108 protein-coding genes, 1 tRNA gene and 1 pseudogene (1 of these 110 cut by a window edge) are annotated in these 110,611 nt (G+C 74.2%); 59 read left to right on the top strand and 51 right to left on the bottom strand.

All coding sequences use genetic code 11. The annotated features are described in order from the left end of the window. Window positions 1-3 precede the first annotated feature (3 nt). The 5 genes from AC1UE5_RS05110 to AC1UE5_RS05090 all read left to right on the top strand — a co-directional run bounded on the left by AC1UE5_RS05110 (window position 4) and on the right by AC1UE5_RS05090 (window position 5,841). On the top strand, window positions 4-504 hold the full coding sequence (locus AC1UE5_RS05110) for an RDD family protein (protein ID WP_482920998.1): 501 nt from the start codon (window positions 4-6) through the stop codon (window positions 502-504). Between the two features lie 17 nt (window positions 505-521). Then, window positions 522-1,292, top strand: a complete 771-nt coding sequence (locus tag AC1UE5_RS05105; protein WP_482920997.1) for an HhH-GPD family protein — start codon at window positions 522-524, stop codon at window positions 1,290-1,292. Window positions 1,293-1,335: 43 nt separating this feature from the next. Then, window positions 1,336-2,199 carry a DivIVA domain-containing protein gene (locus AC1UE5_RS05100; protein ID WP_482920996.1) on the top strand — a complete coding sequence of 288 codons (864 nt, stop codon included), beginning with the start codon at window positions 1,336-1,338 and terminating at the stop codon, window positions 2,197-2,199. A gap of 98 nt (window positions 2,200-2,297) precedes the next feature. Continuing rightward, window positions 2,298-5,189 (top strand): excinuclease ABC subunit UvrA, encoded by a 2,892-nt coding sequence (uvrA, locus tag AC1UE5_RS05095; RefSeq protein WP_482920995.1) that lies wholly within the window; start codon window positions 2,298-2,300, stop codon window positions 5,187-5,189. 22 nt (window positions 5,190-5,211) lie between these two features. Next, on the top strand, window positions 5,212-5,841 hold the full coding sequence (locus AC1UE5_RS05090; RefSeq protein ID WP_482920994.1) for an acyltransferase: 630 nt from the start codon (window positions 5,212-5,214) through the stop codon (window positions 5,839-5,841). On the opposite strand, the gene AC1UE5_RS05085 is transcribed toward AC1UE5_RS05090, so the two are convergent. From AC1UE5_RS05085 to AC1UE5_RS05040, 10 genes are all read right to left on the bottom strand, one after another. After that, entirely contained in the window at window positions 5,842-6,981 is a 1,140-nt protein-coding gene (locus tag AC1UE5_RS05085) for a hypothetical protein (RefSeq protein WP_482920993.1), read from the bottom strand. Window positions 6,982-7,052: 71 nt separating this feature from the next. Then, window positions 7,053-8,489 (bottom strand): sigma-70 family RNA polymerase sigma factor, encoded by a 1,437-nt coding sequence (locus AC1UE5_RS05080; RefSeq protein ID WP_482920992.1) that lies wholly within the window; start codon window positions 8,487-8,489, stop codon window positions 7,053-7,055. Next, a complete protein-coding gene (locus tag AC1UE5_RS05075; RefSeq protein WP_482920991.1) occupies window positions 8,489-8,926 on the bottom strand; it encodes a hypothetical protein in 438 nt (145 codons plus the stop codon). Before AC1UE5_RS05075 ends, AC1UE5_RS05080 begins: the two co-directional genes overlap by 1 nt. Before the next feature lie 43 nt (window positions 8,927-8,969). Continuing rightward, window positions 8,970-9,677: a hypothetical protein gene (locus tag AC1UE5_RS05070; RefSeq protein ID WP_482920990.1), complete on the bottom strand. Its 708-nt coding sequence runs from the start codon at window positions 9,675-9,677 to the stop codon at window positions 8,970-8,972. A 78-nt stretch (window positions 9,678-9,755) separates the two neighbouring features. Next, on the bottom strand, window positions 9,756-10,742 hold the full coding sequence (locus AC1UE5_RS05065; protein WP_482920989.1) for a lytic transglycosylase: 987 nt from the start codon (window positions 10,740-10,742) through the stop codon (window positions 9,756-9,758). A gap of 169 nt (window positions 10,743-10,911) precedes the next feature. Continuing rightward, on the bottom strand, window positions 10,912-11,802 hold the full coding sequence (locus AC1UE5_RS05060; protein WP_482920988.1) for an FkbM family methyltransferase: 891 nt from the start codon (window positions 11,800-11,802) through the stop codon (window positions 10,912-10,914). Window positions 11,803-11,829: 27 nt separating this feature from the next. Next, window positions 11,830-12,714, bottom strand: a complete 885-nt coding sequence (gene panB, locus AC1UE5_RS05055; RefSeq protein WP_482920987.1) for a 3-methyl-2-oxobutanoate hydroxymethyltransferase — start codon at window positions 12,712-12,714, stop codon at window positions 11,830-11,832. Window positions 12,715-12,730: 16 nt separating this feature from the next. Then, a complete protein-coding gene (gene panD, locus AC1UE5_RS05050) occupies window positions 12,731-13,114 on the bottom strand; it encodes an aspartate 1-decarboxylase (protein ID WP_482920986.1) in 384 nt (127 codons plus the stop codon). Continuing rightward, window positions 13,115-13,963: a pantoate--beta-alanine ligase gene (gene panC / locus AC1UE5_RS05045; protein ID WP_482920985.1), complete on the bottom strand. Its 849-nt coding sequence runs from the start codon at window positions 13,961-13,963 to the stop codon at window positions 13,115-13,117. After that, complete coding sequence (locus tag AC1UE5_RS05040) at window positions 13,960-14,658, bottom strand: DUF2520 domain-containing protein (RefSeq protein ID WP_482920984.1); 699 nt, start codon at window positions 14,656-14,658, stop codon at window positions 13,960-13,962. Before AC1UE5_RS05040 ends, panC begins: the two co-directional genes overlap by 4 nt. A 131-nt stretch (window positions 14,659-14,789) precedes the next feature. Here AC1UE5_RS05040 and AC1UE5_RS05035 point away from each other — a divergent pair, with 131 nt between their 5' ends. Continuing rightward, entirely contained in the window at window positions 14,790-15,602 is an 813-nt protein-coding gene (locus tag AC1UE5_RS05035) for a uracil-DNA glycosylase (protein WP_482920983.1), read from the top strand. Between the two features lie 125 nt (window positions 15,603-15,727). On the opposite strand, the gene AC1UE5_RS05030 is transcribed toward AC1UE5_RS05035, so the two are convergent. From AC1UE5_RS05030 to AC1UE5_RS05020, 3 genes are read right to left on the bottom strand one after another with little or no spacing between them, the layout of a single operon-like run. Beyond that, window positions 15,728-16,696: a TIGR03557 family F420-dependent LLM class oxidoreductase gene (locus tag AC1UE5_RS05030; protein ID WP_482920982.1), complete on the bottom strand. Its 969-nt coding sequence runs from the start codon at window positions 16,694-16,696 to the stop codon at window positions 15,728-15,730. Continuing rightward, the gene (locus AC1UE5_RS05025) at window positions 16,693-17,502 is read right to left on the bottom strand and encodes a glycosyltransferase family 2 protein (protein ID WP_482920981.1); all 810 of its coding nucleotides are present in this window, start codon (window positions 17,500-17,502) and stop codon (window positions 16,693-16,695) included. The genes AC1UE5_RS05030 and AC1UE5_RS05025 overlap by 4 nt, the downstream gene beginning before the upstream one ends. Beyond that, window positions 17,499-18,509, bottom strand: coding sequence for a glycosyltransferase family 4 protein (locus AC1UE5_RS05020; RefSeq protein WP_482920980.1), 1,011 nt, complete (start codon window positions 18,507-18,509; stop codon window positions 17,499-17,501). Before AC1UE5_RS05020 ends, AC1UE5_RS05025 begins: the two co-directional genes overlap by 4 nt. A 146-nt stretch (window positions 18,510-18,655) precedes the next feature. Between AC1UE5_RS05020 and AC1UE5_RS05015 the strand changes: the two genes are divergently transcribed. Together AC1UE5_RS05015 and AC1UE5_RS05010 are read left to right on the top strand one after the other, a co-directional pair. Further along, the gene (locus AC1UE5_RS05015; RefSeq protein WP_482920979.1) at window positions 18,656-19,597 is read left to right on the top strand and encodes a glycosyltransferase family 4 protein; all 942 of its coding nucleotides are present in this window, start codon (window positions 18,656-18,658) and stop codon (window positions 19,595-19,597) included. Continuing rightward, entirely contained in the window at window positions 19,594-20,424 is an 831-nt protein-coding gene (locus tag AC1UE5_RS05010; protein ID WP_482920978.1) for an ATP-grasp domain-containing protein, read from the top strand. Before AC1UE5_RS05015 ends, AC1UE5_RS05010 begins: the two co-directional genes overlap by 4 nt. On the opposite strand, the gene AC1UE5_RS05005 is transcribed toward AC1UE5_RS05010, so the two are convergent. Further along, on the bottom strand, window positions 20,390-21,475 hold the full coding sequence (locus AC1UE5_RS05005) for a glycoside hydrolase 5 family protein (RefSeq protein ID WP_482920977.1): 1,086 nt from the start codon (window positions 21,473-21,475) through the stop codon (window positions 20,390-20,392). The genes AC1UE5_RS05010 and AC1UE5_RS05005 overlap by 35 nt on opposite strands. A 33-nt stretch (window positions 21,476-21,508) precedes the next feature. Here AC1UE5_RS05005 and AC1UE5_RS05000 point away from each other — a divergent pair, with 33 nt between their 5' ends. The 3 genes from AC1UE5_RS05000 to AC1UE5_RS04990 are packed head-to-tail and all read left to right on the top strand — an operon-like array spanning window position 21,509 to window position 25,179. Beyond that, window positions 21,509-22,654 (top strand): glycosyltransferase, encoded by a 1,146-nt coding sequence (locus AC1UE5_RS05000; protein WP_482920976.1) that lies wholly within the window; start codon window positions 21,509-21,511, stop codon window positions 22,652-22,654. 12 nt (window positions 22,655-22,666) lie between these two features. Then, a complete protein-coding gene (locus AC1UE5_RS04995; protein ID WP_482920975.1) occupies window positions 22,667-23,644 on the top strand; it encodes a glycosyltransferase family 2 protein in 978 nt (325 codons plus the stop codon). Then, entirely contained in the window at window positions 23,641-25,179 is a 1,539-nt protein-coding gene (locus AC1UE5_RS04990; RefSeq protein WP_482920974.1) for a hypothetical protein, read from the top strand. Before AC1UE5_RS04995 ends, AC1UE5_RS04990 begins: the two co-directional genes overlap by 4 nt. On the opposite strand, the gene AC1UE5_RS04985 is transcribed toward AC1UE5_RS04990, so the two are convergent. The 3 genes from AC1UE5_RS04985 to AC1UE5_RS04975 all read right to left on the bottom strand — a co-directional run bounded on the left by AC1UE5_RS04985 (window position 25,148) and on the right by AC1UE5_RS04975 (window position 27,751). Continuing rightward, on the bottom strand, window positions 25,148-26,467 hold the full coding sequence (locus tag AC1UE5_RS04985; RefSeq protein ID WP_482920973.1) for an FtsX-like permease family protein: 1,320 nt from the start codon (window positions 26,465-26,467) through the stop codon (window positions 25,148-25,150). The two genes, AC1UE5_RS04990 and AC1UE5_RS04985, sit on opposite strands and share 32 nt — an antisense overlap. Window positions 26,468-26,470: 3 nt before the next feature. Continuing rightward, window positions 26,471-27,244 (bottom strand): ABC transporter ATP-binding protein, encoded by a 774-nt coding sequence (locus AC1UE5_RS04980; RefSeq protein WP_482920972.1) that lies wholly within the window; start codon window positions 27,242-27,244, stop codon window positions 26,471-26,473. A 147-nt stretch (window positions 27,245-27,391) separates the two neighbouring features. Beyond that, window positions 27,392-27,751 (bottom strand): YybH family protein, encoded by a 360-nt coding sequence (locus AC1UE5_RS04975; protein WP_482920971.1) that lies wholly within the window; start codon window positions 27,749-27,751, stop codon window positions 27,392-27,394. A 68-nt stretch (window positions 27,752-27,819) separates the two neighbouring features. On the opposite strand from AC1UE5_RS04975, the gene AC1UE5_RS04970 reads away from it, so the two are divergent. Continuing rightward, window positions 27,820-28,722, top strand: coding sequence for a LysR family transcriptional regulator (locus AC1UE5_RS04970; RefSeq protein WP_482920970.1), 903 nt, complete (start codon window positions 27,820-27,822; stop codon window positions 28,720-28,722). A 196-nt stretch (window positions 28,723-28,918) separates the two neighbouring features. Here the strand turns inward: AC1UE5_RS04970 and AC1UE5_RS04965 are convergent, their stop codons facing one another. Further along, a complete protein-coding gene (locus AC1UE5_RS04965; protein ID WP_482920969.1) occupies window positions 28,919-29,839 on the bottom strand; it encodes a GNAT family N-acetyltransferase in 921 nt (306 codons plus the stop codon). Between the two features lie 163 nt (window positions 29,840-30,002). Between AC1UE5_RS04965 and AC1UE5_RS04960 the strand changes: the two genes are divergently transcribed. Next, window positions 30,003-31,139 (top strand): hypothetical protein, encoded by a 1,137-nt coding sequence (locus tag AC1UE5_RS04960; protein ID WP_482920968.1) that lies wholly within the window; start codon window positions 30,003-30,005, stop codon window positions 31,137-31,139. A gap of 38 nt (window positions 31,140-31,177) precedes the next feature. Next, window positions 31,178-32,716 carry an oligosaccharide flippase family protein gene (locus AC1UE5_RS04955; protein ID WP_482920967.1) on the top strand — a complete coding sequence of 513 codons (1,539 nt, stop codon included), beginning with the start codon at window positions 31,178-31,180 and terminating at the stop codon, window positions 32,714-32,716. 117 nt (window positions 32,717-32,833) lie between these two features. Here the strand turns inward: AC1UE5_RS04955 and AC1UE5_RS04950 are convergent. Next, window positions 32,834-33,742: pseudogene (locus tag AC1UE5_RS04950) on the bottom strand (O-antigen ligase family protein); the annotation flags it as partial. Window positions 33,743-34,127: 385 nt separating this feature from the next. On the opposite strand from AC1UE5_RS04950, the gene AC1UE5_RS04945 reads away from it, so the two are divergent. Further along, a complete protein-coding gene (locus AC1UE5_RS04945; RefSeq protein ID WP_482920966.1) occupies window positions 34,128-38,375 on the top strand; it encodes an alpha-(1->3)-arabinofuranosyltransferase domain-containing protein in 4,248 nt (1,415 codons plus the stop codon). A 245-nt stretch (window positions 38,376-38,620) separates the two neighbouring features. Here the strand turns inward: AC1UE5_RS04945 and AC1UE5_RS04940 are convergent, their stop codons facing one another. The 4 genes from AC1UE5_RS04940 to AC1UE5_RS04925 are packed head-to-tail and all read right to left on the bottom strand — an operon-like array spanning window position 38,621 to window position 43,754. Then, complete coding sequence (locus AC1UE5_RS04940) at window positions 38,621-39,889, bottom strand: acyltransferase family protein (protein ID WP_482920965.1); 1,269 nt, start codon at window positions 39,887-39,889, stop codon at window positions 38,621-38,623. Window positions 39,890-39,895: 6 nt separating this feature from the next. Then, the gene (locus AC1UE5_RS04935; protein ID WP_482920964.1) at window positions 39,896-40,651 is read right to left on the bottom strand and encodes a class I SAM-dependent methyltransferase; all 756 of its coding nucleotides are present in this window, start codon (window positions 40,649-40,651) and stop codon (window positions 39,896-39,898) included. Continuing rightward, window positions 40,651-41,379 (bottom strand): class I SAM-dependent methyltransferase, encoded by a 729-nt coding sequence (locus AC1UE5_RS04930; protein ID WP_482920963.1) that lies wholly within the window; start codon window positions 41,377-41,379, stop codon window positions 40,651-40,653. The genes AC1UE5_RS04935 and AC1UE5_RS04930 overlap by 1 nt, the downstream gene beginning before the upstream one ends. Continuing rightward, entirely contained in the window at window positions 41,376-43,754 is a 2,379-nt protein-coding gene (locus AC1UE5_RS04925; protein ID WP_482920962.1) for a glycosyltransferase, read from the bottom strand. The genes AC1UE5_RS04930 and AC1UE5_RS04925 overlap by 4 nt, the downstream gene beginning before the upstream one ends. A gap of 55 nt (window positions 43,755-43,809) precedes the next feature. On the opposite strand from AC1UE5_RS04925, the gene AC1UE5_RS04920 reads away from it, so the two are divergent. The 18 genes from AC1UE5_RS04920 (at window position 43,810) to AC1UE5_RS04835 (ending at window position 59,968) form a co-directional block, all read left to right on the top strand. Further along, the gene (locus AC1UE5_RS04920) at window positions 43,810-44,241 is read left to right on the top strand and encodes an LPXTG cell wall anchor domain-containing protein (protein WP_482920961.1); all 432 of its coding nucleotides are present in this window, start codon (window positions 43,810-43,812) and stop codon (window positions 44,239-44,241) included. Between the two features lie 15 nt (window positions 44,242-44,256). Further along, the gene (gene tsaE, locus AC1UE5_RS04915) at window positions 44,257-44,688 is read left to right on the top strand and encodes a tRNA (adenosine(37)-N6)-threonylcarbamoyltransferase complex ATPase subunit type 1 TsaE (protein ID WP_482920960.1); all 432 of its coding nucleotides are present in this window, start codon (window positions 44,257-44,259) and stop codon (window positions 44,686-44,688) included. Then, window positions 44,685-45,374, top strand: a complete 690-nt coding sequence (tsaB, locus tag AC1UE5_RS04910) for a tRNA (adenosine(37)-N6)-threonylcarbamoyltransferase complex dimerization subunit type 1 TsaB (RefSeq protein WP_482920959.1) — start codon at window positions 44,685-44,687, stop codon at window positions 45,372-45,374. Before tsaE ends, tsaB begins: the two co-directional genes overlap by 4 nt. Beyond that, on the top strand, window positions 45,371-45,889 hold the full coding sequence (gene rimI / locus AC1UE5_RS04905; RefSeq protein ID WP_482920958.1) for a ribosomal protein S18-alanine N-acetyltransferase: 519 nt from the start codon (window positions 45,371-45,373) through the stop codon (window positions 45,887-45,889). The genes tsaB and rimI overlap by 4 nt, the downstream gene beginning before the upstream one ends. Continuing rightward, on the top strand, window positions 45,886-46,911 hold the full coding sequence (gene tsaD, locus AC1UE5_RS04900; protein WP_482920957.1) for a tRNA (adenosine(37)-N6)-threonylcarbamoyltransferase complex transferase subunit TsaD: 1,026 nt from the start codon (window positions 45,886-45,888) through the stop codon (window positions 46,909-46,911). Before rimI ends, tsaD begins: the two co-directional genes overlap by 4 nt. Further along, window positions 46,908-47,129, top strand: a complete 222-nt coding sequence (locus AC1UE5_RS04895) for a glutaredoxin family protein (RefSeq protein ID WP_482920956.1) — start codon at window positions 46,908-46,910, stop codon at window positions 47,127-47,129. Before tsaD ends, AC1UE5_RS04895 begins: the two co-directional genes overlap by 4 nt. Before the next feature lie 6 nt (window positions 47,130-47,135). Continuing rightward, window positions 47,136-47,801, top strand: coding sequence for a redox-sensing transcriptional repressor Rex (locus tag AC1UE5_RS04890; protein WP_482920955.1), 666 nt, complete (start codon window positions 47,136-47,138; stop codon window positions 47,799-47,801). Then, on the top strand, window positions 47,798-48,940 hold the full coding sequence (locus tag AC1UE5_RS04885; protein WP_482920954.1) for a carboxylate-amine ligase: 1,143 nt from the start codon (window positions 47,798-47,800) through the stop codon (window positions 48,938-48,940). Before AC1UE5_RS04890 ends, AC1UE5_RS04885 begins: the two co-directional genes overlap by 4 nt. After that, entirely contained in the window at window positions 48,937-49,380 is a 444-nt protein-coding gene (locus AC1UE5_RS04880) for a hypothetical protein (protein WP_482920953.1), read from the top strand. The genes AC1UE5_RS04885 and AC1UE5_RS04880 overlap by 4 nt, the downstream gene beginning before the upstream one ends. Before the next feature lie 27 nt (window positions 49,381-49,407). Further along, window positions 49,408-50,535, top strand: coding sequence for a DNA glycosylase AlkZ-like family protein (locus AC1UE5_RS04875; protein ID WP_482920952.1), 1,128 nt, complete (start codon window positions 49,408-49,410; stop codon window positions 50,533-50,535). Between the two features lie 365 nt (window positions 50,536-50,900). Next, window positions 50,901-52,715, top strand: coding sequence for a Calx-beta domain-containing protein (locus tag AC1UE5_RS04870; RefSeq protein ID WP_482920951.1), 1,815 nt, complete (start codon window positions 50,901-50,903; stop codon window positions 52,713-52,715). Between the two features lie 181 nt (window positions 52,716-52,896). Continuing rightward, a complete protein-coding gene (locus AC1UE5_RS04865) occupies window positions 52,897-54,948 on the top strand; it encodes a sodium-translocating pyrophosphatase (RefSeq protein ID WP_482920950.1) in 2,052 nt (683 codons plus the stop codon). Window positions 54,949-54,995: 47 nt separating this feature from the next. After that, a complete protein-coding gene (locus tag AC1UE5_RS04860; protein ID WP_482920949.1) occupies window positions 54,996-55,181 on the top strand; it encodes a hypothetical protein in 186 nt (61 codons plus the stop codon). Beyond that, window positions 55,174-57,138 (top strand): amino acid permease, encoded by a 1,965-nt coding sequence (locus AC1UE5_RS04855; protein ID WP_482920948.1) that lies wholly within the window; start codon window positions 55,174-55,176, stop codon window positions 57,136-57,138. The genes AC1UE5_RS04860 and AC1UE5_RS04855 overlap by 8 nt, the downstream gene beginning before the upstream one ends. 11 nt (window positions 57,139-57,149) lie before the next feature. After that, the gene (locus AC1UE5_RS04850) at window positions 57,150-57,575 is read left to right on the top strand and encodes a potassium channel family protein (RefSeq protein ID WP_482920947.1); all 426 of its coding nucleotides are present in this window, start codon (window positions 57,150-57,152) and stop codon (window positions 57,573-57,575) included. Then, window positions 57,576-58,259, top strand: coding sequence for a potassium channel family protein (locus tag AC1UE5_RS04845; protein WP_482920946.1), 684 nt, complete (start codon window positions 57,576-57,578; stop codon window positions 58,257-58,259). A 12-nt stretch (window positions 58,260-58,271) separates the two neighbouring features. Continuing rightward, on the top strand, window positions 58,272-59,432 hold the full coding sequence (locus AC1UE5_RS04840; protein WP_482920945.1) for an NAD(P)/FAD-dependent oxidoreductase: 1,161 nt from the start codon (window positions 58,272-58,274) through the stop codon (window positions 59,430-59,432). An 86-nt stretch (window positions 59,433-59,518) separates the two neighbouring features. Further along, window positions 59,519-59,968, top strand: coding sequence for a chemotaxis protein CheW (locus AC1UE5_RS04835; RefSeq protein ID WP_482920944.1), 450 nt, complete (start codon window positions 59,519-59,521; stop codon window positions 59,966-59,968). Here AC1UE5_RS04835 and AC1UE5_RS04830 read toward each other — a convergent pair. Then, window positions 59,965-60,786, bottom strand: a complete 822-nt coding sequence (locus AC1UE5_RS04830; protein WP_482920943.1) for a hypothetical protein — start codon at window positions 60,784-60,786, stop codon at window positions 59,965-59,967. The genes AC1UE5_RS04835 and AC1UE5_RS04830 overlap by 4 nt on opposite strands. A 57-nt stretch (window positions 60,787-60,843) precedes the next feature. On the opposite strand from AC1UE5_RS04830, the gene AC1UE5_RS04825 reads away from it, so the two are divergent. Further along, the gene (locus AC1UE5_RS04825; protein ID WP_482920942.1) at window positions 60,844-61,248 is read left to right on the top strand and encodes an RNA-binding S4 domain-containing protein; all 405 of its coding nucleotides are present in this window, start codon (window positions 60,844-60,846) and stop codon (window positions 61,246-61,248) included. Window positions 61,249-61,334: 86 nt separating this feature from the next. Next, window positions 61,335-63,542 carry a methyl-accepting chemotaxis protein gene (locus tag AC1UE5_RS04820; protein WP_482920941.1) on the top strand — a complete coding sequence of 736 codons (2,208 nt, stop codon included), beginning with the start codon at window positions 61,335-61,337 and terminating at the stop codon, window positions 63,540-63,542. A 5-nt stretch (window positions 63,543-63,547) separates the two neighbouring features. On the opposite strand, the gene AC1UE5_RS04815 is transcribed toward AC1UE5_RS04820, so the two are convergent. From AC1UE5_RS04815 to AC1UE5_RS04805, 3 genes are read right to left on the bottom strand one after another with little or no spacing between them, the layout of a single operon-like run. Beyond that, window positions 63,548-63,967: a hypothetical protein gene (locus tag AC1UE5_RS04815; RefSeq protein WP_482920940.1), complete on the bottom strand. Its 420-nt coding sequence runs from the start codon at window positions 63,965-63,967 to the stop codon at window positions 63,548-63,550. Further along, complete coding sequence (locus AC1UE5_RS04810; protein WP_482920939.1) at window positions 63,964-65,349, bottom strand: MFS transporter; 1,386 nt, start codon at window positions 65,347-65,349, stop codon at window positions 63,964-63,966. Before AC1UE5_RS04810 ends, AC1UE5_RS04815 begins: the two co-directional genes overlap by 4 nt. Window positions 65,350-65,385: 36 nt before the next feature. Further along, a complete protein-coding gene (locus AC1UE5_RS04805; RefSeq protein ID WP_482920938.1) occupies window positions 65,386-65,664 on the bottom strand; it encodes a GlsB/YeaQ/YmgE family stress response membrane protein in 279 nt (92 codons plus the stop codon). Window positions 65,665-65,755: 91 nt separating this feature from the next. Here AC1UE5_RS04805 and AC1UE5_RS04800 point away from each other — a divergent pair, with 91 nt between their 5' ends. The 4 genes from AC1UE5_RS04800 to AC1UE5_RS04785 are packed head-to-tail and all read left to right on the top strand — an operon-like array spanning window position 65,756 to window position 70,346. Continuing rightward, window positions 65,756-66,139 (top strand): DoxX family protein, encoded by a 384-nt coding sequence (locus AC1UE5_RS04800; protein WP_482920937.1) that lies wholly within the window; start codon window positions 65,756-65,758, stop codon window positions 66,137-66,139. Next, window positions 66,136-67,380: an acyl-CoA dehydrogenase family protein gene (locus tag AC1UE5_RS04795; protein ID WP_482920936.1), complete on the top strand. Its 1,245-nt coding sequence runs from the start codon at window positions 66,136-66,138 to the stop codon at window positions 67,378-67,380. Before AC1UE5_RS04800 ends, AC1UE5_RS04795 begins: the two co-directional genes overlap by 4 nt. A gap of 2 nt (window positions 67,381-67,382) precedes the next feature. Next, window positions 67,383-68,573: an esterase/lipase family protein gene (locus tag AC1UE5_RS04790; protein ID WP_482920935.1), complete on the top strand. Its 1,191-nt coding sequence runs from the start codon at window positions 67,383-67,385 to the stop codon at window positions 68,571-68,573. A 42-nt stretch (window positions 68,574-68,615) separates the two neighbouring features. Continuing rightward, window positions 68,616-70,346: an NHL repeat-containing protein gene (locus AC1UE5_RS04785; RefSeq protein WP_482920934.1), complete on the top strand. Its 1,731-nt coding sequence runs from the start codon at window positions 68,616-68,618 to the stop codon at window positions 70,344-70,346. Here AC1UE5_RS04785 and AC1UE5_RS04780 read toward each other — a convergent pair. The 7 genes from AC1UE5_RS04780 to AC1UE5_RS04750 form a co-directional block, all read right to left on the bottom strand. Continuing rightward, window positions 70,336-71,055, bottom strand: coding sequence for a N5-glutamine methyltransferase family protein (locus tag AC1UE5_RS04780; protein WP_482920933.1), 720 nt, complete (start codon window positions 71,053-71,055; stop codon window positions 70,336-70,338). The genes AC1UE5_RS04785 and AC1UE5_RS04780 overlap by 11 nt on opposite strands. 44 nt (window positions 71,056-71,099) lie before the next feature. Then, window positions 71,100-71,699, bottom strand: a complete 600-nt coding sequence (locus AC1UE5_RS04775; RefSeq protein ID WP_482920932.1) for a hypothetical protein — start codon at window positions 71,697-71,699, stop codon at window positions 71,100-71,102. Between the two features lie 22 nt (window positions 71,700-71,721). Beyond that, window positions 71,722-72,030, bottom strand: coding sequence for an HNH endonuclease (locus AC1UE5_RS04770; RefSeq protein ID WP_482921494.1), 309 nt, complete (start codon window positions 72,028-72,030; stop codon window positions 71,722-71,724). Then, the gene (locus AC1UE5_RS04765; protein WP_482920931.1) at window positions 71,934-72,263 is read right to left on the bottom strand and encodes an ArsR family transcriptional regulator; all 330 of its coding nucleotides are present in this window, start codon (window positions 72,261-72,263) and stop codon (window positions 71,934-71,936) included. Before AC1UE5_RS04765 ends, AC1UE5_RS04770 begins: the two co-directional genes overlap by 97 nt. An 81-nt stretch (window positions 72,264-72,344) precedes the next feature. Then, window positions 72,345-72,415: transfer RNA gene (locus AC1UE5_RS04760), tRNA-Gln, on the bottom strand. A gap of 35 nt (window positions 72,416-72,450) precedes the next feature. Further along, entirely contained in the window at window positions 72,451-74,283 is a 1,833-nt protein-coding gene (locus AC1UE5_RS04755) for an ABC transporter ATP-binding protein (protein ID WP_482920930.1), read from the bottom strand. Continuing rightward, the gene (locus AC1UE5_RS04750) at window positions 74,284-76,023 is read right to left on the bottom strand and encodes an ABC transporter ATP-binding protein (RefSeq protein ID WP_482920929.1); all 1,740 of its coding nucleotides are present in this window, start codon (window positions 76,021-76,023) and stop codon (window positions 74,284-74,286) included. Between the two features lie 54 nt (window positions 76,024-76,077). Here AC1UE5_RS04750 and AC1UE5_RS04745 point away from each other — a divergent pair, with 54 nt between their 5' ends. Continuing rightward, window positions 76,078-76,257 (top strand): hypothetical protein, encoded by a 180-nt coding sequence (locus AC1UE5_RS04745; RefSeq protein ID WP_482920928.1) that lies wholly within the window; start codon window positions 76,078-76,080, stop codon window positions 76,255-76,257. Here AC1UE5_RS04745 and AC1UE5_RS04740 read toward each other — a convergent pair. From AC1UE5_RS04740 to AC1UE5_RS04725, 4 genes are all read right to left on the bottom strand, one after another. Next, entirely contained in the window at window positions 76,242-77,297 is a 1,056-nt protein-coding gene (locus AC1UE5_RS04740; protein WP_482920927.1) for a hypothetical protein, read from the bottom strand. The two genes, AC1UE5_RS04745 and AC1UE5_RS04740, sit on opposite strands and share 16 nt — an antisense overlap. Beyond that, entirely contained in the window at window positions 77,294-79,687 is a 2,394-nt protein-coding gene (locus tag AC1UE5_RS04735) for an AAA family ATPase (protein ID WP_482920926.1), read from the bottom strand. The genes AC1UE5_RS04740 and AC1UE5_RS04735 overlap by 4 nt, the downstream gene beginning before the upstream one ends. A 36-nt stretch (window positions 79,688-79,723) precedes the next feature. Further along, the gene (locus AC1UE5_RS04730) at window positions 79,724-79,936 is read right to left on the bottom strand and encodes a hypothetical protein (RefSeq protein ID WP_482920925.1); all 213 of its coding nucleotides are present in this window, start codon (window positions 79,934-79,936) and stop codon (window positions 79,724-79,726) included. Between the two features lie 133 nt (window positions 79,937-80,069). Then, window positions 80,070-81,146, bottom strand: coding sequence for an SDR family oxidoreductase (locus tag AC1UE5_RS04725; RefSeq protein ID WP_482920924.1), 1,077 nt, complete (start codon window positions 81,144-81,146; stop codon window positions 80,070-80,072). A 137-nt stretch (window positions 81,147-81,283) separates the two neighbouring features. Between AC1UE5_RS04725 and AC1UE5_RS04720 the strand changes: the two genes are divergently transcribed. The 3 genes from AC1UE5_RS04720 to AC1UE5_RS04710 all read left to right on the top strand — a co-directional run bounded on the left by AC1UE5_RS04720 (window position 81,284) and on the right by AC1UE5_RS04710 (window position 83,068). After that, entirely contained in the window at window positions 81,284-81,760 is a 477-nt protein-coding gene (locus AC1UE5_RS04720; RefSeq protein WP_482920923.1) for a hypothetical protein, read from the top strand. 10 nt (window positions 81,761-81,770) lie between these two features. Beyond that, the gene (locus tag AC1UE5_RS04715) at window positions 81,771-82,487 is read left to right on the top strand and encodes a response regulator transcription factor (protein WP_482920922.1); all 717 of its coding nucleotides are present in this window, start codon (window positions 81,771-81,773) and stop codon (window positions 82,485-82,487) included. A 71-nt stretch (window positions 82,488-82,558) separates the two neighbouring features. Next, a complete protein-coding gene (locus AC1UE5_RS04710) occupies window positions 82,559-83,068 on the top strand; it encodes a hypothetical protein (protein ID WP_482920921.1) in 510 nt (169 codons plus the stop codon). Here AC1UE5_RS04710 and AC1UE5_RS04705 read toward each other — a convergent pair. Then, on the bottom strand, window positions 83,065-83,703 hold the full coding sequence (locus AC1UE5_RS04705; RefSeq protein WP_482920920.1) for a hypothetical protein: 639 nt from the start codon (window positions 83,701-83,703) through the stop codon (window positions 83,065-83,067). The genes AC1UE5_RS04710 and AC1UE5_RS04705 overlap by 4 nt on opposite strands. 38 nt (window positions 83,704-83,741) lie before the next feature. After that, window positions 83,742-85,145: a selenium-binding protein SBP56-related protein gene (locus AC1UE5_RS04700; RefSeq protein ID WP_482920919.1), complete on the bottom strand. Its 1,404-nt coding sequence runs from the start codon at window positions 85,143-85,145 to the stop codon at window positions 83,742-83,744. 133 nt (window positions 85,146-85,278) lie between these two features. On the opposite strand from AC1UE5_RS04700, the gene AC1UE5_RS04695 reads away from it, so the two are divergent. Continuing rightward, window positions 85,279-85,533, top strand: a complete 255-nt coding sequence (locus AC1UE5_RS04695; RefSeq protein WP_482920918.1) for a hypothetical protein — start codon at window positions 85,279-85,281, stop codon at window positions 85,531-85,533. A gap of 34 nt (window positions 85,534-85,567) precedes the next feature. Here the strand turns inward: AC1UE5_RS04695 and AC1UE5_RS04690 are convergent, their stop codons facing one another. From AC1UE5_RS04690 to AC1UE5_RS04680, 3 genes are all read right to left on the bottom strand, one after another. Then, window positions 85,568-86,947: a dihydrolipoyl dehydrogenase family protein gene (locus AC1UE5_RS04690; protein ID WP_482920917.1), complete on the bottom strand. Its 1,380-nt coding sequence runs from the start codon at window positions 86,945-86,947 to the stop codon at window positions 85,568-85,570. A 47-nt stretch (window positions 86,948-86,994) separates the two neighbouring features. Beyond that, window positions 86,995-87,138 carry a hypothetical protein gene (locus AC1UE5_RS04685; protein ID WP_482920916.1) on the bottom strand — a complete coding sequence of 48 codons (144 nt, stop codon included), beginning with the start codon at window positions 87,136-87,138 and terminating at the stop codon, window positions 86,995-86,997. Window positions 87,139-87,201: 63 nt separating this feature from the next. Next, the gene (locus AC1UE5_RS04680) at window positions 87,202-87,432 is read right to left on the bottom strand and encodes a hypothetical protein (protein WP_482920915.1); all 231 of its coding nucleotides are present in this window, start codon (window positions 87,430-87,432) and stop codon (window positions 87,202-87,204) included. 371 nt (window positions 87,433-87,803) lie between these two features. Here AC1UE5_RS04680 and AC1UE5_RS04675 point away from each other — a divergent pair, with 371 nt between their 5' ends. After that, window positions 87,804-88,148, top strand: coding sequence for a lipopolysaccharide assembly protein LapA domain-containing protein (locus AC1UE5_RS04675; protein ID WP_482920914.1), 345 nt, complete (start codon window positions 87,804-87,806; stop codon window positions 88,146-88,148). Here AC1UE5_RS04675 and AC1UE5_RS04670 read toward each other — a convergent pair. Genes AC1UE5_RS04670 through AC1UE5_RS04655 form a run of 4 tightly spaced genes read right to left on the bottom strand, consistent with a single transcriptional unit; the run spans window position 88,145 to window position 92,227 of the window. Continuing rightward, on the bottom strand, window positions 88,145-88,321 hold the full coding sequence (locus AC1UE5_RS04670) for a hypothetical protein (RefSeq protein WP_482920913.1): 177 nt from the start codon (window positions 88,319-88,321) through the stop codon (window positions 88,145-88,147). The genes AC1UE5_RS04675 and AC1UE5_RS04670 overlap by 4 nt on opposite strands. Continuing rightward, a complete protein-coding gene (locus AC1UE5_RS04665; RefSeq protein ID WP_482920912.1) occupies window positions 88,318-89,139 on the bottom strand; it encodes an MBL fold metallo-hydrolase in 822 nt (273 codons plus the stop codon). The genes AC1UE5_RS04670 and AC1UE5_RS04665 overlap by 4 nt, the downstream gene beginning before the upstream one ends. Then, window positions 89,123-91,210 carry a phage holin family protein gene (locus AC1UE5_RS04660; RefSeq protein WP_482920911.1) on the bottom strand — a complete coding sequence of 696 codons (2,088 nt, stop codon included), beginning with the start codon at window positions 91,208-91,210 and terminating at the stop codon, window positions 89,123-89,125. Before AC1UE5_RS04660 ends, AC1UE5_RS04665 begins: the two co-directional genes overlap by 17 nt. A gap of 9 nt (window positions 91,211-91,219) precedes the next feature. Beyond that, entirely contained in the window at window positions 91,220-92,227 is a 1,008-nt protein-coding gene (locus AC1UE5_RS04655; RefSeq protein WP_482920910.1) for a lysylphosphatidylglycerol synthase transmembrane domain-containing protein, read from the bottom strand. Between the two features lie 136 nt (window positions 92,228-92,363). On the opposite strand from AC1UE5_RS04655, the gene AC1UE5_RS04650 reads away from it, so the two are divergent. Genes AC1UE5_RS04650 through AC1UE5_RS04630 form a run of 5 tightly spaced genes read left to right on the top strand, consistent with a single transcriptional unit; the run spans window position 92,364 to window position 96,259 of the window. After that, a complete protein-coding gene (locus AC1UE5_RS04650) occupies window positions 92,364-92,882 on the top strand; it encodes a TetR family transcriptional regulator C-terminal domain-containing protein (protein ID WP_482920909.1) in 519 nt (172 codons plus the stop codon). Window positions 92,883-92,911: 29 nt separating this feature from the next. After that, window positions 92,912-93,436 carry a hypothetical protein gene (locus AC1UE5_RS04645; RefSeq protein ID WP_482920908.1) on the top strand — a complete coding sequence of 175 codons (525 nt, stop codon included), beginning with the start codon at window positions 92,912-92,914 and terminating at the stop codon, window positions 93,434-93,436. After that, window positions 93,433-94,512 carry an FUSC family protein gene (locus AC1UE5_RS04640; RefSeq protein WP_482921492.1) on the top strand — a complete coding sequence of 360 codons (1,080 nt, stop codon included), beginning with the start codon at window positions 93,433-93,435 and terminating at the stop codon, window positions 94,510-94,512. Before AC1UE5_RS04645 ends, AC1UE5_RS04640 begins: the two co-directional genes overlap by 4 nt. 11 nt (window positions 94,513-94,523) lie before the next feature. Continuing rightward, window positions 94,524-95,492, top strand: a complete 969-nt coding sequence (locus AC1UE5_RS04635) for an aldo/keto reductase (RefSeq protein WP_482920907.1) — start codon at window positions 94,524-94,526, stop codon at window positions 95,490-95,492. Beyond that, complete coding sequence (locus AC1UE5_RS04630) at window positions 95,489-96,259, top strand: sulfite exporter TauE/SafE family protein (RefSeq protein ID WP_482921490.1); 771 nt, start codon at window positions 95,489-95,491, stop codon at window positions 96,257-96,259. The genes AC1UE5_RS04635 and AC1UE5_RS04630 overlap by 4 nt, the downstream gene beginning before the upstream one ends. Here the strand turns inward: AC1UE5_RS04630 and AC1UE5_RS04625 are convergent. Further along, entirely contained in the window at window positions 96,256-96,933 is a 678-nt protein-coding gene (locus AC1UE5_RS04625; RefSeq protein WP_482920906.1) for a SanA/YdcF family protein, read from the bottom strand. The genes AC1UE5_RS04630 and AC1UE5_RS04625 overlap by 4 nt on opposite strands. Window positions 96,934-96,946: 13 nt before the next feature. Beyond that, window positions 96,947-98,569: a CocE/NonD family hydrolase gene (locus tag AC1UE5_RS04620; RefSeq protein ID WP_482920905.1), complete on the bottom strand. Its 1,623-nt coding sequence runs from the start codon at window positions 98,567-98,569 to the stop codon at window positions 96,947-96,949. 85 nt (window positions 98,570-98,654) lie between these two features. On the opposite strand from AC1UE5_RS04620, the gene mdlC reads away from it, so the two are divergent. From mdlC to AC1UE5_RS04605, 3 genes are read left to right on the top strand one after another with little or no spacing between them, the layout of a single operon-like run. Further along, complete coding sequence (mdlC, locus tag AC1UE5_RS04615) at window positions 98,655-100,250, top strand: benzoylformate decarboxylase (protein WP_482920904.1); 1,596 nt, start codon at window positions 98,655-98,657, stop codon at window positions 100,248-100,250. Further along, window positions 100,247-101,410, top strand: a complete 1,164-nt coding sequence (locus AC1UE5_RS04610; RefSeq protein WP_482920903.1) for an RsbRD N-terminal domain-containing protein — start codon at window positions 100,247-100,249, stop codon at window positions 101,408-101,410. Before mdlC ends, AC1UE5_RS04610 begins: the two co-directional genes overlap by 4 nt. A 36-nt stretch (window positions 101,411-101,446) precedes the next feature. Continuing rightward, complete coding sequence (locus AC1UE5_RS04605) at window positions 101,447-103,078, top strand: FAD-binding dehydrogenase (RefSeq protein WP_482920902.1); 1,632 nt, start codon at window positions 101,447-101,449, stop codon at window positions 103,076-103,078. On the opposite strand, the gene AC1UE5_RS04600 is transcribed toward AC1UE5_RS04605, so the two are convergent. Then, window positions 103,026-103,862 carry a TrmH family RNA methyltransferase gene (locus AC1UE5_RS04600; protein WP_482921488.1) on the bottom strand — a complete coding sequence of 279 codons (837 nt, stop codon included), beginning with the start codon at window positions 103,860-103,862 and terminating at the stop codon, window positions 103,026-103,028. The two genes, AC1UE5_RS04605 and AC1UE5_RS04600, sit on opposite strands and share 53 nt — an antisense overlap. 90 nt (window positions 103,863-103,952) lie before the next feature. On the opposite strand from AC1UE5_RS04600, the gene AC1UE5_RS04595 reads away from it, so the two are divergent. The 4 genes from AC1UE5_RS04595 (at window position 103,953) to AC1UE5_RS04580 (ending at window position 106,302) form a co-directional block, all read left to right on the top strand. Further along, window positions 103,953-104,567 carry a TetR/AcrR family transcriptional regulator gene (locus tag AC1UE5_RS04595; RefSeq protein ID WP_482920901.1) on the top strand — a complete coding sequence of 205 codons (615 nt, stop codon included), beginning with the start codon at window positions 103,953-103,955 and terminating at the stop codon, window positions 104,565-104,567. Further along, entirely contained in the window at window positions 104,549-104,836 is a 288-nt protein-coding gene (locus AC1UE5_RS04590; protein WP_482920900.1) for a YciI family protein, read from the top strand. The genes AC1UE5_RS04595 and AC1UE5_RS04590 overlap by 19 nt, the downstream gene beginning before the upstream one ends. A gap of 103 nt (window positions 104,837-104,939) precedes the next feature. Continuing rightward, window positions 104,940-105,989, top strand: a complete 1,050-nt coding sequence (locus AC1UE5_RS04585) for a GGDEF domain-containing protein (protein WP_482920899.1) — start codon at window positions 104,940-104,942, stop codon at window positions 105,987-105,989. A 28-nt stretch (window positions 105,990-106,017) separates the two neighbouring features. Further along, window positions 106,018-106,302, top strand: a complete 285-nt coding sequence (locus AC1UE5_RS04580; RefSeq protein WP_482920898.1) for a hypothetical protein — start codon at window positions 106,018-106,020, stop codon at window positions 106,300-106,302. A gap of 65 nt (window positions 106,303-106,367) precedes the next feature. Here the strand turns inward: AC1UE5_RS04580 and AC1UE5_RS04575 are convergent, their stop codons facing one another. Next, window positions 106,368-108,344 (bottom strand): acyl-CoA dehydrogenase family protein, encoded by a 1,977-nt coding sequence (locus AC1UE5_RS04575; protein ID WP_482920897.1) that lies wholly within the window; start codon window positions 108,342-108,344, stop codon window positions 106,368-106,370. 134 nt (window positions 108,345-108,478) lie between these two features. Between AC1UE5_RS04575 and AC1UE5_RS04570 the strand changes: the two genes are divergently transcribed. Then, window positions 108,479-109,876: an FAD-dependent oxidoreductase gene (locus AC1UE5_RS04570; RefSeq protein ID WP_482920896.1), complete on the top strand. Its 1,398-nt coding sequence runs from the start codon at window positions 108,479-108,481 to the stop codon at window positions 109,874-109,876. A 176-nt stretch (window positions 109,877-110,052) separates the two neighbouring features. After that, window positions 110,053-110,611, top strand: partial view of a hypothetical protein gene (locus AC1UE5_RS04565; protein ID WP_482920895.1) — the 5' end (the start) only. 770 nt of this gene lie beyond the right edge of the window; 559 of the gene's 1,329 nt are visible here — the first part of the coding sequence; its start codon is at window positions 110,053-110,055; its stop codon lies beyond the right edge, outside the window.

Here is a 110,611-nt window from a genome sequence, read left to right as displayed (position 1 = left end):
GGCGTGCCCGCCCCGCCGGTGTACGAGGGGTCGCCGGCGAGCGCGCTCCCGCCCGGCCTCGCGCTCGCCGGCTACGGCGCGCGGGTGCTCGGCGCGGTCGTCGACCTCGTCGTCCGCCTGGCGATCGTGGCCGTGCTCGGCGCCGTGGGCGCGGGGATCGACTACGCGGCCGGCGGCGACGGCGAGCTGGGGACCGGGATCGGCGCGCTCGTGGGCGGCGCGATCGCGTACCTCGCGTACGCGCCCTACCTCATGGCGACCCGCAACGGCCAGACGTGGGGCCACCAGGTCGCGCGCGTGCGCGTGGTCAAGCAGGACGGCCGGCCGATCGGGGGCGGTGGCGCGTTCGTCCGCGAGGTGCTCGTCAAGGCGGTGCTGTTCGAGGCGGTCGGGACGTTCATGCTCGTCGTGCCGGCGATCCTGAACTACCTGTGGCCGCTGTGGGGCAGCCGCAACGAGGCGCTGCACGACAAGCTGTGCGGGACGCTGGTCGTCCAGGCGTAGAGGACGTCCGGGCCGCGGTGCTCGGCTGGTACCGCGCGGTGGCGCGCGACCTGCCGTGGCGGCGGACGACGGACCCGTACGCGATCCTCGTCTCGGAGGTCATGCTCCAGCAGACGCAGGTCGCGCGCGTGGTGCCGCGGTGGGAGGCGTGGCTGGAGCGGTGGCCCGACGAGGTCGCGCTCGCCGACGCGACGCCCGCCGAGGTGCTGTCGGAGTGGGTCGGTCTCGGCTACAACCGCCGCGCGCTGCGGCTGCGGGAGGCGTGCGCGGTGGTGGCGCGGGACGGCTGGCCGTCGACGGCGGCGGGCCTGCGCGAGCTGCCCGGCATCGGCCCGTACACCGCCGCGGCGGTGGCGTCGTTCGCGTTCGGCGAGCAGGTCGCCGCGGTCGACACGAACGTCGCGCGGGTCGCGACGCGGCTGGGCTTCACGCCGGACGAGCTGCTGCCACCGGGCGCGGCGGCGGAGTGGAACCAGGCGGCGATGGAGCTCGGCGCGCTGGTGTGCGGGGCGCGCCGGGCGGCGTGCGACGGGTGTCCGGCGGCCGCGGTGTGCCCGAGCGCGGGGCGGGTCGTCGTACCCCCGCGCCGGCCGGCCGGTTCGCGGCCTGTGGTGCGGTTCGAGGACACCGACCGCTACGCCCGCGGGCGGATCGTCGCGGCGCTCGCCGCGGGGGAGGCGCTGCCCGCCGGACTGGGGGAGGAGCGTCTCGCGCGCTGCCTCGCCGGCTTGGAGCGCGACGGCCTGATCGTGCGCGATCCTTCCGGCGTTCCAGCCCTTCCCCCGTGATTTCGGCAAACCGGCCGGTTCCCGATGTAGAGTGCCGATTCACATGGCACTCGATCGTCAATCCATCGAAAAGCGCGACTTCCCGATCGGCCGCCGGGGCTACGAGCCGGAGGCGGTGGACGCGCACCTGGCTGAGCTCGCCGACCAGATCGAGCAGCTGCAGCGGTCGGCCCAGCGGCGCTCGGGCGCCTCGCTGGCGCAGGCCGCCGCCGAGCAGGTCCGCGCGATCGTGGAGGCCGCCGAGCAGTCCGCCGCGGCCATCGAGCAGGATGCCGAGTCCGAGGCCCAGCGCATCCGCGCCGAGGCCCAGCGCGACGCCCAGCGCACCGACGCCGAGGCCGTCGAGCGCTCCCGCGAGCACGTCGCGAAGGTCGGCGAGCAGTCCGGCGTCATGCTCACGCGCCTGGGCGCGATGGAGGAGGAGCTGGGCGCGCTCATCGATTCGCTGCGCCAGGGCTCCAACCGCCTGAAGGCTGACCTGTCGCTCCTCGAGACCAACATGGAGGACCTGTACACGGCCTCCGGTGGGAGCGCGGGCGCCGGCGCCCCGGCCGCCGCCTCCGCCGCTCCCCCCACGCCCTCGGCGCCCGCCGCGCCGGAGGTCGACGTGCCGGAGGAGCCGGTCGCGTCCGAGGTGATCGAGGAGGACGAGGTCGGCGACGAGGAGCCCCCGGCCGGCGTCGCGGACGTCGCACCCGAGGCGGCCACGCCGCCCGAGGCCGCGCCGCAGCCCGAGCGCACCGCGCCGACCGACGGCGGCGACGTCGAGGGCGCGCGCCTGATCGCGCTCAACATGGCGCTCAACGGCCAGTCGCGCGACGAGACGGATCGCTACCTCGCCGAGAACTTCGATCTCGCGGACCGCCAGGCCCTCCTCGATGAGGTGTACGAAAGCGTCGGCGGCTAGAAACCGGTCGATAACTGACCGCTTGACGTGAACGCGCCCGCACTTTGCGGGCGCGCGTCGTTCCGAACGTCTGTTCGCCGTCGTACCCTGGCTACGTAATGCGGCAGGACGACATCGTCATCTCGGGCGCCCGCGAGCACAACCTCAAGGACGTCAGCCTCACGCTGCCCCGCGACTCGCTCGTGGTGCTCACCGGCCTGTCGGGCTCGGGCAAGTCGTCGCTCGCCTTCGACACGATCTACGCCGAGGGCCAGCGCCGGTACGTCGAGTCGCTGAGCGCCTACGCGCGGCAGTTCCTCGGGCAGATGGACAAGCCCGACGTGGACTCGATCGAGGGCCTGTCGCCCGCGATCTCGATCGACCAGAAGACGACCTCCCGCAACCCGCGGTCGACGGTCGGCACGGTCACCGAGATCTACGACTACCTCCGCCTGCTGTGGGCGCGCGTCGGGACGCCGCACTGCCCGACCTGCGGCGCCGTCATCCAGGGCCAGTCGGCCGAGCAGATCATCGACCAGGTGATGGAGCTCGACGAGGGCACGCGCTTCATGGTCTGCGCGCCGGTCGTGCGTGGCCGCAAGGGCGAGTACGGCAAGCTGCTCGAGGAGCTGCGGCAGGAGGGCTACACGCGCGTCAAGGTCGACGGCGAGCTGCGCATGCTCGAGGAGGAGATCGTCCTCGACAAGAAGTTCAAGCACGACATCTCGGTCGTCGTCGACCGGCTCGTCATGCGGGCGGAGGTGCGCAAGCGCCTGGCGGACTCGATCGAGACGGCGGTCGCGCTGGCGGCGGGCATCGTGGAGATCGAGACGCTCGGCGAGGACGCCGGCGTGCGCACGTTCTCCGAGCGCTTCGCGTGCCTGGAGTGCGGCACCTCGATGCCCGAGCTCGAGCCGCGGATCTTCTCGTTCAACTCCCCGCACGGCGCGTGCGAGCGGTGCACGGGCCTCGGCTCCCAGATGGAGATCGACCCCGATCTCGTCGTGCCGGACCCGACGCTGACCATCGGCGAGGGCGCGCTGGCGCCGTGGGCCGGGTCGTCGTCGCAGTACTACGAGCAGGTCGTGCAGGCGATCGCCGAGAAGTACGGCGTCAACCTGGAGTGCCCGTGGGGCGAGCTGCCGCGCGAGCAGCGCGACCTGTACCTGTTCGGCACCGGCACGGACCGCATCCAGGTCTCGTACAAGAACCGCTACGGGCGCCGCCGCTCGTACGCCACGCAGTTCGAAGGCATCGTGCCCAACCTCGAGCGCCGCTACAAGGAGACCGACTCCGAGCTGCAGCGGGAGAAGATCGAGGAGTACATGTCCTTGATCCCGTGCCCGGTGTGCAAGGGGTCGCGGCTGCGGCCCGAGTCGCGGGCGGTGCGGGTCGGCGGGCTCGGCATCCACGAGTTCTCGGCGCTGAGCGTGCGCGCGGCGCGCAAGTGGATGGACGAGGTCGAGCTGACCGAGCAGCAGCGGCGGATCGCGCGCCTGATCCTCAAGGAGATCGAGGAGCGGATGCGCTTCCTCGACGACGTCGGCATCGGGTACCTGTCGATGGACCGCGCGGCGGCGACGCTGTCGGGCGGCGAGGCGCAGCGCATCCGGCTGGCGACGCAGATCGGGTCCGCGCTCGTCGGCGTCCTGTACGTGCTGGACGAGCCGTCGATCGGCCTGCACCAGCGCGACAACACGAAGCTGATCGGGACGCTGGAGCGGCTGCGCGACCTCGGCAACAGCGTCCTGGTGGTCGAGCACGACGAGCAGACGATGATGGTCGCCGACCACCTCGTCGACCTCGGGCCGGGCGCCGGCGAGCACGGCGGCCACATCATCGCGCAGGGGACGGCCGAGGAGGTCATGAAGGTCCCCGAGTCGCTCACCGGCCAGTACCTGGCGGGCAAGCGGTTCGTGGCGGTGCCCGAGAAGCGGCGGCGGCCGACGGGGTCGCTCGAGATCGTCGGCGCGACCGAGAACAACCTGCGCAACGTGTCGGTGAAGGTGCCGCTCGGCGTCCTGACGACCGTCACGGGCGTGTCGGGCTCGGGCAAGTCCACGCTCGTCAACGAGATCCTCTACAAGAGCGTCGCCAACCGGCTGCACCGCGCACGGCAGCGGCCCGGCGCGCACAAGGCGATCAAGGGCCTGGAGCAGGTCGACAAGATCATCCAGATCGACCAGTCGCCGATCGGCCGCACGCCGCGCTCGAACCCGGCGACCTACACGGGCCTGTTCGACGTCATCCGCGACCTGTTCTCCAAGACGCAGGAGGCGCGGGCGCGCGGGTACAAGCCGGGGCGCTTCTCGTTCAACGTCAAGGGCGGCCGCTGCGAGGTCTGCCGCGGCGACGGCCAGATCAAGATCGAGATGCACTTCCTTCCGGACGTCTACGTGCCGTGCGAGCAGTGCCACGGCAAGCGGTACAACCGCGAGACGCTGCAGGTGCGCTTCAAGGGCAAGACGATCGCGGACGTGCTCGACATGCCGGTCTCCGAGGCCGTCGAGTTCTTCGAGAACATCCCGAAGATCAAGCGGCGCCTGACGACGCTCAACGACGTCGGCCTCGGCTACATCCGCCTCGGCCAGCCGGCGACGACGCTGTCGGGCGGCGAGGCGCAGCGGGTGAAGCTCGCGACCGAGCTGTCGAAGATCGCGACGGGCCGGACGCTCTACATCCTCGACGAGCCGACCACCGGCCTGCACTTCGCGGACGTCGAGCGGCTGCTGGAGGTGCTGCACCGGCTGGTCGACGCGGGCAACTCCGTGGTCGTCATCGAGCACAACCTCGATGTCATCAAGACGGCCGACCGCATCATCGACATGGGCCCCGAGGGCGGCGACGAGGGCGGCGTGCTGGTCGCCTCCGGCACCCCCGAGGAGGTCGCGGCGACCGAGGGCTCCCACACGGGCGCCTTCCTCCGCGACCTCGTCACCCCGGCCCCCGCCAAGGCCGCCCGCACCAACGGCGGCACGCGCAAGCGCACCAAGCAGCCCGCCGCCGCCTGATCCGTCACGCTTCGCGGCACCGATGGTCCGGTACGACGACGCGAAGCTCTGGCTCCAGAAGTGGCGCTGGTACGAGCAGAACACCCTCCCGTGGAACCGCGCCCGCATCCACGCCGAGCTCGCGAAGCGGCGGGCGTTCGCGCGCTGGCCGGTGCACGGGAACGTCCTGGAGGCGCTGCGGGAGGGGCGGCTGGAGGTCGGCGAGCACACGCTGTTCGAGCCCGGGGTCTGGATCACCGCGCCCGGTGACGCGCGCATCCGCATCGGCGCGGGGTGCTTCCTCAACATGGGCGTGATGGTCGCGGCGCAGGACCTCGTCGAGATCGGCGATCACTGCATGTTCGCCAACGGCTGCTTCATCACCGACGGCAACCACCGCTTCGACGACCCCGACACGCCCGTGCCGTGGCAGGGCTTCACCAGCAAGGGCCCGACGCGGATCGGCGACAACGTCTGGTGCGGCGCGAACGTGGTGATCACGTCCGGCGTCACGATCGGCAAGCGCTGCGTCATCGGCGCGAACTCGGTCGTCACCGCCGACATCCCGGACTTCACGATCGCCGCCGGCGTGCCCGCCAAGCCACTCAAGCGGATCGAGTACGCGCGCGACCACACCGAGCCCGAGACGCTCCCGCCGACGACCGCGGCCTGATCAACGCCGCGCGACGAGCGTCCTGCTGGCCGGCCTGGCGCCCTTCGCGCGCGGCGTGAGCGTCACCGCGATGCGAACGCCGCCGGCCCGCCGGATCGCGGCCCGCGCCCGCTTGCCGAAGCGCACCGTGACGGCCTTCGTGCCGCGCGCCCCGACCGTGAACCGGCCGGTCGCCAGCGGCTTGCGCCGCCCTGGGGCGGCGGCAGCCGCCTGTGACGCGCGCGCCCCCAGCGCGGTCGCCGTGAAGGTCCCGGAGCACCCGCCCGGGCAGGACGCCTGGAACGTCGCGCTCGCGCCGTCGCGGCTGAGCTTCGCCTTCGCGGCCGACGGCGCGGCTGGCGGCGTCGCCGGGGGCGTGCCCGGCGGGATGTACGGCGGCGCGAGCGGGGGAGCGAGCGGGCCCGCGCCCGGCGGGGCCAGCGGCGGCTCGGTCACGTACTGCGTCCGCGTCAGCGTGAGCGTGCCCTCCCACGCGGGCGTGCACGAGACCTGGGCGCCCACCCCGCACATGCCGAACAGGCTCACCGGGTCGGGCTTGACGACCTGCACGATCTTCCCGGCCGCCCACGCCTCGGGCGGGATCGCGGCGATCACGTCCCACGGCCCGTCGCCGTCCTCCCAGCCCGCAGCGTTGCCGGTGTCGATCTCGGTCTCCTGCCACGTGCCGGACCGGCACGGGATCGAGAACCGGATGCGCTCGAACGGGCGGATCGTCAGCACCTCGGTCGGCAGGCTGGGCGTCTCCGCCTCCGGGTCGCCGCCGAGCAGCTGCGGCTCGCCGACGTGGCCCTCGCCGGTCTCGCCGCCGCACTCGATCGTCCGTGTGCCGTAGTCCGGCGACGTGTTGACGCGGGTGAACGTGCCCGTCGCCTCGGTCGAGCTGAGCCCGCTGCCGATCGCGACGATGCGCCCGTCGCGCACCGTGAGGCCGCCGAAGAGCGTGTACGTGTGCCAGGAGACGTCGACCCAGTCGCGCGTGCGCGTCCCGCCGGGTTCGGCGTTGTCGGAGTCGTAGTGCTCCTTCAGCGAACCCTTGACGTCGAGCTCCAACTGCCAGGTCGAGGTCGCGGCGCCGGCGGCGGCGGGGAGCGTGAGGAGCGGGAGGCAGACGAGCGCGGGGAGGAGACGGCGGTGGGGCATGCACCCATCGTGTGCCGCCCGGTGACGGACCACATCGGCGGAACCCCTGGTGGCGTCGCGCGCGGCCCGGATCAGCAGAGCGCGCTCGACCGCACCCAGCCGCGGACGCCCGCGTCGGTCTTGATGCGCCACCACCGGCGGTTCGCCGTGCGGCGCAGCTTCGTGACCGGCTGGCCGCGGAAGACCGTGCCGACGACGAGGCCATCGGGCGTCTCGAACAGGTAGGAGCGGCGCGCGCAGACGCGGTCGACCCGCGCGCCCGCGGCGAAGAAGACGGGGGAGGCGAGGAGCGAGCCGACGGCGTTCGGGCGCTTGCAGACCGCGCCGACCGTCAGGGATCCGCCGACCGCCGCGGCCGGGGCGCGCTCGAACACGACCCGCGCGCGGGCGGTCGAGCCGACGACCGTCGACGGCGCGAAGCCGTGCCCGACGTTGGCGCCCCGATGCGGCAGCATCCCCGCGACCCGCGTCCCGGCCGGGCACGCGAGCACGACCGGCGCCGTGCGCTCCGCGACCCGCACCGTCCGCCGCACGACCGCGGTCCCCGGCGGGAGCTTGTCGCCGGCGTAGACGACGCCGCCGAAGAAGATCGGGCTGCGGATCGTCGCCGGTGCGGGCTCGCCGGGGAGCGTCACGTGCGTCACGCCATAGACCGCACCGCCCGCCACCGCCGCGGTCGCGACGCCGACGCCCGCGGCCTTCGCCACGCTCGTCCCGAACGCCCCCTTCAGCGCCGCGGCGAGGCCGAGCACGAGGGGGAACGGCGACAGCGCACGCAGCCCGCTCCGCATCCCGCCCAGCGCGCTGCGGTACGCGCGGCACTCGCCGCACGTGGCCAGATGCCGGTACGCGTGCGCCGACGCCCGCCGCCGCCCGTCGTGCGCGCGCAGCAGGTCGCGCCGCACGAGCGCGCAGCTCTCGTCCCGCGCGGTCGCGGCCTTGACGAGGTTCTCCCGCGCGCGGTTGACCAGCTTCTTCGACGCGGGCACGGTGATGCCCAGCTCCGCGGCCAGCTGCTCGTGGCTCTGCCCGTCGAGCTCGCGCCGCAGCAGCACCTCGCGCTGACGCGCCGGCAGCGCCGCGATGTCCGCGACGACCTCGCGCAGCGCCAGGCGCCGCGCGGTCACCTCCACCGGATCCGCCCCGGCCGCGACCGGCTCGGCCGCCTCGTGCAGCGCCACCGCGTCGCCCGAGCCGCGCCGCGCGCGCAGCTCATCCAGGCACCGGTTGCGCACGAGCCGGTACAGCCACGGCTTGAGCTCCATCGGCCGGTCGTCGCGCAGCAGCGCCTGGTGCGCGCGGACGAACACGTCCTGGACCGCGTCCTCGGCCGCCGCGCCCGAGCCGAGCAGGCGCGCGGCGTACCGCTCGAGCGCCGCCCGGTACCGGGCGTGCACCGCGGCGAACGCCAGCTCGTCGCCGCGGCGGATGCGCGCGACCAGCTCGGCGTCGTCGCCGGCCGGCCGCCGTCGCCCGCGCAGCAGGGGTGTCGAGAGCGCCGCGGCCATCAGCTGACGGGGCGGCAGAGGACGTAGCCGCGGCCGCGGGCGGCGCGCTGCTCGTCCCGGGCCTGGGGCGAGGGGAAGACGGTGAGCACGATGGCGTTCTGGAGGCGGTAGCGGCGCTGGGAGCGGGGGACGAGGAACCCGATGTCGGACGGGTCGTTGAGGCCGAGCGTGCGGACGCGGAGGCGGCCGGGGCAGGTGAACGTCACCGACGTCTCGCGCTCGCCCGCCGCCAGCTCGATCGACCGGCGCACCAGCACCCACCTGCGCGGGATCGGCGCGCCCCGGCGGTAGCCGCCGGGCAGGTCGACCGGGAAGGTCCGCGGCGCGCGCAGCTCGGCCTGGGGCGAGACGGTCGCGGCGGACGCGGACCCGGGCGCCGCCGCCGCGGGGAGGGCCACGGCGGCGGCGGTGAGGGCGAGGAGGAGAGGACGGTGCACCGACCCGCTAACGCGGCGCGGGGGCGAAGGTGACGCTTCTAGCTCACTTCCGGCCGACGCGCTTGACCTTCGCGCCCTTGTGCTTGCCCATCGCCATCCGCGCGGTCGCGACCGACCCGCTGTCCAGCAGCTCGCTGACCTCGTGCGTGTCGGTCTGCGTGAAGGCGCCGTTCGGGTGCGCGGTCTGGCGCGCGTAGAGCACGTAGGTCTCGGCGTCCACGGTGGCGGTGGTGCGGCCGTTCGGCTCGTCGCTCTTCCACTTGCCCGGGACCGACTCGACCTGGAGCGCGCGGCGGCCGTTCACTGTCGTCTCGCCGATGACGCGGGTGATGCCCTGCTCGATGTAGGCCTTCTGGACGGCGGCCTCGAACGCGAACGTCGTCCACGGCGGCCGGCTCAGGCCGCGCTCCTTGATGATCGTGACGCGCCCCTCCTCGGCGTCGTAGACGCGCGACTCGCCCGGCGCGTACGTCAGCTCGCGCAGCACCTTGCCGGTGGCGACGTCGGTGACGACGGTGCGGGCGCGCGTGCGGGTCATCCAGCGCTCCTGGCGCTCGTGGCGCGGGATGGCGCGGGAGCCCTCCACCTTGACGATCGTGACGGTGTGCTCGACCTTGCCGGGCGGGACGAGGAACGCTGGGTCGGTGGGCAGCGGGAGGTTCCGCACCGGCGTTTGCGCCGAGGCGGAGGTCGCCGTTACGGCGAGCGCCAGGACGGCGAGCACCGCGGCGAGGAGGGAGGGGAGGGACATGCGGTTCATGCCCCTCCCAACGCACCCCTCCCAAGGGGGTCCCGGACTATCCGGGCGATGTGTCCGCCGAAGGTCGCGTCAGCCGCCGAAGCGGCTGCGCAGCGCCATCACGTTGTCGACGTACTGGCGCGTCTCGGGCAGCATCCCGATCTTCCGCACGCTCGCCAGGCCCTGGTAGTAGCCGGCCGCGGCGGTGACGGGGTCGCCGCCGGTCTCCTTCAGCAGCTGCGCGAGGTAGAGCGTCCCGGCGTGGACGTTGTCCTCGGCGCTCGACGGGTCGAGCTGCCGCGACGCGAGGTTGCGCTGCACCCAGTCCCACGTGCCCGGCATGACCTGCATGACGCCGCGCGCGTTGGCGGACGAGACCATCGCGTTGTTGAAGCCGCTCTCCTGCCAGCCGATCGCGGCGGCGAGCGCGCCGTCGACGCCGTTCTGCGCGGCGACGCGGTGGATGTCCGACGAGGTCACGCGGCCGGGCGTGGCGGCGGGGCCCTGCGCGTCGGCGGGCGGGTTGGCCTGCGCCAGCGTGGTGCCGGACGCCTGCTCCTGCTGCACCGGCGCGGACGCGGGCGGGAGCTTGATCGTCGTGCCGGCGACGAGGTAGCCGTTCACGTCCAGGCCGTTGACGCCCGCGACCTGCTCGGGGCGCACACCGGCGCGGGCGGCGAGGGACGAGAACGTGTCGCCCGGCTGCACCCGGTAGGCGCCGGCGGGCGGGGGACCGGACTGCGCGGCGGGCTGGGCAGCGGTCTGCTCGGCGGCGGGCTGCGACGCGGGCGCGGCGGTCGTGGAGCCGTTGGGCTGCGGCGCGCCGTTGGCGATCGCCTCGTTGACCTTGGGCAGCGCCTCGGCGTGGCTCGGGACCATGATCGTCGAGCCGAGCACGACGCTCGACTCGGCGGACAGGCCGTTGTAAGCCGCGAGGGCGCCCGTGTACAGGTTGTTCGCCGCCGCGATGGACCAGAGCGTCTCACCGGGCTGGACGACGTGGGGAACAGCGGCGCTCGCCTGCGCCGGCAGGGCACAGACGCACACGAGCGCAGCCGTGACGAGAGATCGACGCATGCCCCGACCGTGCCCCGAAGGGACGTCCGACGCAACGTCAGGAGCCTGATTCCGGAGACCCGCACGGCCGCTTGCGTGGTGCAAACGACCGTGCAGATCGAAGAACCCGGAGTCAGGTGCGCCGGTGTGTCGAGCACGAGTGCGCCAGGTTCCAGCGGCAGTCGCGGGCTCAGCCCAGCGCCCGCCAGCCGCGTGCGCGCAATCGCCCCAGTGCCTCGGCCGTCTCGCGGGTGGCCAGGTAGTTCGGGCCGGGCCAGCCGGGCGGCGCGCTCGCCTCGGTCGCGGGCAGCACGCGGAGACCGAACGGCGACGGCCGCAGCGCGTAGATCGTCATGCCGTGCTCCTCGAGGAAGGTCATCGGCGGCGTCGGGTGGGTCCCGTGGTCCTCGAAGACGACGTACCGGACGCGTCCTTCGCTCAGCATGCGCTGCGCGCCCTGGAGCACCGACAGCTCGTGGCCCTCGACGTCGATCTTCAGCACGGCGACGTGGCCGTCGCCGATCACGTCGTCAAGGCGCGCGAGCTCGACGTCGAAGTCGTCGGCCTGCCCGTCGTCGTTCCTCGCACGGAGGCTGGCGAGACCCATGTTGTGGCGGTCTTCGGCGGTGATCACCGAGAGCCGGCCGGTGCCCGGCTCGCCCGACAGCGCGACGCGGTGCGCCTCGAGCGAGGCCGCACCGGCCTGCCTGCGCCACTCGTCGACGTTCCGCTCGAGGACCGCGAAGATCTCGGGGTACGGCTCGAACGCCAGCACGCGCCCGCGACTGCCCACCCGGGCGGCCATCAGGCCGGTGACGTACCCGACGTTCGCACCGACGTCGACGGCGGTGTCGCCGTCGTCGAGCAGGCGGTGGAGGGCCTCGCTGACCGGGAGGTCGAAGACCCCGGTCTCGTCGATCGCACGTCCGATCCCGTCCCGCAGCACCCACATCCCGTCGCTCCACGGAACCGCGACGCGCATCACGGATCCGGCGTCCCCGTCGTCGTCCTTCCGCCGCAGGCGCCGTGCGAGCGCCCGCGGCCGGAAGACGTATTCGGGGCGGATGAGCCGTTCGAGCATGCGGCGCACCCTATATGGACTGGGTCGTCAAGTGGAGCGGAAGCGCTCGAGCTCCTCCGGCGGCATCGTGTACCCGTGCTCGGGGCCGGGGAACCGGCGCTCGCGCACGTCCGCGGCGTACGCGGCGACGCCCGCGGTCATCTCGTCGAGCAGGTCCGCGTAGCGCTTGACGAACTTCGCCCCGCGCCCGTGGCGGATGCCGAGCAGGTCGTGGAACACGAGGACCTGGCCGTCGGTCGACGGGCCGGCGCCGATGCCGATCACCGGGATCTGCATCTTCGGCATGATCGCCTCGGCCACCGCGGACGGGATCGCCTCGAAGACGACCGAGAAGCAGCCGGCCTCCTGGAGCGCCTCGGCCTCGCGGGCGACGCGGAGCGCCGCGTCGGCGTTGCGGCCCTGCGCGCGGTAGCCGCCGAGCGCGGTCGCCGTCTGCGGCGTCAGGCCGACGTGGCCCATCACCGGGATGCCGGCGTTGACGATCGCCCGGGCGCGCGCGACCGACGTCGGGCCGCCGCCCTCGAGCTTGACCGCGTCGCAGCCGGCCTCCTTGACGAACCGCATCGCGGTCGCGACCGCCTGCTCGTCGCTGATCTCGTAGGAGCCGAACGGCAGGTCGCCCACGAGGAACGGGACGGAGAGCCCGCGCCGGACGGCCTTGGCCAGGATGAGGAGCTCGTCGAGCGTGACCGGGACCGTGGAGTCGTAGCCGAGCACGGTCATCGCGCCGCTGTCGCCCACGAGCACCATGTCGACGTTCGCGGCGTCGGCCGCGAGCGCGCTCGGGTAGTCGTACGCGGTCACCATGACCAGCGGCTCGCCGAGCGCCTTCTTCTCGGAGAGCCGCGGCAGCGTCATCGGGATGCGCGACGCGTCGTTGGGCAGCTGCAGGTTGTGCGGGAAGGTGGACATGCCTTCTTCCAATGACCTAGTGGGTGAGGAGCGTCGCGACCTGATCGTCGGCCGCGATGATCCCGTTGTCCGCGTCGACGTGGACGACGCGGGGCTCGTAGTGCTCCATCTCCTCGCGGGAGTACCCGGCGTAGGAGATGACGATGATCGTGTCGCCGCGGTGGACCAGGCGCGCGGCAGCGCCGTTGACCTTCATCTCGCCGGAACCTCGCTCCCCGGCGATGGTGTAGGTCTCGAACCGGGCGCCGTTGTCGACGTCGACGACGTGCACCTGCTCGTGCTCGAGGATGTCGGCCGCTTCCAGCAGGTCGGGATCGATCGTGATCGAGCCGACGTAGTGCAGGTCGCAGTCCGTCACCGTCGCGCGGTGGATCTTGGACTTGAGCATCGTCCTCTGCATTCACGTGCTCCCATTGACGTGGATGAGGGTGTTGTCGATGAGTCGCGTGCTGCCGAGTCGCGCGGCGACGGCCACCAGGACAGGGCCGTCGAGGGCGGCTACGGGCACGAGGGTCTCCGGGTCGACGAGCTCGAGGTACTCGGGCTCGACGTCGAAGGGGATCATCGCCTCGCGCGCGCGGCGCTCGATGGCGCGCGCGTCGCGTTCCCCCTGGGCCGCCGCCTGCGTCGCTGCCGTGAGCGCCGCGTGCAGGGCGAGCGCACGGGGGCGCTCGTCGGGGGTGAGGCGGATGTTGCGGGAGGAGAGTGCGAGGCCGTCGGGCTCGCGGACGGTGGGGACGGTCTCGATCCGCACCGGGATGTCGAGGTCGGTGACGAACCGGCGGATGACCGCGGCCTGCTGGGCGTCCTTCTGGCCGAAGAACGCCACGTCCGGGCCGACCATGTTGAGGAGCTTGGTGACGACCGTCGCGACGCCGTCGAAGTGCGCCGCGCCCCGGATCTCGCCCTCCAGGCGCTCCGTCACCCCGCGCACCGACACCGTGGTCGCGAAGCCCTTCGGGTACACCTCGTCGACCGCCGGCGCGAAGAGGAGGTCCGTTCCCGCGCCCTCCGCCAGCTCGGCGTCGCGCTCCTCCGTCCGCGGGTAGGCCGCGAGGTCCGACGCCTCGTTGAACTGGGTGGGGTTGACGAACAGGCTCATCACCACCGTCGCGCACTGCTCGCGCGCCGCCCTGACCAGCGCCAGGTGGCCGTCGTGGAGCGCGCCCATCGTGGGGACGAGCCCGATAGGCCCCTCGCTCGCGTGCACCGCGGCGCGCACCTCCGCGACCGTCCGGACGATCCTCATGCCGTCACCAGCCCGCGCGTCTGCGCCGTGAGCGCGTCCCACAGCTCCAGCGCGTCCGGCGTGCGCTCCTGCACCGCCGCCCGCTGCCGCTGGACCGTCGCCTCGTCGCCGCGGGCGATCGGCCCGGTGAGTGCGGCCTTCGGGCCGAGCGCGGCCCAGTTCTCCACGGTCTGACGGACCAGCGGGACCAGAACAGAACGATCCGTTCCGTCCGGGAGCAGGCGCTCGGCCGCCGCCTGGAGGGTGAGGAGGTAGTTCGACGCGGCGCTGGCGGCGGCGTGGTAGGCGGCGCGGTCGTCGTCGGCGACGGTGAAGGGCGTCATGCCGACCGCCTCGGCGATCGTGCGCGCGAGCGTCTCCGCCCGCGGCGTGCTGCCCGCGACCGCCGCGCCGGCACCAGCGAAGCGCGTGCTTTCGCCCGTGACGGTCATCAGCGGGTGCACCGAGAAGGCCTCGTGGGGGGCGAGAGGGGCGAGGGTCGTCGCGCCGGAGCAGTGGCCGACGAGGCGGCCGGAGGCGACGTGCGCCGCGGCGGACGCGATCTCCCCGTCAGGGACGCACAGCAGGACGACCGGCGCGCCCGCCCCGTCGGAACCTCGTCCGTGGGGGCCGGAGACGCGGTCGCCCGCGGCGCGCAGCGCCTGGGACAGGGCACGGCCCATGCGGCCGTCACCGATGATGGCGATCTCGATCAACTCTGCGGGTCCGGTCCACTGTGGGTACCGGCCTCTGGAAGGTGACTCCTCCGTCATCGTACCTCGGAATCCTCGGAGCGTGCGGCAAGGGTGCCCCGGCCGTCCGTCCAGGCGCCTAGGATCGGTCCTCGATGCAGCTCTCCGCCGCCGAGCGACGCGAGAACCTGAAGTCCGAGCTGTTCGCGTGCCGGGACTGCACGCGCTGCCCGCAGCTCGCCTCCACGCGTACGACCGTCGTGTTCGGCGCGGGCAACGCGAACGCGGACCTGATGTTCGTGGGCGAGGCCCCGGGCGCGAACGAGGATCGCGAGGGGCTGCCCTTCGTCGGGCAGGCCGGGCAGCTGCTCAACCGGCTGCTGGGCGAGGTCGGGTTGCTGCGCGAGGACGTGTTCATCGCGAACTGCCTGAAGTGCCGGCCGCCGGGCAACCGCGACCCGCAGCCGGGGGAGATCGAGAACTGCTCCGGCTGGCTGCTGCGGCAGATCGAGCTGATCGAGCCGAAGGTGATCTGCACGCTCGGGAACTTTGCGACGAAGCTCCTGCGCGGCGACCAGACCGGCATCACGCGCGTGCACGGGCAGGACGAGGTGCGGGTGATCGGGCGGCGCGCGGTGCGGCTGATGCCGATGTACCACCCGGCCGCGGCGCTCTACACGGCGTCGATGCTCGACACGCTGCGGGCCGACTTCGCGCGGATCCCCGAGCTGCTCGCGCTCCCGCACCCCGAGCAGCCGGTCGCGCCGGACGAGCCGGACGTCGAGCCGATCCCCGAGCTCGACCCGGAGGCCGCGGCGCTCGCGCTGCTCGCCGAGCACGTGGCCGACCAGGCCGCGGTGTCGTCCGGCGACGACCCGCAGCCCGCTGCCGGCTCCGATGTGCCCGCCGCGCCGGAGGCCGAGGCCGAGGCGGAGCTGCCGCCGCCGGATCAGATGGCGCTCTTCTAGGGCGTCGTCCAGATCGCCGCCCGAAGTGCTTCAGCTCCGCGACGGGGCCCGGCCCCGGGACCCCGTCAACCGGCACCGTCGGGTGGGCGTGCGCGCGCAGGAGCTGCTGACCGATGGCGGTCGCCTCACGCCGCGTGACGAAGCGCGGGCAGGACGTGCTCGCCGTAGCGGCGGATCGAGCCGACGGGGTCCGCGCCGATCACCTGCAGGCAGATCACCGTCGCGCCCGCGCCCTCCATCTCGCGGATACGCGCGATCTGCTCGTCCGCGTCCGCGCCGATCAGGAAGCCCTCCTTCGCGAACTCCTCGTCGCTGATCTCCGCGTCGGCCTTGGCCAGCATGTCGGCGGGGTCGGGGATCTCGTCGGTGTAGACGTCGTCGAGCTGCGTCGCCTTCCACATCCGCGCGCCCTCGATCGCCTCCTGCTCGTCGGTGCCGAGCGAGAAGCCGGCCTGCAGGATGATCTCGCCGGTGCCGCCGGCCGAGCGGTACGCCTCGATGATCTCCGGCGCCTGCTCGGGGTCGCCGAGCGTCCACAGCCCGTCGCCCCACCGCGCCGCGACCTTCGCCGCCTGCGGGCCGAACGCGCTGACGTAGAGCTTGGGCCGTCCTGCAGCGCGCGTGTAGAGCTTGGCGTCCTTCAGGCGGAACCAGCCGCCGTCCATCGACACGGTCTCGCCGTCCCACAGCCGCCGGATCGCCTCCAGCCCGCGGTCGAGCCGCTCGATCTGCTCGCCGACCGGCGGCCAGTCGGCGCCGAGCGGCACCTCGTTCACCGACTCGCCCGACCCGGCGCCGAGGAACACCCGCCCGGGATAGAGCTCCTCCAGCGCCATCCACGCCTGCGCGATCACGCCCGGGTGGTAGTGGTGCACGACCGGCGTGACGCTCGTGCCGATCGGCTTCGTCGTCTGCTGGCCGATCGCCGCCAGCGTCACCCACGCCTGCGTGCCCTTGCCCTCGGGCCACCAGGGCGCGAAGTGGTCGGACGCGGCGAGCGCGTCGAAACCCGCGCGCTCGGCCTCCTGCGCGTGCGCGAGCATCTCGGACGGCAGGAACTGCTCGGTGGAGCCGGCGAACCAGAACTGGGTCATGCCCTCCGCGCTACCCGGAGCGCGCGAAGCTGCTCGCGCGCCCGTCGCGAGCGCACCCCGGCCCGCAGGAACGTCAGGGCCTGCGCGGCGTCGTCGCGCCGGCGCGCGCCGGCGCCGAGCCGCGCCGCCACGACCTCCCGCCGTCGCTCCGCCTCGAGCGACAGCCGCTCGTCGCCCGTCGAATGGCCGCCGACGTGACGGAGCGCGACGTCGGGGTGCAGCTCGCACCGCTCGGCCCTCAAGCAGAGGTCGAGGTCCTCGTAGAACATGAACGCGTGCGGGTCGAACGGGCCGAGCGCCCGGAGCGTCTCGGTGCGCGCGACGACCGCGGCGGCGATCGCCCAGCCCACGACGCGGGTCGCGGTCGCCCGGTACGGCTGCGGCGCGATGCGGGCCGGGAGGACCGCCCGCGCGATCTCGCTCCACGTGCCCGGCCGCGGGTGCGCGGAGTCCTGGATCGTGCCGTCGGGGTTGAGCAGACGCGGGAACAGAAGCGTGCCGGCCGTCGCCCGCTCGGCCAGCCGCAGCAGCCCGTCGTCGAGCAGCTCGACGTCGGGGTTGAGGAGCGCGGTCACCTCGGCGTCGACGTGCTCCAGCCCGGCGTTGTTGGCCGGCCCGAAGCCGGGGTTGTCGGGCCGGTGGACGACCGTGCAGCCGCGGTCGGCGGCCAGTTCGGGGCCGCCGTCGGTGGAGCCGGTGTCGACGGCGACGACCGCGATCTGCCCGGGCGTGTGGGCGTCGATCGAGTCGAGCAGCCGCTCGAGGTGCGGCCTGGAGTCGTGGAGGACGGTGACGGCGGCGATCACCGCGCGGCCTCCGCGAGCACGGCGTGGAGGGCGGCGGCCGCGCGCTCCCAGGTGAACGTGGCGGCGCGCTGCCGGGCGGGCTCGGGGTCGAGGTCGGTCACGCCCACGAGGGCCCGCGCCCACGCGTCGACGTCGCCCGGCGGAACGCGGAGCGCCGTGTCGCCGAGCGTCTCGGCGAACACGGGCAGGTCGGAGACCACCGCGGGCGTGCCGTGGAGCGCCGCCTCCAGCGGCGGGAGGCCGAAGCCCTCCAGGCGGCTCGGCATGGCGAGCGCGAGCGCCCGCTCATACAGCGGACCGGTGGCGGCGACCCGGCCGAGCACGTGGACGCCCGCGCGTCCGCGCAGCGCGTCGGCCAGCCGGCCGTCGCCCGCGAGCACGAGCTCGGCGTCGAGGTCGTGGTCGCGGCGCGCGCGGGCGAACGCGTCGGCGAGGAGCAGCAGGTCCTTGCGGGGCTCGAGCGCCCCGACGTGGAGCACGAACCGCTCCGGCAGCCCGGGCGGGAGCGTGCCGTCGTCGCTGACGTCCCGGACGCCGGGGTGGATGACGTGGACGCGCGCCGGGTCGAGCCGCGGCCACGTCCTGAGCGCGACGTCGCGTGTGGCGTGCGAGACGCAGACGACCGCCGCCGCGCGGCGCGCCAACCGCTCCACGCGTGCGGCGGCGTGCCACGCGCGCTCGTACCGCGTGAAGTCCTGCGGGCGCTCGATCCACGTGAGGTCGTGGAGCGTGAGGACGTACGGCACGTCCGGGCTGACGGCCACCGGCGCGGGGGCGGGGAGCCAGACGACGTCCGCGCCGCCCACGAGCCGCTCGAGCCGCGGCCGGCCCGTGAGCGCCGCGGCCCCGAACACCACGCGGCCGGGGGCACGGTGGCGGATGAGACTCAGGCCCCCGCCGTCCGATCCCGCCGCGCCGTCGCCGCCGGGCGTCGCCACCGGGTCCGTTCCGGGGACGAAGGCGCGCCACTCGTCGCGCGGGTACCTCGCTGCCAGGGCGGCGAGCATCCCCCGGGTATGGTGCGTCACCCCGCGGCCGGCCGCCAGAGCACGCGCGTCCACGCCGACGATCAATGGCCTGGAGTCCTGTCCTCATCAACGCGCGCGCGGCGTCGCGGCCCGAGCTGGGCGGGGTCGAGCGCTGGGCGCGCGAGATGGTCGTGCGCCTGCCGCAGATCGACCCGTTCCGCTACGCCGTCGCCCGACCGCCGGCGCGGTTCGTGCACCGCGCGGGGCACGCATGGGAGCAGGGCGTGCTGCCGGCCGTCGCGCTGCGCCGGCGCGCGCCCGTGCTGTTCAGCCCCGCCAACCTCGCGCCGCTCGCGTTCCCGCGCAACGTGGTCGTCATCCACGACGCCGCCGCGCTGCGCGAGCCGCAGTGGTACTCGCGGCTCTACGTGGCCTGGCAACGGGCGATCCTGCCCGCCCTCGCGAAGCGGGCTCTGCATGTCGTCACAGTCTCCCAGTTCAGCCGCAGCGAGCTGATCGACCTCCTCGGCGTGGACCCGGCCCGCATCACCGTGGTGCCGGGCGGCGTCGACGAGCGCTTCCGGCCCGACGTCGAGCCCGCGCGGCGCGAGCGGCCGTACGTCCTCACCGTCGCGAGCCGGACCGCGCGCAAGAACCTCGCTGCGCTCGACGAGACCGCCCGCCGGCTCGCCGCCGACGGGATGGAGCTGCTGGTCGCCGGCGGCGACCGTCCGCAGTTCCGTGACGGTTCGTCCGCCGTTCCTGGTCTGACGTTCCTGGGTCATGTCGATGACGACGCGCTTCCTGGCCTGTACGCGGGGGCGGAGGCGTTCGTGCTGCCGTCGGTGTACGAGGGGTTCGGGCTCACGGCGCTCGAAGCTATGGCATGCGGGACACCGACCGTGGTGGCCGATCGAACAGCGCTCCCGGAGGTCGTCGGCGACGCCGGAATCCTCGTGAACCCCGATGAACCCTGGGAGATCGCGGACGCCGTGACCCGGGCGATGGGGGACCCGGAGCTCGGCCGGAAGGGCGCGGCGCGCGCGATTCGTTACAGCTGGTCCGCAACTGCGTCGCAGATCGACGCACTTCTGTCACACCTCGTTCGCTTGAGTGTCGATCCGTGACACCGCCAAGACTCGTTCTCGCCACCGCCGCCGCGTACCCGGAGCTCGATCCCGACTCCGCGCTCCTGCTGCCCGCGTTCACCGACCTCGGCGTGGACGCGCGCCCGGCCATCTGGTCCGACCCCGACGTCGACTGGTCCGCGTGCGACGCGCTCGTCGTGCGTTCGGTGTGGGACTACTTCGACCGCTCGGAGGAGTTCCTGGCCTGGGTCGACCGGGCGAGCGCCGCGGCGCCGCGGTTCCTCAACCCACCGGACGTCGTGCGATGGAACGCGCACAAGTCGTACCTCGGCTCGCTGGGTGAGCGCGGCGTCCCCGTGGTCGACACGGTGTACGTGCCGCAGGGCGAGCGGGCGACCGTCCCGTTCGACGCCGCCGTGGTCAAGCCGGCGGTCTCCGGCGGGTCGGTCGGGCTGCGTCAGGCGGCCGGCGGCGAGGAGGTCGAGGCGGAGGTGGACCTGCTGGTGCAGCCCCTGCTCGCGTCGATCCGGACGGAGGGCGAGCTGTCGCTCCTGTACGCCGCCGGGGAGCTGTCGCACATGGTGCGCAAGGTGCCGGCGCGCGGCGACATCCGCTCGCAGCCGGAGTTCGGCAGCGAGGTCGTCGCAGAGCAGGCGCCCCGCGAGGCGCAGGAGGTGGCGCGCGCCGTGCTCGACGCGGTCGGGCAGGAGCTGCCGTACGCGCGCGTGGACCTCGTGCGGGCGGACGACGGCACGCTGCGGCTGATCGAGCTGGAGGTGATCGAGCCGCAGCTGTACCTGGCGTGGGACGAAGGCTCGCCCCGCCGCTTCGCTACCGCGATCGCAGCCGCTTCACGGTCTGCTTGAACGCGGAGTAGGCGGGTTTGTTGACCGCCTTGCCGCCGCTGAGCTTCCGGAGCCCCGAGTAGGAGAACGACTCGTCGTCGCCGACCTGCGGGGAGAGCCACGTGTACCACCAGACGCCGTCGATCCGCAGCCGCGTGCGCGCCTCGGCGAGGGCGGTGAGGGCCTCGCGGACCTTCGCCGCCTGCCCCGACTCCGTCGTCTCCCACCCGTAGTTGAAGGAGGACTTGCCCTTGCCGGACGACCAGCTCACCTCGGTCAGCATCAGCGGGACCTTCGCGTCGCCGCGGCGCCGCATCTCCTTGCGGGCGAGCTCGACGATCTTCACGACGTTCTCCACACGGCGGCTGAACGGGTGGATGGCGGCGGCGTCGAAGAGCCCGCGGGCGCCGGCGTCGTACAGCAGGCCGAGGTCCTCCCAGCTGCGGTTGGTCAGCCCGGCGGCGACGACCTGCGCGCCCGGGTCGGCGGCCTTGATCGCGTCGCGTCCGGCGCGGAGGAGGCTCACGTACGTGGGCGCCCACGGCTCGCCGGACCAGTACCGGTCGATGTCGGGCTCGTTCCACACCTGCCACTGCCGGACCGGGACCTTGCGCGCCGCGCCGCGCTCGGCCCAGTACGTGCCGCTCGGGCCGTACCGCTGGACGGCGGCGGTGACGAAGGCCGCGTACGCCGCGTTGTCCGGGACCGCGCCCTCCGCGGTGTCCCCGCCGGTCGCCCACGCGGGGGCGCGGACGAGGATGGGCAGCACGGCGATGCCCTGGTCGGCCGCCGCGTCGACGATGCGGTCCTCGCGCGAGAAGTCCGGAGCCTGACCTTGCACCGGCTGGATGTCTCGCCAGTAGAACGCGACGCGGATCGTGCCGACACCGGCCCCGCGCATGAGCTTGGTCTCCTGCGGAAGGACGGCGTCCTGGCCCTCCGTGAGCGGGCCGTCGGCCATCACGCCGAAGAAGCTCGACGGTACGGCGGCGTGTGTGATGGCGGGCGCGGCGAACGCGAACGCAGCGAGGGCGAGCAGCGTGCTCACGAGAAGGCGGTGGGCCGTGGTCATGAAGGCCGGAGCGTGGCATAGACTCGCGCCGCCATGGAACGTCGCGTCGCGCTCATCCACGACTTCCTCCTGGACATCCGGGGGGCCGAGCGCGTGTTCGCGGCGCTCTGCGCGCTGTATCCCGACGCCGACATCTTCACGGCGGTCTACGACGAGAAGGGCACCGAAGGCTGGTTCGCGCATCGCAACGTGAACACGTCGTCGCTCCAGCGGTTGCGGCCGACCGCGCGCACGTTCCGTGCGCTGCTCCCGCTCTACCCCACGGCGATGGAGGCGCTCGACCTGTCGGGCTACGACGTCGTCGTGTCGAGCTCCAGCGCGTGGGCCCACGGCGTGCTCGTCGACCCCGAGGCCGTGCACGTCAGCTACTGCCACAACCCCTTCCGGTACGCGTGGAACGCGCGCAACGAGACGCTCCAGGGCCGCGACCCGCTCACGCGCGCCGCGCTCGCCGCGATCCTCAAGCGCTGGCGGATGTGGGACTTCGTCGCGGCCCAGCGGGTCGACCGCTACGTCGCCAACTCGGAGACGACCCGGCGGCGCATCGCGCGCTACTTCGATCGCGAGGCGAGCGTGCTGTACCCGCCGGTCGACACGTCGCGCTTCGCGCCGGCCAGCCGCGTCGGTGACGCGTACGTCGTGCTGTCGGAGCTGATGCCGCACAAGCGCATCGACGTCGCGGTCGAGGCGTTCAACCGGCTCGGGCTGCCGCTGGTCGTCGTGGGGAACGGGCCGGATGCGCGGCGGCTGCGCAAGCTCGCGGGCCCGTCGGTCACGTTCACCGGGCGCATCAGCGACGAGGAGGTCGCGACGCTGCTCGGCGAGGCTCGGGCGCTGGTCGTGACCGCGACCGAGGAGTTCGGCATCGCCGCCGTCGAGGCGCAGGCCGCGGGCCGGCCCGTCGTCGCGCTGCGCGAGGGCGGCGCACGCGAGACGGTCGTCGAGGGCGTCACCGGCACGTTCTACGAGGAGGCGCGTCCCGAGGCGCTCGCCGCGGCGGTCAAGCGGTTCGACGCGCTCGCCATCAACCCCGCGGCGTGCGTCCGCAACGCCCAGCGGTTCGACGTCGCGCAGTTCCGCGAGGGGATGGCCGCGAAGGTCGAGGAGGCGCTCGGGAGCGAGCGCGCCCCGCGCGAGCAGCGCCGCGGCCGCCCGCGCGGCCTCGCCCTCGCCTCCTGACCCGCCCGCACCGTGCGCGTCGCGGTCGTCGTGCCGAACTGGAACGGGTCGCGGTGGCTTCCCGCGCTGCTCGCGTCGCTCGACGCGCAGACGCGCCCGGCCGAGGCCGGCGTCGTGGTCGTCGACAACGGCTCGACGGACGGCTCGCTGGCGTGGCTCGCGCGCGAGCGGCCCGACGTGCACGTGCTGCCGCTCGGGCGCAACACCGGCTTCAGCGTCGCATGCAACCGCGGCATCGCGCACGCGGCGGTCGCGCTGGGGGCCGACGCGATCGCGCTCGTCAACACCGACGTGGAGCTGGCGCCGGACTGGCTGGCGCGGACGACCGCGCGGCTCGAGGGGGACCCGGGTCTCGCGGCGGTCGCGACGAAGATGCTCCTGATGGCGCCGGCCGGCGTGCTCGACGACGCCGGCGACGTCCTGCGCCGCGACGGGGTCGCCGAGCAGCGCGGGCACGGGCGCCCGGACGGGCCGCGGTTCGACGCTCCCGGCGAGGTGTTCAGCGCCTGCGCAGGCGCGGCGCTCTACCGGACGGCGGCGGTCACCGCGGTCGGCGGGTTCGACGAGCGGATGTTCGCCTACATCGAGGACGTCGACCTCGGCCTGCGGCTGCGCCTGGCGGGCTGGCGGTGCGCGTACGAGCCGGCGACCGCGTTGCACGCGCGGCACGGCTCGGACGGCGCGGAGGCGCGGCCGATCGACGCGCTGGTCGTCCGCCACACGCTGCTGCTCGTCGCGAAGGCGTTCCCGGTGCGGTGGCTGCCGCTCGTCGCGTACCGGCAGGCGGCGTGGGTGCGCGCCGCGGCGCGGGAGGGGCGCCTGCGCGCGCACCTGCGCGGCATCGCCTCCGCACTTCCGTTGCTGCCCGCCGCGCTGCTGCGCGACCGCCCGGCGCTGCGCCGCACCGCCGTCGTGCCGGTCGAGGAGGCCGTGCCGGCGCGGCCCTGGCGCGGGCCTGCCGCCGGCGGCCACCCGGAGTCGCCGGAATGATCGCGCGGCTCGATCGCCTCGCCCGGCCGCCGCTGCTGTTCGTCCTCGCCGCCGCGCTGTCGGCGATCACGATCTGGTGGGAGATCGGCCCGCACGACGAGGGCCTGATGCTCCAGGCCGCGCACCGGATCGCGGACGGGCAGCTGCCGTACCGCGACTTCTGGTGGAACTACGCGCCCGGGCAGCCGCTCCTGCTCGCGCCGTTCGACGCGCTCTTCGGCTCCTCGCTGGTGCCGTGGCGGATCGTCCGCGTGCTGGCGGACGCGACGGTGGCGGTGCTGGCGTTCGCGCTGGCGCGGCGGGAGGTGGGGTGGCGCGCGGAGGAGCGTGGCGCGGCGGTGGGGGCCGGCGCCGGGGAGGGTGGCGGTGGCGCGGCGGCGCGGCCCGCGTGGGTGGCGGGCCTGCCGTTGCTGGTGTGGCTGGCGGCGGCCGCGGCGATGGCGTTCCCGACCGGGCCGGGCCCGAACCCGATCGCGCTGGCGCTCGCGCTCACGGCGCTGCTCGTGGCGCCCCGGCGGGTCGTGCTCGCCGGCGTCCTCGCGGGCCTCGCCGCGGTGTTCCGGCTGGAGATCGGGGCCGCGGCGGCGCTCGGGGTCGTCCTGCTCGGGGCCCCACGCGCGCTGCCCGTCGCGGTCGCCACCGCCGCGGTCGGGTGGGCGCCGTTCTTCCTCGCGGCGCCGTCCGAGACGCTCGACCAGACGCTCGGGTTCCTCGGCATCCAGGACCTCCAGCGGCGCACGCTCCCGCTCGATCCGGCGGACACCGCCAAGTCGCCGGCGAAACTGCTCGAGCACTACACGCCCGCGCTGCTCGTCCTCGGGGCGGTGCTGTGGGGCGTGTGGGCGGCCGTCCGCAGGCCACCGCTGCGAGCCTGCGCGCTCGCGCCGCTCGGGCTCGTCGCGCTCGCCTACCTGCTCGGCCGCACCGACGAGTTCCACCTCGTGCCGCTCGCGGTCGTGCTCCCGCTCCTCCTCGCCGGCGCCGCCGCCCGCGAGCCCCACCGTGCCGCCCGCGCGGCGCTCGTCGCGATCATCGCGCTGACGGCGCTCCACGGCCTCGAGCGCAAGGCCGCGCAGATCAGCGGCCGGCCCGAGCTGGCGCGCGTGCCCGGGCCTGCCGGAGACGGGGTGAGGACGACGCCGGAGGAGGCCGAGGCGCTCGCGGGGGTGCAGCAGGCGGTGCGGGGCGACGAGACGCTCCTGGTCCTCCCGCCCCGCACGAGCCAGGTCACGGTCGGCAACCCGCTCCTCTACCGCCTCACGGGCACCGAGAACCCGACCCGCTACGACGTCATGCAGCCCGGCGTGGTCACCGAGCCAGACGTGCAGCGCGAGATGATCCGCGACCTCGACGCCGATCCGCCGCGCCACGTCGTCCGGTGGCTCGACCCGCGCACCGCGCCCGAGGACAACGCCGGGGGACGGCTGCGCGGCGCGATGCTCCTCGACGGCTGGGTGAGCCGCCACTACGGAGCGCCGCGCCGCTTCGGGACCTACGTCGTCCTCACGCGGCGGCCTGCACCGCCGGCGGGCTGAGCGCGCGCCGCGCCGCGCCCACCGACGAGGCCACCGTCAGCCCGCAGGCGGCGAGGACGACACCGCCGTAGATGACGACCGTCGCGCCCGGCAGGTCGCCGTCCGCCCGTGCGAGCGCGTACGGCACCACCGTTGCCAGCGAGCCGAGCACGCCGAACACGACGCCGGTCGCGGCGAGCACGACGCCCTCCAGCCGGATCATCCGCAGCAGCTCCTGCGGCGTGGCACCGATGAGCCGCTGCTGGCCCAGCTCGCGCCGCCGGTGCGCGATCGCCGCGGCCAGCCCGTTCACCAGCGTGATCCCCGCGAACACCGCGAGCATCCCGACGACCACGAAGTTCAGCGTCTGGACGTCCTGCGCCTCGCGGGTCGCCGTGCCGCCGGCGGTGTTCTCGATCACCTGCATCGCGATCGTCCCCGACGCGATGCCGGTGAACACGATGATCGGCATCAGCGCGCCGGCCATCTGGCGGGTGCGGCCGCGGACGTTCTGCGCGGTCAGCCAGCCGGGCGCGCCGCGCCGCTCGACCCCGCGGGCGAGCGCCACAGACACCTTCCGCACGAGCGCGGGCGCGAGGAGCGCGAGCCCGATCGAGGCCCAGATGCCGGCCTGGCCGGCGGTCTGCATCGCGTCGATGCCCTTGCCGTCGAACACGGTCGCGGTCACGGTGCCGCAGCTCACGCCGGCGGTCAGGAACAGGCCCGCCGCGAGCTTGCGGCCGCGGCCGAGCCGGGCGGCCTGCTCGACGGTCTCCGCACGCCGCGCCCGGCGCACCGCCGCGACGGCGGCGACCACCGACGCCACCACGGGCACGCCGATGCCGAGGGTGAACGCGGCGCCGCCGAACGCGCCGTCGACGTCACGCGCGAGCTGGCCCGAGTCGTGGAGCATGCCGACGAGCAGCGTGCTCCCCAGCCACCCGAGCGGGATCGCGCAGACGGCGGCGGTGAGCGCGACGAGCACGGCCTCGCCGACGACGAGCCGCGTGATCTGCGCGGGCGTCGCGCCCACGCGGCGCAGCAGCTCCATCTCGTCTTCGCGCTGGCGGACGGCCTGGGCGAGCGTGGAGGCGATGGAGAACGCGACCATGACGAGGCCCCAGCCGCCGACGACCGACGCCATCGTGACGAGCGTCTCCTCGTCGAGGGCGGAGACGCCGGGCCGCCCGGCGGTGTCGAGCAGCGACGCGAACGACATCACGATCGCCGCGCCGAGCAGCAGGATCACGAACGTCGCGGTGAACGCGCCGGAGCGGTGGCGCACGGAGCTGACGGCGAGCCGCAGCATCGCTCACGCCCCCAGCGCGATGGCGTCGCCGAGGCGCGTCATCTGGTGCGCGACCTTCTCGGCGGTCGGATCGGCGAGGTGTCCTGCGATGCGGCCGTCGGCGAGGAAGACGACGCGGTCCGCGTAGGAGGCGGCGACCGGGTCGTGGGTGACCATGACGACCGTCTGCCTGAGCTCGCGCACGGACGCGGAGAGCAGCTCGAGCACCTCACGGGCGCTGCGGGTGTCGAGCGCGCCGGTCGGCTCGTCGGCGAACACGACCGCCGGGTCGGTGACCAGGGCGCGGGCGAGCGCGACGCGCTGCTGCTGGCCGCCGGACAGCTCGGCGGGGCGGTGGTCGAGCCGGTCGGCGAGCCCGACGCGGTCGAGCAGCTCGACCGCCCGCGCGCGGTTCACCCGCCGCCCGGCGAGCCGCATCGGCAGCGTCACGTTCTGCAGCACCGTGAGGTTGGGGAGCAGGTTGAACTGCTGGAAGACGAACCCGACGCGCTGGCGGCGGAACTTCGTCAGGCGCGCCTCGCTCCCGCCCGCCAGCTCGACGCCGTCGATCGCGACGGTGCCGCCGGTCGGCTCGTCGAGCCCGGCGGCGCAGTGCAGCAGCGTCGACTTGCCGGAGCCCGACGGACCCATGATCGCGGTGAACGTGCCGGAGAGGAGCATCAGCGTCACGCCGTCCAGCGCCGTGACGGCGTGGCCGGTGCCGGGCGCGTAGACCTTCGTCACGTCGGTGAGCCGGACGGCCGCGGCGTGGCGCTCGGTGGTGGGATACGTGGACATGCCGGCAGCATCGGCCCGCGGGCCGCGCCGCACATTGGGGCGGGTTCCCGAGCGCGGGGGCGAGCGCCCCCGAGTGCGGGGTGGGGCTAGCCCCAGGATCGGCGGCGCGGCGCTGCTCACGACCCCGGCGCGCCGCGCCGGTGGCGGTCACCCGCCGGCGGCCTCCGGGCGATCGAGGATGCGCAGCCAGGTGCCGTCCGGCTGCCGCCGCGCGACCTGCGCGCGCCCGCCGGTGCCGTCCTTCGGCTTCGTCGCGGTCAGCGCGAGGTCGCCGTGGTAGAGCGTCGGCAGCGGCTCCTCGACCTCGAACCGCGGGGGCGGGTCGGCGCTGACCATCTGCGCGAGCAGCGCGCGGATGGCCGCGCGGCCGGTGGTGACGGAGCCGGGCGGGAGCCCGAGCACGGCGTCCTCCTCGTACAGCTCCGCGAGACCGTCGGCGTCGCGGGCGTTGGCGCGCTCGACGAACAGGCGCGCGAGGTCCTCTGGGGTCTTGGCCTTCTCGCTCATGCCTCCAGCGTCGCGCCCGGACTGAGAACCACAAGACCGATCGATGCTGCGATCTAGAATCAACGTTTATGGAGCTGCGTCAGCTCGAGTACTTCGTCGCCGTCGCCGAGGAGGCGAGCTTCACGCGCGCGGCGGCCCGCCTGCACGTCGCGCAGCCCGGCGTCAGCGCGCAGGTGGCCAAGCTCGAGTCCGAGCTGGGCCAGCGGCTGCTGAAGCGCACGACCCGGTCGGTGCGGCTGACCGACGTGGGGGAGTCGGTGCTCGCCCAGGCGCGGGCGGCGCTGGCAGGCGCGCAGGGCGTCCGCGACGCCGTCAGCGCCCACACCGGCCTGCTGCAAGGGCGCGTCGTCGTCGGGACCGTCCCGTCCTCCGGCGTCCGCGCGCTCCCCGACGCGCTCGCGACGTTCAACCGCGCGCACCCGGGCGTGGAGCTGCGCCTGCGTGAGGGGCGCGCCGACGCGCTGCTCGACGAGCTGGCGGCCGGTGGCCTCGACCTCGCGGTCGCGGGGGTGGCGGGTGACGCGGTGCCGCACGGCATCGCCACGCAGACCGTCATCGAGGACGACCTCACCGCGGCGGTCGGGCGTTCCCACCCGCTCGCGCGCGCCGGCCGCCGGACGATCACGCTGCACGAGCTGGCCGCGCTCCCGCTCGTCTGCCTCCCGCCGGGCAGCGGCATCCGGACGGCGCTCGACCGCGCGCTCGCCGCCGCCGGCCTGACCGCCACCGCCGCGCTCGAGGCGGGGGACCCGCTCGTCGTCGCCGACCTCGCCGCGCGAGGGCTCGGCGTCGCGGTGCTCCCGCAGAGCCTCGTCCGCAGCCGGCCCGAGGCGCTCCACCCGCTGCGCCTCCGCGGCGCCGGCCCGATCGGCGGGCGCGTCGTGCTCGCGTGGCGCGCCGACGCCGCCGCGCAGTCGCCTGCGGGCCGTGCGCTGGTCGAGCACGCGCGCGCCGCCCTGGCGACCGGGTGAGCGGTGAGCCCCAGCGGCGGTGGTCCTCCGGCGCGGTGCGGCAGAACTTCCCAACCGTCCCGCCGGCTCCGGCGACTGGGACGTTGTGCCGCGCTGCGCGGCCCAACCCACCACGTCTCGCGCGGCGCAACGACACGTGGGAAGTTGTGCCGGTGGGACGGCAGCTCGGTGGCGGCGCGGGCGAGGCGCGCGCGCCCTACGCGCCCGGCGGCTGGCTCCACCCGCGCGTGGTGCGCGCCAGCTCGACGAACCCGTGCTTGCGCAGGAAGGCCAGCTCGGCGGCCGCGCCCTCCTCCAGCGGGGCGACCTCGGTGCGCAGCAGGCGCGCGCCCGCGAGCCGCAGCCAGTCGGCCGCGTGGGCGAGGAGGTGCGTGCCGATGCCGCGGCGGCGGTGCTCCTCGGGCACGTGCAGCTCCCACACGTCGGCCCAGCCCGCCAGCCGCGAGCGTGTGCCGCCCATGGTCAGGTCCGCCGCGACCTCGACGTAGCCCGCCACGTCGACGCCGGGCAGCGACGCGACCCACCGCGTGCCGAAGCCCCCAAGCACGCGCTGGACGCGCAGGTCGGGCGGTGGCGGGGCGGTCGCCGCCGAGGGGAGCCCGGCGACGGGCGCGGCGAGCACCAGCTCGATCCGGTCGCCCGGCGCGAACCCCGCGCGCTGGAGCACCGTCCGCACGTGCGGCCACGAGTCCGGCACGCCGTACACGCCCGCGGCGGGCAGCGCCCCGTCGGCGTAGCGCCGCACGACGCCCCAGCGGCCGAGCTGCTCCAGCGCGGCGCTCGCCACCGCCGATCCGGCCTCGGCGAAGTCCGGCCAGCAGACGAGCCACCGGAGCTCGCCCGCGCCGCGGTAGTCGAGGCCGACGTCCGGCCCTGCGCCGTAGCGCAGCACGAGCGCCGCTGCGACCACCCGCGCGCGCACCACGCCGACCAGCGCCACTCGCTCGACGACCCACGGGTCGACGATCACCTCGTCCGGCTCGCGCTCGAGCTGCGAGAGCACCGCGTTCACCGACACGGACACGCCCGGCAGGACCGTCCCGATGTGGGCGTTGACGAGCTCGGTCAGCTGCTCGCGGTCGGCGCGGCGGAACGGACGGACTTCGATGGACGGCACGGCGGCCACCTCCTGCGGCGTTGCAGCGATGAAGAAGAGGCCGCCACCGGTGCGGTACGCGACGGGACGGTACCGGACTGATTCCCGTTGCGCACCGGTCGACGTCGGCACTCCTGATCAAGAAGCGCTATTGATCAGATATCACTTGTGATAGTCCGCAGTTGTGTTCAACATCCGCGCGCCTTCGATCAGGGCTTTCGAGCAGACAGGGGACGTCATGAGAAGCAGGGAGCGGAACGCGGCCTGGCGGGGGTCGGCGTGGCTGAGGGGCATCGCCAGTGTGGTTGCCGGGGCTGTCGTGGTGCTCGGATGGCCGACGTTCGCGGTGTCCCAAGGTGACCCGACCCCTCCTTCGCGTCCTCTCGGCCACCTTCCCGCACGGCCGCCGATCGCGACGACCAGCGACGGCCGGCAGGCGCGGCTCCCGCCCGGTGCGGAGGAGCTTGCCTCCGAGCGCACGGAGACGACGCGCACCTGGGAGCTCGACAACGGCGAGCGGCTCACCCGCTCCTACGCCGCACCGGTCAACTTCGAACGCGAGGGTCGACTCGTGCCGATCGATGCCGCCCTCGTTGCCTCTAGCGCTGCCGGAGTCGCCTTCCGCACCAAGCGCAATGCCGTGACGGCCGAGCTGCCCAAGGACACATCCGACCCCGTCCGCGTTCGTTCTCGCGGCCTCTCCCACGCCACGCTTGTGATGGCGGGAACCTCGGCGGCGGTGGCGCTGACCGCGGTTCCAGCAGGACTGCTGGCAACGACCCCCGCGGCGGGAGCCGCACCGCGGTGCGCGGTGACCCACGGGCGCGTGGCGCTCGCGACCGCAGAGGCCCGCGTGTTCCTGCGGCGGAACCGCCACGACGGGGACGACGTGTACGCGTGCCTCGTCGGGCGGCGGCCGCTGCTGGTCGGTGAGCGGACCGCGGAGCGCGCGGCCGCGAAGTTCCAGCTCGCCGGGCCGTTCCTCGCGTACCGGATCGCGAGCGGGTCGTCGCGCGGGGTGGGGTACGGCGTGGAGATCGTGGATCTGCGGCGGCGCGCGGTCGTCGCGGCGGCGCCGGCCGCGCGTGGGGAGACGTTCGTGCTCGGACGCGCCGGGGTGGCGCTGCTCGCGGGACCCGATCCGGCGGGGAGTGGGCAGACCGTCGTGCGCGCGCTGGACGCTGGCGCGCGCACGATCGACGAGAGCGTGCGCACGCTGGCGACGGGCGCCATTCCTGCGGGGAGCCTCGCGGTGAGCCACGACGGGCGCACCGGTGCCTGGACGGAGAACGGCGCGCCGCGGAGTGTGGCGCTGCGCTGACGTGCGCGGAACGGGTGCCATGCTCTGCGACCGATCGCATGGCCGACGCCCCGTCCCCGAGAGACCGGTTCACGTTCCCCCGCGCCCAGCTCCGCGGCCGCACCGTCCGCGGCGCGCTCGTCACCGCGGCGTTCCTGCTGCTCATCGACGGGCTCACCGTCGCGCAGGGGCTGGTCGTCACGCGGCTGCTCGGGCCGGAGCTGATCGGCCTCTACGGCATCGTCACGGTCACGACGATGACGATCATCGCCCTCAAGCGGGTGGGGATCGACGAGGAGTACGTCCGCCAGGACGAGGAGGGGCAGGAGGAGGAGTTCCAGCGCGCGTTCACGCTCGAGCTGGTGAGCGCGGCCGTGCTCGCGATCGCCCTCGTCGCGCTCGCGCCGCTCATCGCGGCGATCTACGGCGACGACCGCCTCACCGGCCTGATGGCCGCCATGGCGTACCTGCCGCTCGCGTTCGCGCTCCAGGCGCCGCTGTGGATCTTCTTCCGCCGCATGGAGTACGCGCGGATGCGCGCGCTGCAGGCGATCCAGCCGGTCGTGTCGTTCGGGATCACGATCGGGCTGGCCGCGAGCGACTTCGGCGTCTACAGCCTGATCGTCGGCCCGGCCGCCGGCTACGTCGTCGCCGTGGCGGTCGCGATCGCGCTGTCGCCCTACCGGCTGCGGCTGCGGTGGGACACGCGCACCGCGCGCCGCTACCTCGCGTTCTCGGCCCCGATCCTCGTCGCGACGCTCGCCACGCTCGTCGTGCAGCAGGGTCAGGTGCTCGCGTTCGACGTCGCCGAGAGCCTCACGTACGTCGGCTTCCTGACGCTCGCGCTGACGGTCACCCGCTACGTCGACCGCGCCGACCAGGTCGTCACCGCGACGATCTACCCGGCGATCGCGGCGATCCAGGGTCGCACGCGGACGCTGACCGAGCTGTTCGTCAAGTCCAACCGCGCGACGCTCCTGTGGGTCCTGCCGTTCAGCGCGGCGGTGATCCTCTTCGCCCCGGACCTCGTGACGTTCGTCGTGGGGGAGGAGTGGCGCGACGCGGAGCTGCTCATCCAGGGCCTCGCGGTCGCGGGCGTGCTGCAGCACCTCGGGTTCAACTGGTTCAGCTTCTACCGCGCGCACGGCGACACGCGGCCGCCGGCGGTCGAGGCGGTCGTGCACGCCGCGGCGTTCGTCGTGCTCGCGGTCGGCGGCCTGATCGCGGCGGGGCCGGAGGGGTTCGTCGCGGGCCGCATCGCGGCGGTCGCGGTCGCGCTGGTGGTGCGGCGGCGGTACATCGCCCGGATGCTGCCCGGCGTGCGGTGGCGGGAGGTCGTCGGGCCGGCGACGCTTGCGGTCGTCCCTGCGGTGGCCGCGGCGCTGGCCGTGCGGCTAGCGCTCTGGGGCGGTGAGCGGGAGCCGTGGCAGGCCGCGCTCGAGCTGCTCGTCCTCGCCGCCGTCTTCGCCGTGCTCGCGTTCCGCCGCGAGGCCGCGCTCCTGGCCGAGCTGCGGGGCAGCCTGCGCCAGCAGCACGCCGGCGAGCACGACGGCGACGAGCGTGAGGGCGGGAAGCTCCCAGTCCCAGTCGATGGCTGAGTGCGCGGCCCACGCCGCCAGCGCGGCGACCGGGCCGGCGGCGAGCGCGGGATCGCGCCGCACCACCTGACGCGCCGCGCCGATCACACCCGCGAAGAGGAGGCCGAGGAGCGCGAGCCCGACCAGGCCGAGCTCGGTGAGCGTCTGCAGCGGGAGCGAGTGGGCGTTGCGGACGCGCTCGTCGAGCTCGCGCCGCTCCCGCCAGGCGACCTCGAACGACCCGGCGCCGTTGCCGTGCAGCGGCGCGTCGGCCCACGACGCGATCGCGACGTCCCAGTACGCGTAGCGGTGGCTGTCGCCGGAGCCCAGGCGCTGGGCGGTCGCGCCGAACGCCGGGTTGGTCTTGCCGCCCTCGTCGCGGTCGATGACGGCGAGCGCGAACGGGGTGAGCGCGAGCACCCCGGCGGCCAGCCACGCGAGCGGGCGGAGCCGGTCGGAGCGCGGGAGCGGGCCGAGCGGCGCCGTGCCGTCGACCTCCACGCGCGCGCTCCACGCCTGCATCGCCGCCGCGCCGGCCGCGACCGCCAGCAGGGCGGGGACGAGCACGACGCCGTCGAGCGCCTCGGACGCGACGACCGCGACCGCCGTCGCCTCGACCGCGATCGCCCCCGCCCGCAGCTGGGGCCAGCGCGGCGCGAGCGCGAGGAGGACGGCGAGCCCGACCGCGGCGGCGGCCAGCGCCCCGCGCGAGAACGTCAGGTAGACGCCGAGGCCGAGCAGCGGCGCGGCGGCCGCGGCGGCGAGGCGCAGCCACTCGGGCCGCTCGCGCGCGCCGGCCAGGCGGGCGCAGAGGATCAACGCGAGCGCGGCCAGCGCGCCCTCGGCGTTCCAGTACGTCAGCGGCTGCTCGAGCCGGCCGCCCGCGGACACCGTCTCGTGCAGGTCGAGCACCTCGGCGTGGCCGAGCAGCCCGTAGCCGATCACCACGAACGTGCCGGCCGCCAGCGCGGGCTCGGCCCACCAGGCGGCGGCGCGCACGCGGAACGCGAGCGCGGCGGCCCACAGCGCGGCGAGGTAGAGCAGCATCCGCTCGCGCGCGTCGACCGCGGGCCCGCCGAGCGGCGACCACGCGGCGGACAGCGCGCTCCACCCCGCCAGCAGCGCGAGGCCGCCGACCGCGAGGAGCGCGGCGCGCGAGTCGAGGCCGCCGCGCGGGGCGGGGACGAGCGCGAGCGCGGCGGCGAGCGTCAGCCACGCGACGACGCACGCCACGAGCCGGCCGCCCGTGAAGTAGCCGCCGCTGGCGAAGGCCAGCGCGGTGGGGCCGGCGAGCAGGAGGGCCTGGACGGCGAGGAGGGCGGAGCGGCGCACGCGGCGGGGGAGCCTAGTGGGCACGGGCTGGCGGGCGCGTGCGCGGGGGGGACGTGCGGGTGGCGGTGGCGCCGGGGCGCGTCGTACGCTCCTGCGCGGCTTGTCCCGCCCCCGCCCTCGCCTGATCCCGCTGGCCCTCGCGGCTGCCTGCTACCTGCTCGCGCTCGTCCAGCGGCCCGGCGACGTCGTGGCTGACACGAAGCTCGACCTGTACGTGGATCCGCAGGGGTTCCTGTCGGAGGTCGCGAGCGCGTGGACCGAGCAGGTGCAGCTCGGGCACGTCTTCGGCGGCCAGTACGGCGGCTACCTGTTCCCGATGGCGCCGTGGTTCGCGGTCGGCGACCTGCTCGGCATGCCGACGTGGCTCGTCCACCGGCTGTGGCTCGGGACGCTGCTGGCGCTGGCGGCGTGGGGCGCCGTCCGGCTGATGGACGCGCTGCTCGACCGGCCGCGCGGCGTCCCGCACGTCGCCGCCGCGCTGATCTTCGTGCTCAACCCGTACGTGACGGTCTACGCGAACCGCACGTCGATCTCGCTGCTCGCGTACGCGGCGCTGCCGTGGCTGCTCCTCGCGGTGCACCGGGGCCTCAGGGAGCCCGGCGGCTGGCGCTGGCCCGCGCTGTTCGCGCTCGTCCTGACGTGCACCGGCGGCGGGGTGAACCTCGCGGTGACCGGCTGGGTGCTCGTCGGGCCGCTGCTCTTCGTCCTCTACGAACGCGTCTACGGCGGCGTCGACACGCGCGCGATCTGGCGGTTCGCCGTCCGCCTGGTGCCGGTGACGCTGCTGGCGAACGTGTGGTGGCTGGCGCCCGCGCTGGTGCACCTGCAGTACGGCCTGGACTTCCTGCCGTTCACCGAGCAGCCGGGGACGATCTGGCAGACGTCGAGCGTCACCGAGTCGCTGCGCCTCATGGGCTTCTGGACGAGCTACATCGGCGGCGGCTTCGGGGGCGAGCTGCGGCCGTTCGCGTCGCATGCGCCGGCGCTGCTCTTCCATCCGCTGGTGCTCGTCGCGTCGCTGCTCATCCCGGCCTTGACGCTCGGCGGCTTCGCGTGGACGCGGCGGTGGCGCTACGGCCCGTGGTTCCTGATCCTCGGCCTCACCGGCCTGGCGATCATGGTCACCGGCTTCCCGGAGGGGACGCCGCTGCGCAAGGCGTTCACGTTCACCTACAACCAGGCCGAGCCGCTGCGCTTCCTGCGCACGACCTACAAGGCGGGGCCGCTGCTGGCGCTCGCGCTGGCGGGCCTCGGCGGCGCGCTGGCCGGGGTCGCGTGGGACCGCGCGGCGCGGCTGCAGGAGAACGCCGGGCTCGCCCGCGGGCTGCTCGCGGTCGGGACGTTCGCGATCTGCGCCGTCGCCGCGTGGCCGCTGACGTCGGGCCGCGCGCCGGAGCGCCAGCTCGTGTTCGACGTCCCGCAGTACTGGCACGAGACGGCGGCCGAGGTGGAGGCCATGCCGCCGGGCCGGCGGGCGATGGTGCTGCCGGGCCGGCTGTTCGCGTACTACGACTGGGGCGGGACGATCGACCCCATCCTGCCCGCGCTCAGCGAGCGGCCGGTGGCGGAGCGGATGATCGTGCCGTTCGCGGACCTGCGCTCGGTCGACCTGCAGTTCACGGCCGACGCGCTCGTCAACCAGGAGCGCGCGCTGCCCGGTCAGCTCGCGCCGCTGCTGCGGACGATGGGCGTCGGGAGCGTCGTGTCGACCGCCGACGACGACCGCGCGCGCAGCGGGGCGATCGGGCCGGTCGAGGCCGAGGACGTCCTCGCGCGGCAGGAGGGGCTGGGAGCGCCGCGCCCGCTGGGGCCGGTGGAGCGCGAGCACGCGGCCGCGGGGCGTGTCGCGGCCGACCGCGAGCTGCCGCGCGTGCAGGTGCGCGACGTGGCGCAGCCCGGGGCGATGGTGTCGGTGCTCCCGCGCGGGCCCCAGACGGTGCTCGACGGCAGCGCCGACGGGATCGCATCGCTGGCCGCGTTCGGCGGGTTGGACCCGGGGAAGCCGCTCGCGTACGCGGCCGACCTCGACGCGGAGCGCATCCGCGCCGCGGCGGCGGACGGCGGCGAGGTCGTCATCACCGACTCGAACCGCCGGCAGGCGTTCGTCGGGTCCCGCATGCGGGCCAACCGCGGCCCGGTGCTGCTGCCGAGCCAGACGCTGTCGGAGGACGGCGCGATGCTGGACCCGTTCGACCTCGGCCCCGACGCGCAGACCGTGTCGCAGCTCGATTCGGCCGGGCCGCCCGAGGTGTCCGAGCTGTTCGCCCCGTCGTCGCCGCAGACCGCCCAGTTCCCCGAGCACCGCCCGTACGCGGCGATGGACGGCGACGAGTCGACGATGTGGCTCGCCGACCGCGCGCTGAGCGAGGACCGCCACTGGCTCGAGATCCGCTTCACGGCGCCGCGCGACGTCGGGACGATCGAGGTCCTGCCCTACGGCGACGAGCGCGGGCGCCCGCGCGTGCTCGACGTCGCGGGCAAGCGCGTGGAGGTCGGCCGCGGGCCGGTGAAGGTCGCGGTCAACCGCAAGGGCCTGCGCGCGCTGCGCATCACGATCGTCGACGCGACCGAGCCGTTCGGCGGCACCGGCGGCGCGGGCGGCATCGCGGAGGTGCGCATCCCCGGCGTCGTGCCGTACGAGCGGCTGCGGCCCCCGGTGCTCGCCGAGAAGGCGCTCGCCGGGCAGCCCGCGAACGGCCCGCTCAGCTACCTCTTCTCGCGCGTGACGACCGACGCGCCCGGCCGCACCTCGGGCGCCGTCGGGCTCCCGCAGACGCACCTGCTGCGCGACCGCACCGACCCCGAGTGGCAGATCCTCCGCACGATCGCGCCGCCCGCCGCACGCACGTGGACGGCCGACGCGTGGACACGCCCGCTCGACGCTTCCGGTCCCGAGCTGGACCACCTCGCCGGCACCACCGGCACCGTCGCGGCGGACGGCCCACGCGAGGCCGGGCTCGCCCGCCACCGTCCGTCGCGCGCGTTCGACGGCGATCCCGGAACGGCGTGGATCGCCCCGTGGGTCGACCCTGACGGCGGCGAGCGTGGGGAGCCCGGCGCGACGATGGCGTTGGAGCTGCGGCGGGAGACCACGGTCGAGCGGCTGCGGCTCGTCCCGGCCGCGGTCGCGGTGCGGCGGCCGACGCGCGTGCTCGTGAGCGTCCGCGGCGGCGCACGGCCGGGCGACGTGGAGGCCGACGTCGCGGCCGACGGGACGCTCGTGCTCGGGCGCGCGCTGCGCGGGCGGCAGGTCGACCTCCGGGTCGTCGACGCGCGCTTCCCCGCGGGCACGACCGCGCGCGAGCGGCAGCGGCGCGCGGTCGGCATCGCGGAGGTCGTGGGCCTGGCCGGCGCGCGCGTGCGCGACGCGGCCCCGGCGACCGACCTGCGCGGGCGCTGTGGCGACGCGCGCATCCAGACCCCCGGCGGCGTGATCGAGATGCGCGCGGTCGGGACGGTCGAGGCGCTCGAGGCCGGCGACGCGATCCGCGCGGTGGCGTGCGGCACGGTCGACCTGGCCGCGGGCCGGCAGGACGTGGACGGCCTCGATTCGCGGCTGCGGATCGACCACCTCCGCCTCCGCTCGGCGCCCACCGATCCGCCCGCCTCCACCGGCACCCCCGCCGCGGCCGCTGCTGGCGAGGTGCTGGACACCGGCAGCGAGGGCGACGGCGAGCGCACCGGCGTGAAGCTCCGCATCGACGCGCCGGGGTGGCTCGTCCTGGGCGACTCGATCAGCGCCGGATGGAAGGCGACCTGCGACGGCGAGGATCTCGGCGAGCCGGTCCCGATGCAGGGCTTCGCGAACGCGTGGAAGGTGGAGCCGGGCTGCACCGACGTCGACTTCACGTGGGCGCCGAACAAGGCGCTCGGCCCGGCCTACCTGGTCTCGCTCGTCAGCTCGCTCGCCCTGCTGCTCCTGCTGGCGCTGACCGCCCGCCGCCCGGTGCCCGCCGCGGTGCGCACGCCGTTCCCCGCCCACGACCCGCCGGCGCGCTGGCCGTGGGGCCGCGCGGTCGCCGCGGGCGTGGCGGCGGCGCTCGTCATCGGGTTCGTGTTCGCGATCCGTGCGGGTGTGATCGCGTTGCCCGTCGTCGTGCTCGTCCTGCGCTACGCGGTCCCGGCCCGGACGCTCGCGCTGGCCGGCGGCGCGCTGCTCGCGATCGTCGTCCCGGTGCTCTACGTCGTCCATCCCGGCCCCGACCCGGGCGGCTACAACTCGAACCTCGCGGTCGACCGCATCGCGGCCCACTGGGTCGGCGTCGCGGCCGTCCTGCTCATCGCCGCGGCGCTCGCCCGCACCCTCGCGGCGGCCCACCGCGACCGCCGCGCCGGGCTGCCAGACTGACGCGCCGTGCCGCTGCGCCTCGCCCTCGCCGCCTGCGCCGTCGTCGTCGCCGTCGTCTTCGCCGCCACCGCGCGCGACCACCGCACGTGCGAAGACGCGCGCCGGGCGATCCTCGACGCGGCCGTCGCCAAGCACCAGGTCGACCTCGCCGACGTCGACCTCGTGCGCGAGACGTGCCGGGGCACCGACGGGCTCGCCGGGGCGGCGCTCGCGCTCAGCCGCAGCGAGAGTCCTGCGCGCCGCGCTCAGGCGTTGGAGCTGGCCCGCGAGGCGGCGGAAGACGAGCCGGACAACTCGGTCGCCTGGCGCGCCGTCGCTGCCGCGGCGTCGGGCTCCGAGGCGCGCGCCGCCCAGCGCCGCGTCGAGGCGCTCGACCCCTTGCCCTTCAGGCGCAGCAGCGGTCGCTCGACGCCGTAGTAGCTCGCCGCCGCGACCGCGACGCTCACCGCGACGGTCGGGATCAGCAGCGACACGAAGCCCGAGCCCGGCAGCCACTCGTCGGCGCCCTGCTCCTGCAGCCACTTCATGAGCGGCAGGTGCCAGAGGAACACGCCGTAGGAGATGAGCCCGAGCCACGCGACGACGCGGTGACCGAGGAACCGGCGCGGCGCCCCGCCCGCCGCGGCGCCGAAGATCGCAGGCGCCAGCACGAACGCCGCGAAGACCGCGTAGAGCACGTGCTGGGTGAGGAAGTCGAGGCGCGTGTCCGGCAGCGCGAACGCGCGCGGCAGCCCGAGCCCGTACGCGAGGAGCGCCAGCACCGCCGCCGCCGCGATCCACGGCAGCCACGGCCGAGCGCGCACGGTCCGCAGCACGCCGAAGCGCTCCTCGCCGCCCCACGTCGCGACGCTGACCGTCGCCAGCGCCATCCCGAGCGCGAACCAGTCCAGGTGCGTGAGGATCGAGTTCTGCAGCACGTGGTCCATCGGCAGCAGCGCGCGCGTCAGGAGGCTCGCCAGCGCCAGCGCCCCGAGCAGCGCCAGCTCGATCCCGACCGACCGCCGCGCGATCCGCCCGACGACGAGCGCGAGCACCGGCAGCGCGAGGTAGAACGTGACCTCGACGGCGAGCGACCACGCCGGGTCGATCCCCATCAGGAACGTGTAGTGGTCGTAGATGTTGACGAACAGGTAGCACTGCCACCACGGCCCGTCCCAGAAGCCCGGCAGCCCCGGCCAGATCGCGAGGACCGTCAGCGCCAGCCAGTACGCGGGGATGATCCGCAGCGCCCGCCGCCACAGGTACGGCAGCACCCGGATCGGCGGGCGGTCCTGCAGCCGCGACGCGACGAACGGCCGGTAGAGCAGGAAGCCGGACAGCAGGAAGAAGAGCGTGACGCCGACGTTGAGCCGCGCGGTGACGCCGCCGAGCGCGTTCGTCTCGCTGAACGTCGTGAGCGTCCCCGCGTGGGTGAGCACGACCATGAGCGCCGCGACCGCACGGGTGCCGTCGAGCAGCGGGAACCGGGGGTTGCCCGGGGGCGGCGCGACGGCGTCCGGCGTGGTCGCGGCCATCGGCCGCTATCGCTTCCGGACGCGGATGACGCAGTTCCAGGCCGCGACCTCGCGCAGCCCGGGGACCTTCATGATGACCCGCAGCTTGGGCCAGTAGCGCGGCTCGACGCGCTCGATCACCAGGTCGGCGTGCGAGCGCACCTCGCGCAGCGTCGTCCCGACGTGCACGGCCCACAGCCCTTCCCCGTAGCGGTTCTTGCGCGGCGGCCCGTGGCGCTTCTCGTACAGCCGCGGCCCGCGCTCGGGACCGAGGAAGTGGTAGGGAGACATGTCGTGCCCGCCCCACGGGGAGTACCAGTTCGTCCACGAGATGTAGCCCCAGCCGCCGGGCTTGAGGATGCGCGCGATCTCGCTGATGACCGCCGGCGTGTTCGGGGTGTGCTCGAGCAGGTTCGAGCAGAACGCGCCGTCGTACGACGCGTTCTCGAAGGGCAGGTCGCCGGCGTCGCCGAGCATCCAGCCCTCGGGCGGGCCGCCGGGGAGGAAGATCTCCTCCTCGGAGTTGTCGAGCGGCGTGACGTCCGCGCCGCGCGCCCGCAGCGCGCGCGTGTAGTAGCCCGGGCCGCAGCCGAGGTCGACGACCTTCTGGCCCTGCAGCGGCCCGTATCGCGCGTCGAGGTCGGCGGCCGCGTCGCGCGCGACGAGCGTGTAGAACGGCCACGGGTCCTCGACCTCGTTGCGGAAGAGCTCCCACAGCTGGCGCTTCTTGGCCAGGCCGGTGAGGTGCGGCGGCTCCGCGCGCTGCTGCTCGGTCGCGCCCATCAGTACGGCCAGGGCCCCGACGTGTGACCGAGCAGGCGCGCGACCGGCCGCAGCCGGGCGACGATCAGCGCCTTGACGACGACGTTGCGCAGGAACCACGGCAGCTGCAGGAGCTGGCGCCCGACGTTCCGCAGCCACGCCGCGCCCGACAGGTCCTCGCGCGTGAACTGCGCCATCGAGGTCGAGCGGCCGACGTAGCGCCACTTGCGCCCCGCGATCGTCACCTTCGCCAGCGCGAGCGTGACGCCGATGGAGGAGAACGAGTCGTGCACGAGCATCGTCCCGCCGCGCTCGACGCGATCGCCCCACGCGGTGAGGTCGAAGTGGGCGAACCGGTAGCTGTGCGCGCCGTCGACGTAGAGCACCGAGAGCTCCCCCTCGACGTCGCCCAGCGCGTCCTCGGCCTTGCGGCGCAGGTGCGTCACGCGGTCCGACACGCCGTGGCCGACGAGGTTGGCGGTGAACTGCGCGAAGTCCGACTCGCCCGCGTCGGCGTCCTCGGACGTCTCCTGCGGGGCGCGGTCGACGCCCAGGTGGGGGTCGATCGCGATCACCGCGACGTCGTCGGGCGCCGCCTGCGCGAGCACGATCGTCGACTTGCCGCGGAACGAGCCGATCTCGACGATCTTGCCGCCGGGCCGGGTCGCGCGGGCCGCCGTGGCCAGCCGCTGCGCCTGGGCGTCGGTCAGCCACCCCTCGACCTGCGGGGGCGTGATGGTCGCCGTCATGACGCGGCCGCCTGCGTGCTCATGCGACCGGACCGTAGCGCCAGCCCCATCGCGCCCAGCGCCGCGATCGCCTGCAGCCCGAGGACGACGGCCGCGAACGCGACGAGGTCGAAGTCGCCGAGCGTGAGCAGGAACGGCTCGGCGACCGCGACGACGCCGAGGATCCACAGGAAGCTCGTCATCCGCAGCGCGAGCATGTACTGCACCGCCAGGTACGCCGCCGCGAGCAGCGCCATCGCCGCGCCGAGCACGACGAGCGCGTCGGCGGCCGTCGTGTACTCCGCGCCGAACGCGACGCGCAGCAGCAGCGACGGGACGGCGAGGAAGACGAGCAGCGCGGGGACGGTGACGAGGCCGAGGATGCCCAGCGTCCGCAGGAACACGGGCCGCGGGTCGAGTCCGGCGGCGGCGCGGCGGGTCGCCTCGGGGAGGAGGTAGAGGCCGACGCCGATCGCCACCCACACGACGAGCTTGGCCGCGACGACCGCCGCCGCGTAGGCGCCGGCGGCGTCCTCGCTCATCTGGTGCTTGGCCACGATCACGTCGACGTTCTGCAACGCGGCGAGGAAGACCAGGCCGACGATCGGCGCCCAGCCGCCGGAGACGAGGCTCGCGAGCGTGCGCGGCTCGGGCGCGCGGCCCATGCCGCCGGCGCTCGACGTCTGCCGGGCGATGACGCCGGTGAGGATCACGGCGGCGACCAGCATCGACAGCGGCGTGCCGAGGTACGCGCCGGTCATCCCCGCGCCCGCGGCGACGAGGACGAGGCCGAGCATCAGGCGCCCGAAGGCCTCCAGCACGATCGACTGGCCGACCGCCGCGTACCGGTGCAGGCCCTGGAGCGCGCCGCGCAGGACGCCGAGGACCATCCACAGCATGCCGGTCGGGACGATCGCCGCGGCCGCCCAGGGATGCTCGGGCACGGCGATCAGCTCGGCGATCTCGTTGCGGAAGATCACCGAGACCGCGGTGAGCGCGACCCCCACGACCGCGAGCTGCGTGAGCCACCGGCGCGCGGTGGTGGCGACCGAGACCGGGTCGCCGAGGTGGCCGAGGGCCGTCTCGCGGGCGACCGCGACCTGCAGCGCGCTGCCGGCGACGGCGAGGATGGTGAACGTGGAGAGCAGCGCGCCGAGCGCGCCGTAGTCGCCGACGCCGAGCAGGCGGGCGAACACGACGGTGAAGACGATCGCGATCGCGTTGGCGCTGAGCGTCGCGAACGCCATGCCCGCGGCCTTGGCGGTCTCCGAGCGGCCGAGGGCGGCGCGCAGCGACGGGCGCTCGCTCTCGGCCGAGCGCCGGAGCACCGCGAGGTTCTGCTCGGCCGTGCTCTCCCACGTGAAGCCGGCGGCGCGGGCGCGGGCCTGCTCGCCCAGCTCCTCCCGGCGCTCGGGGTCGTGGACGAGCCTGCGGACGCGCTCACCCAGCTCCTCCGGCGTGTGCGCGAGCAGGCCGGTCTGCTCGTCGACGATCGACTCCTTCAGGCCGCCGACGCGCAGGGCCGCGCTCGGGGTGCCGACGGTCGCGGCCTCCATCACGGTCAGGCACCAGCCCTCGGCCGACGAGGCGGTGAGGTTGACCCACGCGCGCCCGTAGAGGTCGTACTTCTCGGCCTCGCTGACGTGGCCGTGGAGCGTCACGCGGTCGTGCAGCCCGCGGGCGTCGATCTCGGCCTCCAGCGCGGGGCGGTGGTCGCCCTCGCCGGCGATGTCGAGGTGCGCGTTGGGGATCGACTCGAGCACGTCGAGCACGACCTCGATGCGCTTGTACTGCTTGAGCCGGCCGAGGTAGAGCAGGCGCGGCGTCATCGACTTCGCGCCCGCGGGATGCGCGGGCTGGTCGATCCCGCAGTAGACGACGTGGAGGTTGTCGCGCGGGATGCCGAGGTCGATCAGGTCCTCGCGCGCGGCCTCGGAGATCGTGAGGACCGGGATGTGGCGGTAGAGGGTGGTGAGCGGCGCCTTCTCCGCGACGAACGCGGCGACGCGGCCCTTCCAGCCCATCTCGGCGACGTAGTGGTCCTGGTGGACGTGGTGGATCAGCGCGACGGTCGGCTTGCGCAGCCACCACCAGGCGGGGGAGCCGAACGCGATGCCGTTGACGACCTCCAGCACGACGTCGGCGTCCTTGCCGATGCCCTTGGTCAGGGTCGCGAGCGCGGCGCGCGGGAAGACGGTGACGCGCGACCCCATCCGGTGGATCGTCAGGCCGGGGGCGAGCTCCTCGGTGGGCTTGGCGCCCGGGTAGTCGCCGGCGATGACGGTGACGCGGTGGCCCCACGCCAGCCAACGGGCGACCTGGCCGTACAGGTTCGTCCCCGTCCCACCTCCCTGGGGGTGGGTCCAGTCGCGGTCGGTGAGCAGCAGGATGTGCACGAGCGGCGCGAGGCTACACACCCTCCCGCCGGGAGTCGATCTACAGTTCCCTGCCGTGCCGCGACTCGCTGCCCTGATCTCGATCTTCGTCCTCGCCCTGACGGGCACCGCCTTCGCCCAGGGCGCGGGCGACGACCAGTACCAGGACCCCTTCGGCGACGAGCCGTCCCAGAACGACTCCGGGTCGGGCTCCGGCGGTGGCGGCGGCGGTGGCGGCGAGAGCGGGCTGAGCGACACGCCGCAGGTCCAGGACGACGACACCGGTTCGGCCGGCGCGGGCTCCGCCGGCGCGTCGGGCTCGGGCTCGTCCGGCAGCGGCACGCCGGGCACGACCGGCTCCACCCCCGCGGGCACCGCGACGACCCCGGCCGGCGAGGCGCTCCCGAACACCGGCTCGGACCCCCGCATCCTCGTCCTGCTCGGCGCGGCCTTCCTCCTCATGGGAGCAGGCCTGCGGCTTCGCACCATCGACCCCGACGCGTTCTAGCCTGGAGGGCGGACCATGCCGCCCACGGTCGTCGACAGCGCCTCGGCCGAGCAGACCGCCGCGCTCGGCGCGGAGGTCGCGGCGCGGCTCGCGCCCGGCGACGTCGTGCTGCTGCGCGGCGAGATGGGGGCGGGGAAGACGACGTTCGTGCGGGGTGCCGCGCGGGCGCTCGGGTACGACGGGGCCGTGACGAGCCCCACGTTCACCATCGGGCGGCGGTACGAGACGGGCCGGGTGCCGATCGCCCACGTCGACCTGCACCGCCTGGCGAGCCTCGACGACGAGGAGCCCGACCTGCTCGCCGACTACGTCAACGACGACCACGTCGCGTTCGTCGAGTGGCCCGAGATCGCTGGAGACACGATCGTCTCTCGCGCGCGAGTGACTTTGGAGCACGCCGGCGGCGACGCGCGGCGGGTGACCGTGGAGTGGAACGAGCCCGCATGAACCTCCTCGCGTTCGACACCGCCACGCCGGCCACGGTCGTCGCGCTCATCACCGGTGACGGACCCGGGGCGGAGCTGCGCCACGACCCCGCGCCAGGCGAGCGGCCGGGCCACGCGCGGGAGCTGCTCCCGCTCGCGACGCGCCTGCTGGAGGACGCGGGCCTGCGCTTCGCCGACCTCGACCGCATCGCCGTCGGCGTCGGGCCCGGGACGTTCACCGGCCTGCGCATCGGCGTCGCGACGGCCCGGGCGCTCGCGCAGGGCGCGCAGGCCGAGCTCGTCGGCGTCGGCACGCTCCACGCGCTCGCGGAGGCCGCCAGCGCCGAGGCGCCCGGCGGCAGGGTGCTGAGCGTCCTCGACGCCCGCCGCGGCGAGGCGTTCGTGGCCGCGTACGAGGACGGCCTCCAGGCGCTCGCGCCGCAGGCCGTCAAGCCCGAGGAGCTGCCCGATCTCGCCCGCGGAGCTGCGCTGGCGGTGGGGGACGGAGCGGTACGCTTCCGGGACGTGCTCGCACCGTCAGGGATCGGCGTGCCGGCGGACGGCTCCCCGCTCCACCGCGTGAGCGCCCTGGCCCTCGCGCGCCTCGGCGCGCAGGCGGCGCCCGGCGATCCGGCCGCCGTCACCCCCGACTACGTGCGCATCCCCGACGCGGAGCTGACGCGGCGCAAGCGGGAGGCCGCGGCGTGAGCGCGCTGGAGATCCGGCGGCTCACCTACGCCGACCTGCCGCAGGTCATCGCGATCGAGCGCCGCGCGTTCCCCGCGCCGTGGTCGCTGGCGATGTTCGTCCTCGAGCTGTCCAAGCCGTCCGGCGTGTGCCTGTGCGCGATCGACGGCAAGCGGGTCGTCGGCTACCTCATCTGCAGCCGCTACGACATCGTCTGGCACATCATGAACGTGGCGGTCGACCCGGCGCTGCAGGGCAGCGGCATCGGCACCGCGATGCTCACGCACCTCATCGCGGAGATCGACGGCGACCAGGCGGGCAACGGCACGTCGTCGCGGTACACGCTCGAGGTGCGCCGCTCCAACACGCCCGCGATCCGCCTCTACGAGCGGTTCGGGTTCCTCGCCGCCGGCCTGCGCCGCCGCTACTACCAGGACAACGGCGAGGACGCCGTGATCATGTGGCGCACGCCGGCCACGCTGGAGGGGCGCCTCGACGACATCCCGGCCGCCGGCCCCGTCCCGCTGTCGCAGTGAGCGCCGCGGCCACGATCCTCGCCATCGAGACGAGCTGCGACGACACGTGCGCGGCGGTCGTCACGGGCGACGAGATCCGCTCGAACGTCATCTCCTCGCAGGGCATCCACGACCGCTACGGCGGCGTCGTCCCGGAGGTCGCGAGCCGCCATCACCTGGAGCTGGCGAACGTCGTGGTCGACGACGCGCTGCAGCGGGCCGGCGCGACGCTCGACGACGTCGACCTCGTGGCGGTCACGCAGGGCCCGGGACTCGTCGGCGCGCTGCTCGTCGGCGTCGCGACCGCGAAGGGGATCGCGGCGACGCGCGGGCTCCCGCTCGCCGCCGTCGACCACCTCCAGGGCCACGTGGCGGCGAACTTCCTGCGCACCGGCGACGAGCCGGGCGACGCGCCGCTGGAGCCGCCGTTCCTGTGCCTGATCGCCTCCGGCGGCCACACGTTCCTCGCGCGCGTCACCGAGCACGACCGGTTCGAGGTTCTCGGGCAGACGCTCGACGACGCGGCGGGGGAGGCGTTCGACAAGGGCGCGCGGCTGCTGGGCCTCCCGTTCCCCGGCGGCCCGCACCTGGAGAAGCTCGCGCGCGACGGGGACGTCGAGGCATACGACTTCCCGACCGGCCGCGGCGTCCAGAACCTCGACTTCTCCTTCGCCGGCCTGAAGACGGCGCTGCTCTACAAGGTGCGCGACCTCGGCGGCGACGGCGCCGCGTTGGAAGACCACGTCCGCGCCAACCTGGCGGCCTCCTACCAGCACGCGATCGTCGAGTCGCTCGCGCGGCGGTGCGAGCAGGCGCTGGAGAAGACCGGCATGGACCGTCTCGCGGTGGGCGGCGGCGTGGCCGCGAACGGCCCGCTGCGCGAGCGTCTCGCGCGGCTCGGGGTGACGCTGAAGGTGCCCCCGCGCGCGCTGTGCACGGACAACGCGGCGATGATCGCGAGCGCGGCCCGGTACGTGGCTCCGCGCCCGTTCCCCGACTACCTGTCCATCGACGCCTACGCCACCGGCGAACGCGGTCTGTGAGACGCCTCACGCTGTACGGGCGGCCGGGGTGCCACCTGTGCGACGACGCACGAGCGGCACTGGAACGCGTCGGTGCCGATTTCGTCGAGGTGGACATCGAGCAGGACGACGATCTGCTCAAGAAGTACCTGGAAAGGATCCCCGTCGTGGTGCTCGACGGGGAGGAGCTGTTCGAGCACTTCGTGGACGAGGAGTCGTTGCGGGCGCAGCTACAGTGACCAGGCGTGACCTCCCTGGGCTCTCCCATCGACCACTCCAACGGCACGGTCGCCGTCGAGCGTCTTTCGCTCGGGGTCGCCGCGCGTCTCTCCCGCTATCTGCAGGTCCTCACGCAGGCCAAGAAGATGGGCAAGGAGACGATCTCCTCGCAGGAGCTCTCCGACTACACGCACGTCAACTCCACGCAGATCCGCCGCGACCTCTCCGGCTTCGGCAAGTTCGGCAAGCGCGGCGTCGGCTACAACGTCGACTCCCTCGTCTCGCAGATCCGCAAGATCCTGCGCACGGCCGGCCAGCACAACATCGCCCTCGTCGGCGCCGGCAACCTCGGCCGCGCGATCGCGTCGAGCGACATCTTCGCCGACCACGGCTTCCAGGTCGTCGCCATCTTCGACGGCGCGCCGGAGAAGGTCGGCACGCAGGTCGGCGCGCAGACCGTCCGCGCGATCGACGACCTCGAGCGGGTCGTCAAGGAGGAGGAGGTCGTGGTCGGCGTCATCGCCGTCCCCGGCAGCGCCGCCCAGGGCATCGCCGACGAGCTCGTCGCGGCGGGCGTCAAGATCATCTTCAACTACTCCGAGGCCCTGCTCCAGGTGCCGCCGGAGGTCACGGTCCACACCAGCAGCCCGGCCGTCGACCTCCTGTATGCGCTGTACTTCTACCTGACGTGATCGACCTCGCCGCCGCGCACGAGGCGTTCGGGGCCTCGGTGGACGGCACCGTCGGCCTGGAAGAGGAGTTCGCCGTCTGCGATCCGCAGACGCACGAGCTCGTGCCCAGGTTCGAGGCGCTGCGCGACGCGGCGGAAGGTCCGTTGGCGGAATCGATCTCCGGCGAGCTGATCCGCTCGGAGATCGAGATCCGCTCGGGGCGGGGGGAAGACCTGCACGACGCGCTGGCCAAGCAGCGGGAGCATCGCCGCGCGCTGTTCGCCCTCGCGGCGCGCTCCGGCGTCGCGCTGGGCGCCACCGGGACGCACGCGTTCTCGGACTACCGCGACCAGCAGTTCATCGACACCGAGCACTACCGGCGTGTCGCCGACGGGCTCCAGTGGGTCGCCAAGCGCAACAACACGTTCTCGCTCCACGTCCACGTCGGCGTGCAGGGCGCGGACCGCGCGATCTCCGTCTGCGACCGGCTGCGCGGCGTGCTGCCGACGCTGCTCGCCCTGAGCGCGTCGTCGCCGTTCTACGACGGCATGGACAGCGGCCTGCATTCGGCACGGACGCAGATGTTCACCAAGACGTTCCCGCGCTGCGGCGTCCCGGACCACTACGGGGACTGGAAGACGTACGCGCAGTACATCGACCTGCTGCTGCGCACGCAGTCGATCGTCGAGTACACGCAGGTCTGGTGGTCGGTGCGGCCGCACTTCGGGTTCGGCACCGTCGAGGTGCGGATCTGCGACGCGCAGCCGACGGCGGGGGAGAGCGACGCGCTCGCCGCGCTCATCACCGCGTGCGTGCTGCAGGCGGCGGCGGACTTCGACCCGGGCGTCGAGGCCGCGGCGCTGCCCGGCCGGCTGGTCGAGGAGAACATGTGGCGCGCCATCCGCAACGGGATGGACGGGCGCCTGATCGACTTCGCGTCGCTGCAGGAGGTGGAGGCGCGCGCGGCGGTCGAGCGGCTGCTCGCGTGGACCGCGCCGGCGCGCGAGGCGCACGGCCTCGGCGAGCCCGCGTTCCCCGCCGAGACGTCGACCCAACGCCAGCGCGCGCTCCTCGCCGAGGGGCTGACGCCGCGCGACGTCTACGCTCACACCGTCAGGGAGACCCGAGCGACCTACGCACAGGAGGTCCGCGCAGCATGAGCACGCCGCCCCGCCAGCCCACCGAAGAGGAGCTTCGCGCCGCCTACGAGGCGGAGATCAAGAAGCTGCGCGTCGAGGACGTCCTGCTTCAGACGGTGGTCTCGCTCATCAACCTCGGCGGCCGCAAGGCCGGCCTGGCCGAGGGCTCCGAGGACGAGCGCGATCCGGTCCAGCTCCAGAAGGCGATCGACGGCGCGATGGCGCTGCTCCCGCTCGTCGAGGACCAGCTCCAGCTCCAGGAGGCCTCGCAGATCCGCCAGGCGCTGTCGCAGCTGCAGATGGTCTTCACGCAGCTCGCCGGCCAGCCGGCGGCGGAGGGCGCCGCAGGCGCCGCGGGCGGCCCCGAGCGCACCGGCACCCCCGAGCCCGGCCAGCCGTCCGGGCAGGAGGGCCCCGGGCCGGCGCAGTCGTCCGGGCGCCTCTGGATCCCCGGCCAGTAGCCGCCGGCGGCGCGTAGGATCTCCCGCGTGGTCGTCACGCGGGAGCAGGTGCTGGCGTTCCGGGTCGCGCGGCAGGGTCTGGCGGCGCGCGAGGCCGGCTCGCTCGCGCAGGCCGCGGTCGTGCCCGTGTCGGACTTCTCGCGCGGCAGCGCGGCGGTGGCGCTGGCCGCGCGGGCTCGCGCGGTGACGCCGGAGGCGTACACCCGCGCCGTCGACGCGGGCGACGTCGTCGTCGCGTACTCGATGCGGGGTGCGCTGCACGCGCTCGCGCCGGGCGACGTCGCGCTGTTCGGACGGGCGCTGCTCGCGCGCGACGACGACGCGGAGCTGGCCGAGCAGCTCGGCCAGCAGCTGCGGCGGCTGCTCGCTGAGCACGGCCTGTCGGCGCGGGCCGCGCTGGAGGAGGTCGCCGACGCGACACGGGCCGCCCTCGCCGGCGACGCCGCCCTGACGAAGGACGAGCTGCACGCGGCGCTCCGCTCGCGCGTGCGCGCGGAGCTGATGCCATGGTGCGCGGGCTGCGGCTCGCACCACGTCGCGCCGATGCTCTGGCGCTACGCGGGCGTCGCGGCCGGCATGCGGTGCGACAGCCAGCGGCGGTTCCTCCTCGACGAGGCGGCCGCCGCCGCCGGCACGCCCGAGCCCGACCCGCTCGACGCCGCCCGCCGCTTCCTGGGCGTGAGCGCCCCGGCGACCGTCCGGGACCTCGCCGCGTGGGCCGGTCTCGCGCGGGCGCAGGCGCGACGGATGTGGGCGGCGGTGGAGGAGGAGCTGGTGCGGGTGGAGGTCGAAGGGCGCGACGGCCCGCCGCTGTTCGCGCTCCTCGCCGACGTGGAGGCGTTGGCCGATCCGCCCGAGGCGCACGGGCTGCGCCTCCTGCCCGACCGCGACCCGCTCCTCCAGCACCCCGACCGCAGCTGGCTCACACCCGACCCGGCGCTGCGCAAGCGCCTCCACCGTCCGACCGCTGGGCCCGGCGCGATCCTCCAGGACGGCGAGCTCGCCGGACTGTGGCGCGCGCGGGCGAAGGGCAAGCGGCTGGAGGTCAGCGTGGAGCTCCTCGCGGCCGTCGACGACGAAGCGCTCAAGGTCGAGGCGGCGGCCCTCGCGGCCCTTCGCGGCGCGTCCGAGGCCGTCGTGACGGCCGCCGCGTGACGGTTCGCGCCGCGTCGGCGTGGACGCATGGCGTATTGGGTCGAAGGGGTGCGGCGCGCTAGAAACCGGAGCGCGCGGTACGCATGCCGTGCAGGCGAGGCCTCGATCCGTGATGAGAGGCGACCAGAGGACACTGGCCGGACGGGCCGAGGCCTCGCCTCCACGGCGACGGGAACTTCCCGCGTCCGCGACCGTTTCGCATCAGAACTGGACGAATGCACGAGTCCTGGCGCCGCAACGGGCCACGGTTCGGCCGAACGCGGCGGGAACGCGCAGATGCGCCAGCGCCGTCGCGATCCCTGGCGTTTCCCCTGGACCCGTACGAGGACCGTCGAGCGGCCGGTGCCGGCGCCTAGGTTGTCGGCGTGTCCCGGAGCCTTGTCGCCCGCGCCGTGCTCGGCGCGCTCGTCGTCCTGTGCCTGATCCCGGCGGTCGCGGCCGCCGCCGTCGCGCGTCCTGACCTCACCGTCGCGCAGCTGCGCGGCGCGCCCGCGTCGGTCGCGAGCGGCGGGACGTTCGCGGTCGCCGTGACCGTCCGGAACGCGGGAGCGCGGCGCGCGGGCGCGACGCGGCTGGCGGTGTACCTGTCGCGCGACCGGCGGCGCGGGGGCGACGCGCGGCTGGGCGCGGCGCCCGTCACGGCGCTGGGGGTGCGGCGGACGCGGGTCGTGCGGCTCGCGCTGACCGTGCCCGCGCTCGCGCCCGCGGGGCGGTACGTCGTGCTCGCGTGCGCGGACGACGCGCGGCAGGTGGCCGAGCGGCGCGAGGGCGACAACTGCCGCGCCGCCGCGACGCTCCTGGTCACCGGCGCGGCCGGCCGGCCGCTGACGCCGCGCGTCCCCGCGCCGGCGCCGGCCCCGGTCGCACCGGCGCCCGCTCCCACCACCACCGCGCCCGCCCCTCCCGCCCCAACCTCGCCGGCGCCCGACCCGCCCAACATCACCCTCACCGGCGCCACCGCGGCCGAGGGCGACGGCCAGGCGCAGGTGCGCGTCGAGGCCGACGCCCCCGCACCCACGCCGACCACGCTCACGTTCGCGACCGCCGACGGCACCGCAACCGCCCCCGCCGACTACACGGCCGCGACGGGCACGGTCACGATCCCCACAGGCGCCACGAACGCGACGATCACGCTCCCGCTCGCCGACGACACGACCCACGAGGGCACCGAGACGCTGCAGGTCGCCGTCGGGGAGCTGGCCGCGACGGTCACCGTCACCGACGACGACCCCGCGCCGCTCGTGTCGGTCGCCGACGTCACCGCCGCCGAGGCCGACGGCCACGCCGAGCTCACCGTCACGCTCGATGCGCCCAGCGCGCTCCCCGCCGCCGTCACCGTCACGCCCACCGCCGGCACCGCGACGGCGCCCGCCGACTTCGACGCGAGCCCGATCCGCGTCGACCTCGCGGCGGGGGAGACGGCGAAGGCCGCCCGCGTGCCGCTCGTCGCCGACGGCGTCGCCGAGCCGCCGGAGCAGTTCACCGTCGCGCTGAGCGACGCGACGGGCGCGCGCCTGGGCACGGCGACCGCGACCGTGACGCTGCCGAACGAGATCCCCGCCCGGCTCCAGCTCACCGAGGTCCAGCCCGCCGCGACGTCGGGCCGGCTCGTCGAGCTGCGCGTGCTCAGCGCCGGCGTCACCGCGGGCGCCGAGGTCCGCATGGGCGCGCTCACGGCGACGCTCCCGGCGCTGCCCGTGCAGGCCGGCGACCTCATCGTCCTCCACTACGGCCCGACCACCACCGCCACGACCGAGACGACCACGAAGGGCGCGTGCGCGGACGCCCGCTGCCACGCCGGCGCCTGGGACGTCCGCGGCCCCGCCACGAACTTCGCGTTCGACGACCTCGTCGCGCGCGTCGTCGGCAGCGACGGCACGACGCAGGACGCGGTGCCCTTCCAGCGCGTGGGCGGGGCCAGCCCCGCCGCCTTCATCGCCGCGCTCCGGCAGATCCAGGCCGAGGGCCTGTGGCTCCCCGCCGACTGCGGCGGGGCCCTGTGCTCGGACGCCACGTACCCGAGCGCGGCACAGGTCGCCGCCGACTGGAGCGGCGTGAGCGGCCTCGACACGAGCACGAGCGTCTACCGGGTGGGCGGCGCGGACACGAGGACCAACGCGGACTGGGTCGCCACCTCCTCCACCGCGACCACCTCCACCTTCGGGTTCCCCAACCCCTGAGGACCCCGCAAACCGATTAGTGCAACTACGTCACAAGTCGCACAGACGTACGAGTTCGTGATGATTCGCACTTCCATCCGGGTTTTCGCTTAGAGTCCGCGGCGCTCGTGGGGAGGTGGCCTCCGAAACGAGGGGGCTGGGAGATCCCTGCGCGCCGTTTCCGGACTGCGGAGGGGTTGAGGTGGAGGACTTCCTGAGAGAGCACGGCGTCGTGGTGGCGCTCGTGTGCGCGGCACTGGCGGTCGTCTATGGCGCGGTGACGTCGCGCCGCCTGCTGGCGATGTCGCCGGGGAACGAGCGGATGCGCGAGATCTCCGGGGCCGTCCAGGAGGGGGCGCGTGCCTACCTGAGCCGCCAGTACACGGTGATCGCGGGGATCGCCGGCGTCCTGTTCGTCGTCCTGCTGCTGATCCAGGACGTGTCGGTCGCGATCGGCTTCCTGATCGGCGGCGTCCTGTCCGGCGCGGCCGGCTTCATCGGGATGAACGTCTCCGTCCGCGCCAACGCGCGCGTCGCCGAGGCCGCCCGCGGCGGCGTCCCGCCCGCGCTCAGCGCGGCGTTCCAGGGCGGCGCGGTCACCGGCATGCTCGTCGTCGGCCTGGCGCTCCTGGGCGTCGCCGCCTACTACGGCATCCTCACCTCCATCGCCGACGACACGCCGCGCGAGGCGGTCGACGCGCTCATCGGCCTCGGCTTCGGCGGCTCGCTCATCTCCGTCTTCGCGCGTCTGGGCGGCGGCATCTTCACGAAGGCCGCCGACGTCGGCGCGGACCTCGTCGGCAAGGTCGAGGCCGGCATCCCCGAGGACGACCCGCGCAACCCGGCCGTCATCGCCGACAACGTGGGCGACAACGTCGGCGACTGCGCCGGCATGGCCGCCGACCTCTTCGAGACCTACGCCGTCACCGCCGTCGCCGTCATGCTGCTCGGCGTCCTCAGCGTCGACGGGGAGGAGCTGCAGACGACCGTCGCGCTCTACCCGCTCGTCCTCGGCGGCGTCTCGATCGTCGCGTCGATCATCGGCACGTTCGCCGTCCGCGGCCAGAACGTCGAGCGCGCGCTGTACCAGGGCCTCGCGGTCTCGGCCGTCATCGCGGCCGCCGCCTTCTACCCGATCACCGCGTGGATGATGGACGGCGCGCTGCCCGAGGCGAGCGTCGGCGACCTGTACCTGTGCAGCCTCATCGGCCTCGGCGTCACCGGCTTCCTGTTCTTCATCACCGACTTCTACACGTCGACCCGCTTCAGCCCGGTCCGCAAGACCGCCGCGGCGTCCCAGACCGGCCACGCGACGAACATCATCTCCGGCCTCGCCCAGGGCATGCAGGCGACGGCCGCGCCCGCGTTCGTCATCGTCCTCGGCATCCTGGCCGCCGACGGCCTGGCCGGCATCTACGGCGTCGGCGTCGCCGTCATGGCGCAGCTCAGCCTCACCGGGCTGATCGTCGCGCTCGACGCGTTCGGCCCGATCACCGACAACGCCGGCGGCATCGCCGAGATGGCCGAGCTGCCCGAGGACGTCCGCAACGTCACCGACCCGCTGGACGCGGTCGGCAACACGACCAAGGCGGTCACGAAGGGCTACGCGATCGGCAGCGCCGTGCTCGCCGCGCTCGTGCTCTTCGCGGCCTTCCGGATCGACCTCAACGAGGAGCTCGTCGAGAACGGCGGCACGCCCATCGACTTCATCCTCAACGACCCGGCGGTGCTGATCGGCCTCCTGCTCGGCGGCATGATGGTCTACCTCTTCGCCGCGCTCTCGATGGAGGCGGTCGGCCGCGCGGGCGGCGCCGTGGTCGAGGAGGTGCGTCGCCAGTTCCGCGAGGACCCGGGGATCATGGAGGGCACGTCGCGGCCCGACTACGCACGCAGCGTCGCGCTCGTCACCGCCGCCGCGCAGAAGGAGATGATCGTCCCGTCGCTCATCCCGATCGTCGTCACGCTGATCGTCGGCCTGCTCAGCGCGGAGGCCCTCGGCGGGCTGCTGATCGGGGTGATCATCGTCGGCTTCTTCCAGGCCGTCGCGATGACCGCCGGCGGCGGCGCGTGGGACAACGCGAAGAAGCTGATCGAGGACGGCGCGTACGGCGGCAAGGGCTCTGAGGCGCACGCCGCGTCGGTCACCGGCGACACCGTCGGCGACCCGTACAAGGACACCGCCGGACCCGCGATCAACCCGATGATCAAGGTCTCGCAGATCGTCGCGATCCTGATCATCCCGATCATCGCGTAGCGGCACAGCACCATCCCGCCGCGGTAGGGCCTAGCCTCCAGGGGCGAATGCGTGCCTACCGCGGCGCCAGCCTGCTCCTGTCCGTCCTCACCACGCTCGTCGGCGTGGCCATGCTCGCGTCGACGCTCGCCCGCGGCGGCGGGCCGCTGGCGATCGGCGTCATCCTCGGCGTCCTCATCACCGCGTTCGGCGCGCTGCGGACCTACCTCAACGTGAAGGCGACCGGTGGCTGAGCGCGACGGGACCCGGATGATGCGGCGGAGCCTCGGCTCGCCGGTCCTGTTCGCGGTGGTCTACACGAGCATCGCGGGCGCGATCTACTTCACGCTCGGCGTCGTCGCGGAGAACGCGCTCGGCCTGACGCCGGTCGTCTTCCTCGTCGCGGGCCTGTTCTTCCTGCTCGCGGTGATGACGTACGTCGAGGGCGCCTCGCTGCACCAGGAGCGCGCCGGCTCGACCGTCTTCGCCCGCTACGCGTTCAACGAGCTGTGGTCGTTCGTCGCGGCGTGGGCGGTGCTGCTCGACTTCCTGATCCTGATCGCGGTCTGCGCGTTCATGACGACCGACTACTTCGCGGTCCTGTGGGACGTGACGGACTCGGGGATCGGCGAGACGGCGTTCATGCTCGGCGTCGTCGCGTACGTGGCGGTGCGCAACGTGCTCGGCTTCTCGCCGCAGCGGGCCAAGCGCATCCTGCTGCTGGTGATCGCCGACATCGCGGTGCAGGCGCTCATCATCGTCGTCGGGTTCGTCACCGTCCTGGACTTCACGCTGCTGGGCGACCAGATCGAGCTGGGGGACACGCCGTCGTGGACCGACTTCGTCTTCGCGCTCACGCTCGCGACCGTCGCGTTCACGTCGCTGGAGTCGGCGTCCGGCCTGGCGGGCGAGGTGGCGGTCGGGCGGCGCGGCCTCAAGCGGCTGGTGACGAGCGTCGGCGCCGCGGTGCTCGTCGTCTACACGGGCATCGCGCTCGTGGCGCTCAGCGCGCTGCCGGTGGTCGACGGGCAGACCGAGCTGGGGACGACCTACCTGGAGCGCCCGCTCGCGGGGGTGGCCGCGCAGCTCGAGCCGGCGTGGCTGGCCGACTCGCTGCCGTACGTCGTCGCCGTGCTCGCCGTGCTGACGCTGATCGCGGCGGCGCAGTCGGCGATGCTCGGCCTCAGCCGGCTGGCCTACTCGCTGGCGACCAACCGCCAGATCCCGTCCGCCGTGGGCCGGCTGCATCCCACGCGCGCGACGCCGTACGTGGTGATCGTGCTCGCCGCGGTGCTGGCCGCCGCGCTGACGCTGAGCAAGGACATCGAGTTCCTCGCCTCGATCTACGCGTTCGGCGCGATGCTCGCGTTCACGATCGCGCACGCGGCGATCATCCGCTCGCGCTACAAGGAGCCGAACCGGCCGCGCCCGTACAAGATGCCGCTGAACGTCCAGTTCCGCGGCGGGGAGCTGCCCATCCCGGCGGTCGTCGGCGCGCTGTCGTCGGCGTTCGCGTTCCTCACGGTGCTGGTCCTCCACGAGGGCGCCCGCTACGTCGGCCTCGGCTGGATGGCGGCCGGGCTGCTCCTGTACGTCGTCTACCGCAAGACCGAGGAGAAGCCGCTCACCAAGCGCGTCACGGTGCCGCAGGGCGCGCTCCAGCACCGCGAGCGCCACGACGCCGAGTACGGGTCGATCCTCGTGCCGCTGCGCGGGGACGAGCTGGACGACGACATCGTCCAGACCGCCGGGCGGCTCGCGTCCGAGGAGATGGTCGACGAGGCCGAGGCCGAGGGCGCCGTGATCGAGGCGCTGTGGATCTTCGAGGTGCCGATGGCGCTGCCGATCGACGCGCGGCTCCCCGACGCCCAGCGGGAGCAGGCCCGCGCGGCGTTGCGGCGCGCGAAGGCGGTGGGGGAGGAGTACGAGGGCGTCGAGGTCGCGACGGCCACCGTCCGCGCCCGTCGCGCGGGTCAGGCGATCGTCGAGGAGGCCAAGCGGCGCGGCGTCGAGGCGATCGTCCTGGCGGCCGAGCCACCGTCCAAGGTCCGCGGCGGCGCGCTGCTCGGCGGGCTCGGCGGCGGGCGCAACGAGGCGTTCGTCGGGGACGTCACGAAGTACGTCGTCACCAAGGCGCCGTGCAGGGTGATCATCACCGCCCCGCCTGAGCAGGACGCTGCGGCGCGCCGCGCCCCCGCGGCGGCTCAGTAGCATCGGCCCCCGTGTTCGTTCTGATCGTCGGTGCGGGCCGGGTCGGCTCCACCGTGGCAAAGACGGCGCTGGCCTCCGGCCACGAGGTGTCGGTCCTCGACGAGGACCCGCTCAGCCACGAGCGCCTCGACGCCAACCAGCCCACCTCCTGGGAGGACGCCGGCGGCCGCTTCACGGTCGGGACGGCGCTCGAGGTCGACGCCCTGCTCGAGGCCGGGATCGAGGAGGCCGACGTGTTCGTCGCCTCCACCAACGGCGACAACACCAACCTGGTGATCGCGCAGATCGCGCAGAAGCGCTTCAAGGTCGACCGCGTCATCGCGCGCGTGCTCGATCCCGCGCGTGCCGCGTGGTACTCCGAGCAGGGCCTGGAGACGATCTGCCCGACGCAGTTCGCCATCAACGAGTTCGAGCGGGTGCTCGGGGTGGGCGCCTAGATGTACGTGGTCATCTGCGGCGGCGGCAAGGTCGGCTGGAACCTCGCGCGCGAGCTCATCGAGAAGGACAACGAGGTCACGCTCATCGAGCAGGACCGGCGGCGCTACCTGATCATCGAGGAGGAGCTCGAGCACGCCGTGCAGTACGGCGACGCCACCGAGCTGTGGATCCTCGAGCGGGCGGGCATCCAGCGCGCGGACCTGGTCATCGCGGTCACCGGCGACGACGAGGACAACATCCTCATCTGCCAGATCGCCAAGGAGAAGTACCTCTGCGAGCGGACGATCTCGCGCGTCAACAACCCCCGCAACCTGCAGCACTTCGAGCTGCTGGGCATCCAGCCCGCGGTGAGCGCGACCGACCTCATCCTGCGCCTGATCGAGCACGAGGTGCCGCAGTACGGCCTCGTCCACCTGCTCGACCTGCCCGCCGAGCGGCTGGAGATCATCGAGATCTCGGTCACCGAGGGCGCGCCGGCCGCGGGCAAGGCCGTGGCGGACATCTCGATGCCGGACGGCGCGCTGATCATCTCGGTGCTGCCCGAGGGCGGCGGCGGCTTCGTGCCGAAGGCCGACACGGTCATCAACGCGGGCGACGAGGTGCTCCTCGTCCTCGACCCGGGCCTGGAGAGCGCGATCACCGAGCAGTTCGCGCCCAACGGCACGGGTCCCGCGGCGTACTAGGGAGGCGGGCGGATGGCGGATCGTGCGGTCGACGTCCTGCTGATCGGAGGCGGCGCCGCGTCCGCTGCGTCCGCGAAGGAGCTGCGCGCGCAGGGGTTCACCGGCAGCGTGCTGCTCGTCGGGCGCGAGCTCGACCCGCCGTACGAGCGGCCGCCGATCTCCAAGTCGTACCTGCTGGGGAAGTCGGCCAAGGAGGACGCGTTCCTCGAGCTGCCCGGCGACGTCGAGGTGCTGACGCGGACGAGCGTCATGAAGCTCGACACCGACGCGCGCGAGGCGACGCTGTCGACCAAGGAGACCGTCGCGTACGGGCACGCGCTGGTCGCGACCGGCGCGAACGTGCGGCGGCTCCCCATCGAGGGCACCGACCTGGAGGGCATCCACTACCTGCGCGCGCTGCGCAACGCGGACGCGCTCCGGGCGGACGTGGACGGCATCGACCGCGTCGGCATCGTCGGCGGCTCGTTCGTCGCCTGCGAGGTGGCGGCCTCGCTGTCGACGCTCGGGCTCCCGGCCACGATGGTCTTCCCCGAGGCGGCGCCGATGGCGAACGCGCTGGGGGAGCAGGTCGGCGGCTGGGTCCGCGGGCTGCTGGAGTCCCACGGCGTCGAGGTCGTGCCCGGCGAGCAGGTGGAGAAGCTGCTGGGAGAGGGCGAGGACGTCGAGCAGCTGGTCTGCGCGTCCGGCCGCGTCGTCGAGTGCCAGGCGGTGCTGATCGGCGTCGGCGCGGTGCCGGACGTGATGCTCGCGCGCAGCGCAGGACTGGAGCTCGGACCGCTGGGCGGCGTCAAGTGCTCGGCGACGCTGGAGACGAGCGCGCCGGGCGTGTACGCGGCGGGCGACGTGTGCGAGTACGACAGCGTGCTCCACGGCGAGCCGCGGCGGATCGAGCACTTCGAGGTCGCGGTGGCCCAGGGCAAGTGCGCGGCGCGCAACATCCTCGGTGCCGGCGAGGACTTCCGCGAGGTGCCGTACTTCTGGTCGGACCTGTCGGACTGGGCGACCCTGGAGTGCGTCGGCGCGCCGTCCGGGTGGGACGCCGAGGAGGTCGGCGGCTCGTTCGAGAGCGGCGAGTGGAGCGTCACCTACCGGCGCGGCGGCAAGGTCGTTGGCGCGGCGACGGTCGGTCGCCCGTCCGCGCTCGACGACGCGAGCGCCGAGCTGACGGCCTAAGCGTCCAGGGCGGCTGCGCCGGGGCCGCCGAGCTGCCGAGAACACGAGGAGTCCTCGACCCTTGGCCCATCAGGAGGGCGCCCCTCATGTCCAGCAGCTCCAGCAGCCCCGAGTCCACCCAGCAGCTCGTCGTCTTCGCCCTCGGCACCGAGGAGTACGCCCTGCCGATCCAGCAGGTGCAGGAGATCATCCGCTACGCCGAGCCGCGCGCGGTCGCGTCCGACGAGCCGTGGGTCCGCGGCGTCATCTCGCTCCGCGGCAAGATCATCCCCGTCTTCGACCTGGGCCTGCGCATCGGCCTGCACGTCGAGGCCGGCGAGGACCAGAAGATCGTCATCGTCGAGTCCGACGGCGAGACCGCCGGCGTGATCGTCGACGAGGTCGAGGAGGTCCTCACCGTCGAGGCCTCGCAGCTCGACGAGATGCCCGGGACCAGCGGTGACGGCATCCAGGCCATCGCCAAGATCGAGGACCGCCTCGTGGTGCTCCTCGACCCGGCCAGCCTGCTCGGCGTCGTCGAGCCGGCCTACGCCTAGCGCGTCTCGCAGTCCCCGGACTCCGGCGTCTCGGGGACGGTGAGCTGCGCCAGCCGCGCGGCCAGCGGCGCCTGCCCGGCAGGTGCGCGGGCCGCGCGGCGGCGCCGCAGGTCGTAGCGCCGCACGACCTGCCGGCCCGCGCTGCACCCCGCGTCGACCCGGCGCGCGTACCAGAGCCCGTTCGCCTCGGCCGTCAGGCCGCCGAACCCGGCCGCGGTGCCCTCCCCGATCGTCCGCTGGTCGACCCACGCCGTCCGCCGGCGCCCCTCCAGCTCGACCAGCGCGACCCCGGTCGCCTCGGTGCCGTCGTCCCGGTCGAACGCCCCCGCGTAGGCCAGCGTCCCGCTCGGCGCGAGCTCCACGTCCTCCGGCGCGCCGATGTCGACACGCCGCGCCCGCCCGTTGTCGACGGGCGCCACGTACGTCGCGCTGCCGCGCACGAACGCGATCCGCTCCCGCCAGATCGTGGGGGAGTGCTCGGACACACCGCGCCGGGACGCCACGTCCAGCCGCAGCTCCTTCGCGCCGCGCCGGGCCAGGTCGAGCAGGTACACGTCGCACGACGGGCGGCAGCGCGTGTAGACGGCGACCGTCCTGCCGGTCGGGCCGGGCCCGAGGTCCAGCTCCGTGACCGGATCGATGTCGATCCGCCGCGTGCGCCCGTCCGCGCGGACCGCCAGGCCGTCGTCGTCGTCGATCCAGGCCGTCGTCCCGCCGTACGACGCGATCGTGATCGCGGTGTCGTCGGGGAGCGGCGCCGCGAGGGCCGTCGCCGGGACGGCAGCGGCGGCGAGCGTGGCGAGGGCGGCAGCGAGCATGCGGCCAACCCTCTCCGACGGCGGCCCCGCAGGCAACCGCCTGCCACCCTGTGGGGGATGGAGCCGTCCACGACCCCCGTCCGGATCGACAAGTGGCTGTGGGCCGCGCGGTTCTTCAAGAACCGCACGCTGGCAGCTGAGGCGGTCAAGGGCGGCAAGGTCGAGGTCAACGGCCAGCGGGTGAAGGCGTCGAAGGACGTCAAGCCGGGCGACGAGCTCGTGGTGACCATCGGCGTCGTGCGGCGCGAGATCGTGGTGGACGGGACGCTCGACCGGCGCGGCCCCGCGTCGCTCGCGCAGCAGCTCTACACCGAGACGCCCGAGTCGATCGCGCGGCGCGAGGAGCAGGCGCTCCAGCGCAGGATGGCGCCGCCGCTGGGCGCGGACATGGGCATGCGGCCCACCAAGCGCGACCGCCGGCGCCTCGAGGCGACGCCCGGCGCGCGCAAGTCGCGCCGCTGACGCGCGGGACCCGCGGCCCTCCGGGCATCGGCCATGTGTCCAGGGATGTGCGGAACGTGGCGGGACTGCCGAGTTCCACTTCTGCCATGAGACTCGCCATCACGTCCGTCCGCACCCGGCTGCTGCTGCTCCTGCTCCCGCCCGTCGCGCTCGCGATCGTGGCGCTGACCGTCTACGCGGTCACCACCGCCACGTCCCGCGAGAAGGAGGCGGCCTACGACGCCGTCGGCGCGCAAGCCGGGCAGGAGGCCGGCCGCGTCGACAGCCTCATCACCGGCAAGCTCGCCGCGGCCAACGCCACAGCGAGCACGCTCGAGGGCTACCGCGGCCGCGATCGCGCCGCGATCTGGCCGATGCTCCGCCAGATCCTCGACGGCGAGCGGGACGCGCTCGGCCTCTGGGCGATCTACCGCCCGAACGCCTTCGACGGCGCCGACGCGGCGTACGCCGGCACGCCCGGCAGCGACAGCAACGGCGTGATCTCGCCCTACTGGACGCGTGACGCGCAGGGCAAGCTCAACCTGGACACCGTCGAGGTGACGCCCGAGACGGACGAGGTCGAGTACTGGTGGGGCTCCTTCAAGTCGGGGAAGCTGTGGGTCACCGAGCCGTACGTCTACGACGGCGTGCTCATGACGAGCTACTCGGCGCCGATCATGCGCGACGGCAAGCCGATCGGCGTCACCGGCTTCGACAGCGCGCTCGACGCCCTCGACGCCTCCACCCGGAAGGTCAAGGCGCTCGACAGCGGCTACGCGATGCTCGTGTCGCGCAAGGGCACGTTCATCTCCGCGCCGGACAAGGCGCAGCTCGGCAAGACGCTCCCGGCGCTGGCCGAGCGCAAGCACGACGACGCGCTGAAGGGCGCCGCGCGCGACATCGCGGCCGGGCGCGCCGGTCGCGTCGAGACGACCGACCCGTTCACCGGCAAGGACGTCGTGCTCTTCTGGTCGCCGGTGAAGACCGGCGGGTGGTCGATGCTCGTGTCGGTGCCGACCGAGGAGATCCTCGCGCCGGTCCACCGGCTGCGGACGCGGCTGCTCGTGATCGGCGTGGCGCTCCTGCTCGTCGTGGCCGCCGCGATCTTCTTCGTCGCGCGCCGGCTCAGCCGCCCGATCACCGCCGTCACCGAGGCCGCCGAGAAGGTCGCCGAGGGCGAGCTCGACGTGGACGTCGAGGTCGGCGGCCGCGACGAGATCGGCCGCCTGGCCGCCGCGTTCGGGCGCAACGTGGACTACCTGCGCGAGAAGGCCGACGCCGCCGAGCGCGTCGCCGCCGGGGACCTCACCGTGGAGGTGGAGCCGCGCTCGCAGCGCGACGTCCTCGGCGTCGCGTTCCGCAAGCTCGTCGCGGACCTGCGCGGCATCGTCGGCCAGGTCACGTCGACCGCCCACGGCGTCAGCCACGCGTCCCAGCAGATGGCCGCGACGTCCGATGAGGCGGGCAAGGCGGTCGGCGAGATCGCGCAGGCGATCGGGCACGTCGCGCAGGGCGCCCAGCACCAGGTCGAGCAGGTGGAGGCGGTCCGCGAGGCGGCCGTCCGCGCCGCCGAGTCCGCGCGCGAGAGCGCGCTGCAGGCCGACGACGCCGCCGGCACCGCCGAGGAGGCGCGCCGGCTCGCCGAGGACGGCCTGGCGGCCGCGGACGAGGCGTCGACCGCGATGCGCGCGCTCGCCGACTCGAGCCGTGAGGTGACCGACTCGATCCGCCACCTGTCCGCGCGCTCGGACCGCATCGGCGGCATCGTCGCGACGATCACCGGCATCGCCGAGCAGACGAACCTGCTCGCGCTCAACGCGGCGATCGAGGCGGCACGTGCGGGTGAGCAGGGCCGCGGGTTCGCGGTCGTCGCCGAGGAGGTCCGCAAGCTGGCCGAGGAGTCGCAGGCGGCCGCCGCCGAGATCACCGGGCTGATCGCCGAGATGCAGGGCGAGACGCGCCGCGCGGTCGGCCTCGTCGAGGCGGCCGGCGACCGCACCGACGGCGGCACCGCCACGGTGGATCGGGCCCGCGACTCGTTCAGCGCGATCGGCGCCGCGGTCGACGAGGTCACGCAGCGCGCGGGCGCGATCGCCGACGCGGTCCGCCGGCTGGCGGCCGAGTCGGAGCGGATGGCCGGCGAGGTGGCGGCAGTGGCGCAGGTGGCCGAGTCGTCGAGCGCGTCGACCGAGCACGTCTCGGCCTCGACCGAGGAGACGAGCGCCTCGACGCAGGAGATCGCCGCGTCGGCCCAGGAGCTGTCGTCGACCGCCGAGGAGCTCGAGCGGCTCGTGGGGACGTTCCGCCTGGACTGAGGCGGTTAGAGCCCTTCGCCGAACAGGCGGTCGAGGATCGCGTCCACCGGGAGCACCCCGATCGCCTGGTCGAGCAGGAAGGCGGTGGAGTCGTCGACGCGGCCGGCGTCCTGCTCCTCCTTCAGCGCCTCGCGCAGGCCGGTGCGGAAGGACTCGTTGCGGCGGTCGTCGTCGATGCCGAGCTCCTCCTGACCGGCGAGGGCGAGCAGGAGCCGCTCCCGCGAGACGTCGAGGTCGCAGGCCGAGCCGGCCAGTGCGTTGAGGCCGACGCGCTCCAGCGTGCCGGTGAGGCCCTCGGCCTGCGACTCGACCTGGATGCGGCAGGGGTCGGGCGGGGAGGAGGGCTCGTAGTCGCCACCGCCGGCGGCGAGGTAGACGGCGACGAGCGCGAGCGACGCGATGGCGGCGGCGAGGATCGCCTTCATGCGGCGACCTCCGTCCGGGCGGGGCCGGGCCTGCGCGTGCCCGCGGGCAGCAGCAGCGGGACCAGCGCGCACAGCGACAGCGCGGCCGCGATCAGGAACGAGCGCTCGAACGCGGTCGTCGCCGCGCGGTCCAGCTCGTCCTCGACGTCGGCCTCCAGCTCCTCGAGCCGCACGCGTTCGCCGTCCTGGCCCTCGATGTCCGCGAACGCCGGGCCGACCTCCGGCACCTCGCCCTCCGCGCGATCCAGCTCCTCCGCGAGCCGCAGGCCGACGTCGATCTTCGTGCGCGGGTCGAGCGGCGAGTCGAGGATCTGCGCGAGCACCGCCTCGGTGGCGCGCTGCTCCTGCGTCTCCAGGTCGGCGGTGAACATCGGCGTCAGCAGCGCGAGCGCGGCGACGACACCGACGTGGCGCGCCGTGAGCGTCCACCCGCCGTGGAGCACGAGCGGCGAGCGGCCGTGCAGCGCGGCCTCGGTCAGCGGGCCGAGCGCGAGGCCGAGGCCCAGGCCGATCAGGATCTGCGGCACGACCGTCCAGGCGACGCTCGCGGCCGGCATCAGCCCCAGCGCCGCGAGCCCGCCCGCGGTGAGCACGGCCCCGGCGCCGCCGCGCGTCCGGACGTCGCCGCCGCGGATGCGCGCGCTGGCCAGCGTCGCGACGGGCATCACGGACACGGCGAGCGCTGCCGTCAGCGGCGACAGGCGCCAGCCCGCCACGAGCAGCAGCACGAGGAGGAAGAGGGCGGCGGTCAGCCCGGCGCCGAGGAAGCCGGTGGCGACGAGGTGCCGGACGTCCGGGCGGCGTTCCCCGGGCGGCTCGGGCAGCGGCGTGAGCGTCGCGGGCACCGCGAGGAGGCACACGAGCGTCAGCGGCACCTGGACGACGAAGATCGACTGCCACGCGAGCGTCTCGGTCAGCAGGCCGCCGAGCGCGGGCCCGACGGCCGCGCCCAGCGCGCCCGCCGCGCCCCACAGCGCGGCGCCGCGGGCCCGGCTCCCCGTCGCGGCCTCCAGGAGCACGAGCGCCGCGCACGCGACCGCCGCGCCGCCGAGGCCCTGCAGGCACCGCGCGGCGATCAGCACCGGCAGCGACGGCGCCAGCGCGCACAGCAGCGACGCGGCGGCGAACACGCCGAGCCCCGCCCGCGCGACCCACGCCGCCTGGTGCCCGCCGCCCGGCCGCGCGCGCAGGACGAGCAGCGCGGCCGGCAGCGCGGCGATCGCGAGGACGAGGTTGTAGGCCGTCAGGACCCACGAGACGTCGCTGGGCGTCGAGTCGAACTCGACGAAGACGTCGGGCAGGGCGAGGGTGACGACCGACGAGTCGGCCAGGACCAGCCCGACGGCGAGAGCGAGGAGCGCGGCGCGCGGCACGCGCCGCATCCTGGCAGGCGCCGCGCCCCTCCGAGGTACGGCTGGCTACACGTGTGCCGCCCTGCCGCGGTGGTGCTCACCCGGCTTGGCGATCTTGCGGTACAGCCAGAGCAGCAGGACGACGCCGATCACCGCCCCGATGATCCCGCCGAGATCGAACTTGTCGCTGTCGCCGATCCCGATGGCGGCGAACAGGTAGAAGCCGACGAGCGCGCCGGCGAGGCCGAGCAACGTCGTCGCGATGAAGCCCATCGGGTCCGGGCCGGGCATCAGAAGGCGGCCGAGGAAGCCGGCGACGATGCCGAGGATGATCGCTCCAATCATGGGGTCGGCTTACCCATGCCGGGCGTCCCTCGGACCACCGCCGGCGCGCCGATCGAACCTCGACATCGGCCCGTGTAACCTTGCGCGCCACATGATCCGCAAGCTCGCGGGCCCGCTGTTCATCCTGACCGGCGTCCTGCACTTCCTCATCCCGCGCACGTACGAGTCGATCATGCCGCCGTACCTGCCGGCCCACCGCGAGCTCGTGTACGCGAGCGGCGTGGCCGAGGCGGTCGGCGGGGCGGCGCTGCTGTCGTCGTCGCCGCGCGTGCGGGAGCTTGCCAAGTGGTGGCTCTACGGCGTCCTCGTCGCCGTCTTCCCGGCCAACGTCCACATGGCGGTCAACCCCGACCAGTACCGGCGCGTCCCCGGTTCGCCGTGGACGCTCTACGCCCGTCTTCCGTGCCAGCTCCTCTTCGCCGCGTGGGTCCGCGCGGCGGCCCGTCCCTCTTCCGACCAGGAACGCCGTCCATGAGCACCGACACCACGCCCGCCGCCGACGCGGCCCTCTTCTCGCTCCAGCTCAACCAGGACCAGAAGGACATCCGCGACTGGGTCCACGGCTTCGCGGAGGGCGTCGTGCGCCCGGCGGCCGAGGAGTGGGACGAGCGAGAGCAGACGCCGTGGCCGATCATCCAGGAGGCCGCGAAGATCGGCCTCTACGGGTTCGAGGCGATCCAGCAGTTCTTCGCCGACCCAACCGGCCTGACGTTCCCGATCGTCAACGAGGAGCTCTTCTGGGGCGATGCGGGCATCGGCATGGCGATCATGGGCACGACGCTCGGGGTCGCGGGCATCGCCGGCTCCGGCACGCCCGAGCAGATGATGGAGTGGATCCCGCAGTGCTTCGGCACGGCCGACGACCCGCAGGTCGCGGCGTTCTGCGTGTCCGAGCCGGACGCGGGCTCCGACGTCAGCTCGCTGCGCACGTTCGCCAAGTACGACGAGGCCAAGGACGAGTGGGTCCTCAACGGCCAGAAGGCGTGGGCCACCAACGGCGGCATCGCGAACATCCACGTCGTCGTCGCGTCGGTCGACCGCGAGCTGGGCTCGCGCGGCCAGGCCGCGTTCGTCATCCCGCCGAACACGCCGGGTCTGTCGCAGGGCGCGAAGGTCAAGAAGCACGGCCTGCGCGCGTCGCACACCGCCGAGGTCGTGCTCGACGACTGCCGCATCCCGGGCCGCTGCCTGCTGGGCGGCAAGGAGAAGCTGGACGAGCGCCTGGCCCGCGCGCGCGAGGGCAAGCGCGCGAAGAAGCAGGCGGCGATGTCGACGTTCGAGAGCAGCCGCCCGACCGTCGGCGCCCAGGCCGTCGGCATCGCACGCGCGGCCTACGAGTACGCGCTCGAGTACGCCAAGGAGCGCGTGCAGTTCGGCCGCCCGATCATCGAGAACCAGGCGATCGCCTACACGCTCGCCGACATGAAGATGGAGATCGACGCCGCGCGCCTGCTCGTGTGGCGCGCATCGTGGATGGGGCGCAACGGCGTGCCGTTCGAGAACGCCGAGGGCTCGATGTCCAAGCTCAAGGCGGGCGAGGTCGCGGTGTGGGCGACCGAGCGCGCGATCCAGATCCTCGGCGGCAACGGGTACGCGCGCGAGTACCCGGTGGAGCGCTGGCACCGCGACGCGAAGATCTACACGATCTTCGAGGGCACGTCGGAGATCCAGCGGCTGGTAGTGGCCCGCGCGATCTCGGGTATGCGCATCGTGTGACGATGGCTGACGACCGCACCCGTGCCCTCACCGACCTCGCCGCCGACGGTGCCGGCGGGGTCGCCGGGATGATCCGCGACACCCACCGCGCCATCGCCGAGCGGGCGTTCGGCGCGAGCGGACCGGGCGCGACGCCGGCGCGCGTCGTGCACGACGGCATCGCGGGCCTGGCCTACGCGGCCGTGCGCGCCGGGGTCTCCGGCGCGGTGCGGGTGGGCGGCGCGGTCGCGAGCGCACGGGGCGTCGCGCTGGAGGACACGCCGCGCGGGCGGTTCGTGCTCGGCGCGGTGAACGGCGCGTGGGGCGACCGGCTGGCGGCGGAGCGGTCGCCGCTCGCGATCCCGATGGCCTTCGTCGAGCGCGAGCCGGTGGCGCGGCCGACGCCCCGGCTGGCGGTCTTCGTCCACGGGCTGTGCGAGACCGAGGAGGCGTGGCTGCTGGGGCGCGAGCGCTCCGAGCCGTACGCGGCCCGGTTGGCGGCGGAGCTGGGCTACACGCCGCTGATGCTCCGCTACAACACCGGGCTGCACATCTCGCAGAACGGGCGGGAGCTCGCGGCGCTGCTCGCGTCGACGTACGAGACGTGGCCGGTCGGCGTGGACGAGATCGTGTTCATCGGCCACTCGATGGGCGGCCTGGTGGCGCGGTCGGCGTGCCACTTCGGCTCGGAGGAGGGCGCGCGCTGGGTCGATCGGGTGCGCCACGTGTTCTCGCTCGGCTCGCCGTTCAACGGGGCGGACCTCGAGAAGGCCGCGAACGTCGCGTCGTGGGCGCTGGGGTCGGTGCCGGAGACGCGGGCGCTGGCGGGCGCGCTGAACCGGCGCAGCGCCGGCATCAAGGACCTCCGGTACGGGGCGCTGACCGACGCGTGCTGGGAGGGCCGCGATCCGGACGCGCTGCTGGAGGACAACCGGTGCGAGGTGCCGTGGCTCGAGCACGCGCAGCACACGTTCATCGCTGCGCACCTGTTCCGCGACGCCGAGCACCCGCTGGGCCGGGTCGCGGGCGACCTGCTCGTGCGCCGCCCGAGCGCGTGGGCGGGCGGGCTGCACGGCGCGGAGCGGGAGGAGTTCCTCCTCGACGCGTCGCACTCGGTCGGGCCGGCGAACCACCTCACGCTCCTCAACCACCCGGACGTCTACGCCCGCATCCGCGAGCAGCTCGCGGCGGGGCGGCCCCAACTGGCACGGTGACGCTCAAGTTCTGACCGGCGGGCTGCCGATGATGGTCAGGACATGCGCCGACTTCCTTTCGCAACCACTCTCGTCCCGGTCGTCCTCGGGATCCTCGCCACCCCAGCTCCCGCCGCCGTCACAGCCTTCGGCGACGCCGTGGACCAGCAGGGCTACGTCGGCGTCGCGGTCGGCCCGGACGGCAGCGCCTACGTCTACAACGACGTCGACTCGACGATCGAGCGCTACGACCGCTCCGGGGCGCTGGTTGCGTCCTGGGGAGGGCGGTCGGCCACCGGCGTCCCCGGGAAGTTCCACGACCTGATCGGCGTCACCGTCACGCCCGCCGGCACGGTGTGGGCGTCGGAGAACACGGGCGGGCGCCTGCAGCGGTTCGGGGCGAACGGCACGTATGAGGGCGTCCTCAACAACGCCGCGGGACGCGAGCTGGCGAGCAGCGCCACCGGTGCGCTCTACGGCTCGGACTGGACCACGGTCGCGCGGTACGACGCGGCCGGCGTCCTGCAGGGCACGTTCGGCGCGCTGGGTGCGGGCGACGGGGAGTTCGGCACGCTGCGCGACCTCGACGTGGACCGGGCGACCGGCACGGTGTTCACGATCGACGACGACCACGAGCGGGTGCAGGCGTTCGACGCCGACGGGACGTTCCTGCGCAAGTGGGGGTCGCCGGGCACGGGCGCCGGGCAGTTCCGGAACGCCTGGTCGATCGCGGCCGGGCCGGCCGGCGTGTTCGTCGGCGAGTCGGACAACGCGCGCAGCCGCATCCAGCAGTTCACCGCCGACGGCACGCTGCTCGGCGAGCTGGCGATCGGCGACCTCGGCGTGCAGCCGAACGTGAGCGACCTCGCGCTGGACGGCGATCAGCTCGTCGTGGTCGGCGGGCATCAGCAGGCGTACCGGATCGACATCGGCAAGCCGCTGGCCCGCATCGCGCCGCTCCAGATCACGCCCTGGGCGGGGAACACGGTGCAGCTCGACGCAAGCCGCTCCCTGCTTCCGTTCGGCGACGACGGCGCGCTGCGGTACACCTGGGACCTCGACGGCGACGGCACGTTCGAGACGGACACCGGCGCCACGCCGAACGCGACGCACACGGTCCGCGGGGGCGACAACGTCGTCCGCGTGAGGGTCACGCACGGGGCGGACAGCGACGTGGCCACGATGACCTTCACGGCAGGCACCGTGATCGTCGGCGGTCCCGGGCCCGCGCCGGGCCCCGGCGGCCCGACGCCTCCCGCAGGCCCGGTCGGCGTGACCGTCAACGACGGCGCGCAGTACACCAACGACCCGAGCGTGACGGTCGACCTCGTCTGGCCGCTCGGCGCGAGCACGCTGCTGGTCGCCAACGACGGCGGCTTCCGCGCCGCGAAGGCGCTCCCGCTGGCCCCGCAGGTCACGTGGACGCTCGCCTCGTCGGGCCCGGAGCGGCTGCCGAAGACCGTCTACGTCCGGTTCGGCGGGGCGCAGACGTTCACCGACGACATCATCCTCGACCAGACGCCGCCCAAGCTCGCGACCGCCAGCTTCTCCGCGGGCCGCGCCAAGGCCAGCGCCGCGGCGAAGCGCAAGGCGAAGTCCCGCACGCTGCGGCTGCGCGCGTCCGACAAGACGTCGGGCGTCAAGCAGGTGGAGCTGGCCGCCTCGCGCGGCGGGAAGGTGCTGCAGCGCGCCGCCTACCGCACGAAGGTGAAGGTCACCAAGAGCGCGGTGAAGTGGGCGCGCGTGACCGACGGGGCGGGGAACCGCTCCGCCTGGCGGCGCATCAGCCGCTGAGCCGGGCCTCGATGCCGCGCACGTCGCCGTCCTCGTCGTGGCGGACGGCGACGTCGCGGTAGCCCGCCGCGGTGAGCGCGGGGGCAAGGGCGGCGGCCTGGTCGCCGCCGATCTCCAGGAGCAGCGCGCCGCCGGCCTTGAGCCAGCGCGTCGCCTGCTCGGCCGCGCGGCGGGCCAGGTCGAGGCCGTCGGCGCCGCCGTCGTAGGCGAGCGTGCGCTCGAACGTGAACGTGTCGCGCTGGAGCAGCGGCAGCTCGGGCGTGGGGACGTACGGGACGACGCCGGCGATCAGGTCGACGCGGCCTCGCAGCTCGGGTGGGACCGGGGTGAGGAGGTCGCCCTCGCGCGCGTCGACGCCGTTGCTGCGCGCGCACGCGACGGCCTTGGCGTCGACGTCGCACGCGAGCACGCGGGCGGCCGGGCGCTCGTCCATGAGCACGCGCGCGATCGCGCCGCTCCCGCAGCAGACGTCGACCGCGACACCGTCCGGCGGGAGCAGCTCGACGGCGCGCAGCGCGAGCGCCTCGGTCTGCCAGCGCGGGACGTAGACGTCCGGGGCGACGCGGATCCAACGGCCGCAGAACGGCGCGGTGCCCGTGATCCACGCGAGCGGCTCGCCGGTCAGCCGGCGCTCCACCATCGCCGCGAGCCGCGCCGCGTCGCCCTCTGCCGCCGCGAGCAGCTCGTCGGCCTCCTCGTCCGCTGCCACGAACCCGCCCGCGGCAAGGCGCGCGACGAGCTCCGCCCGGCCGCTCAGACGACGACCTCGTCCTCGGACGGCGGGAGCGGCCGGTCGTCGGGCCACAGCTCCACCGCCCGCGCGGCGGCCGCGACGATCTCCGCCGCGTCGACCGTCGCTCGCGTCTCGCCGATGGCCTCCGCCGGCCAGTCGCACACGAACGTGAGCGGCCCCGCGGGCGGGAGCGGCCACAGCCACAGCTCCGCCTGCGCGCGCCCGCCCCCGCTCGACCCGCCGCGCGGCCGCAGCACGGGCCGGCCGGGCCGCTGGAGGAACGGCTTCATCTCGCCCAGCCCCCGCACGACCACCTTCCGCCCGTCCGCGAGCTCGAGGCCCAGCCGCAACGCGCCCGCGGTGTGCTCGTGGAACGGCACCCCCGGCCCGGTGCGCGGCTCGCGCTCGCGCCGGTGCACGCTCACCCCGAGCACGACGCCCGCCGGGTACACCCGCGCGTCGTCCACCCACACCGCCAGGCCCTCCCGCCGCACGAGGGCGATGTCCAGCGCGACCGTCGCGGGCCGCACGTTCTCCGGCGGCGCGACCCACTCCGGCAGCCGGTACGACGGCGGCGGGGGAGGAGCGGGCGCGGTCCCGGCGTCGTCGAAGAAGCTCACCCGGGCAGCATCCCATGCGTCCTCACGCCGCCGCCCGCCGCCGCGCCCGCCCGGCGAAGTTCTCCGTCTGGCTGTGGCAGTTCGGGCACAGCATCTGCAGGTTCTCCAGCCGGTTGTCCTGCCCGTCCCCGTTGACGTGGTGGAGCGCCATCGACAGCGGCGCGCCGAGCCACTCGTCGATGCCGCAGATCTCGCACCGGTTCTCCTTCAGCCCCGCGCGGATCAGCCGGGCCTTCACGTGCGACCGGTTGCGTACGCCCACGAGGAGCTGCTCGATCGGCATCGCCTGCGGACGCGACACCACGTCGCCGCGCGCCGCGCGGCGTTCCACGTCTCGCGGGAGAAGCCGAATCGGGCCTGGCACGCCGTGATGCTGTGGCCAGCGTCGTAGTACTCCTGCACCGCCGCCCAGTCGTACCGTCGGTTGAAGCGCTCATCCGGAGGCTCTCCGAGCCGGCGCAGGTGGTAGCAGACGGTGGACTTCGTGATGCCGAGGTCGCCGGCGATCTGGTTGAGCGAGCGTCCCTGCTCGCGGAGGGCGAGGACGCGATCCCTGGTCCGCATGCGAACGTACGTTCGCATTGATCGCGGACGGAACCGCACCAGAACGACGAACGGCCCCACATGGGGGCCGTCGTTCAGGAGATCCGGGCCAGGGATTCGAACCCCGATTCACGGCTCCAGAGGCCGTTGTCTTGCCATTAGACGAGCCCGGAACGCCAAAGGCGACAGACAATGTAGCGCGCGCGAATCACGCCGCGGCCTGCTCCGCCCAGTCGCGGTAGAGGCGCCAGTACGCGCCCTGCGCCGCGATGAGCTCGTCGTGCGTGCCCTGCTCGACGATGCGGCCGGAGGCGAGCACGACGATGCGGCCGGCCTGGCGGATGGTGGACAGCCGGTGGGCGATGACGATCGCGGTGCGGCCGGCGAGGAGGCGGCGCATGCCGGCCTCGATCTTGCCCTCGGTGTGGAGGTCGACGTTCGCGGTGGCCTCGTCGAGGATCAGGATGCGGGGGTCGGCGATGAGCGCGCGGGCGAACGCGACGAGCTGGCGCTGGCCGGCGGAGAGCTGGATGCCGCGCTCGCCGATCTGCGTCTCCAGCCCCTCGGGGAGCGCGCGCACGAACCCGTCAGCGCCCACGCCGCTCAGCGCCCGCCAGACGTCGTCCTCGGACGCGTCCGGCCGCCCGAACTCGACGTTCTCGTGCAGCGTCCCGCTGAACAGGAACGGCTCCTGCGGCACGATGCCCATCTGCGAGCGCAGCGACGAGCTCCGCACCCCGCGCAGGTCCACGCCGTCGACCAGCACGGCCCCCTCGGACGGGTCGTAGAACCGCGCCACGAGCTTCGCGAACGTCGACTTCCCCGCGCCCGTCGCGCCCACGAGCGCGACCGTCTGCCCCGGCGGGATCACGAGGTCGACGTCGCTGAGCGCGTTGACCACCTCGTCGTCCGAGCCGCGGTAGGAGAACGTCACGTCGTCGAACCGGATCTCGCCCCGCAGCGGCGACGGCAGGTCGACCGCGCCGGGCGCGTCGACCAGGTCCGGCTTCTCATCGAGCAGCTCGAAGATCTTGTCCAGCGCCGCCATCCCGGCCTGGTACTGCGTGTAGAGCTGCGACAGCTGCTGGATCGGCTCGAAGAACCCGTTCAGCGCCGCGAGGAACCCGACGAGCACGCCGACGGTCACGTCCCCGTCGATGACCTGGTAGCCGCCGTAGAGCAGGATCCCCACCGTCGCGACCGCGGAGACGAACTCCACCGCCGGGAAGTACGCGGCGTTCAGGTGGACCGTCGTCATGTTGGCGTCGCGGTTCTTCCGGTTCAGCGCGTGGAACCGCGAGAGGTGCCGCGGCTCCTGCCCGAACTGCCGCACGACCCGCACGCCCGACAGCGTCTCCTGCAGGTAGCCCGTGATGGCGCCGATCGTCTCCCGCGTCCGCGCGTACGCGTCCGCGCTGATGATCCGGAAGGCCAGCGATCCCGCGAACAACACGGGGAAGATGAGGAACGTCAGCGCCGCCAGCTCGAGGTCGAGGAACGCGAGGATCGCGATCGTCCCGATCAGCGTCAGCGAGGCCTGGAAGAGCGTCACCACGGAGTCGCTCACCAGCGAGTCCAGCGCCTCGACGTCGTTGGTCATGCGCGAGATGAGCACGCCCGCCTGGCGCCGCTCGTAGAAGCCGACCGGCATCTCCTGCAGGTGCGTGAAGATGCGCTTGCGCAGGTCCTGCAGTACGCGCTGGCCGACCCAGCCGACGAGGTACGTCTGCGCGTAGGAGGCGCCCCAGTAGACCAGCGCCGACACGACGAACCCGACGACGACGAGGTCGAGCGTGCCGAGGTCGCCCGGCACGATGCCGTCGTCGATCGCCGCCTTGGCCAGCGGCGGGGGAGCGAGCGACGCGGCCGTCGCGAAGATCAGCGCGACGAACATCAGCACGACCTTGCCGCGGTACGGCCGCAGCAGCTCGAGCAGGCCGCGGATCTTGCGCCCGCGCCCGCCGGTCTGCTTCATCCGCCGGCGCAGCTCCTCGCGCGACATCGCGACCCGGCCCCGCGGCGATCCCGAGATCGGCTGCATCTAGAACCCCGCCACCTTCCGCTCGCACGGCTTGCGGGTGAGGAAGACCTGGTCCGGCAGCCCCTTCTCGACGATCTCCGCGTACAGCGGCGACACCTCGAGCAGCTCGTCGTGCGTGCCGCGCGCGGCGACCGCGCCGTCCTCCAGGACGACGATCTCCTCCGCGAGGGCGATCGTCGACAGCCGGTGGGCGATGATGAACGTCGTCCGCCCGGCCATCGCCTCGCGCAGCGCCTCCTTGATCGACTGCTCGGTGGAAGCGTCGACCGACGAGGTGGCGTCGTCGAGGATGAGCACGCGCGGGTCGGCCAGCAGCGCGCGGGCGATCGCGATGCGCTGGCGCTGCCCGCCGGACAGCGTCAGGCCGCGCTCGCCGACGCGGGTGTCGTAGCCGTCGGGCAGCCGCTGGATGAACTCGTGCGCCTGCGCGCGCCGCGCGGCCGCCTCGACCTCCTCGCGCGTCGCGTCCTCGCGCGCGTAGGCGATGTTCGCGTGGACGGTGTCGCTGAAGAGGAACGGGTCGTCGTCCACGACCGCCACCGCGCGGCGCAGCGACACGACGTCCACGTCGCGCACGTCCGCGCCGTCGACCAGCACGCGGCCGGCCGTCGGGTCGTACAGCCGCCCGATCAGCTGCGCGAGCGTCGTCTTGCCCGAGCCCGTCGCGCCGACCAGCGCGACCGTCGAACCCGCCGCGATCTCGAGGTCGACGTCGTGCAGCGCGTCGCGCTTGGCGCCCTCGTACCGCAGCGTCACGTGGTCGAACGTCACGGCCCCACTGCCGTCCGGCAGCCCCGGCGCGTCGCGCGGCGCGACGATCTGCGGCGCGCGGTCGAGGATCTCGAACACCCGCGCGCCCGACGCGGTCGCCCGCTGCGCGAGCCCGAGCGCCATCCCGAGCATGCGCATCGGCCCGAGCAGCATCAGCAGGTACGTGTAGAACGCGGTGAACTGGCCGAGCGTCAGCCCGCCGTCGATCACCCGCCGCCCGCCGACGAACAGCAGCGCCGCGAGGCCGAGCTGGGGGAGGAAGCCGATGAAGGGCTGGTAGAACGCGCGCTGCCGCGTGGTCACCATCGCCTGCCCGAACACCCGCCGCGTCGAGGCCTCGAAGCGGCGCAGCTGCCGCTCCTCGCGCGCGAACGCCTTGACGACGCGCACGCCCGAGATGTTCTCCTCGGCCTCCGCGGTCAGCTCGCCGATCCGCTGCTGGAGCTCCTGCAGCGCCGGCCGCGAGCGCTTGCCGTACCGGAACGCGACGAGCACGACGACCGGCACCGGCGCGAGGGTGATGAGCGCGAGCACCGGGTCGATCGCGATCATGGCGACCGCCGCGACGAGGATCGTCAGCAGCGGCTGCGAGAGGAAGATGAGCCCGTACCCGAGGAAGAACCGCACCGACTGCAGGTCCACCGTCGCGCGCGACATGAGCTGGCCGGTCTGCTGGCGGTCGAAGAACGCGAGCTCGAGCGCCTGCAGGTGCGCGTACATGCGCTGGCGCAGGTCGACCTCCACGCCCAGCGACACGCGCCCGGCCACCAGCCGGCGGCCGACGGTGAGCACGAGCCGGAACACGCCGGCGGCCAGGATGAGCAGGCCGATCGTGACCAGGTCGTCCTTGTCGCCCTCGCGCACCTGGTCGATCGCGCGGCCGGTCAGCCACGGGATCGCGACCGTGGCGACCATCGCGAGCACCGCGAGCACGAACGACCAGATCACGCCCGCGCGATAGGGCCGCAAGAAGGACAGGAGACGCACGAACGTGGTCACTTCACAAAGGATAGTGTCGCTGTGGTGACCTCACCGCCCGTCGGCCTGTGCGACGCGTGCCGCTGGCAGCGCGTCGTGCGCAACACCCGCGGCTCGTCGTTCTCGCTGTGCGAGCGGTCGAAGATCGACGACCGCTTCCCCAAGTACCCGCGGATCCCGGTGCTCACCTGCCCGGGGTACGAGCCGCGTCAGCCGGAGGACTGACCGCCGTCGGCCGCCGTCCCGCCCGCGGCCGTGCCGCCGCCGCCCATCGCCGCGGCCGCCTCGGCCTTCGCGGCCTGCTGGCGCTGGTCGAGCTCCTCGGGCGAGAGCTTCTCCAGCAGCAGGAAGACCTCCTCGTCGCCGCTGCCGCGCACGTAGCTGAACGCGTACCGCGCCCGCTCGGCCAGCGACGCGACGAGCCGCGCCTCCGGCCGCTTGACGTAGCCGGCCACGCGCGGCGCCGGGAGCGTCAGCGACGCCGCGAGCGGGCGGGCGAGCAGCGGCTCGAGCTCGGCGCGGGTGTAGTGCGCGATCTGGTTCTCGAGCGTCACGTCGCGCTGCGTCTTGCCCGCGCCGACCTTCGCCGTCGCGGGCGGGAGGTAGACGACGACGTGGTCGACGCCGCGCAGGTAGCGGAACGAGTAGAGCGCGAGCTCGAGCGCCTCGCGCTGGAGCAGCAGGCCGCGGCTCGGGGACGGGTCGCCCGGGACCGCGCAGCTCGCGCCCAGGCCGCACACGCGGTAGTAGACGGTGTCGCCCTCCAGCCGCGTGACCTCGCCGGACGCGTCGCGCATCACCGGGTCGAGCGCCACGTCGTAGATCTCGGGCGACTCGACCTGCACGAACGCCAGGTCGCCCTTCGCCGAGCGGTACTGCGGCTGCACGTGCGCGGCGATCTCCTGCGCCCCGTCCTCGCCGTCGTCCGCAGGCGCCCACGCCGACCACCCGGCCGTGTCGTCGCCGCCGTCGCTGCTCCCGCCGACGAGCAGGACGAGCGACACGATCGCGATGCCCGCGATGGCCAGCAGCGCGCCGAGGAGGAACTGGAAGCGCGGGGCGTGCGGCGCCTCGTGGTACTTCAGCCGTCGCGGCGGCGCCAGCTCGCCGCCGTCGTCGTCCGGGTACTGCGCGGGCGTGACGGCGCTCTCGCCGGGCGGGCCGCTCGTCAGCGCGCGCCGCGCGGGCACGAGCGCGTCCCGGTCGACGCGGGGCCTGGTGCCGGCGGGGTCGGAGGGCTCGGGCTCGCGCTGCTCCTCGGTCACAGCTTCGGCCAGATCGTCTCGTCGGTGATGTCGATCTCCGGCGCCGACACGCGCGCCGCCTCCAGGACCTCGACCACGTCGTCGCCGTACAGCTCGCGCCGCCGCACCAGCTCGTCCGCCACGAGCAGGACGCCCTCGCGGTTGTGGCGGACCGCGCAGACCGCGGTGATGTACGCCTGCCCGAGGATGCGCGCCGCCGCCTTCTTCTTCACCGGGTCGCCGAGGACGGACGCGATCGGGTCGCCCATCATGCCGCCGGCCTGGCCGCGGTTCATGATCTGCATCCCGATCCGCTCGAAGCGCTTCATGTAGCGCTCCTCGGCCTCGAACTGCTCGTCCTCGTCGGCGAACGGGCCGGGCAGCGTGACCGGCTCGGGGCCCATGCCGCAGAAGCCGACCATGTACGCGGCGATCTGCGTCGCGCTGCCCACGTCGCCGCCGACGCCGGTCGAGTTCTCCCCGTAGAAGACGTGCTCGGCCGCCATCGCTCCGAGCGACCACACGAGGTTGCCGACCTGGTGGTGGCGCCAGTCGTTGAACCGCTCGTCCTTCGCGATCGCCTGGTGGTGGCCGAGCGAGTTGCCGCGCATCCGGATCGACAGCCGCGTGGAGAGCGTGTCCTGCATGTACACGTGGCTGGTCACCGCGTGGCCGGCCTCGTGGATCGCCACCGCGCGCGCGTCGTCGCGGTTGTACTCGACGCCGATCGCGGTGCCGGACTCGATCGTCGTCATCGCCTCGACGATGTCCTGGCGGTCGAACTCCATCCGGCCGTCCGAGTGCGCGTACGTCAGCGCCATCGAGCACACCTGCTCGATGTCGGCGGGGGAGTAGCCGTTGGTCATCCGCGCGAGCTCGTCGCGGCGCTCGGGCCGATCCAGCTCGGGGTCGTGCGCGACCTTGCCGAGGTAGAGGTCGAAGATGTCCTTGCGGTCGTCCTTCGTCGGCGTCCGGAAGTGGATGTGGCGGCCCATCCGGCCCGGGCGGATGAGCGCCGGGTCGAGCCGGTCGAGCGGGACGTTCGTCGCGCCGATGAAGTAGATCTGCTCCGGCCGCGGCTTCGGCGGCTTGAGGCGCAGCCGCAGCGGCCCGATCCGCTGCGGGATCACGTAGGTGGCGTCGAGGAACGTGTTCCACTTCTTCGACGCCCACTTGCGGAGGAACGGCGGCTCGTCGACGCCGTCCATCTGCACCAGGAGCTGGTTGAGCGCGAGGCCGCCGCCGCCCATCATCCCGCCGGGGAACATGAAGCTCTGGATGCGCAGGCCGAGCGCCTGGAGCGCGGGCGGGAACGCGGGCGCGCGCGGCTCGGCCCGGGCGGCGAACAGCCGGTCGCGCCACTCGCGCGTCTCCAGGACCAGGTCGCCGGTGGAGGTGAGCGCGCCGAACGGCCCGTGGAACGCGACGTCGTGGATCGACCGGGGGATGGGCAGGGCCTCCGAGCCGATCCCGCTCCCCAGCGCCTGCCGGCGCAGGCCGACGGCGTCGATCTCGTCGATGAAGATGATGCACTGGCCGCCCCACTTGCGCGCGAGCCGGCGGGCGCGGGCGAGCAGGATCATCACGATCACGACGTCCATCCCGATGAACGTCTGCGCGAAGCCGGAGCCCGGCATCGTCATGATCGGCGAGTTGAACGAGGTGGCGATGCCCTTGGAGAGCATCGTCTTGCCGGTGCCGGGCGCGCCGATGAAGAGCAGGCCGCGCTCGGGCTTGCCGCCGCGCTTGCGGAACTCCTCGCCGGACTGCCACAGCTGGATGACGCGCGTGACGTCCTCCTTGGGCTCCTTCTGCCCGCGGACGTCCTCGAGCTTGACGCCCCAGTCCGCGTCGCCCGGCTCGTAGCCCTTCATCTGCTTGACCCCGAAGAAGACCAGCGGCCCGAAGAGGATCAGGAAGTTGAAGAGGAACAGCATCGGGAACAGGAACGCGTACGGCAGGAACTGCAGGAGCAGCGCCGGCAGCACGTCGGCGAGCATGTCCCACGTGTCGCGGAACGTCGCCGGGCCGTCGACTGCGTCGTGGATGACGTTGATCAGCAGGAACGTCCCGCCGAAGATCGCGACGATCCACGTCCAGCGGCGCCACTTCGCGCGCCAGTACCAGTGGCGCCGGCGCGCGACGACGTCCTCGCGCAGCAGCTTCTCGTCCGCGCCGTAGAGGCTCGCGCGCGGGATCATCCGGTGCGCGAGCACGTCGATCAGGCCGCGGAAGGCGATGATCGCCAGGAACGTGACGACGGCGGCGAGCCAGAGCGGCCAGTCCTGGTCGACCAGGAAGAGGAAGACCGCGGGGCTCGTCAGGACCGCGACGAACGTGGCCGCGCGGGAGAGCCTGCGCCACTCGCGCGCCAGGGCAGCGTGCTCCTCGCTGAAGGCCGGACGGCGCATTCGGGCGCCGATTCTACGCCCGGCCCGGGCGGCGTTCTAGCGGCGCGGGATGCCGAGCACGAGGTGCGGCGCGGTGCGGCCGGCGGCGGGCGTCGACTCGAAGCGATCCTCGCGCGCCGCGGCGTCACGGAACTCCAGGTCGCCGTTGCACTTGGGGCACGAGCCGAGCGCGCGCAGGCCGTCGGCCATCGCGACGCTGTTCCACGCGAAGCCACAGCCGGTGCAGCGGGCGGCGGGGATGGGGGACATGCATGCACCATCGCCAGCAAACGGTGGAACGTCACTCCAACGTCCGTCCATGCACGGGCTCTGGTGCTGAACCTGCACGCGATTGCGCGGCGCGGTGGACGGATGTCGTGCGCCCTGGGGTGTCGTCCAGCGGCTACTGGGGGCGCAGCGCCGGGTCGCCCTCGTGCTGGCGGAAGAACTCGACGATGGGCGTGACGTACTCGGGGAACCGCGGGCAGCGCAGGCCGTTGCGCGCGAGGATCGCGTCGGCGCGGCGGGTGTCGAAGCGCACCGGGTGGTTGAGGTAGACGATCGACTCGCGCGGGGTGCCGTCGAACATCTCGCGGATCGGCTTGAGCCGCAGCGACTCGGTCACCACCGACGCGGGGAGCCGGACCTTCGGCACCTTGTCGGCGTACTCGCGCGCGAGGAGGACGTTGAGCTCCTTGGCGGTGAGCGGGTCCGGGTCGACGAGGTGGAGCGTCTCGCCGATCGCCTCCCGGTCCTGCGACACCTTCGCGAGCGCGTCGACGACGAAGTCGACCGGCACGACGTTGAACGGCGCGCCCGAGCGGCCGAGCTGCAGCACCGGCTCGTGGCGGCGGACGCTGCGGGCGATCGCGCGCAGGAGGTAGTAGGGGCCGTCGAACTTCTGCGTCTCGCCGGTGATCGAGTCGCCGACGACGATCGCGGGGCGGTAGATCGTGGTCGGCACGCGGTGCATCTGCTCGCGCACCCAGACCTCGGCCTGGAACTTCGTCGACTCGTAGTGGTTCTTGTGGGCCTGGCCGAGGCTCAGCTCGTGCTCGTACACCACGCCCGTGCGCGCGCCCGCGACGTACGCGGTGGAGACGTAGTGCAGCTGCTCGAACTGCTTGCAGGCCAGGCAGAAGTCGAGCACGTTGCCCGTGCCGTCGACGTTGACGCGCTGGGCGATCTCGAGCGGGACCGCGAGGTTGTAGATCGCCGCGAGGTGGTGGACCTCGGTGACCTTGCCGGCGAGCGCCGAGTAGGCGGCGTCATCGAGGCCGAGCCGGCGGTCGGCGATGTCGCCCACGACGAGCTCGAGGCGGGCGCCGTCGGCGCCGAGCGCGGCCGCGGCCGCGCGGGCCTGCTCGAGCATCTGCGCCTCCACCAGGGCGGTGAGGCGGAGGTCGGGGCGGTCGGCGAGCAGGCGGCCGACGAGGCGCCGCGCGATGAAGCCGGGGAAGCCAGAGACGAGACCGTACATCGTGCGCGGCAGCTTATGGCAGCGCCGCTCCGGGTGCGTTCGTCCAGGCCCGCAGGGCGGGCGCTCAGGACTTCTGCCACATGCCCGATAAGTGGGGCGGCAGGTCCGACGCCCCACTTGTCCATGGAGGACTCCTCGTGAAGCGATTCATCGTCATCTGCGCCGCCCTGCTCGTGGCGCTCGCACTTCCCACCACGTCCGTCGCGGCCGTCGCCGCGCCGTCCGCTCCTTCCGCCGCCGCCGCCGCTGCTGTGAAGAAGGGCAAGAAGAAGTCCAAGCGCGCCAAGTCGAACAAGACGGCGACGAAGAAGACGACCACGAAGGACGCCGCCACCCTCCGCGCCGAGCAGCGCTGCCGCGCGGAGAAGGCCCGTCTCGGGGCCGGCTTCCAGAAGGCGTGGGGCGGGAACAAGGCCACCGCGATGAAGCGGTGCGTGACGCAGCTCAAGCAGGACGAGATCGATGCGCAGGACGACACCGCTGCCGATGGGGACGCCGCCGACGACGAGGGCGTCGAGGGCCTCGACGAGGAGCTCGCCGATGACGGCGCGGCCGTCGAGGACGAGGGCGACGTGGCCGTCGACGACCTCGACGCGGGCGACGCCGTCGAGTAGGAATGTAGGCATGGACGCAGGGGTCCTCATCGTCGAGGACGCGCGTGAGCTGCGGGAGCTCGTGCGCGCCCTCCTGGAGCGTGCCGGCTGCACGGTGTACGAGGCCGCGAACGGCGTCGACGGCGTGCAGGCCGTCTTCGATCACGATCCCGACCTCGTGATCCTCGACGTCGGCCTGCCGGGCAAGCTCGACGGCTGGTCGGTGCTCGCGCGGATCCGTGAGGCCGGCGACGTGCCGGTGCTGATGCTGACCGCGGAGGACGCCGAGCTGGCGCGCGTCCGCGGGCTCCGCGCCGGCGCCGACGACTACGTCACGAAGCCGTTCTCCAACGCCGAGCTGGTCGCGCGCGTCGAGGCGCTGCTGCGCCGGAGCGGGGGCGGGCGGCGGTCGAAGTCCTCCGTGCCGGCGGTCTACGACGACGGGCGCCTGCGGATCGACTTCGCCGAGCACCGCGTGACGCAGAACGGCCGCTCGGTCGAGCTGACGCCGCTGGAGTTCCGCCTGCTGGCCGCGCTGGCCCGCCACCCGGGCGAGCTGATGACGCACGAGCAGCTGCTCGAGCAGGTGTGGAACGACGGCTCCGGCCACGGCCGCGAGCGGGTCAAGCTCTACGTCGGCTACCTGCGCCGCAAGCTGTCCGCGCGGGGCGTGCCGCCGATCGAGACGGTCCGCGGGATGGGCTACCGCTACAAGGCCCCGTCCTCGGACGCGCACGCCGCGGGCTGACGCGGGGCCGCGCCGCGCACGCGGCGCGCGGGGCGCTTCCCCCGGCGGGCGGCCAGGAGTACGCTCGTGCCATGAGGCAGAACGTGCTGATCGTTGCGAATCGCACGGCGGCCTCGCCCGAGCTCCTGGCGTTCATGTCCGAGCGCCCCGACGCTTCGTACGAGCTCGTCGTGCCACCCCAGACCTCCGGGCCGAGCGGCCGCGCCGCCGCGGAACGGAGCCTCGCCGAGGCCCTCGCGCGGTACAACGCGGAGGGGATCGACGACGTGCGCGGTCACGTCGCGACCGCGTCCGACCTGGTGATCGCCGTGATCGAGGCCTACGACCCCGCGCGCCACGACGAGGTCGTCCTCTCGACGCTGCCGGCGACGACCTCCCGCTGGCTCGCCATCGACGGCCCCGCACGGGTCGCGAAGGCCACCGGCGCGCTGGTCCACCACGTCGTCGCGCGGGCACCGCGTCGCGAGCCGCGAGTGGTCCACCGCACCCGCGAGCGGCAGCTCAACCCGGGCATCTTCGCGGCGTTCGAGGCGCTCGGGTACGGCGGCAGACCGCACGACCGCGCGGGCGCGACGCGTTAGCTGAACAGCGTCACGGTCCCCGCGACCACGAACGCGCCGGCCCACAGGTGGTCGGTGTTGAGCCACGCCTTCTTCAGGATCGAGACCCCGAAGTGGTCGTAGACGAGGAGCGCGACGACGGCCATCGTCGCGAGCATCGCGCCGACGTGGACGGTCAGCACCGCCGCCGTCTCCGCGATCGAGCCGAGCAGCTCGGTGTCGTGGTCGTGCCCGCCGCTCCCACCCGACGCGACGCCCGCGCCCACCAGCACCGGCGCGACCATCAGGCCCGCGCCGTGTGCGCTCGACATGAGGAACGACCACCAGGTCAGCTCGCGCGGCGTGACGCGCATCTTCGCCCAGCGCGGGTGGGCGCGCGGGCGGGCGAAGCGGAAGATCCCGAACGCGAGCAGCGCCGCCGCCGCGCCGAGCCGGAGCGGGCCGGGGTCCGCGAGCACGCCGAGGCCGACGACCAGCGCCGCGACGACGCCGATCGCCAGCTCGTGGCCGACCGCGATCGGGCCGAGCGCGCGCAGGAGCGCGCCGCGCGAGCGCTCCTGCAGCCCGAGCCCGACCGCGAAGAGCCAGCCCATCGCCGGGTTGAGCCCGTGGTACGCGCCCAGCCCGGCCATCGCGACGAGGGACCAGACGTCCACCGCCTACCTCCCGCGCGGCTCGTGGAGGGGCGCGGTGGTCACGACGGGAAGCAGTACGAGTCGCTGGAGGCGTCGCCGCCCTCGAGCCGCACCTGGTGCGGGCGCTCGCCGGTGAACGGCAGGAAGAAGTCGCGGTCGACCTCCAGCCCGCCGTCCGGCGTCGCGTCGAGCTTCGTCATCCAGCCGCCGATCCCCGCCGGGTAGAACTGCGCGTCCCACGCGGCGTAGAGCGAGTTCGTCAGGTAGACGCGCCGGCCGTCGCGGCTCACCTCCACCATCTGCGGGCCGCCGTTGAGCGGGCCGGACGCCGGGTGGGAGCCGGGGTTCGGGCCGATCCCGCCGAGCTTGACCGACGCCGTCTCGCGCGGGGCGCGCGGGTTGGAGACGTCGAACCGCTTCAGCTCGCCGGTGCCCCAGCACGAGACGTACAGCGCCTGGTCGTCGACGCTCAGCGCGATGTCGGTGATGAGCGGCGGCACCGCGCCGAACGGCTGGAGGATCGGCGGCAGCTCCTCGGCCTCGGCCGGCTGTGCGGGGATCGTGATGACCTTCTCGGCCTTGACCTCGCCCGTCGCCGCGCCGCTCCACAGCCAGACCGACGCGCTCAGGTCCGCGGTGCTCGTGACGACGCCGACGAAGCCGTAGTCCTTCGACGGGTCGTGCGCGGGCCGCAGCTCGAGGACCATCTGGTGCTCGGCGCCGAGGTCGATCTCCTGCTTGTGCGTGCGCTTGTCGAGGTCCCACACGTGGAGCTTGTGGCCGTACTGGTTGCCGAGCAGGAGGTCGCCCTGCAGGCCGTCCTCGACCATGTTCGGCGTGCCCCACTCGGACGTCACGACCGTCCCGTGGTTGAGATGCCACCAGAAGTCGTACGCCAGCTCCTGGGGGCCGCGATCGTCCTCCCACTGGCCCTTGACGCTGAAGTCGTCGTGATCGAGCAGGAAGATGCCACCCGGCCCGTCGCCCTCGGGGTTGCCGAGCGCGCTGACGTAGATGCCGTCCGGCCCGCAGTGGACGGTGTGGGGCCGCGAGTAGCCGGCCTTCCTCGCGATCTCGTCCGCCTCGATCGTCTTGACGAGCTTGGGCTGACGCGGGTCCTCCTTGACGTCGAGCACGTGGATGTTCGACGAACGCAGGCCGGGGACGAGGAGGTAGCGCCGCTCGACGTGCGGGTGCGGCGCCCACGGGCAGAGCGCGGAGGAGCACGCGTTCCACCCGAAGTGGTGCAGCTCGTCGCCGAGGCCGGGCATGTCGATCCGCCCGACCGGCCGCGCGTACGTCGGCGAGTCGGGGTCGACGTCGATGACCGTGATCGCGTCCGGCTTGCGGTCGCCGTTCTGGCCGACGTTGAGCGTCGCCACGTAGGCGAGCGTCTCGCGAGCGCCGGAGGAGGCATCCTGCGGGGTCGCGTAGAAGGTGGGATCGGGGGTCAACCGCGCCATGCCCGGATCCTACGCCAAATCTCGATCCATTTTGTGGACAATAGGCCATGAAACCATCACACGGGAAACTGGGAGTCAGCTCTCGTGAGAACGGGCACGATGGTCGCGTAGTCGGGAGAGAGACGCGACCGGGATGACCGTTCACCAGCTCTACGAGATGCTCGGAGACCTCGAGGACACGCGGGAGCTCGTCATCGAGGCACCCCACGCCGATGCAGACGATCCGCTGGTCGCCGCGTGGCGTTCGGCGGCCGGGCGTGCGCGGGCGGCCCTCGAGGTCTGGCGCACCCGCGGCGGGCGGGAGGCGTACGCCGCCTACCGTGCGCTCGCGGACCAGGCCGACGCCGCGCAGGACGCCCTGGCGTTCGCGGCGGCGCGGGCCCGCTAGCGCGCCGGCGCCACGACGGGATCCGCGCCCGCCGTCAGGCGAGCTCGAGCAGCTGCAGCCAGACCTCGCTGCGCGTGGGGAAGGTCGGCACCGCGTGCCTGAGGACGCGGAGCGGGACCTCGCCCGCGACCGCGATCGTCGCCGCGTGCAGGTGCTCGGCGACGTCGGCACCGGTGAACGTCGCGCCGACGAGGACGTCGCGGTCGGTGTCGATGACCGCCTGGACCTTGGACGGGACGCCGCGGCCGATGAACGAGCTGCCCGCCGTCGCGTTGAGGTCGCCGGTGACCGTCCGCACGTTCAGGCCGGCGCTGCGGGCGCCGGCGGCGCTCAGCCCGACCGACGCGACCTGCGGCTCGGTGAACACGACCGCGGGCGCGCGCGGGCCGTCGAGCAGCACGGCGCAGTCGGGGCGGCCGAGGATGTGGTCGGCGGCGCAGCGGCCGTGCTCCTTGCCCTGGTGGGTGAGCAGCGCGCGGCCGTTCACGTCCCCGATCGCGTAGAGCCACTGGTGGCCCTCGGCCTGGAGGTGGTCGTTGACGGCGATCGGCCGGTCGGTGGGGAGGCCGAGCGCGTCGAGCCCGATGTCGCCGGTGCGCGGGGTGCGGCCGAGCGCGACGAGCAGCTCGTCGGCGCGCAGGAGCGTCGCGTCGTCGTCGAGCTCCACCACCACCTCGCCTGACGGACCATCCGGCCGGCTGACCCGGACCGCCTCGCGTCCGAGCCGTACGTCGACGCCGTGGCCGCGCAGGCCCGCCTCGACCTCCTTGCCCGCGAACTCGTCGAGCCGCGGGAGGAGGTGCTTGCCGCGCGCGACGAGCGTGACGTCGCTGCCCAGCGAGCGCCACGCCTGCGCCAGCTCGACCGCGACCGGGCCGCCGCCGAGCACGATGAGCCTCGCGGGGGCGTGCTCGGCGTTGGTCGCCTCGCGGTTCGTCCACGGCGCGGCCTCGGCCAGGCCCTCGATCTGCGCGGGGAGGTTCGCGTCGCTGCCGGTCGCGACGACGACCGCGCGCCGCGCCTCGAGCACGACGTCCCCGACCCGCACCTGCCGCTCGCCCACGATCGTCCCGAGGCCGCGCACGATCGCGATGCCGCGGTCGGTCAGCCACGGCTCCATCACGGTGTCGTCGAGGTCGTGCACGATCTCGTCGCGGCGCGCCAGCGCGGCGCCGACGTCGAGCGTGCCGGTCGCGGCCTGCGCGGCCCCCGGCACCCGCCGCGCCTCCGCGAGCGCCTGGCCGGGCCGCAGCAGCCCCTTCGACGGCATGCAGGCGTAGAACGAGCACTCGCCTCCGATGAGGTGCTCCTCCACGATCGCGACCGAGAGCCCGCCCTGGGCGAGTCGGCCGGCGCAGACCTCGCCGGCGGGGCCGGCGCCGAGGACGACGACGTCGTAGGTGCTGTCAGGCATGGCGGCGAAGCTACCGCCTCGTGCAACGCACGACCGGGAGTCGCGCGTCAGGAGCGCTCGTCGCGCGGGGACCGCTGCGTGGGACCGCCGGTCCTCGGCGGCCTCGCGTCGAGCGGCAGGTTGAGCGGATAGGTGGGGTCGCGCGCGTTCAGCACGATCCGCTCCGCGATCGCACGCTCCTCGTCGTCCATCAACCAGATGGTCGGGCCGGCGCCTGGCGCGGGCTGACGACGCTTTCGACGAGAGAACAGCATCTAGAAAGCTCCGTTGACGAGTGTACCTGCGAGCGCGGCGAGCGCCACGAGGCCGTCCAGCAGCAGGCGGTATCCCCGCTGGAGGTGACGGACCTTGCCCTCGTAGGTAAGGCGCTCGGCTGACACCGCGGCCACCCAACGGCGCAGGATCGCCCGCTGCAGCTCCAGCGGCTCGCTCTCCTGGCGCGCTCGGCCTTCGTACCCGGCGATCTCGCTGCTCCGGACGACCACTCCGGATGCCGTGCGGAGCGCGAGCGCCGCGCTCGTGGCGGCGAGGAGCAGCAGGGCGAGCGCAACGGCGTAGACCGCCGAATGGCGTCGGCCAGCCAGACGCCACGGTCGACGTCGGTGAGACGCGGGCCGAGCGCGATCCCGATTGCCAGCGGTCCGTTCGCGATGACCGCCAAGCCGCCTGCGCGGACGTCCGCGTGGTGGTTGCGCTCGCGGTCGATGCTCGCGAGCTCGCGCGTGTGGTCCACGAGGTGCGCGACGTTCTCGGCGACCTGGGGTGGCGACATGGCCGCGACGCTACGAGTGAACCCGCAACGACTCACGCACGAATCCGTGCCAAGCGGGTGGAAGGACTGCGTAGGATCTGCGACATGGCAGGCACCGACCCGTTCGACACCGTGGGGACGACGACGACGGGAGGCCCCGGCACGCCGGCCGGGAGGCCCGCCGGGAAGCCCGCGAAGCGCGGCGGGAGCTCGCTGTTCGCGAAGGAGAACCGGCGGCTGCTGTACGGGCTGATCATCGGGGCGGTCGTCGCGGTGTTCGCGGTGCTGAACCTCGACGAGGTGCAGGTCAACTGGATCTTCGGGACGTGGTCGACGCCGCTGATCGTGGTCATCGCCGTCACGTTCCTGCTCGGCGCGGCCGTCGGCTACGTCGCGGCCGCCGGGCGCGGCAAGGCGAAGGCGAACGCCGGGGCGAGCGGGAAGCTCTAGCCCCGCGGGCGCGCGTCGAGGTCCGACGCGATCCGCGCCGCCTCGCCCGGCACCAGCAGCACGAGCGCGCACACCTGCGCGAGCCGGCCGGCCGCGACCACCGCGCGCGGGACGCGCACGGCCCGTGGACGGGTGGGAGCCGCGTGCGCCGCCGGTGACGGAAGAGCGCTCACCCGACCGAGCCTTCCCGCGGCCCCCGCGCGGCATGCACGCGGATCGCCTCGCCGCCGCCAGGCGCGACGACCTGCACCCGCACGTCCGGCGCCAGCTCCGCCGTGTGCCGCGTGAACGCCTCGGCCGGCTCGGTCAGCGCGCGGTGACCGCGCCGCGCGTTCAGCGGCAGGAACGTGCCCCAGTGGATCGGCACCGCCAGCCCCGGCCGCAGCGCCGCCGCCGCGCGCGCCGCGTCGAGCGGATCCATGTGGCCGCTGCCCAGCGACGGGCCCCAGCCCCAGATCGGCAGCAGCGCCGCGTCGACCTCGCCGACCTCGCGCTCGAGCCCGTCGTACAGCTCGGTGTCGCCCGCGAAGTACACCGAGGGCACGTCCGGCCCGGACAGCACGTAGCCCACCGCGTCGGGCACCGCGCCGCGCGCGACGGGCGAGCGCCGGCCGTCGTGGATCGCCGGCACCGCGCGCACCTGCAGCCCCGACCCGAGCGGCAGCGACTCCCCGACCGGCAGCTCGTGGACGTCCGCGCCCGGCACCGTCCGCAGCATCCGCGCCACCGCCTGTCCGGCGCCCCGCGGCACCACGACCGGAACGCCGCCCGCCGCGACGCGCCGCAGCGACGGCGCGTCCGCGTGGTCGCGGTGCAGGTGCGACAGCAGCACCGCGTCGACCGGCGGCACCACGAGCTCCGGCGACGGCGCGTGCCGGCGCAGGTGCGCGATGCGGTCGCGCAGCACGGGGTCGGTCAGCACCCGCGCGCCGCCCACGTCGAGGAGCGCCGTCGCGTGGCCGAGCCACGTCAGGTCAGCCGGGGACGACATCGCCCGGCGCGGGAGAGGTCGGCAGGCGCGGCACGTACGCGGTGTGCCCGAGCCCCGCGAGCCACCCGCGGAGCAGCTGGTGGACGGCCTCGGCCCCGATCAGCGGCTCGCCCGGCATCGGCAGCCGCGTGGGGGAGAGCAGGAACGGGTGCGCCTGCGGCCCGCCGAGCCCGCCGTGCGACCCGACCAGCTCCTCGAACGCCGCCACCTCGCCCGTCTCGGGCCACCAGGTCGAGTTGAGGACGAGGTCGGGGCAGTGCGGGAACCCGTGCGTGCGCAGCACGTGCCGCGCCGCGTTGGGCCCGAACGGCGCCAGCGGGTCGTCGCCGACCACCTCACCGGTCTCCAGCCAGTGCTCGCCGCCCGCGCCCAGCACGACCGGTCCCGCGGCGGCGCGGACCAGCACGAACCCGACCCCCGGATGCTCCCGCAGCGCCGGCAGCAGCGCAGGGTACGTGTGGTCGATCAGCTCCCGGATCACCCGCCCGGGCAGGCGCGGGAACGACACGAGCCCGAGGTTCCCCGACGCCATCACCACGACCTCGGGCAGCTCGTCCTCGGACGACCCCGCCGGCGGCAGGTCCCGCCGCGCCTCGCCGCCCACACGCACCTCGCCGTCGACCTGCCGCCCGCGCGTGATCCGCCCGACCGCCCGCGAGCCCGCGGTGTCGCCGCCCGCCGCCTCGGTCAGCGCCGCGCCCAGCCGTCCCGCCGCTTCGTCCTCGCCCGAGCCCGACGCCGCGACCTCCGACGTCCCGCACGCGCGCGCGACGAGCGCCTCCAGCGTCTCGCCGTACCGCTGCAGGAACGTCGTCCCCTGCGTCTGCCCGTGGTCGGACAGCACGACGAGCTCGTACGGCCGCGGCCCCATCGTGGATGCCGCCGCGATCCGCCCGATCGCCCGGTCCACCCGCCGCAGCACCGCCAGCGTGTCCGCGCGCTCGATGCCCGAGTGGTGCGCGACCTCGTCGTACGCGAGGAACGTCGTGTAGACGACCGGCCGCCCGGCGACGACGTCCGCGATCACCGACTCGACCTGCAGGTCGAGCTGCACGACGGTCGCGTAGGCGCGCACGAGCGCGTACTTCCAGCCCCGCCTGATGCGGGGCTGCACGTCCCGCCGCCGCTGCTCCCCCGCCGCCCGCAGCTCCCCGACGATGTCGTAGACGCTGCGCACGAGCGTGCGCGCCGCGTTGCCCGGCTGCGCGAAGTACGCGAAGTAGTCGTGGCCGATGCCCTGCGGCCGGTCGCGGTCGAGCACCGTGCTCATCGTCAGCAGCGAGTGCGGCGCGTCGCCGGAGAGGATGTTCGCCCGCGACGCCCCGTCGGCGTGCAGCAGGCCGCGCCCGTCGGACACGCGCCGCTCCAGCTCGGCGGCGTCGCGCGGATGGTTGGTCACCAGCGCCGCCCCGCGCTCCTTCTCCCACCAGCGGAACGCCGGGATGTCCTCGTTGGTGCCGTGCAGGAGCCCCGCCTGGCACGCGCCGGTCTGCGACGACCAGTCGGTCTCCCAGCCGTGCAGGTGGTGCGAGCCGTCGCGCAGCCACCGCGCGAGCGTCGGCGCGTCCCCGTCGCGCAGCGCCCGCTGGAGCACCTCGTGCGCGAGCCCGTCGATCTCCAGGAACAGGATCCCCGGCACGTCCGTCTCGTCGCCCCGCCCGCGCCGCCCCGCTCGCTTCACGCGCCCGCGCGCGAAGCGCTCGTCGTCCTCGTCCAGCGCGAACGCCGCCGACAGCCCGGTCGTCGCCGCCGTCACGGCCACCGCGACGGTCACCGCCCCGAGCAGCGTCGTGACCTCGAAGTCCGGCAGGACCGCCGCGACGAGCAGCACCACGGCGCCGTTGAGCACGAGCGCGCCGAGCCCGAGCGTCAGGACCGTGAACGGCAGCGCGAACCGCACGACCAGCGGCCACACGAGCGCGTTGACACCGGCCACGAGGATGACGGCGGCGGCCGCGGCCCAGGTCTGGTCGAGCTCGACGCTCGGCAGGATCGCCGCGCACAGGCCGAGCGCGAGCGCCGCCACGAGCACGGTGGCGATCGCACGCGGGGCGACCCGGAGGACGGGCATCGCCTCAGATCATGCCGGGGGCGACGACGGCGCGGGCTCACCCGCCGGGGGTGAGAAGCGGCGGCGGTGCAGGATGTAGGCGACGAGGCCGGCAGGGAGCTGGAGCCAGTAGGAGGCCAGGCGGTAGGCGAGCGTCGCCGCCGCAGCGGCCGCCGGCGTCACGCCCGCGAGCGCCAGCGTCGCCGTCATCCCGGCCTCCACGACGCCGAGCCCGCCGGGCGTCACCGGCACCTGGGCGAGGAGCTGCGCGGCGACGTACGCGAGCAGCGCCAGCGCGAGGTTCGGGGTCGCGCCGACCGCCGTCAGGGCCGCGACGAGCGTCAGGAAGTCGAGCACCCAGCGGCCGAGCGCGCCCGCGACCGCCTCGGGCCAGCGGGCGCCGAGCGCGCGGCGGATCTGGTCGCGCCGCGCCGTCAGCTTCTCCGGCAGGTCCTCGGCCAGCGTCGCGTCGCGCCGCACCTTGCGGTACAGCCACCGCGCCGCCCGGCCGACCGCGCCGATCGACGTGTCGCCCGTGAAGAGGACCGCGCCGAGCGCGAACAGCGCCACGAAGACGACCGCGCCGAGCAGCGCCGCCTCGGCCAGCGTCTCAGGCACGGTCAGGCCGGCCAGCACGAAGGGCAGCGTCAGGACCGGCAGCGCCGCGAGCGCCGCGACGATGAGCAGCGAGCCGGCCGTCAGGCCGGTCGCCACCGCGCCCGGCCGCACGCCCGCCTGCGTGAGCATCCGGTACTGCAGCGCCGCGCTCGTCGCCGCCCCGCCTGGCACGACCCGGCCGAGCGCGCCGCCCGCGAGGTTCGACGTCGCGACCGCGAACCAGCTCGCCTTGTGGAGCGCCACGCGCTGGACGGCGAAGAAGCAGATCAGCGAGCCGACCTGGGTGCCGAGCACCGCGACCCACCACAGCGGCTCGACGTCGTCCACGTCGTCCCACGCGCCGAACACCTCGAGCACCGCGGGCGCGAGCCCGTAGAGGATGAGCGCAGTGAGCGCGAAGGCGAGGATGCGGCGGACCACGCCCGGCATCTTCCAGCTTCGCGGGGCGACCCCTGCACAGGGCGCCCCGGGGCGACCCGCTCCGCGGACCTCCCGAGGGAGGTTGGAAACCAGAACCGGTGCGTGACGATCGACCGTTCTCGGGTATCGGCCTGCGGTGTCGACCGCAGAACCCCTCGTCCCCGAGCGCCGGGAGGCGCTCCTGCAGGCTGCCCGTCGCGTGATCGCCGAGGACGGGCTGGAGGCCGGCGTCGTCCTGCATCCCACCCTCGCGCAGTCGCTCGCGACCGGCGTCGCCCAGGAGATGGGCGCCGCGGTGCGGGCGCGGATCGACGGCGCCGAGTCCGTCGACGTCTTCGTGGACGGCCTCATCGACGGGGTCCTGGAGAGCGCGGCCGCGTGGCGCGACGCGCTGCCGCTCGCGAACGTGAGCATCGAGCGGCTGCGGATCTTCGAGGAGCTGTCGGCCGTCGTCGAGCCGTGGACGGAGGCGCTGCGCGACGCGATCGAGCACGCGCAGGCCGGGGGCGTCGTGCGGGAGGACCTCGACCCGGCGACGACCGCGTTCGTGCTCCGCGACGTGCTCGACCGCACCGCGAAGGCGTGCGTCCTGTTCGGCCGCACCGACTACCGCGAGTCGGCGGCGGCGCTCGTCCGCTCCGCGCTGCGCGCGTGACGACGGGGGCGCGGGATAGGGTCACGCCCATGTCCGCCGCCCGCCTGCCGCTGTCCCTCGCCGCCGCCGGCGCCGTGCTGCTCGCGTCCGCTGCGCCCGCCGCGGCGGAGGAGTACGCGGCCCGCGCGCTCCTGAAGGCCGAGATCTCCCAGGTGGCCAAGAAGAGCGAGCCGGCCGTGCGCGTCCCGGCGCGGATCGACCTGGACTTCGACGGCGAGGTCTTCGGCTCCGGCTCGGCCACCGCGCGCTCGTGGACGCTGGGGCTCGACGCGACCGAGGACTGCGGGGGCGCGAACGCGTGCTTCCTCGCGTCGTTCTCGGGCGAGGAGGGCGGCACGCCCGCGTTCCGGCGGACGGTGGAGCTCACGCGCGGCGTCACCGGCTACTACAAGCCGCAGACGTGCGGCGCCTCGTGCTCGCCGCCGATGATCCAGTGGAAGCAGCGCGGCGTCCTCTACGCGATCCAGGCGAAGGTCGGCGTCGCCGGCGCGGCGAAGCAGCGCGCCGCGATGGTGCGGGCCGCGAACTCGGCGATCACCGCCGCACCGCGCTGAGCCTCCAGGCCCGGATCCAGCGCCTCCGCGCGGCGAGCGTCATCCTCGTCCAGGCGGCGCTGGCCGCCGGCCTGGCGTGGTTCGTCGCCGACCAGCTCTTCAGCGGGCGGCCGTTCTTCGCGCCGGTCGCGGCGATCATCACGCTCGGCATCACCGCCGGGCAGCACGGGCGGCGGGCGATCGAGGTCGGCCTCGGCGTCACGGCGGGCATCGCGATCGCCGATGCGCTGGTGCAGCTGATCGGCAGCGGGCCGGTGCAGCTGGGGCTGATCGTGCTGCTGGCGTCGGCGCTGGCGGTGCTGGCGGGCGGGAGCGCGCTGGCGGTGTCGCAGACGGCGGTGTCGGCGGCGTTCGTCGTCGTGCTCGAGCAGCCCGACGGGTTCAACTTCGCCCGCACCGGCCAGGCGGCGGTCGGGGTGACGTGCGCGCTGCTGATGTCGTTCGTGCTGCTGCCGGTCGACCCGCTGCGGCTGGTGCGCGCGGCGGCCGCGCCGCTCCTCGACGAGCTGGCCGAGACGCTGCGCGACATCGCGTCCGCGCTGGAGCGCGCCGACCACGCCGACGCGCTGGCGGCGCTGCGGCGGGCGCGCGCGTCGGACCCGCTCGCGCGCGACTTCGCGGAGGCGCTGACGGCGGGGCGCGAGACGGCGTTCGGGGCGCTGCCGCGCCGGCGCGCGCTGCGCGTGGTCGACGTCTACGCCGAGGCGGGCGCGCACCTGGATCTGGCGGCGCGCAACGTCCGCGTGCTGGCGCGGGGCGTGCTGCGCGCGATCGAGATCGGCGACCACGTGCCGCCGGGCGCGGCCGAGTCGGTGCGGGAGCTGGCGGCGGCGGCGCGCGGGCTGCACGGCTGGCTCGACGACCCCGCGGCGGTCGACGAGGCGCGCGAGCACGCCACGCGCGCGGCGTGCCTGGCCAACGAGGTGCTGGAGACGACCGCGAACCTCTCGATCAGCGTCATCGTCGGCACGGTGCGGTCCGCGGCGGTCGACTTCCTGCGCGGCACCGGCATGTCGCGCGACGAGGCGCTCGACCGGGTGCGGACTGCGGGTCGTCCCAACGGTTCCACCTCCTAGGGTGGATGGCGATGACCCGACGCACCCTCGGCACCACGGGCCTCTCCGTGCACCCGCTCTGCCTCGGCGGCAACGTCTTCGGCTGGTCGGCCGACGAGCCGACGTCCTTCGCCATCCTCGACGCGTACGTGGACGGCGGCGGCAACTTCATCGACACCGCCGACGCGTACAACCGGTGGGTCCCCGGCCACTCCGGCGGCGAGTCGGAGACGATCATCGGCGCCTGGCGGGCCTCGCGTGTGGCGGCCGGGACGCTGCCGGAGGACCTCGTCATCGCGACGAAGGTCGGCTCCGACATGGGGCTCGGGCGCAAGTCGATGGACGGCGACTACGTGCTGGAGGCGACCGAGGCGTCGCTGCGGCGGCTGGGCGTCGACGCGATCGACCTGCTCTACATCCACTGGGACGTCGAGGAGACGCCGCTGGAGGAGCCGCTGCGCGCGCTCGACCAGCTCGTGCGCGCGGGCAAGGTGCGCGCGGTCGCGGCGTCCAACATCAGCGCGGCGCGGCTGCGCGAGGCGCTCGAGATCTCCGCGCGCGAGGGCTTGGTGGCGTACGGCGCGCTGCAGCCCGAGTACAACCTCGTCTCGCGCGAGTCGTACGAGGGGGAGCTGGAGGACGTCGCGTCGTCCGCCGGTCTGGGTGTCGCGCCGTACTTCGCGCTGGCCGCCGGGTTCCTCACCGGCAAGTACACGCAGGACGGCGCGGCCGTGGAGTCCGTGCGCGCCGGCGGCGTGGCGCAGCAGTACTTCAACGAGCGGGGCTGGGCCGTGCTCGACGCGGTCCGCGGCGTCGCCGCGCGCCTCGACGCGACGCCCGCGCAGGTCGCGGTGGCGTGGCTGATGGCGCGGCCGTCGGTGACGTCGGCGATCGCGTCGGCGACGTCCGTCGAGCAGGTGCGCGAGCTGCTCGGCGCGGCGGCGTTGACGCTCGGGGCGGACGACGTCGCCGAGCTCGACGGCGCGGGGGCGGTCGCCTGACGCTGCTGGAGGCGCTGGCGGTCCTGGCCGCGGGCGTCTGGGCGGGAGCCATCAACACGGTGGTGGGGAGCGGGACGCTCGTCACGTTCCCCGTCCTGCTCGCGGTCGGCTACCCGCCGGTGGTCGCCAACGTCTCCAACAACATCGGCCTCGTCGGCGGGACGATGTCGGGCATCTGGGGCTACCGGCGGGAGCTGGCGGGCCAGCGCGGGCGGGTGATCAAGTTCGGCTCGATGTCGCTCCTGGGCGGCATCACCGGCGCGGTCCTGCTGCTGCAGCTGCCCGACGACGCGTTCGAGGTGATCGTGCCGGTGCTGATCGCGATCGCGCTCGTGCTGATCGTGCTGCAGAAGCGGCTGCAGGCGTGGATCGCGGCGCGGCGGCTGGCGCGCGGGCAGGAAGGCGCGGCGGGAGACCACGACGGCCCGGTCGTCCGCGGGGCGGTGTACCTGACGGGCGTCTACGGCGGCTACTTCGGCGCCGCGCAGGGGATCATCCTGCTCTCGTTCCTCGGCCTCGCGCTCGACGACGACCTCCAGCGCATCAACGGCCTCAAGAACGTCCTCGCCGGCTGCGTGAACCTCATCGCGGGCGTCGTCTTCCTCTTCATCGCCAACATCGCCTGGACCCCGGCGCTCCTCATCTTCGCCGGGGCGGTCCTCGGCGGGCAGCTCGGCGCCCGCTACGGCCGCCGCCTCCCGCCCGACGCGCTCCGCGCGCTGATCGTGGTCGTGGGCCTCGCGGCGATCGTGCAGCTCGTCCGCTAGCCGTCGGACGCCGACGCGTCCCCCGTGACCGGGATCGGCGCGCCGAGGAAGTGGGGGTCCGCGCCCGTGGCGACGTCCGCGACCGCCTTCGTGCGGGCGACGACCTCGCGGACGGAGGCGACGAGGCCGCCCTGGCCGTAGGGGGCGAGGTCGGCGGAGACGCCGTGGGCCTGGAGGCCGGACTCGCGGGCGAGCCAGAGGGCGCGGGGGAGATGGAAGCCCTGCGTGACGATCAGCGCGCTCTCGGCCTGGAAGACCTTGCGGGCGCGGACGACGCTGTCGAGCGTGTCGAAGCCCGCGTGGTCGGTGAAGACGTGCGCGGCCGGGACGCCCTGCGCGACCAGGCCGCGCTTCATCGTGTTGACCTCGTCGTAGCCGGCGCGGCTGTGGTCGCCCGACGCCAGCACCCGGTCGACCTTGCCGGCGCGGTAGAGCGCGGCGGCGACGCGGATGCGGTCGCGCAGCATGTCCGACGGCGAGCCGTCCGGGTTCAGCCCAGCGCCGAGCAGCAGCGCGACCTGTGCCCGCGGCGCGTCCCGCACCGCGCTCGTCGAGCCTCCGCCGCTGCCGAGCAGGACGAGCGCGTTCGCGCCCCCGACGAGCAGCGTGGCCGTCACGGCGCAGCCGAGGCCGACGCGGACGAGCATGCGGAGGCGCGGCGCGAGCGATCCCATTGCGCGAGGAACGCTACACGACCGTGAGCGTGATGGACGACGGCCGGGCGGGGTCGTGGAAGACCTCCTGCTCCGCCTTGACCAGACGCGTCGCGGTCGCCGGCGGCTCGCCCGTGCCGGGGTTGCGGGCGTAGCGCGGGTGGGCGCCGCTGGAGACCTGCACGCGCACGCGGTGGCCGCGCTTGAAGCGGTGCGCGGTCGGCCAGAGCTCGAACTGGACCCACGCGACGCCGTCGGCGTCGCGGCGCGGCTCGGACGGGGTCAGGCGGATCAGCGCGTCGGTGACGTTGCGCGAGACGCCGCCGGGGTCGACGTCGCAGACCCGCACGAAGACGTCGGTGTCGCCGAGCGACGAGCGGAAGAAGATGTCCGCGCGCACCGGGCCGATCGCGTCCTGGTCGACGTTGAGCGGCGTCGTGGTGAACGTGAGGACGTCGTCGCGCGCCTCCAGCGGCGCGTTGTCGCGGATCGGCTGCTGCTCGAGCAGCCGGGGGCCGCCGAGCGCGGGCGTGGGATCCGCCGGGTCGTAGACGTAGCGCGACGGCGGGGCGTCGCCGGCCGGCGCGGGCGCGTCGAGGCCGCCACCCGGCTGGAGGTGGAGCGTCGCCTCGCGCGCGCCCGGCGGCGGGAAGTCGGGCAGGTCCCGCCAGCCGCCGCCTCCGCCCACGTGCACGCGCACCGGCGTGTCGCGCACCATGCGCCCGTCGCCGAGCAGGTGCGCGCGCAGCCACGCGATCGACTCGCGCGTGCTGATGCCCTGGATCGACGCGGACGTGTGCGCGCCCGGCCCGATGACGAGCTGGGTGGCGTGGCCGCGGCCGCGCAGCACGCGCCAGTCCGCGATCATCCACGGCAGGAACACGTCGTGCCAGCCGCCGACGAGCTGCACCGGCGCGCTCGTCTGCTGCACCGACGACGTGTAGTCGTGGTCGGCCCAGTAGGGCGAGTCCGGCGCGCTCTCGGCCAGCCAGCGCTGGAAGTTCGGGTTCGCGCGGCCGAAGATCCGCTCGTCGAGCTGCCCGACCGCGCCGTCACCCGCCAGCGCGCGCGGCAGGGTCCGCCGGACGCCGCGCAGGAGCTTGAGCAGGCCGAGCCGGTGCTCCTGCACGTCGAGGATGAGGAGCCAGGTCAGCGCGAGGTCGAGCGAGATCGAGCCGCCGCCGTACGCCTGGCCGCGGAACTCCGAGGCGGTCACCGAGGGCGCCATCGCGTCGACCGCGTCCGCGATAGCCCACTGCACGAAGCCCATGTAGGACGGCCCCGTGGTCCCGACCGGCCCCGTGTGCCACGGCTGCGCACGCAGCCAGCGGAGCGTCGCGAGGCCGTCGGGGCGCTCGACGAACGGCTCGAACTCGCCGCCCGACCCGAACGTCCCGCGCGTGCTCTGCACCACCGTCTGCAGCCCGCGCTCGGCCAGCAGCCGCCCGAACAGCAGCCCGACCGCGCCCTTGCGCCCGTACGGCGACCGCACCAGCACGGTCGGCATGGGCGAGGAGAGCGAGGGGTGCCGCGGCGTGTAGCGGTCCGCGAGCAGCACCACGCCGTCGTCCATCGGCACGGGCAGGTCGGCGGCGACCTCCACGTCGCGCGTCAGCGGGGCGGGCAGCCGCAGGGCGCGGCCGGCGATCTGGCTCACGAGGGACACGCATCCAGGATGGCAAGGGCGGCGGAGGAGCGGGAGGATGGGAGCGGCGTGGCGGATCGGCGTAGGGTGCGGCGCCATGACGTCCGTGCGCGACGCCGTGCTGGAGCTCCTCCGCTCGCGCGGCATGACGACGATCTTCGGCAACCCGGGCTCGACCGAGCTGCCGATGCTCCGCGACCTGCCGTCCGACTTCCGCTACGTCCTCGCGCTGCAGGAGACGGTCGCGGTCGGGATGGCGGACGGGTTCGCGCAGGCGAGCGGCCGGCCCGCGCACGTCAACCTCCACACCGCACCGGGCGTCGGCAACGCGATGGGGGCGATCTTCAACGCCCAGGCCAACCACGCGCCGCTGCTCGTCACCGCCGGCCAGCAGGCGCGAGAGCTCATGACGCTGCAGGCCAACCTCACCCACCGTGACGCGGCGCGGACGCCGCACCCGTTCGTCAAGTGGGCGTACGAGCCGCCGCGCGCGCAGGACGTCCCGCACGCGATCGCGCGCGCGATCCACCATGCCGCGCTCCCGCCGCGCGGACCGGCGTTCGTCTCGATCCCCATGGACGACTGGGACGCCCCCGCGGGCGACACGGCGCATCTGCGAGCCCGCCACGTCGACGGCCGCGCCGCCCCGTCGCCCGCCGCGATCGTCGCGCTGGCCGAACGGCTGGAGGCGGCGGCGCGGCCGGTCCTGCTCGTCGGCCCCGACGTCGACGCGGGCGGCGGGTGGGACGACGGCGTCGCGCTGGCCGAGAAGCAGCGGCTGCCGGTGTGGGCGATCCCTGCGCCCGGCGGTGGGCGGATCGGCTTCCCCGAGGCGCACCCGCACTTCCAGGGCGTCCTGCCGCCGGCGATCGGGCCGCTGGGCGCCACGCTGGAGGGCCACGACCTGATCCTCGTCGTCGGCTCCTCGGTCTTCCCCTACTACCCGAACATCCCCGGCCCGCCGCTGCCCGAGGGCGCGCAGCTCGTCGCGATCACGAGCGATCCTGACGAGGCCGCCCGCGCGCCGATGGGGGACGCGGTCCTCGCCGATCCGGGGCTCGCGCTGGCGGCGCTGGTCGACGCGGTGGGGGAGGCGGAGGGCCGCCCGCCGGTCGTGGCGCGCGGCGCCGCGGACGAGGCGCCGGACACCGAGCCACTCCACCCGTCGGCCGCGATGCGCACGCTCGCCGCCGTGCTCCCCGAGGACGCGATCGTCGTGGTCGAGGCGCCGTCGGCGACGCTGGCGCTGCGCAACCAGCTGCGGCTCTCGCGCCCCGGCTCGTACTACCTGGGCGCGGGCGGCGGGCTCGGCTTCGGGCTCGCCGCGGCGGTCGGAGTCCAGCTCGCGCAGCCGTCGCGGCCGGTCGTCTGCGTCGTCGGTGAGGGCAGCGCGCAGTACGCGATCCAGACGTTCTGGACCGCCGCCGCGTACGACGTGCCGGTCACGTTCCTCGTCCTGCGCAACGAGGAGTACGCGATCCTCAAGTGGTTCGGCGACCTCGAAGGCGTCACGGGCGTGCCCGGGCTCGACCTCCCGGGCCTGGACGTCGCGGCGCTCGCGCGCGCGTACGGGGTGCCGGCCGAGCGGGCCGCCACGCGGGAGGAGCTGCACGAGCGGCTGACCGAGGCGCTGGCGGTCGAGGCGCCGCGCGTCGTGGAGGCGCGCGTCGCGCCGGGGATGGCGGTCGCGTGAGCACGGACGCGATGGGCGCGGGGGCCGTCGCGCTGCTGCGCGAGGCGATCGAGGTGCTCGACGAGGAGGCCTTCGCGTCGGTGGGCGGCGCGGAGCTCGACGCGAACACCGCGGCGAACCTGCGCGTCGGCATCCGCACCGCGATCGAGTCGTTCCTGGCGGAGCTGGAGGACCCGGGGAGCACCGCCGACCGCTCGCTCTTCGTCGCCCACGGCCGCGCGCAGTACCGCGCCGGCCGGACGCTGGAGGAGATGCTCGGCTTCTACCAGCTCAGCGCGCTGACGCTGTGGCGGCGCGGGGCGGATCTCGGCATCAGCCGCGGGCAGCCCGCGGAGACGACTGCGGCGCTCGCGGAGGCGATCATGCGGTTCGTCCACGAGCTGTCGGTCGCCGCCGTGAGCGGCTACGCGGACGAGCGCGCGGCGGGCGACCGCGAGCGCCTCGCCCGGCGCCAGCAGCTGTTCGCGCTCCTCCTCGCTCGTCCGCCGGCGCAGCCCGACCACGTCGCGCGGGTGGCCGACGCGGCCGAGTGGCCGCTGCCCGAGCGCGTCGTCGCGCTGGCGGTCGACGCCGAGGTCTCTCCGCCCTGGAGCCGCGCGCTCACCGGCACCGTCGACGGGGTCGGCTGCGTGCTGCTCCCCGCCGACGACGAGGTCGACTGGCACGTCGCGCGGCTGGCCGAAGGCGCCCGCGGGCCGGCGATCGGGCGGGGGGAGCCGGTCGACTGGCGCGACACCCGCGGCTCGTTCGAGCACGCCGCCGCCGCGCTCCGGCTCGCGCGCGAGGGCGTCATCCGCGGCGCCGGCCCGGTCGTCCTCACGGGCGACCACGCCGCCGACCTGCTCCTCGCGGCCGACGCGGGCCTCGCGCGCCTGCTCGTCGCGCGGCGCCTCGCGCCGCTCCACGCGGTCGACGACGAGGCCCGTCGCGAGCGCCTGACCGAGACGCTCGCCGCCTGGCTCGCCCACCCGGACCGCCCGCAGGCGATCGCCGACCGGCTCCACCTGCACGTGCAGACGGTCCGGTACCGGATCGGGCAGCTCCGCGAGGCGTTCGGCGACGCGCTCGACGACCCCGACGCGCGGTTCGAGCTGGCGGTCGCGCTGCGCGTCATGCGAACCCCACAACGCGCGGGCGGCGACTTCATCGCGGATCGCTGATGTGCCGGCGGCGGCGAGCCGCGAGCCTGGTGCGGCATGGAAGAACGTGCCGACGTCGTCGTGGTCGGGGCCGGGATCGCCGGCCTGGTCACCACCCTCGAGCTGCTCAACCAGGGGCGGGACGTCGTGCTCCTCGACCGCTGCGAGCCGCACGAGCTGGGCGGCCTCGCGCGGGAGGCGTTCGGCGGGATGTTCATGGTCGACTCGCCCGAGCAGCGCCGCGGCGGCATCCATGACAGCCACGAGCTCGCGCTCCGCGACTGGCTGCGCATCGCCGAGTTCTCGGGCGATGACGTGCTGCCGCGCGCGTGGGCCGAGGCTTACGTGACGCGGGCACGCGACGAGGTCGGCGGCTGGCTGCGCGAGCTCGGCGTCAAGTTCTTCCCCGTCGTCAACTGGGCCGAGCGCGGCATCGACGGCGACGGCAACAGCGTTCCGCGCTTCCACCTGACCTGGGGCACGGGGCGGGCCCTGGTCGAGCAGGTGTGGAAGGCGATCGAGGCTCATCCACGCCGGTCTGCCCTCGACGTCCGGTTCCGGACGCTCGTGACCGGGCTCGTGGAGGAGGGGGAGGACGGTCGTGTGGCCGGCGTGCAGCTCGACTCCGGGCAGCTGCGCGCCGCGGCCGTCGTCCTTGCTGCGGGCGGCGTCGGGGGCAACCTCGACATCGTGCGCCGCGAGTGGCCCGAGGAGCTGGGCGAGGCGCCCGAGCACATCCTCATGGGCTCGCACTACTACGCCGACGGCGCGATGCACGAGGAGGTCACGCGCATCGGCGGCAACGTGACGCACCTGGACCGGATGTGGAACTACGCCGACGCGGTGCGCCACCCCGATCCCCAGCGGCCCCTGCACGGGCTCAAGCTCGTGCCGCCGCGCAGCGGGCTGCTGATGAAGCCGAACGGCGAGCGGTTCTGGCCTGCCGTGATGCCCACGTTCGACAACTACCACGCGCTCGAGAAGATGTGCGAGACGCCGCAGAAGTACGCGTGGCTGATCTGCAACGAGAAGATCGCGCGGCGGGAGCTGGACGTGTCCGGCGCGCAGCACAACCCGTCGATCCGCGAGCAGAACCTCCTGCGGTTCGTCGCGTCGATCGTGCTCGGCAAGCCGACGCTGCTCAAGTACTTCCTGAACCGCTGCCCGGACTTCGTCGTCGCGGACACGCTGCCCGAGCTGGCCGAGAAGATGCGCGAGGTCACGCGCGACGGGGCGCTGGACGCGGACGCGCTGGAGCGCGACGTGCGCGCGTACGACGCGACGATCGCGCGGGGCAAGAACCTCTTCAACGACGATCAGCTGCGGCGCATCGCGCAGCTGCGGGCGTGGCGCGGGGACCGGCTGCGGACGTGCAAGTTCCAGCAGATCGCGGGCGACCCGAAGGCGGGGCGGCTGATCGCGATCCGCCTGCAGCCGATGGCGCGCAAGTCGCTCGGCGGCATCCAGACGAACCTCGACTGCCGCGTGATGCGCCCGGACGGCTCCGCGATCGACGGGCTCTTCGCCGTGGGGGAGGCCGCGGGCTTCGGCGGCGGCGGCCTGCACGGCAAGCGCGCGCTGGAGGGCACGTTCCTCGGCGGCTGCGTCTTCACCGGCCGCCTCGCCGCGGCGGCGATCAGCGGGGCGACGGCCGGGGCGCCGCGTACAGCACCGCAGCCACAGCCGTAGCGAGGTTCAGGCTCGACACGCCCGCGCGCATCGGGATCCTGATGCGCGCGTCGGCCTCGGCCAGGAGCGCGTCGGAGAGGCCGTGGCGCTCGGTCCCGAAGGCGAGGAGCGCGCCGGGCGGGAGGGCGTCGAGGAGGTCGTCGGCCTCCGGGTCCAGGGCGATCAGCTTCCGTCCCGCCGCCCGCGCGAGCGCCGCCGCGGCCGCCGCGGCTCCCGCGCCGGGCGCGCCGAGCTCCGCCGCCGCGCAGACGTGGCCGCCCGGCAGGTCCAGGGCGGGCGCCGCCACGCGCGCCACCGGCAGCGCGTAGTGCAGCCCGGCGGAGCCGCGCAGCGCCTGGGGGTCCCACGGGTCCGTCGCGCCGGTCGTCAGCACCGCCGCCGCGTCCGCGGCGGCGGCGACGCGCACGACCGCGCCGACGTTGCCGAGGTGGCGCGGATCCTCGAGCAGGACCGCGGGGGCGTCGCGATGTGCGGCGAGAGCGGAGGGGACGTCGATCTCCGGCCGCCGCGCGAGCGCCAGCACCTGCGTGTGGGGCGCGCGCGGCGCGAGCGCCCGCAGCGTCGCGAGGTCGACCGTCTCGACCAGCGCGTCGAGCTCGTCCTCGACGTCCGGCGCGAGCGCGGCCGCCAGCCCTCGCGTGCCGTCGGGGTCCGCGGTCACCGCGAGCGCGACCGCCGCCCCGAACCGCAGCGCGTGCTTGAGCGCGTGGAACCCCTCCAGCGCCACCTCACGCGCCCCGGGGCGGCGGGCGGCGGCGAAGCGCGCGGCGAGGTCGTCGGACACGGTCACCCGCGCCACTCAAGCACGCGCCCGCTTGACGGGCTAGGACGCGTGTCCTAGAGTCGGGACCGCGCTCTAGGACGAGCGTCCTAGATGACTGCGACAGCGACCACCCGAGACCAGATCGTCGACACCGCCGACCGGCTCTTCTACGAGCAGGGGTTCGAGCACACGTCGTTCGCCGACATCGCCGGCGCCGTGCGCATCTCCCGCGGCAACGTCACGTACCACTTCGCGTCCAAGGACGAGGTGCTCACCGCGGTCATCGCGCGGCGCCTCGAGCGCACGCAGGCGATGGTCCACGCGTGGGCCGCCGACGCGAAGACGCCGGCGGACGCGATCCGCAGCTTCACCGAGATGTGGATGACGAACCGCGCGGACATCATGCGCTACGGCTGCCCGGTCGGGACGCTGTGCGCGGAGCTGGCCAAGCTCCGGCACGCCGCCGAGCCCGAGGCGCGCGGGCTCTTCACGCTCTTCCGAACCTGGCTGGCCGAGCAGCTCACGCAGGCGGGCCGGGGCGCGGATGCCGACGCGCTCGCGATGCACCTGCTCGCCCGCAGCCAGGGCGTCGCCGCGCTCGCGCAGGCGTTCGGCGACGAGACGTTCATCCAGCAGGAGGTCGACCGCATGAACGCGTGGCTCGACGCCTGCCTCAGCACCACCCCCGACGGCAAGGAGCCGCCCGCATGTTCATCGTCTTCCTGAGGTTCTCCGCCCACCGCGACCGCGCGCCCGAGCACCTGGACGCCCACCGCGCGTGGATCCGCCAGGGCGTCGAGGACGGCGTGTTCCTCGTGGTCGGCTCGCTCGCCCAGCAGGGCGGCGGCGCGATCGTCGCGCACGGGATCTTGCGGGAGGAGCTGGAGGCGCGCGTGGCGGCCGACCCGTTCGTCGTCGAGGGCGTCGTCACTGCCGAGATCCACGAGTTGGAGCCGAGCATCACCGACGCGCGGCTGGACTTCGTGCGCGCCTGACGCACCGGTTCACGGAGAAACGGCACAGAAGCGCCCGTTTTGCAGGGTGTCCGGTCTGTGACGCATGTCTCAAGTTGGCACGCACGGAGCCGATGCATGGCACGTGCAGACGTCCTGGCTGCTCCCCGAAGCGACGGACCGCGAGCGGATGCTCGACATGGACCGGCGCATCCGGCCCGTCCGGCGGGCGGCGTTCGGCGTGCTGGCGCTGGCGCTCCTGCTGTGCGGGCCGTGGCTGGGATGGTGGACGATCCTGCCGTTGGCGCTCGCCGCGGTGGTCTTCCGCGTCGCGGAGGCAGGGATCGACCGGGCGGCCAAGCCCGAGTACGGCCTCTTCGCCGCGTGGTGCGCGTCGCAGGTGATCATCGCGCTGAGCGTCGCGCTCACCGGCGGGCCGGACGCGGTGACGCTGGCGTGGTTCGTGATCCCGCTCGTCACGCTCGGCTCGCGGTTCTCCGAGCGCGGCATCGTCGCCGGGCTCTTCATCACGGTCCTCCTGTTCCTCGGCGTGTCGTTCGGCGTCGACGCGCAGGCCGTGATCGAGCATCCGCCGAAGGTCATCGCCCCGCTTGCGCTGCTGATCGCCTCGACGATGCTCATCACGGTCCTCATGCGCTCGGACGTCGCGACCCGCGCGGACGCGGTGATCGACCCGCTCACCGGGATGCTCAACCGCAAGGCGCTGGCCGCGCGCACCGCCGAGCTCGCGCAGCAGTCGCAGATCACCGGCTTCCCGATCGGCGTCATCGTCGGCGACCTGGACCGCTTCAAGGCCGTCAACGACACCCACGGCCACGCGGTCGGCGACGCGGTCCTCAAGGACGTCGCGTACGTCCTGCGCAAGGCGCTGCGCGCGTTCGACGCGGTCTACCGCCTGGGCGGGGAGGAGTTCCTCGTCCTCGTCCCGGGCGCCGATCGCGCGACCTCCGAGGAGATCGCCGAGCGCCTGCGCGCGGCGGTCGCCGAGGTCACCTCCCACGGCCTCCACATCACGATGAGCTTCGGCGTCGCGGCCACCGACGCGGGCCAACCGTTCGACTACGAGACGCAGTTCGCGGCCGCCGACGCCGCCCTCTACCGCGCGAAGGCCGACGGCCGCGACCGCGTCCGGGTCGCCGGCGGCACGGAGATCGGCGCCCTCCCGCCCGTCTGACGGCGCCGCCGCCGGGTAGCCCGGCCGGATGAGACGCAAGAACGAGCGCCCGCTGCCGCCCGCCGCGCTCGCCGCGCTGATCGTGCTCGCGGTCGCCGGCGTCGCCGCGGCGCTGCGCAACCGCCGCGGCGCCGGCGGCACGACGACGACGAAGAGCGGCCCGGAGCCCTGGACCTGCCAATGCGGCCAGGCGTTCCGCGTCAGCGGCACCGGCCGCCACGCGGTCTTCTGGCTCGCCGAGGCCGACGCGAGCGACCCGGTCCTCGACGGCGCCTGCCCGAGCTGCGGCACGCCGCTCCCGATCGACGTCTAGAACGGCCGCGGGGCGCCCGAAGGCGCCCCGCGAACCACACTGCGTCGGCCGGCGACGAGCGGTCGCTACTGGACCTCGGCCGGCGCGGACGCCTTGCCGTTGCCGTTCGCGCCGCCCTCGGCCGCGGTCTCGTCCGCGGCCTTCGTCGGCTTGGGCTGGCCCGCGACGGTGGCGCCGCCGGCGCTCCCGCCGAGGTCGGCCGGGTCGACGATGCCCTCCTCGAGCCACTCGTAGCGGCCCTCGAGGACCTTCTGCGCGAGCTTGTAGTTCGCGTCGTCGTCGTTGGAGAAGACCGACGCGAACAGGTCGTCCGCGCGGCGGCGGGCCTGCTTGGCGAACAGGTCGGCGAGCTCCAGCGCGGACTCGCGGCGGGCCGGCTGCTCCTGCCCGATGGTCTGCGCGTAGACGACGGCGGACGAGATCGCGAAGAGCTCGGCGCCGATGTCGACGATGCGGCCCAGCACGTGCTGCTTCTGCTCGAGGCCCGCCTGGTAGCGGGTCATCGCGTAGAACGTCGTGCGGGCGAGCTTGCGGGACGCGCGCTCGACGTAGCGGACGTGCGTGGCCAGCGGGCCGAACTCCTGGAACGAGCCGGGCTTGCGGCCCTCGCCGACGGCGAGCTGCGGCAGCCAGGTGGCGTAGAACTTGCCTGCGCCGACGGCGGCCTTCGCCTTGTCCTGGAGCGAGACGCCCTCGCCCTCGATGATGTCGCCGGCCACCGCGAGGTGCTGGTCGACGGCCTCACGGGCGATCAGCAGGTGCATGATCTCCGTCGAGCCCTCGAAGATGCGGTTGATGCGCATGTCGCGCATCGCCTGCTCGACCGGGATCGGCCGCTCGCCGCGCGCCTTCAGCGACTCGGCCGTCTCGTAGCCGCGGCCACCGCGGATCTGGATCAGCTCGTCGACGATCTTCCAGCCGATCTCCGAGCCGTACAGCTTGGCGATCGCGGCCTCGATGCGGATGTCGTTGCGCTTCTCGTCGGCCAGGCGCGACGACACGTCGAGCATCGCCTCCAGGCCGAACGCGGACGCCGCGATGTAGCCGACCTTCTGCGCGACGGCGTCGTGCTTGCCGACCGGGCGGCCCCACTGGACGCGGTCGCGCGACCACTCGCGGGCGACCTTCGTGGCCCACTTCGCGATGCCGACGCAGATCGCCGGCAGCGCCAGGCGCCCGGTGTTGAGCGTCGTGAGCGCGATCTTCAAGCCGTCACCCTCGCGCCCGATCAGGTTCTCCTTCGGGACGTAGACGTCCTCGAGGAGCGTGACCGAGTTCTCGATGCCGCGCAGGCCCATGAACTGGTTGCGGTGCTCGACCGTGACGCCCTCGGTCTTGTAGTCGAGGACGAAGGCGGAGATGCCGCCGCGGGCGCCCTCGCGCTTGGGCACCTTGGCCATGACGACGACGATGTCGGCGACCGCGCCGTTCGTCGCCCACAGCTTGCGGCCGTTGATCTTGTAGCCCTTGCCGTCCGGCGTCGGCTCGGCGGTCGTGCCGACGCGCGCCGGATCCGAGCCGACGTCCGGCTCGGTGAGGAGGAACGCGGAGATCTTGTCGGTGGCGACCTGCGGCAGCCACTTCTTCTTCTGCTCCTCGGAGCCGAAGGTCAGCAGCGGCTGCGAGACGCCGATCGACTGGTGCGCCGACATGAGCGTCGACAGCGACGAGTGCGCGGTGCCGACGAGCGCCAGCGCGCGGTTGTAGTAGACCTGCGAGAGGCCGAGGCCGCCGTACTCCTCCGGCACCTTCATGCCCATCGCGCCGAGCTTCTGCAGGCCGGCGACGACGTGGTCGGGGATGCGCGCCTCGCGCTCGATCTCGAGCGGATCGACCTCGTTCTCGAGGAACTCGCGCAGCTCCGCGAGGAACTTCTCGCCCTTCTCGACCGCGGCCGGGTCGAGCTTGGGCTGCGGGTGGATCAGGTCCAGCTTGAAGTTGCCGAGGAAGAGCTCCTTGCCGAAGCTCGGCAGCTTCCAGTCCTGCTCGCGGGCCGCCTCCGCGACCTGACGAGCTTCCTTCTCGCTGACGTTCGTGGCCATGCTTGTTCCGGTCCTCCGTTGGCTCCAGACGGTTCAACCGAGATTACGACCTCGAGTTGACTCAGTGATCAACAGCACATCACTACCCCGCGCAACGCGGGGCGCGACACGCGCCGTATATCGTGAATCACCGGATGTCCGACCAGTCTTCTGCCCTTGGAACCGAGGAGCGCCCGCTCCGCGTCGCGATCGTCGGGTCCGGCCCGTCGGGCTTCTACGCGGCCGGTCAGCTCCTGTCCCACAAGGACCTCACCGTCGAGGTCGACCTCTACGAGCGCCTGCCGACCCCGTGGGGCCTGGTGCGCGGCGGGGTGGCGCCGGACCACCCGAAGATCAAGTCGGTCTCGCGCGTGTACGAGAAGACCGCCAAGAAGCCGGGCTTCCGCTTCTTCGGCAACGTCGAGGTCGGGCGCGACGTCAGCCACGAGGAGCTCGCGTCGTGGTACCACGCGGTCCTCTACTCGGTCGGCACCGCGGGGGACCGCAAGAGCGGCATCCCCGGCGAGGAGCTGCGCGGCTCGCACTCGGCCACCGAGTTCGTCGGCTGGTACAACGGCCACCCGGACTACCGCGACCACGAGTTCGACCTCTCCGGCGAGCGGGCGATCGTCGTCGGCAACGGCAACGTCGCGGTCGACGTGGCGCGGATGCTCACGCTCACGCACGACGAGCTCGCTGCGACCGACACCGCCGACCACGCGATCGAGGCGTTCGACGCCTCGGGCATCCGCGAGATCGTGATCCTGGGCCGCCGCGGGCCGCAGCAGGCCGCGTTCACCAACCCCGAGCTGCTGGAGCTGGGGGAGCTGACCGACGCGGACGTCGTCGTCGACCCGGGCGACCTGCAGATCGAGGCCGAGTTCCACGACGACGGGCTCGAGGGCACCGCGAAGCGCAACATGGAGATCCTCCACGAGTACGCGCAGCGCGAGCCGTCGGGCAAGCACAAGCGCGTCGTGCTGCGGTTCCTCACCTCGCCGGTCGAGATCCTCGGCGACGACGACGGGCGCGTGACCGGCGTGCGCGTCGTGCGCAACGTCCTGACGCGCGACGACTCGGGCGCGCTGCGAGCGAAGGCGACCGACGAGACCGAGGTGCTCGACGCGGGCATCGTGTTCCGCGCGATCGGCTACACCGGCGTCGCCGTCCCAGGGGTGCCGTTCGACGAGCGCAGCGGCCTCATCCCCAACGACGACGGGCGCGTGCGCGGGGCGGAGCGGACCTACGTCGCGGGCTGGATCAAGCGCGGCCCGTCCGGCGTCATCGGCACGAACAAGAAGTGCGCGACCGACACCGTCACGACGCTGCTCGCCGACCTCGCGGCAGGCGCCTTCGCGGATGCGGGCGCGCGCGACGCCGACGAGATCGCAGCGGTGGTGGAGGAGCGCCGGCCCGAGGTCGTCTCGTACGCGGGCTGGGAGTCGATCGACGCGGCCGAGAAGGCCGCCGGCGAGCCGCAGGGCCGCCCGCGCGTGAAGCTCACGCGGTTCGACGACCTCCTCGACGCCGCGGGCGTCCGCACCACCGCCTGACAACCGGCCACCGCGCAGTGGCGCCGCGTCACGCAACCGGTATCCTCGCGCCCCGCTAGGGCGGGGTGGCGGAGCCTCGCGCCGACGGAAGCGAGGCGGACGTGCAGGGACAGGGACGGGTGCGACGGGTCGTCGTGGCGGCAGCGGTCGGAGCGGCGTTGGTCGCCGGGGGCGCCGTGGAGGCGGATGCTGGGGCGAGCACGATCCGCCTCTACGCGTGCGTCACGCAGGACTACAAGACGCTCAACCTCACGAGCGCCAAGCGTGCCTGCCCGCGCGGGCAGCGCAAGATCTCGTGGAACGTGCGCGGGCCGCAGGGGCCGGCGGGCAAGGACGGCAAGCCGGGCCCTGACGGCAAGGACGGTCGCGTGGGCGCGACCGGGCCGGCCGGGGCGAAGGGCGACACGGGCGCCGGCGGGCCCGCGGGGCCGAAGGGCGACAACGGGGCGCCGGGCGCGAACGGCCCGAGCGGTGCGACGGGCCCCGCGGGTCCCGTCGGTCCGGCAGGTCCGGTGGGGCCGGCGGGCCCTGCGGGCGCGGACGGCCAGGTGACGCTGCCGTTCGCGCTGTCGAGCGCGCTCACCGACCCGTTGTTCTCGATCACCAGCACGGCCGCCGGCGGCGACGCCCCGGCCATCGCAGCGCGCAAGACGTCGAGCACGACCACCGGCCCCGCCCTTCGCGGCGAGGTGGGCAGCCAGTACGCGAACTTCGGCACTGCCGGCGTCTTCGGGG

The sequence above is a fragment of the Parviterribacter multiflagellatus genome (genome assembly GCF_056863265.1).
Note: the sequence above shows the minus strand (reverse complement) of the source record. Positions and strands in the feature narration are given on the sequence as shown.

What these genes read in the sequence shown, in the direction of transcription:
- AC1UE5_RS05100 (WP_482920996.1), top strand. Translation starts at nt 1,336, where the DNA reads ATGGCACTCGATCGTCAATCCATCGAAAAGCGCGACTTCCCGATCGGC.
- uvrA (WP_482920995.1), top strand. Translation starts at nt 2,298, where the DNA reads ATGCGGCAGGACGACATCGTCATCTCGGGCGCCCGCGAGCACAACCTC.
- AC1UE5_RS05090 (WP_482920994.1), top strand. Translation starts at nt 5,212, where the DNA reads ATGGTCCGGTACGACGACGCGAAGCTCTGGCTCCAGAAGTGGCGCTGG.
- AC1UE5_RS05085 (WP_482920993.1), bottom strand. Translation starts at nt 6,981, where the DNA reads ATGCCCCACCGCCGTCTCCTCCCCGCGCTCGTCTGCCTCCCGCTCCTC.
- AC1UE5_RS05080 (WP_482920992.1), bottom strand. Translation starts at nt 8,489, where the DNA reads ATGGCCGCGGCGCTCTCGACACCCCTGCTGCGCGGGCGACGGCGGCCG.
- AC1UE5_RS05070 (WP_482920990.1), bottom strand. Translation starts at nt 9,677, where the DNA reads ATGTCCCTCCCCTCCCTCCTCGCCGCGGTGCTCGCCGTCCTGGCGCTC.
- AC1UE5_RS05065 (WP_482920989.1), bottom strand. Translation starts at nt 10,742, where the DNA reads ATGCGTCGATCTCTCGTCACGGCTGCGCTCGTGTGCGTCTGTGCCCTG.
- AC1UE5_RS05060 (WP_482920988.1), bottom strand. Translation starts at nt 11,802, where the DNA reads ATGCTCGAACGGCTCATCCGCCCCGAATACGTCTTCCGGCCGCGGGCG.
- panB (WP_482920987.1), bottom strand. Translation starts at nt 12,714, where the DNA reads ATGTCCACCTTCCCGCACAACCTGCAGCTGCCCAACGACGCGTCGCGC.
- panD (WP_482920986.1), bottom strand. Translation starts at nt 13,114, where the DNA reads ATGCAGAGGACGATGCTCAAGTCCAAGATCCACCGCGCGACGGTGACG.
- panC (WP_482920985.1), bottom strand. Translation starts at nt 13,963, where the DNA reads ATGAGGATCGTCCGGACGGTCGCGGAGGTGCGCGCCGCGGTGCACGCG.
- AC1UE5_RS05035 (WP_482920983.1), top strand. Translation starts at nt 14,790, where the DNA reads ATGCAGCTCTCCGCCGCCGAGCGACGCGAGAACCTGAAGTCCGAGCTG.
- AC1UE5_RS05030 (WP_482920982.1), bottom strand. Translation starts at nt 16,696, where the DNA reads ATGACCCAGTTCTGGTTCGCCGGCTCCACCGAGCAGTTCCTGCCGTCC.
- AC1UE5_RS05020 (WP_482920980.1), bottom strand. Translation starts at nt 18,509, where the DNA reads ATGCTCGCCGCCCTGGCAGCGAGGTACCCGCGCGACGAGTGGCGCGCC.
- AC1UE5_RS05015 (WP_482920979.1), top strand. Translation starts at nt 18,656, where the DNA reads ATGGTCGTGCGCCTGCCGCAGATCGACCCGTTCCGCTACGCCGTCGCC.
- AC1UE5_RS05005 (WP_482920977.1), bottom strand. Translation starts at nt 21,475, where the DNA reads ATGACCACGGCCCACCGCCTTCTCGTGAGCACGCTGCTCGCCCTCGCT.
- AC1UE5_RS05000 (WP_482920976.1), top strand. Translation starts at nt 21,509, where the DNA reads ATGGAACGTCGCGTCGCGCTCATCCACGACTTCCTCCTGGACATCCGG.
- AC1UE5_RS04990 (WP_482920974.1), top strand. Translation starts at nt 23,641, where the DNA reads ATGATCGCGCGGCTCGATCGCCTCGCCCGGCCGCCGCTGCTGTTCGTC.
- AC1UE5_RS04985 (WP_482920973.1), bottom strand. Translation starts at nt 26,467, where the DNA reads ATGCTGCGGCTCGCCGTCAGCTCCGTGCGCCACCGCTCCGGCGCGTTC.
- AC1UE5_RS04980 (WP_482920972.1), bottom strand. Translation starts at nt 27,244, where the DNA reads ATGTCCACGTATCCCACCACCGAGCGCCACGCCGCGGCCGTCCGGCTC.
- AC1UE5_RS04975 (WP_482920971.1), bottom strand. Translation starts at nt 27,751, where the DNA reads ATGAGCGAGAAGGCCAAGACCCCAGAGGACCTCGCGCGCCTGTTCGTC.
- AC1UE5_RS04970 (WP_482920970.1), top strand. Translation starts at nt 27,820, where the DNA reads ATGGAGCTGCGTCAGCTCGAGTACTTCGTCGCCGTCGCCGAGGAGGCG.
- AC1UE5_RS04955 (WP_482920967.1), top strand. Translation starts at nt 31,178, where the DNA reads ATGGCCGACGCCCCGTCCCCGAGAGACCGGTTCACGTTCCCCCGCGCC.
- AC1UE5_RS04940 (WP_482920965.1), bottom strand. Translation starts at nt 39,889, where the DNA reads ATGGCCGCGACCACGCCGGACGCCGTCGCGCCGCCCCCGGGCAACCCC.
- AC1UE5_RS04935 (WP_482920964.1), bottom strand. Translation starts at nt 40,651, where the DNA reads ATGGGCGCGACCGAGCAGCAGCGCGCGGAGCCGCCGCACCTCACCGGC.
- AC1UE5_RS04930 (WP_482920963.1), bottom strand. Translation starts at nt 41,379, where the DNA reads ATGACGGCGACCATCACGCCCCCGCAGGTCGAGGGGTGGCTGACCGAC.
- tsaE (WP_482920960.1), top strand. Translation starts at nt 44,257, where the DNA reads ATGCCGCCCACGGTCGTCGACAGCGCCTCGGCCGAGCAGACCGCCGCG.
- tsaB (WP_482920959.1), top strand. Translation starts at nt 44,685, where the DNA reads ATGAACCTCCTCGCGTTCGACACCGCCACGCCGGCCACGGTCGTCGCG.
- AC1UE5_RS04880 (WP_482920953.1), top strand. Translation starts at nt 48,937, where the DNA reads ATGAGCACGCCGCCCCGCCAGCCCACCGAAGAGGAGCTTCGCGCCGCC.
- AC1UE5_RS04860 (WP_482920949.1), top strand. Translation starts at nt 54,996, where the DNA reads ATGCGTGCCTACCGCGGCGCCAGCCTGCTCCTGTCCGTCCTCACCACG.
- AC1UE5_RS04845 (WP_482920946.1), top strand. Translation starts at nt 57,576, where the DNA reads ATGTACGTGGTCATCTGCGGCGGCGGCAAGGTCGGCTGGAACCTCGCG.
- AC1UE5_RS04840 (WP_482920945.1), top strand. Translation starts at nt 58,272, where the DNA reads ATGGCGGATCGTGCGGTCGACGTCCTGCTGATCGGAGGCGGCGCCGCG.
- AC1UE5_RS04835 (WP_482920944.1), top strand. Translation starts at nt 59,519, where the DNA reads ATGTCCAGCAGCTCCAGCAGCCCCGAGTCCACCCAGCAGCTCGTCGTC.
- AC1UE5_RS04830 (WP_482920943.1), bottom strand. Translation starts at nt 60,786, where the DNA reads ATGCTCGCTGCCGCCCTCGCCACGCTCGCCGCCGCTGCCGTCCCGGCG.
- AC1UE5_RS04825 (WP_482920942.1), top strand. Translation starts at nt 60,844, where the DNA reads ATGGAGCCGTCCACGACCCCCGTCCGGATCGACAAGTGGCTGTGGGCC.
- AC1UE5_RS04820 (WP_482920941.1), top strand. Translation starts at nt 61,335, where the DNA reads ATGAGACTCGCCATCACGTCCGTCCGCACCCGGCTGCTGCTGCTCCTG.
- AC1UE5_RS04815 (WP_482920940.1), bottom strand. Translation starts at nt 63,967, where the DNA reads ATGAAGGCGATCCTCGCCGCCGCCATCGCGTCGCTCGCGCTCGTCGCC.
- AC1UE5_RS04810 (WP_482920939.1), bottom strand. Translation starts at nt 65,349, where the DNA reads ATGCGGCGCGTGCCGCGCGCCGCGCTCCTCGCTCTCGCCGTCGGGCTG.
- AC1UE5_RS04805 (WP_482920938.1), bottom strand. Translation starts at nt 65,664, where the DNA reads ATGATTGGAGCGATCATCCTCGGCATCGTCGCCGGCTTCCTCGGCCGC.
- AC1UE5_RS04800 (WP_482920937.1), top strand. Translation starts at nt 65,756, where the DNA reads ATGATCCGCAAGCTCGCGGGCCCGCTGTTCATCCTGACCGGCGTCCTG.
- AC1UE5_RS04795 (WP_482920936.1), top strand. Translation starts at nt 66,136, where the DNA reads ATGAGCACCGACACCACGCCCGCCGCCGACGCGGCCCTCTTCTCGCTC.
- AC1UE5_RS04790 (WP_482920935.1), top strand. Translation starts at nt 67,383, where the DNA reads ATGGCTGACGACCGCACCCGTGCCCTCACCGACCTCGCCGCCGACGGT.
- AC1UE5_RS04785 (WP_482920934.1), top strand. Translation starts at nt 68,616, where the DNA reads ATGCGCCGACTTCCTTTCGCAACCACTCTCGTCCCGGTCGTCCTCGGG.
- AC1UE5_RS04765 (WP_482920931.1), bottom strand. Translation starts at nt 72,263, where the DNA reads ATGCGGACCAGGGATCGCGTCCTCGCCCTCCGCGAGCAGGGACGCTCG.
- AC1UE5_RS04755 (WP_482920930.1), bottom strand. Translation starts at nt 74,283, where the DNA reads ATGCAGCCGATCTCGGGATCGCCGCGGGGCCGGGTCGCGATGTCGCGC.
- AC1UE5_RS04735 (WP_482920926.1), bottom strand. Translation starts at nt 79,687, where the DNA reads ATGCGCCGTCCGGCCTTCAGCGAGGAGCACGCTGCCCTGGCGCGCGAG.
- AC1UE5_RS04730 (WP_482920925.1), bottom strand. Translation starts at nt 79,936, where the DNA reads ATGTCCCCCATCCCCGCCGCCCGCTGCACCGGCTGTGGCTTCGCGTGG.
- AC1UE5_RS04725 (WP_482920924.1), bottom strand. Translation starts at nt 81,146, where the DNA reads ATGTACGGTCTCGTCTCTGGCTTCCCCGGCTTCATCGCGCGGCGCCTC.
- AC1UE5_RS04715 (WP_482920922.1), top strand. Translation starts at nt 81,771, where the DNA reads ATGGACGCAGGGGTCCTCATCGTCGAGGACGCGCGTGAGCTGCGGGAG.
- AC1UE5_RS04710 (WP_482920921.1), top strand. Translation starts at nt 82,559, where the DNA reads ATGAGGCAGAACGTGCTGATCGTTGCGAATCGCACGGCGGCCTCGCCC.
- AC1UE5_RS04700 (WP_482920919.1), bottom strand. Translation starts at nt 85,145, where the DNA reads ATGGCGCGGTTGACCCCCGATCCCACCTTCTACGCGACCCCGCAGGAT.
- AC1UE5_RS04695 (WP_482920918.1), top strand. Translation starts at nt 85,279, where the DNA reads ATGACCGTTCACCAGCTCTACGAGATGCTCGGAGACCTCGAGGACACG.
- AC1UE5_RS04690 (WP_482920917.1), bottom strand. Translation starts at nt 86,947, where the DNA reads ATGCCTGACAGCACCTACGACGTCGTCGTCCTCGGCGCCGGCCCCGCC.
- AC1UE5_RS04685 (WP_482920916.1), bottom strand. Translation starts at nt 87,138, where the DNA reads ATGGACGACGAGGAGCGTGCGATCGCGGAGCGGATCGTGCTGAACGCG.
- AC1UE5_RS04675 (WP_482920914.1), top strand. Translation starts at nt 87,804, where the DNA reads ATGGCAGGCACCGACCCGTTCGACACCGTGGGGACGACGACGACGGGA.
- AC1UE5_RS04665 (WP_482920912.1), bottom strand. Translation starts at nt 89,139, where the DNA reads ATGTCGTCCCCGGCTGACCTGACGTGGCTCGGCCACGCGACGGCGCTC.
- AC1UE5_RS04660 (WP_482920911.1), bottom strand. Translation starts at nt 91,210, where the DNA reads ATGCCCGTCCTCCGGGTCGCCCCGCGTGCGATCGCCACCGTGCTCGTG.
- AC1UE5_RS04645 (WP_482920908.1), top strand. Translation starts at nt 92,912, where the DNA reads ATGTCCGCCGCCCGCCTGCCGCTGTCCCTCGCCGCCGCCGGCGCCGTG.
- AC1UE5_RS04635 (WP_482920907.1), top strand. Translation starts at nt 94,524, where the DNA reads ATGACCCGACGCACCCTCGGCACCACGGGCCTCTCCGTGCACCCGCTC.
- AC1UE5_RS04625 (WP_482920906.1), bottom strand. Translation starts at nt 96,933, where the DNA reads ATGGGATCGCTCGCGCCGCGCCTCCGCATGCTCGTCCGCGTCGGCCTC.
- mdlC (WP_482920904.1), top strand. Translation starts at nt 98,655, where the DNA reads ATGACGTCCGTGCGCGACGCCGTGCTGGAGCTCCTCCGCTCGCGCGGC.
- AC1UE5_RS04605 (WP_482920902.1), top strand. Translation starts at nt 101,447, where the DNA reads ATGGAAGAACGTGCCGACGTCGTCGTGGTCGGGGCCGGGATCGCCGGC.
- AC1UE5_RS04595 (WP_482920901.1), top strand. Translation starts at nt 103,953, where the DNA reads ATGACTGCGACAGCGACCACCCGAGACCAGATCGTCGACACCGCCGAC.
- AC1UE5_RS04590 (WP_482920900.1), top strand. Translation starts at nt 104,549, where the DNA reads ATGTTCATCGTCTTCCTGAGGTTCTCCGCCCACCGCGACCGCGCGCCC.
- AC1UE5_RS04580 (WP_482920898.1), top strand. Translation starts at nt 106,018, where the DNA reads ATGAGACGCAAGAACGAGCGCCCGCTGCCGCCCGCCGCGCTCGCCGCG.
- AC1UE5_RS04575 (WP_482920897.1), bottom strand. Translation starts at nt 108,344, where the DNA reads ATGGCCACGAACGTCAGCGAGAAGGAAGCTCGTCAGGTCGCGGAGGCG.
- AC1UE5_RS04570 (WP_482920896.1), top strand. Translation starts at nt 108,479, where the DNA reads ATGTCCGACCAGTCTTCTGCCCTTGGAACCGAGGAGCGCCCGCTCCGC.